The following is a 104,686-nucleotide window of genomic DNA, read 5'->3' as shown; positions in this document are numbered from 1 at the left end:
CTACACGCGATGCTCCGCACCACCACCCCCTACCAGCACAAACCGGCAGAGAAAATCGCCCTCGCCGCTTGACAGAAACCATAGGGACACCCCCCTCGCCCCCGCCCCGAAATTCGCCCGCCCGGACCCGCACCACCTGAAGGCTCGTGCCGAGCCCTTCCACACTCCCGCACTCCTGCTATCAGGGAATCGACTCCTCCCCACGCCGCCGCTCTCAAGGCATCGACTCTTCCAGTGCTGCCGCTCCCAAGACATCGGCTGTTCCCGTGCCGCTGCTGTCAGGGCGTCGACTCTCCTCGCGCTGCTGCTGTCAGGGCGTCGACTCTCCTCGCGCTGCTGCTGTCAGGGGTTTGACTCTTCTCGGCGCCGCCGCATTGAGCCTCCCCAGCGGTAGGCGCACACAGTCGGCGATCGTGTGCGCCGGTCGTGGTGATGACGATGGTGGGCGCCCGCATTGCACCCAGCGTGTGAGTTCACCGTCGTGATGGCGGTGGTGAGCGTTCACGATCGTTGATCGTGTGCGCCTGTCACCGCTGTCGGCGGGTGTCGTGGTGCATAGACCGCGGGCGTGCTGGCGCAAGGGTGCAACGGCCGGCTGGTCCTCACCGCTGTCTCGGGTTCGCTGAGACAGCGGTGAGAGCCAGCCAGATCTTCTCGGCTGGTCGTCACCGCTGTCTCGGGGCCCTCGAGACAGCGGTGGCGACCAGCCGCAAAGATCGACGGCCCACCGCCGCACCGGCGCCGCGGAAACCGGAAAGCGGGCACGCCCGGCCCCACCGCCAGCGGCGCAGTGTCACCGCCGCCAGCGGCGCCAGTGCCAGCCGCGCCAATGCTACCGCCGCCATCGCCGCCAGCGTTACCGCCGGCTTGGGCCGGCGACCTGTCGAGATGGGCCAGGGAGGAGCGCCGCCGACCTGGCTCAGGTAGAGCAACCACCAACCATCTGCCACCTGCCACCGACCAGTTCCCGGCCCGAGATTCGCTCGCGCGGTTGCGAATAGGCATGGCATGGCGTGGCGGGGCTGAGCGGGATGTGGTGTGGCGGGGTCAGGTGGAGCGTGGCGCGACGTGGCGTGGCCGGGTGGAGCGTGGCGGGACGTGGCGCGGCCGGGCGGGGCTGAGCGAGACGTGGTGTGGCGTGGCCGGGTGGAGCGTGGCGGGACGCGGCGTGGCGTGGCCGGGTGAAGCGTGGCGGGACGTGGCGAGGTTGGGCTGAGCGAGGCGGGGCGAGGCATGGCGAGGCGGGATGAGGTGAGGCGGCGCGTGGCGAGGTGAGGCGGGGTGAGGCGGGGCGGGGCTGAGCCCGGCGGGCGGGGTGGGGTGGTGGGATCAGGGGTGGGTGGTGAAGGAGGCCAGGACGACGGTGAAGGCGGGGAGCCGGGTGGGCCAGGCTTCGCGGGTGGACTGCCATTCGAGGACGTAGGAGCGGCCGCCCGCGCTGGTGATGCGGCGTAGCGAGCGCATGACCGTGCCGTCCGGGTCCTGGAAGGTGTATTCCCAGACGGCCGCCGACGGGTCCGGAAGCGCTTCCAGACGTAGGCGGCGATAGCCCGGGAGGTGCGTCTCCATCTCGGCGATCTCCAATTCGGCGACCACGTCCGACGGGGGTTCGGGCAGCGTCGTGATGCCGAGGAGTGTCCGGTCGCGGCCGGATCGGAAGGCCCGCCCGCCGGGGATCTCGTCGCGGCGCCAGCCGGCCGGCACGGCCACCTGGTACCCGTCCGGGTCGGCCCACCACGTGTAGCCGTCGGGCGGTGGGGTCTCCAGCCGGGGGCTGGTGACGACGGATGCCGGGTGGCTGGTGGCGGTGCTTGCCGGGCGGCTGGGCGCGGCGGCTGCGGGGTGGATCGGCGCGGTCGCTGCCGGGTCGCTGGGCGCGGTGGCTGCCGGGTGGATCGGCGCGGTGGCCCCCGGATGGCTGGTGCTGACGGCTCCCGGGTGGCCGGTGACGGTTGGGTGGCCGGTGCCGGTGCCGGTGCCGGTGCCGGTGCCGGTTCCGGTGGCGGCCGGGTGACTGGTGGCGGCTGCGGGCCGGGTGGGGAGGGCCTGGTCCGTACGCGCGCGGGTCTCGCCCTGTGCGGTGGCCGCGACCGCGGTGAGTGTCGTGGTCACCGCGACCGCCGCGACGATGGCCGGGATCCGGCGGCGGGCCGCCGAGCGGGGCCGCCGCCGGCTCGCCTCGATGACGCCGCGCAGCGCCCATTCGGCTCCGGTCATGCTCGTCCGCTCGGACGGGTCGCGCCGCAGGAGTCCGGCCAGCACCGGTGCGAGTGGTCCGGCGAGGCGCGGCGGCCGGGGCGGGTCGGTGCCGATGGCGCGCAGCACCTCGGTGGTGGTGGGGCGGGTGTACGGCGGCCGGCCCTCGACGGCGTGGTAGAGCGTCGCCCCGAGGGACCACAGGTCGGATCGTTCGTCGGTGGCGTGGTCAAAGATCCGTTCGGGAGCGATGTACTTGGGGGAGCCGAGCACGATCCCGGCGTCGGCGAGGGTGCGGATCCCGTTCGGGGTGACCGCCGGGCCGAAGTCGGTGAGCACCACCCGGCCTTCGGTGGTGACGAGCACGTTGCCCGGTTTGACGTCGAGGTGCAGCACCCCGGCGCGCCCGGCCGCCCGTAGCGCGGACACCAGCACGAGGCCGATGCGGGCGACGCGGACCGGTGACAGCGGCCCGGACTCGTCGATCATCTGGTGCAGGGAGCGGGACGGCAGGTATTCCATCACGATCCACGGCCCGTCCCACGACGGCAGGACATCGAGGGTGTGGATCACGTTGGGGTGCTCGACGCGGGAGGCGGCGACGGCCTCCGGTAGCGCCCAGTCCCGGACCAGCTCCCGCTGGCCGAGGGTCAGTCCCTGCGGGATGGCGCAGTGTTTGACCACGACCCAGGTGTCGGTTTTCTCGTCGGCGGCCAGCCAGATCCGGCTCATGTGACCTGAGGCGAGCGGGCGGACCAGCCGATAGCGTCCCCCGACCACCTCTCCCTCCGCGGCCATGTCTTTACCCCGTCTTGACGTTGTGTTCACGCAGGTCAGGTGCTCTGTCGAGAGTAGCCGGAGCGCACCATCGAAGATCGAGAGACGTAACTCTCAGCACCGGTACGACTATCCACTGTGACCAGCGCCGGGGCCATCGTCCGAGTGGCGGGCGCAGACGAGCTGTCGGAGTTCCGACACTGCCCCGCGATGGTGGTGATTCCGGTGTAAAGGGTGGGGATTCAGGCGACGGCGGCCAGGACCGTGAAGGCCCGGGCGGCGGTGGCACGGACCGCGGTGCGCACGCTCTCCGGGGGCTCGCCCAGGGTGATGCGGTGCCGGATCTCGGCGTACAGGGCGTGATCGGCGGCCGCCAGGAGGGCGGCGGCCAGGGGGTCCGCGAGAGTGCCGGCGAGGGCTTCCTCGGTCCGCTCGCGCAGGAGCCGGGCGCGGGCCAGCAGGGCGGGACTGTCGTCGACGACCCGCCAGAAGAGCGCCGCCCCCGGCCGTAGCCCCAGCGTGGGATCGTCGCGATCCAGTCGCTCGGTGAAGGCCCGGTGCACGGCGGCGGCGGGTGTCTCGCCGTCGGCCCGGCCCCGCACGGCCGCCGCGAGGCGCTGGATCACCTCGTCCTGGCGGTCGAAGAACAGGTCCTCCTTGGTGGGGAAGTAGTTGAAGACCGTGTTCACCGAGACGTTGGCGGCGCGGGCCACCTCGGCGACGGTGACCCGCTCGAACCCCTTCTCCAGGAACAGCGTCAGCGCTGCGTCGGCGATCGCCGTCCGTGTCGCCTGCTTCTTCTCGTCGCGAAGACCCACGCCTGAATACTAGCGTCACTTAAAACTTGGAGTGACACCAACATTTCGGTACGGTCGGCGCATGCCTTTCACCTTCGGCGTCTATCCCGGCGGTCTCTCCGGAACCGCGGACGGCGCGATCACCCCCGGCCCCCCGGAGGATCCGCAGCGCATCACCGCGGCTCTCGACGATCTGCACGGCGACCGGCCGTTCCTGGTGCGGGGCTATCTGCACTACAGCGACGCCGCGCCCGGCACCCCACAGGCGCCGCCGGAGCCGGCGCAATACGCCACCGGTCGCCGGCGCCTCGACCTGGTGCTCTGCTTCCGCGAGCCGGGTGACGACCACACGGGCTGGCTCGCGTTCGTGCGGGACCGGATCCGGCGGCACGCCCCGGTCCTGGCCAAGGTCCAGATCGCCGAGGAGCCGGACAACGCGGGCCCGGGTGGTGACGGTGCGTTCCCGGCGGTGCGGCGGGCCCTGATCGAGGGTGTTCTCGCGGCGCGCGACGAGGTGGCGCGGCTCGGTGCCGACGTCCTGGTCGGCTGCAACTCGACGCCCGCCTTCGACCCGGGGCAGGAGTTCTGGACCGGGCTCGGGCGGGCCGGTGGTGACGAGTTCCGGTCCGCACTCGACTACGTGGGGCTGGACTTCTTCCCGGACGTCTTCCGGCCGGTCCCGGCGGAGCAGCTCGCGGGGACGGTCGCCGGGGTGCTGCGGCACTTCCGGCGGGAGAGCCTCGGTGCGGGCGGTGTTCCCGGCTCGGTGCCGGTGCACGTCACCGAGCACGGGTGGCCGACCGGTGCCGGCCGGCCACCCGGACGTCAGGCCGAGGTGCTGGAGACGGTGGTACGGGCGGTCGTCGCGGCCGCCGGCGAGCTGAACATCGACACCTACGAGCATTTCGCTCTCCGGGACGCCGACAGTGACGTCGACGACCCGATGTTCCGCTTCGGCCTGATGACCTCGGACTACCGGCCGAAACCGGCGTTCGCCACCTACCGCCGCCTGATCAGGGAACGGGGATGAGACTCCACTGCAGTCCGCCCCGGGCGTCGTGCCAGCTCTGGACCGGGGCGAGGGTGGGGGCGGCGCGCAGACGGACCGCGTCGGCGGCTCCCTGGGCGGAGAGCAGCAGATAGCGGACACCGTGCCCGGCCGGGTCGGCGACGGCCGCGGCGAAGTCCCGGTCCGGGGTGATGACGAACTGTCTCGGATGGTCGCTGGCCAGGACGATGCCGAAGGCGTACGCCGCGTCGGTGAGGACCGCGCCCTCCGGCAGGGCCATGGCGTCCAGATCGGCGGCCACCTGCCGGTTGACCAGCGTGAGCCCCCGGGTTCGCGCGGCACCGTCCGCGGTGAGCCACTCCGACTCCTCCCGCGCGAGGGCCGGCTGCCCGAGGGTGATCAGCGTGGCCGGTATCGAGATCAGGGCGGCGGCCAGCGCCACCGGCACCACCGCCGGGCGGGGCCGGGCGGCGATCAGGTGCCCGGCCAGCAGCACGGTCAGCGGGATGACGGTGATGTGGAAGCGCAGCCAGCCGAACGACGTGCCGGACAGGAACGCCAGCGCGTCGAACGCCAGCACCGACCCGAGCACGGTGAAGGCGGCCAGGATCCGTGGGTCGCGCCGGCGCCACGCCATCACCAGGGCGGCGACCAGCACCAGCACGAACAGCGGGGCCAGGCCGATCATCTGCTGGAACCAGTAGCCGATCCGGCCGGGCAGGTCGTCGCCGGTCACCGAACCGATGCCGGTGGCGTTCGCGGACACCTGCGCGGAGTTGCCGTACTGCGAGGAGAAGGTTGCGAACCACTGGCCGACGATCAGCTTGCCGGCCAGCGCCCACAGGATCACCGCCAGTACACCGGGCAGACCGGCGAGGACCGCGTCGGTGCGGGCCAGGGCGATCCGGCGGGGGCGATCTCCGGGCGTACGGGCGAAGGTCGTCAGGAAGACGAGAACCGGGACCGCGGCGACCGGGGCGAGCGCCTCGTATCTCGCGCCGTAGGCGAGGCCGATGGCCAGGCCCAGTGGCACGAGCTGCTCGGCGCGGCCGTCGGCGAGCCAGATGAGCAGCGCCCGCACGGCCAGCATCAGGCAGAGCAGGAAGCAGGCCTCGCTCATCCCGTTGCCGGAGTAGATGACGATCATCGGGTGCAGCGCGAACGCGCCGGTCAGCACGAGCCGGGCGGTGCGCGGGACGTCGGAGCGGCGCAGCACGTCGTGCAGCACCGCGACGGTGGCCGTCATCAGTGCCGCCGAGACCAGCACCACGAGCAGGCCTTGCTGGGTGAGCGCCGGGAAGATCAGCGCGAGCGGCAGGAACGGCAGCAGGATCAGCGACGGCAGCGGGTTCCAGACGAAACCGATGGCGGCCAGGTGCGGATCCCGGCTGAACAGCGTGTACCAGGCGTTGGCCGCGCGGCTCGCGGAGTCGCCGGGCACGAGGTCGCTGTGCCAGAACCACACGGCCATGGCCAGATAGACGACCGCAGAGAAGACGAAGGGCTTCTTGAGAACGGCGGGGGTACGGGTGAGCACATCAACCGACATCGACGGCCTCTTTCGGAAGGTGCAGTCCGTGCGTCGTCTTCTCCCAGTAAGACGGTTTGAAGACCAGTTGCCAGGCGGCCTTGGCCCCGGCCAGGCTCATCATCGCCCAGTAACCGGGTGACAACAGGGCCGTGCCGAGCAGGTCGGGCCGGTCCATCGTGCGGGCCGACAGCACGTTCAGATAGATCACCGTGGCGTTCCCGAAGACCAGGCAGATGACGCCCAGGTAGTAGAAGGGCGGCACGAAGATCTCCTCCATGATCGGTGGCCGGTCCAGGAACCAGAGGATCGTGGTCGCCCACAGCACGGCGTTCAGCAGGGCCGCGAGGGGGGTGCCGCCGACGAACAGGTTGAGGCAGAGGATCCCGCGCCAGCCGAGCTGCCGGACCGTGGCCCGGGGCGACCGCAGATGCACCAGCCAGGTCATCAGATAGCCCTTGTACCAGCGGCTGCGCTGCTTGATCCAGTTGATGAAGTCGGAGTTCGCCTCCTCCAGGGTCACCGAGTCCAGCACCCCGACCCGGTATCCGGAGCGGGCCAGCCGGATGCCGAGGTCGGCGTCCTCGGTCACGTTGTACGGATCCCACGCCCCCAGTTCCCGCAGTTCCCGGGCCCGGAAGTGGTTGCTGGTGCCGCCCAGCGGAATCGGCATCCGCAGGGCCACGAGGCCGGGCAGCAGTGACCGGAACCAGGTGGCGTACTCCAGCGCGAACCACTTCGTGATCCGGTTCTGGTCGACGTTGAAGTAGCCGAGTTCGGCCTGGAGGCACACGTAGGACGGTCCGAGCCGGCGCAGCGCGACCACCGCCCGGCGCAGTTGCAGCGGGTCGGGCACGTCCTCGGCGTCGTAGATCGTCACGAACTCCCCGGTGGCCTGCTCCAGCCCGACGTTGCAGGCCTTCGGCTTCGTCTTGGGCTGCGACTCGGGCACCACCAGGATCCGGACGTGCCCGCCGGTGACGACGGCGGCCGCCGCGTCGATGGTCTCCCGGTCGTCCTCCTCCAGCAGCAGGATGATCTCCAGCTTGTCGGCCGGGTATTCCAGGGCGCCCAGGTGCGACATCAGCTGACCGATGACGGCCGGCTCCCGGTAGGCGGGCACCAGCACGGTGTAGACCGGCAGGTCGTGGTCCGCCACCGCCCGGGCCTCCTCGTCGGACACCCGGATCAGGTGCTCGCCCCGGGTCGACGCCCACACCAGCACGACCCGGAAGACGATCGCGGCGCCGTAGGCCACGGTCACGATCGCCACCAGGGTCTGCAGGACGGCCATCGGAAACAGCACCGCCCACCCCGTGATCAGTACGAGCGCCACGATCAGCCCGGCCCGTTGCATCCGGGACAGCACCACCTGGGCCGAGAACCCCGGGTTCACCGGGCACTCCCCAGCAGCACCAGGGCCATCGCCACCAGCGCGGCCAGCGCGAACCGGCCGCGGGGGAGGTACTGCCGGACGGCGGTGACCGGTGCGGGCGCCGGCGACCAGCGGCTCACGACGACGGCGACGGTCAGGGCCAGCACCGTGTCGGTGCAGACCGGCAGACCCGCCACCTCGAACGCGGCCGGCCCGAACAGCCGGCCGGTCAGCAGCACCGCGAGGACCGCGCCGACGGTCACCGCGGCCAGCGCCAGCGACGCCACCGCCGCCCGTCGCAGCGCCCGCGCGGTCGGTCCGAACAGGACGACCGCACTGATCAGCAGACACGCGACACCGCCGGCCAGAGCGAGACCGGGCAGTTGGTCCGCGGGCAGTAGCAACTCGGTGCCGTGATGCGCGGTGACCAGGCCACCTCCGCTGCTGGCCGGCCCGGCCGGGCGGCCGAGCAGGGTGACCACGGCGCGGATCCCGGCGTCGACGGACTCGCGGACGGCCGGGGCGACCCCGGCGACCGCGAGCAGCGGCAACAGCAGCGCCCAGCGCAGCCTGGCCACGGTACGGGTCCCGACCAGCAGGATCGCCGCGCCCGTCAGGAACGACAGGGCGGCCGGGATCAGCCGGCCGTCGCCCGGGATGAGCAGCAGCAGGGCCGTGCCGGCGGTCAGGAACGCGGTGGCGAGCAGCCCGTCGACCTGCCGGTCGTGCACGTCCGGCTCCGACCCGGACGGGCGGATCCGGCTCGCGGCCAGCGCCGCCGCGGCGGCCACCGGGATCATCAGCGGCACCCCGGGACCGCGGTTCCCCAGGCTGTCCCAGACCTCGGCGGCGAGCGCCGGGAACGCCACCGCGGTCAGCGCCACGGCCAGGAACAGGCGGGTGGCGACGGCCCGGCGTACCGCCACGACCAGGCCGCCCGCTCCGGCCGGCGCGCCGTACACCCAGTTGCTGGTGACCGCGTAACGCAGCACGAACACCACCACGATGGCGAGCACGTTGGCCGTCAGGTAGTGCAGTCCGGCCAGTTGCACCAGCGCGTAGAGCAGGCCCAGATGGATCGGCGTGAGGGTGTTGTTGAGCAGCAGGAACCGGCCGAAGCGGCGCCGCCGGGCGACCGAGCCGGGCGGCATCACCAGGTTGTCGATGACCGCGAAGTTCCACACGATCGCCACCTGCACCGCCAGGAACGCGGCGAGCAGGTACGGCAGCCCGGCAGCCTCGCCGAGCGCCCACAGCGCCGCCGAGTTGACGCCGGTGCCGGCCGCCCCGGCCAGCGCGAACCCGGCCAGCCGGCCCAGCGGCGAGACGGGATGCCGGGTCGCCCCGAGCCGCAGCAGGGTGAGGTGACGCAGGTAGCGCAGACCCTCCCGGAACGACGCCTTGCTCTCGCCGGCCTGCCGGGGCCGGAAGGTGTACGGCACCTCGGTGATCTGCCGCATCCGGCCGCGGACCACGACCTCCAGCAGGATCTTGTACCCGTTCGGCCGCAACGCCGTGGTGTCCAGCGCGTCCCGGCGTACCGCGAAGAACCCGCTCATCGGGTCGGTGACCGCCCGCAGCCGGACCGGGAAGAAGATCCGGGCGAGCGTGCCGGAGGCGCGCGAGACGATGCGCCGGAAGGCGCCGCCGAGCCCCGCGACCCGGCCGCGGGTGCGATAGCGGCTGGCCACCACGGCGTCGGCCTGGTCGACCTGGCCGGCGGCGAGCAGTTCCGGCACCGTCGCCGGCGGATGCTGCAGGTCGCCGTCCATCACCACGACCCACGGCGCACGCGCCGTCGCCAGTCCGGCGGCCACCGCGCCACCGAGGCCTCCGGTCCGCTCTCCCGCACCCCTGTGCAGCAGGCGTACGCCGTCCGGGTCCCGATCGGACAGTTCACGGATGACCTGCGGGGTGTGGTCGTCACTGTCGTCCACGAAGACGATCTCGCTGGGGGTCGTGCCGAGCGCGTCGTGCAGTTGCTCGACCAGGGGCCGTACGTTGTCCGCCTCGTTACGGGTGGGCACGACGACGGTGACCGCCGGAGGTGCTTTCAGCCGAACTGTGGCTACGTCCGCCATTACCGGGTCTCCCTCGGGGAAGTGAACCGTGCTGGTGCTCCGCCGCCCGCCTCGTAGTACTCGGCGACGACGGTGTGCTCACCGGCTGCGACATCGATGTCGGCGGTGAAGGTGGTGGGGCCGTGATCGGACCAGCGGTCACCGACACGCTCGTAGTGGAACCGGGCGATCGCGCCGCCGCCGTTCTCGAAGTACTCGACCCGGATCTGATGGGGGCCGTCGAACAGCAGCCGGTCGGTGCTGAACGTGTCGTTCTGGTTGATCCACCGGTCGACGATCGGGACGCCGTCCAGCCAGACCCGGATGCCGTCGTCGCTCTGCCCGGAGAACCGGTAGACGCCGGCCGGCAGGGAGTCGGTGCGGGTCCAGCGGGCCGAGAATCCGTCGGCGGGCAGGCCCGCGGCGGGCGGGCCGCCGCCCCAGTCGAAGCCGATGGTGCTGTCCTGCCGGGTCACCGCCGGTTCGCCGGCGAGGTCCATGCCGGCGAAGTACTCGGCGGTCCAGTCCGGCGGATCGGGTGCCCCGGCGGTCTGCCGGAAGGCGAGCCGGGCGACCGCGTCGCCGCCGTTCTCGTAGTACTCCATCACCACGGTGTGCGGGCCGCCGCCGAGCAGGGTGGTACGGGTGTGGGCGGTGGCGCCGGAGTCGGCCCAGGCGTCGATGATCCGCTGACCGTCCACGGTGACCCGGACGCCGTCGTCGGCGGTGGCGATGAACTCGTAGTCGCCCGGGGCGAGGCTGAGCGTGCGGGTGTACCGGGCGATGAAGTGGTCCGGGGCGATCGCCGGGTCGGGTGAGCCGAGCACCCAGTCGTTGTCGACGTTCGGCTCGGCCCGGGTCAGCGCCGGCGGGGCGGACGGCACGGTCGGTGCAGAGCCGGCACCGGGGGTGTTCCAGTACTCGGCCGTCCAGTCCGTGCCGGGCTGGTCGACGGCGGCGGCCCAGTCCAGTCTGGCCATCGCGTCGCCGCCCTCGTCGAAGTATTCGAGGGTGATCGTGTGGGTGCCCTCGCCCAGGTCACCGATCCAGTCGTAGGCGGTCCCGGACTGGCCCTGCCACCTGTCCAGGACCAGTCGCCGGTCCACGTAGAGCCGGACCCCGTCGTCGGAGACCGTGGTGAACCGGTAGCGCCCGGCCGGGAAGTGCTGCTTCTTCGTCCAGCGGGCGGAATACCCGTCGGCCGGCACCGCCGGGTCCGGGGCCGCCGCACCCCAGACGAAGTCGATCCTGGGGTCACTGCGGGTCAGTACCGGGGCCCCGGCCAGGTTCCTGTTGTCGTAGAAGGTGGCGGTGAACGGCGCCGACGGCACGTACGTGGCGGTGTAGGTGGTGTCCGCCTCCGGGGTGGTGACGGTGTGCCGGATGCTTCTGCCGTCCGACCAGCCCTGGAACTGATGGACCGTGCCGTCCGCGGCCACAGCGGTCGGTGGGGCGTACAGCTCCCGTCGGAAGCCCTCCACGCCGAGCACCTGGTGCGGGGTCTGCACCGGCACCCCGTCGAGGTAGGCGGTCAGGCCCGGTGGACTGGTCGCCACCGTGAGCGTCGAGGTGACCGGCCGGATCTCGATCGATTCCGAGGTGCCCAGGCCGGTGCCGTCGGTGGCCGTCACCCTGATCTCGTACCAGGTGTCGGCCGACGACTCGCCGGTGTCCGGGATGGTGAACTGCCCGGCCCGGCCGGTGAGCGGCCCGGCGAACGGGTGGATGTGGGTGTGGTGGTGCAGGATCACCGAGGTCCTGATGCGGTTGTCGTCCAGGTCGAACCCGGCGGCGTCCTGCGCGAACGCGTTGTAGGTGATGACGTCCCCGGCGCGGTAGGCGGACCCGTCGGCCGGCACCGCGATGGTCACCGACGGCGCGACGCCCACCTGGATGATCAGCGGGACGGCGCTGCTCCGGCTGCCGCCGCTGTCGGTGACGGTGAGAGTGGCCGTGTAGACACCCGTCTCGTCGTACGTGTGCGCCGGATCCGCCGCGGCGCTGGTCGTGCCGTCGCCGAAGTCCCAGGCGTAGGTCAGCGGCTCACCGTCCGGGTCGCTGCTGCCCGCGCTGGAGAAGTTCACCGCCAGCGGGTCCGGTCCCTTGTCGACGTCGGACGTCGCGTTCGCCGTGGGGGAGTGGTTGCCCAGGCTGTAGGTGACCTTGTAGATCCGCCCCGGGATGTAGGTCAGGTAGTAGAGGTCGCCGTCCGGTCCGACCTTGAGGTCGACCACCGCCCCGGCGGAGGCGTCGAAGTCGTGCACCGACGTGACGCCGCCGTTCCCGTCGAGCACCGCCCGCCTGATGAAACCCTTCGCGTAGTCGGCGAAGAACAGGTTGCCCCGATACTCGGGTGGGAAGACGGATCCCCGGTACACCGGCCCGCCGGTGGCCGCCGCGCTCTCGGAGTCGTGGGCGTACACGTGGATCGGGTCGACGAAGCCCGCGCAGTTCGCGGTGCACATGCCCTCCTTGAGCGGCCACCCGTAGTTGCCGCCCTTGACGATGTGGTTGACCTCCTCCCACGTGAAGTCGCCCACGTCGCCGCCGTAGAGATCGCCGGTCAGGCCGTCGAACTGGAATCGCCACGGGTTGCGGAAGCCGTACGCCCAGATCGCCTGCTCTCTTCCGGCCTGCCCGGCGAACGGATTGTCGGCCGGGATCGATCCGTCCGGATTGATCCGCAGGATCTTGCCGTGCGGATTGGAGAGGATCTGCGCGTTGCTGGAGTAGCCGTTGTCGCCGACGGCGAAGTACATCTTCCCGTCCGGTCCGAACGCGATACTGCCGCCGACGTGCAGGTGCTGGGAGAGCGATTCGGTCTTGAAGATCTCGAACGGCCCGTCGGTGCCGACGTCACCCGAGGCGTCGAAGCGGACCAGGCGATTGTGCAGGTCGAGACCGGTGTAATAGAAGTACACATAGTGGTTCGACACCCCGAAGCCGGGGTCGAAGGCGATGCCGATGAGCCCGCGGTCACCGGTCGGCTCGGACGGCAGCACCGCGAACGGGGTGGCCAGCAGATGGCCGTCCTTGAACACCTTGACGACACCGGCCCGCTCCAGGATGAAGATCCGCCCGTCCGGGGCGATCTCGAAGCCGGAGGGCTCGTTCAGGTCGGCGCCGACGACGAGCGAGGTCTGGAAACCGGGGGGCGGAGCAGCGGACACGGGCGTGCCGGCGCAGAGGGAGAAAAGAATCAGGACCAGAAGCGCTGTCGCCGCTCTCACAGGTCCCGAACCTATGGGCCGATCATTGCGGGGCGGGTGCTCCGGTCTGAAACCATAGTGACGCTCATGATTCCGGGCGGTTTCCCATCCCGGCCATTGAGTCCTAATAGGATATGAACACCGGTGGCACCGGTGATCCATTTCCGTTACGTCAGCGAATGGGTACGTCCACGTAGGATCCGCCACCGATGGTGATGGATTCCCCTGATTCGTTCTCGTCGTAGTAGAGCGGGTCGACGGTGTCCACCACCAGGGTCAGCGAGTGCCCGGCCGGAAGGTCGTAGGCGGTGGCCGGGAGCTTCAGGTCGACGCTGCTCTTCTTCTCCAGCCACGTCGTGGGCGCGTGGGTGATCAGTTTGGCGTTGCCGAGGTGGTCCAGGTCGTAGAGGTAGGCCACCACGGTCCCGGCCGCCGCGACGCCGGAGAGTTCCAGGTGCACCCGTGGGATGCCGCGGAGGCGCTGCGCCGACGACCGGCGCTCGGCCGCCCACACGCCGGCCCGCCCGCGGTCCACGAACGGCAGCCACACCGACGGCTGCTGCCCGGTGATCGCCGCGGCGCCGTTGGAGATGAGCACGGTCCCGCCGTTGGCGATGGTGTCCCGGTCGGCCGGCAGCGTCTTGGTCCAGCCGGAGCTGACCGCGCCGCCCAGCAGGCCGGTGCCGTCCAGGGCCCGGATCCGGCCGAGGCCGTACCGGGTGGTCGAGGAGGCCTGCGCCGACCACGTCGGGTACGACTCGGCGGAGGCGTTGAGCGGCTTCAGGTAGATCGGGTTCGGGCGGCTCGTACCCGTGGCCAGGTGCTCGTCGAGGAAGCCGTAGAGGCTCGTCCACACCTCGTTGGGCAGGCCGAGCACACCGGTCAGCTCGGCGATCGCGTGGTCGCCGGGGCGCAGCTCGAGACGCTTCGGGGTGGTCAGCCGCCCGTAGAAGTCGACCATCTGGTTCGGCGGGAAGAACGTGTCGCCCCAGCCGTTGGCGATCAGCACCGCCGGGTTGTTGGTGTTGATCCGGTCGAGGTAGGTGGCGGCGGACCGCACCTTCGCCCAGGCCATCACGTCGCCGACGTCCACGTTCGCGTTGAAGTCCTTCATCGCGTCGGTCAGCTCGGCGCTCGGCTTGCCGACGATCTGCGCGGCCAGCTCCAGCAGCCCGGCCGACTGGCGGTGCCGGGTCTGGTCGGCGTAGAGCGAGTAGACCAGGTCGGTCCATCCACTGAGGACGCCGACCGCCCGGATCCGGCTGTCGAAGGCCGCCCCGAGCAGGCTGATCCCGGCGCCGTACGAGATGCCGGCCGCCCCGATCCGGCCCGGGTCCGCGGCCGTGTTCGCGATCGTCCAGTCGACCACCTTCGTCAGGTCGGCCATGTCCTTCGGCCCGGCGGTGTCGATCTCCCCGCCGGACAGCCACCAGCCGCGCGGCGTGTACGACACCACGACGTACCCGCGCCCGGCGAGGATTCTGGCCTGTGCCAGGTACTCCAGGTCGTTGAGTCCCCAGCTGGACGGCAGGATCACCGCCGGATGCCGTCCGCTCGCCGAGGGCGCGATGACGTTGGCCTTGAGGGCGACCCCGCCGTCACCGGTGATCTCGACGGCCCGGAAACCGGTCGTGCCAGCGGCTGCCTGGGCCGGTGAGGTGGTGGTCAATGTGGTCGCTGCCAGGGCGACGGCAGCGATCAGTGTGGTCAAGCGGCGAAGCGCCATCAACACTCCTCGATTTCAGGGGAGCGAACGTGGCGGCAGCGTAGAAATCGGTTCCGAGAATTTGAAGATGGTGACATTCTCGTTACCGGCTAGTAACGTAACTCGTCGGTAGCCAAGGGGGTGCAGGTGCTCTACGGAACCCCGACCGCACGTCGACGCGACGCCCAGCGCAATCGCGCGGCCATCCTCGAGGCCGCGAGCGAGGTGCTGGCCGGGGAGGACACCGTCGCCCTGATGCCCGAGATCGCCCGGCGCGCCGGCATCGGCCAGGCCACCCTCTACCGGCACTTCGCCGACCGGCAGGCGCTCACCGCCGCGGTGCTCACCTACCAGCTGGAGATCCTGGAGACCCGGGTCGCCGCCCACTCCGGGCACCCGGCCGCCTTCCGCGATCTGCTCCGCGAGACCCTGCACTCCCAGATCGAGCTGCGCGGCCTGGTCAAACTGGTACGCCGCTTCGATCCGGCACTCCAGGAGCGGTACCGGCAGCGGGTGATCGCGGCCTTCGTCACGCCGCTGAACGGAGCCCGCGAGCACGGGCACGTCCGTGCCGACCTGGTTCCGGAGGACCTGTCCCTGCTGTTCACCATGGTGCAGGGCGTCGCCGAGGCCACCGACGACGTCCGGGCCGCCCGCGCCGCCGCCGACCGCGCGGTGGACCTCGTGCTGGACGGGGTCTTCCTGCCGGGCTGACACCGGCTCTCAGGACCTCCGGGACCCTGCCGATCTGCCCCGCGGTGGAAGAGCGCGGTGGAACGGGGTGACGACGTGACAGGCAGTGCAGAGACCGGCGGTGACCGGCAGTTCCACGCCGTCGTGCGGGACATGTCCCAGCGGCGGGCCGCCGACGAGCAGGCCGCCCGGCACACCCGCGTCCTGCTCTCCACGATCGAGGCCCAGCGGGCCGTCACCGCCGCCCACGACCCCCGCTTCCGCCTCACCTTCGAGAACTCGCCGCTCGGCCTCGCCCTGTCCAGCGTCGACGAGCGGACGTTCGGGCGATACCTCCAGGTCAACCCGGCGCTGACGGCGATCACCGGCTACTCGGCCGAGGAACTGCTGCGGATGTCGTTCCACGACCTGCAACACCCGGACGACGTCACCCTCACCGAGAACGCGCTGCGGCAGATGATCACCACCGGGCCGGACTCGGTCCGGGCCGAGCGCCGCTACCTGCACAAGGACGGCCACACCGTCGCCGTGTCGATCCGGGTCGCGGTGGTACGCGGTGGGGACGGCGCTCCGTCGTACGCCGTGGTGCAGGTCGAGGACGTCACCGCGCAACGTGCGGCGGACGCCCGGCTGCACCGGCAGGCCGCACTGCTGGAACTCATCCCGGCGGCGGTGATCGTACGCCGCCTCGACGGCACCATCCTCTGGTGGAACAGCGGCGCCCGGAGCCTCTACGGCTGGACCTCGGAGGCGGCCCACGGCCGGCGTGTCCACCGCCTGCTCGGCACGGTCTTCGAGAACGGCTCGGCCGCGCGGCAGCAGGCCGCCCTGACGGAGGACGGGCACTGGGACGGCCAGGTCCAGCACCTCACCGCCGCCGGGCGCATGGTCACCGTACTCAGCCGGCAGGTCGTCCACCGCGACGGCGACGGTGACGTCGAGGTGCTGGAGATCAACACCGACGTGACCGCGGCCCGCGCCGCCGAACAGGCTCTCGCCCTCAACGAGCAGCGGTTCCGGGCCCAGTTCACGCACTCGGCGGTGGGCCAGCTGATCCGCGCCCTGGACGGTTCGCTGATCGCCGTCAACCAGGCGTTCGCCCGGATGCTCGGCCGCCGGGTCGAGGACATGGTCGGCCGGGTGATCGACACCGAACTGCTGGACCGCGACGAGCTGGCGTACGCCCACAACGAGATCGCCGGGCTGTTCGCCGGCGACGCCGCCTCCTACACCCACGAGACCCGGCTGCGGCACGCCGACGGGCACTGGGTGGACGTCGAGGCCACCGTCTCGCTCGTCCGGAACGCCCAGGACCACCCGAGACACCTCATCGTGGTGGTCACCGACATCTCCCAGCGACGGATCGCCGAACGGGCCCGTGACCAGGCAGCCGCCGCCCTCGCCGAGCGCAACACCGCCCTGGAAGCCGCCAACCAGCTCAAACTCGACATCATCGGGATGCTCGGGCACGAGATCAGCAACCCGCTGTCGGCCATCCTCGGCTACAGCGACCTGCTCGCCGACGACCTCGAGGCCGGCTCGCCGACCGCGACGGCGGTCACCGTGATCAGCCGGCAGGCGCAGCGGCTCGACGAGATCGTCCGCGAGGTGCTGTCGATGGTCAGCATCGACGCCGGCAACCTCAGCGCCGTCCGCGGCGAAGTGTCCCTGCACGCCGGGATCGCGCAGGCCCTGGAGAGCGCCGGCGCCACCGGAGTCCCGGTCACCGGCCCGGACGTCACCCTGCGCTTCAACCCCGGCCACCTCCAGCAGGTCCTGGTCAATCTGCTCGCCAACGCCGCCAGGTACGCCGGCGGCGCGACCGCCGTCCGGATCGAGCCGGCCCCCGGCGGCCGGGTGCTGCTGCACGTCGAGGACCACGGCCCCGGCGTGCCGCAGGAACTCCGGCCACGACTGTTCGACCGCCTCACCCGGGCCGAACGTGACGCCGGCACGGTCCGCGGGACCGGCCTCGGCCTCGGGCTCTACATCGTGCGGAGCCTGGCCCGCGCCAACCACGGTGAGGTACGGCACGAGCCGTACCCCGCCGGAGGCTCGATCTTCACCCTGGAGGCGGAGGCCGTCGCGACCCCCTAGGAGAACGGCTTCCCCCGGAACCCCACGTCGACGCCGAAGGCGCACCTCGCGGCCCGCATGGATGGTGATTCCCCTGGGAATCCTTCCAGTGGGCACCGGTAGCCTGATGCCTTCGTCTCTTCGTGAAGGAGTTGATGTCCGCCGTGGGCGGATACGGCTGGCAAGTTGTCCTGGTCGTGGTGCTGGTGCTGCTCAACGCGGCGTTCTCGGGCAGTGAGATGGCGCTCATCTCGCTGCGGGAGAGCCAGTTGCAGCGTCTCGAGCGGCAGTCCCGCACCGGAAGGACCCTCGCCAAGCTGGCGCGGGACCCCAACCGGTTCCTGGCCACCATTCAGATCGGCATCACCCTGGCGGGTTTCCTCGCCTCGGCTGCCGCGGCGGTGTCACTGGCACAGCCGTTGATCAAACCTCTCGGGTTCCTCGGCAGCGCCGCGGAACCCGCCTCGATCATCCTCGTCACGATGGTCCTGACGTTCTTCACCCTGGTCGTCGGTGAACTCGCCCCCAAGCGCGTCGCCATGCAGCGGGCCGAGGGCTGGGCGATGCTGGTCGCCCGCCCGCTCGACGTGCTGGCCACCCTGTCGCGCCCGGTCGTCTGGCTGCTCGGCAAGTCCACCGACCTGGTCGTCCGCCTCTCCGGTGGCGACCCCGACGCCGGCCGTGAGGAGGTCAGCACCGAGGAGATCCGCGACATGGTCGCCGCCCAGCAGGACATCACCGCCGAGCAGCGCACCATCATCAGCGGCGCCTTCGAGATCGCCGACCGCATCCTGCGGGAGATCCTCATCCCGCGCCGCGACGTGCTGATCCTCCCCGCCGACCTGCCCGCCCCCGAGGCGCTGGCCCGCCTCGTCAAGGGCGGCCACTCCCGCGCCCCGGTCACCGGTGCGATGGGCCTCGACGACGTGCTCGGTGTCGTCCACCTGCGTGACCTGATCACCGCCGACGGCCGGGTCCGCGACCACATGTTCGAGCCGCTGTTCCTGCCCGAGACGCTGAAGGTGTCCGACGCCATGCGCCAGCTGCGCGTCCAGCGCCAGCAGTTCGCCCTCGTCGTCGACGAGCGCGGCGCCATCGACGGCATCGTCACCATGGAGGACCTGGTCGAGGAGGTCGTCGGCGAGATCTACGACGAGAGCGACCGGGACGTGCAGTCGGTGATCCACGAAGAGGACGGCGCGATGCTGCTGCCCGGCACCTTCCCGATCCACGACCTGCCGGACATCGGCGTCGACATCGAGGAGACCGACGCCGGCGACTACACGACGGTGGCCGGCCTGGTACTGGCCCGCCTCGGCCACATCCCGACCGTCCCCGGCGAGACGGTCGGCATCGACGGCCACACCGCCGAGGTCGTCGAGATCACCGGGCGGGCGATCACCAAGCTGCGGTTGCGGCCGCTCTCCGAGCAGCCCGGCGACGAGGACGCCACCGCCTGACCTCCGGTCCCGGGCCGGGGCGGGCCTCGTCACACCGGCTCCGCCCGGCTCGCGGGACCGGGGTGCCGCTCCTAGGCTTCACCGGTGTTGATGATCATCGCGCTGGTGCTGCTGGCGGCGGTTCTCGCCTTCGCCGTGGCCCGGCCCCGGGGACTCCCCGAAGCCGCGGCCGCGGTACCCGCCGCCGCCCTGGCCGTCGGGTTCGGCCTGGTCACTCCCTCCGCGGCGCTGCACGAGGTGGAGGACCTGGCCCCCACGGTCGCCTTCCTCGCGGCGATCCTGGTACTCGCGTTCACGGCGGAACGACACGGCGTCTTCGGTTGGATGGGCGCGCTCGTCGCCCGTACCGGAAAAGGCCGTCCCCGCCGCCTCCTCGGCGCCGTCTTCGGCGCCGCCGCCCTGACCACCGCCGTCCTCAGCCTGGACGCCACGGTCGTCCTGCTCACCCCGGTGGTCTTCGCGGTCGCCGCCCGCGCCGGTGTCGGCCACCGCCCGCACGCCTACGCCTGCAACCACCTGGCGAACTCGGCGTCCCTGCTGCTGCCCGTCTCCAACCTGACGAACCTGCTCGCCTTCGCCGCGAGCGGCCTCACCTTCGCCGGTTTCGCCGCTCTGATGGCGGCCCCCTGGCTGGCCGTCATCCTGGTCGAATTCCTGATCTTCCAGCTCTTCTTCGCCGACGACCTGTCCGCCCCCGCCACCCCCGACCCGGGCGACCCCGGCCCCGCCCCCCGCTACGCCCTCACCATCCTGGCCGTGACCCTCACCGGTTTCGCCGCGCTCCAGCCACTCGGCGTCGAACCCGCCTGGATCGCCGCCGCCGGCGCGGTCGCCCTGGCCATACCGTTGCTGCGCCGCCGCGACATCCACCCGTTCGCCCTGCTCACCGAGGCGAACCCGGCCTTCTGCGCCTTCGTCCTGGCCCTCGGCGTGGTGGTACTGGCCGTCCGCTCCAACGGCCTCGGCGACCGGATCGAGACCTGGCTCCCCCAACACCCCGACTGGCTCGGCCTCCTCGGCGCCGCCACCCTCGCGGCGATCCTGGCGAACGTCCTCAACAACCTGCCCGCCACCCTCGTCCTGCTCCCCGCGGTCGCCCACTCACCCGGCCTGCTCCTGGCCGTACTCATCGGCGTCAACGTCGGCCCCAACCTCACCTACGCCGGCTCCCTCGCCACCCTGCTCTGGCGCCGCATCCTGCACGCCCGCGACGCCGCCCCCCGAACCTCCGAATTCCTCAAACTCGGCGCGGCCACCGTCCCCCTCACCGTGGTCGCCGCGGTCACCGCCCTCTGGGCCGGCCTGCACCTCTACACCCCCTGATCCGGTACGCCATCGACCGCCCCCAACCGCAACCCACCCCTCCCGCAGCCCCCACACCAACCCTCCGCACCCACACCAGGCCCCGCGTCGCCCACCCCGCCCCGCCCCGCGTCGCCCTCGCCGTGCCGTGTCGCTCGGTCGTAGCGCGTTGCTTGTGCCGCCGCGCCGTTCGTGCCGGCTCCCTTCCGCGCCGTCTCTACCCGCGCCGCCCACCGTTCCTGCCGCGTCGCCCACCCCGCGTCGCCTGTGTCGTATCGCGTCGCTCGTACGGTCCCGCCGCTCGTGCTGGCAACCCTTCCCCGCGTTGTCCGTGCCGCGCCAAGGCGTGGCGTCGTGCTGCGCTGCGTTCCGCCATCTCGGCGTCTGCGCGTGTCGGCCGTTGCGTGGTCGACGCCGGACCGTCTGGTCGTCTCATCCTCTGTGCCGCGTCCTGGAGCGGGACTCCACAAGATCGCTTCTCACTGCCATCGTCACCGCCATCTGGTGGACTTCGGCGTGCCATGTTCGTGATTCCACAAGATGGCGATGGTCTGGTCGGAGGTTGGTGGCAGCTCTACCGGAGCCGGGCCGGCGGTGCTCCTCCCTGGCCCCATCTCGACAGTCGCTGGCCCAAGCCAGCGGCGGCGCTGGCGGCGCTGGCAGCGCTGGTGGCGGTGGCGGCGGCGGTGGCACTGGCGCCGCTGGCAGCGGGGCCGGGCGTGCCCGCTTTCCGGTTTCCGGTGCGCGCCGGTGGGCCGTCGATCTTTCCGGCTGGTCGTCACCGCTGTCTCGGGGCCCTCGAGGCAGCGGTGACGACCAGCCGAGAAGATCTGGCTGGTCCTCACCGCTGTCTCAGCGAACCTGAGACAGCGGTGAGGGCCAGCCAGCCGTTGCACCCTTGCGCCAGCGAGCCCCCGCGGTCGTATGCACGACGACACCCGTCGACAGCGGTGACAGGCGCACACGATCAGCGATCGTGCGCGCCTGTCACCGCCATCACGACGGTGAGCTCACACGCTGGGTGTTATGCGGGCGCCCACCATCGTCATCACGACGACCGGCGCACACGATCGCCGATTGTGTGCGCCTACCGCTGGGGAGGCTCAGTGCGGCAGCGCCGAGAAGAGTCAATGCCCTGATGGGTTCTTCGATTGCGCTGTATTCGTGGGGCTTCACAAGATCGCGAGCGACCTGGTGGGCAGGGAGCGAGCGAAGCGCGCGGCTGAGCGCGGCTGGGTTGGTCGGTTGTGGGTCAGCGTGGTTGCGGGCGGGATTCGGTTAAGGAGGGGGACGGGGGGTTGGTCGGTTGTCGGTCGGGGTGGTCTTGCGGGCCGGATCGGGCCGGTTGTTGGTGACGGCTCGGGCGGTCGGAGGTTCGGCGGCGGGGCTTGCGGAGGGGATTGGGTCTCTGTAGGCGGTGATGGTGGCGGGGAGGGGTGGTGAAGAGGGACGTTGGGGAAACAGGGGGAGATGTCGCCGCTTGTAGGATGCGCCGGTGGTTCAGGATCTCGTGGGTGACGATCGGTCCGAGGCGTCGACGGTCAAGCTGGAGCCGGACGGTGTGCAGCCGGCCGGGGCAGTCGATGGGGGCGTCGTGGCGAAAAGTGGGTCCGGCCCCGCCGATCGGGCCGATGCCGGCGGCACGCAGGCAGCCTCTGCTGCGACGGGCGCCGTAGCTGTCTCCGGTGGCCGGGGCGAGGGCGGCCGGGGCGAGGGCAGCTGGGGTGAGGGCGGCCGGGGTGAGGGCGGCCGGGGCGAGGGTGGCCAGGGTGAGGGCGGCCGGGGTGAGGGTGGCCCGGGTGAGGGTGGCCCGGGTGAGAGCGGGGTGCTGGGGAAGAGCGGACCGGAGCTGGTGTTGTGGCTGCACCGGGGGCTCTCGGTGGCGGCGGTCATGGGTCTGGTGGTGGGGACCCGCGGGTTCTGGCAGTCGAATGCGATGAGCCGACCCTGGCTGGCGCTGGTGTTGACGGGCGCCTACCTGGCGATGCTGGTCGCGGCCGTCATCGCGCTGTGTGCGCCGCGGCATCGGGTGCTGGCGCGGCTCGACGTCGGGGTTCTGGTCACCGCGATCGTGATCAAGCTGGTGGCGGCGTGGCCGGGCGTGTCGGGGGCGAAGGAGCTGACGGTCGACGAGGGCATTCTGATGGATGCGGCGTCGCGGGCCCTGGCCAAGGGTGACAATCCGTACACGTCGGCGTGGCCGGGGATCGATCCGGTGCTGCCGACGCAGTTGATGGACGGCCGTACGGTGTTCGACTTCGGTTATCCGCCGTTGGGTGTGGAGATCGGGGCGGTGTTCCAGCGGCTGTTCCCCTCGATGACGGGGATCGTGCTGGTGGCGTGGCTGGCGGTGTTCGCGACGGCGGTGTTCGTGTTCGCCGTGGCGCCGCGGCCGTTGCGCCCGATCGCGACGCTGGGTGTGCTGGGGCTGGGCACGTTCACCGGGTACGCCGACAACGCGTACCCCTCGGTGATCGCTCTGCCGTTCCTGTGTGTGGCTCTGTGGGGCTGGCCGGGGATCGGCCGGGACGGGCGGCTGGGCCGGTACGGCCTGGTGCGCGCGGCGGCGCTGGGTGCGGCGTGCTCGATCCACCAGCTGGGCTGGTTCCTGGCGTTGTTCCTGGTGGTGGGCCTGATCGTGCTGCGCCTGGGTGAGCTGGGCCTGGCCCGTACGTTCATGCTGCTGCTGCGCTACGGCGGCACCGCGCTGGCGGTGTTCTTCCTGGCCAGCCTGCCGTTCCTGGTGAAGACGCCGCACGAGTGGCTGACCGGCGTGTTCGAGCCGCTGTTGCAGCACGCGGTTCCGCACGGTCAGGGCCTGATGGGCATCACCCACTACATCATCGGTGGCAGCGCGGCTCTGGACATGTTCGGTCACGCGACGATCGCCCTGCTGGTGGCGTTGCTGGTGGTGTTCGGCCTGCATCTGCGCACGCTGGGCCCGGCGATCGCGGTGCTGCCGTGGATGATCTTCATGGTGTCCACCCGCTCGCAGGACGGCTACTGGCTGCTGACCATGCCGCTGTGGCTGGTCGCCCTGGTCACCACGACCCGCGCCGACTTCGCCGGCGCCTGGCAGATCCCGCTGCCACGCCGAAGGACCGCGCCGGCCCAGGGAGCGCCGGCCCAGGGAGCGCCGGCCCAGGGAGCGCCGGCCCAGGGAGCGCCGGCCCAGGGAGCGCCGGCCCAGGAAACGGTGGCGCAGAGGGCGACGGCGCAGGGGGAGCAGGCCGGGCGGAGGGTCCGGGCGCTGGTGACCGCCGCACTGTTCGTCCCCGCGGCGGCGATGTTCCTGATCGGGGTCGCCACCCCGCAGCCGCTCGGCTTCACGGTGAACACCCCGGTGGTGGCCGGCCGGAACCTGCCGGAGCTGACCGTCGAGGTGACGAACCGTTCGGACGAGCCGGTGACCCCGCACTTCTCGGTGGCCACGGGGGCGACGATCGCCGGTTTCTGGCGGATCCAGGCCGGTCCGGCGACCCTGCCGGCCGGGGCGACCGGGACGTACACGCTGGTCCCGTCGACGAAGACGTTCAAGGTTCCGGCCGAGGGCCTGACCATCCTGCGGGCGGTCTCCGATGCTCCGCAGACGCTCAGCAGCATCCGATTGACGAACTGAGGTCACCGGCGTGGCGCGCGGGGAACTGCGGATCTACCTGGGCGCCGCGCCGGGGGTCGGTAAGACGTACGCGATGCTCGCCGAGGCCCGCCGCCGCGTGGAGCGTGGTGTGGACGTGGTGATCGGGCAGGTCGAGACGCACGGGCGGGCCCGAACCGCCGCGATGGCCGGTGGCCTGGAGACGGTCGGCGTGGACGCGGTCCTGGCCCGTCGCCCGGATGTCGCGGTGATCGACGAGCTGGCCCGCCACCATCGGCTGATCGAGGTGCTGCTGGACGCCGGGATCACGGTGCTGACCACGGTGAACGTCGAGCAGCTGGAGTCGCTGGCGGACGTGGCGGCCCGGATCACCGGCGTGGGGCCCGGTGCCACCGTGCCGGACACCCTGGTCGGCGCCGCCCGGGTGGAGCTGGTCGACATGACGCCGGAGGCGCTGCGCCGACGGATGGCACACGGCAACGTCTACCCGCCGGAGCGGATCGACGCGGCCCTGGGCAGGCGGTTCCGGGCGGAGAATCTGGCGGCGCTGCGGGAGCTCGCGCTGCGCTGGCTCGCCGACCGGGTCGCGGCGGAACTGCCCGGTGGCCCGGCCGCCCGGGAACGGGTGGTGGTGGCGCTGGACGGCGGACCGGACGGCGAGACGCTGCTGCGCCGGGCGGCCCGGCTCGCGGCCCATTTCGGGAACACCGACCTGCTGGCGGTGCACGTGACCCGGGACCGGGCCGACCCGGCGGCGCTGGCCCGGCTGCGGGTGCTGGTGGAGAGCCTGGGCGGCACGTATCACCTGGTGTCGGGGCCGGACGTGGCCACGGCGCTGCTGGAGTTCGCGCGCGGCGCCGGTGCCACCCAGATCGTGCTGGGCCGGATGCAGCGGCGGGTCGTCGCCGGGGCCGGACCGATCGACGTGCACCTGGTCACTCCGGAGCGGCCCGCGGTGGACCGGCGGCGGGAACGCCGGCCGGCGGCGTTGTCCCGGGGCCGCCGGATCGCCGGGGCGGCCGTCGCGCTGGTGGCGTTGCCGCTGCTCACCGGTGTTCTGCTGGCGCTGCCGGACCCGCCGCTGAGCAACGGCATCCTGCTGTACCTGGTGGTGGTCGTCGGGGTGGCTCTGATCGGTGGACGGTGGCCGGCGGTGTGCACGGCGGTCGCCGCGTCACTGCTGCTGAACTGGTTCTTCACCCCGCCGTACGGCCGGTTCGCGATCGCGCAGGGCCACAACATGCTGGCCCTGGCGATCTTCGTGCTGGTGGCGGTGGCGGTCAGCTGGGTCGTCGACACGGCGGCCCGCACCACCCGGCAGGCCGCCGAGGCGTCGGCCCAGGCGCAGACGCTGGCCACGGTGGCGGGCGGGGTGCTGCGCGGTGAGCGGCCGCTGCCGGCCCTGCTGGAGCGGCTGCGGGAGACGTTCGGTCTGGACACGGTGGCGCTGGTGGAGGCGGGGACGACGGTGGCCGAGGTGGGTGTTCCCGGGCTGCTGCCGGCCGATGCGGACGTGACCGTGCACGCCGGCGGAGAGGACGAGGGGGACCTGCGGGTGCTGCTCTCCGGTCGTACCCTCGAAGCCTCTGATCGCCGGGTGGTGGAGGCCTTCGCCGCGCAGGCCGCGATCGCGCTGCGGCAGGAACGTCTGGCCGCCGAGGCGGCCACCGCGAGGCCGCTGGCCGAGGCGAACCGGTTGCGCACCGCGTTGCTCGCCGCCGTCAGCCATGACCTGCGTACGCCCCTCGCGTCCGCGAAGGCCTCGGTGGCGAGCCTGCGCAGCCCGGACGTGACGTTCACCGCGGAGGACCGCGCGGAGCTGCTGGCCACCGCCGACGAGTCGCTGGAGAAACTGGACCGCCTGGTGGCGAACCTGCTCGACATGGGCCGGCTGCAGGCGGGGGCGCTCGGTGTCGCCGCGATCGACGTGGGCGCCGAGGAGGTCGTACCCCTGGTGCTGGATGATCTGGGCCCGCCGGGCCGTGCGGTGATCGTCCGCGTCCCGGACGACCTGCCGATGGTGCACGCCGATCCGGGCCTGCTGGAGCGGGTGCTGGTGAACGTGATCGGCAACGCCCTTCGCCACAGTCCGCCGGGCCGCCCGCCGATGGTGACCGGAAGCAGTCACGGTGACGTGGTCGAGCTGCGTGTGATCGATCACGGTCCGGGGATCCCGGCGGATCGGTGGGAAGATGTCTTCCTGCCGTTCCAGCGGCTCGGCGACCGTGACAACCACACCGGCGTGGGGCTGGGGCTGGCCCTGTCCCGTGGCCTGGCCGAGGCGATGGCCGGCACGCTCACCCCCGACGAGACCCCCGGAGGCGGCCTCACCATGATTCTGACGCTTCCCGCCGGAAAGCCGGCATGACCCGGATCCTGGTGGTCGACGACGAGCCGCAGATCATCCGCGCATTGCGGATCAACCTCCGGGCCAGGGGGTACGAGGTGGACACCGCCCCGGACGGCGCGACCGCTCTGCGCGCGGCCGCCGACCATCACCCCGACCTGGTGGTGCTGGACCTGGGCCTGCCGGACATGGAGGGCGCCGACGTGATCGCGGGCCTGCGCGGCTGGACCTCGGTGCCGATCATCGTGCTGTCCGGCCGGGTGGACGGCACGGACAAGGTGGCCGCCCTGGACGCGGGCGCCGACGACTACGTGACGAAACCGTTCGGGGTGGACGAACTGCTGGCCCGGATCCGGGCGGTCACCCGTCGTTCGCAGCCGGGTGAGGCGGAGGCCCCGATCGTGCGGCTGGGCGATCGGGAGGTCAACCTGGCCGAGCACTCGATCAGCGGCGGCGTCCGGCTCACCTCGACCGAGTGGCAGCTGCTGGAGCACCTGCTGCGGCACCCGGGCAAGCTGATCACCCAGCGGGAGCTGCTGCACGACGTGTGGGGCCCGCAGTACCGGACCGAGACGAACTACCTCCGGCAGTACATGGCCCGTCTGCGCCGCAAGCTGGAGGTGGATCCGGCCCGGCCGCGTCACCTGCTCACCGAGCCCGGCATGGGCTACCGGTTCCGCCCGTGAGCGCGCCGCGGCTCGGCGTGCTCGACGTCGGCTCCAACACCGTGAACCTGGTGATCGCCGAGGCCGCCTCCGGGCTGCCGCTGCCGGTGCACACGTGGGAGCGGCGTCCCCGGCTCGCGCACCGGCTGCCGGCCGACGGCACGATCGGGCCGGAGGCGCTGGAGCGGATGCTCGCCGCGGTCGAGGAGGCGGTCGCCGAGTCCCATCGGGCCGGAGTGAACCGGATGTTCGCCTACACCACCGCGGTGATCCGGGACGCCCCGAACCGCGACGCGGTCCTCGCGGCGGTGCAGAAGCGCACGGGGGTACGCCTGGGCACGCTCTCCGGCATCGAGGACGCCCGTCTCACGTTCCTGGCGGCCCGGCGCTGGCTGGGCTGGCAGGCCGGCCCGATGCTGATGGTCGACATCGGCGGCGGCTGTCTGGAGGTGGCGTTCGGCCGGGACCGCCTGCCCGAGTCGGCGATGTCGCTGCCGCTCGGTGCCGGCCGGCTCACCCGGGAGTTCCTGGCCGACGGCGACCCGCCCCCGCCACGGGCCGTGCGACGGCTGCGCCGGCACGTGCGGGAGCAGTTCGCCGAGGTCGCCGCCCGGACGTCGTGGGAGGCGCCGCGCACGTCGGTGGCCGCTTCGAAGACCTTTCAGCAGCTGGCCCGGCTGGCCGGCGCGCCCCCACTGCGGCTCGGCCCGTTCGTCCGGCGGGAGCTGCGGGTTTCGGCACTGCGGCCGTGGATCAAGCGGCTCGCCGCGATGCCCAGTCCGAAGCGGTCCCACCTGCCCGGGGTGTCCCCGCACCGGGCCCGGCAGATCCTGGCCGGCGCGATCGTCGCGTACGAGGTGATGCGCCACCTCGGCGTCGAGTCACTGATCATCTGCCCGTGGGGGCTGCGCGAGGGGATCCTGCTGCGTGAGCTGGAGGCCCGGCAGCCGCCCCTGACCAACGCGTCGTGGGTGCCCTGGGACTGAGGGCTCATGCCGGAGGGGGACGCGCCGATATCTCAGGTATCGGATTCCCCCTCCCAGCCAAGGAGACACAGCGTGCGGTTGTTCGGTTCCCGGGCGGTCAGTACCGAGGCGACTCGGCCGATGCCGCGTGACGTCGAGGCGTTGGAGCAGTTGGTGTTCGCCCTGGACGCCGCAACGGACGTGGACAGCGCCTGGCGGATCACCGTGGAGAGCATGGTCCGGTCCCACAAGATGGGGTACGGCGCGGTCTGGGTGCCGGAGGGTCAGGGCCGCCTGCGGCGCCTGCACGAGTGCGGCCAGTTGCAGCCGCAGCTGGCCGGTGGCACCGATCCCGAGCTGGTGACCCGGGCGTACCAGAGCCGGGTCGCGGTCTTCGACGAGAACCCGGAGCGGGCCGCCGGCTGCCGCCGCTGGCAGGCCGCGGCCAAGGCGGGCATGGTCGCCGCGATGATGCTGCCGGTCCTCAAGGGCACCGAGGTGCTGGCCGTCTTCGAGTACTACTCGCCGCTGCCGATCTACGCCGATGACGCCCGCCAGGAGAAGTTCAAGGCCATCGCCCGGGTCGCCGAACAGGCCCGGTCCAGCGCGGTGGCCGCCGCCGAACTGCGCCAGGTGGCCACCGACCGGGAGGCGGTCACCACGGTGGTCACCCGGGTCGGGGCGGCGTCGGACAGCCAGACCACGATCCGCGCGGCCCTGGACGCGGTGCGGACCGCGTTCGGCTGGGCGTACGGCTCGTACTGGGGGATCGACACGGCCACGAACGTGCTCAAGTTCCACCTGGAGTCGGGTTCGGCCGGGGACGAGTTCCGCCGGGTCACCCTCGCCGCCGAGTTCGCCGAGGGCGTCGGCCTGTCCGGGCGTGCCTGGCGGGCCAAGGATCTGATCTTCGTCAAGGACCTGGCCGAGGTCACCGACTGTGTGCGGGCGCCGGCGGCGCAGCGGGCCGGGGTACGGTCCGGCGTCTGCTTCCCGATCATGAGCGGGGACCGGGTCGTCGGCACCATGGACTTCTTCACCACCGAGTACATCGATCTGTCCGAGTCCCGGGCGGCCGCGCTGCGTAACGTGCAGCAGCTGGTGTCGCAGCGGCTCGACGTGGTCCGTGGAACGGAGCGGGCCACCGCCAACGCCCGTGAGCTGCTGGACACCGTGCAGCGGCTGCGCAGCGCCAGCGACGACGCGACCTCGGTGGCCGAGCAGGCGGTGACCCGGGCGTCGGCGATGACCGCCGAGGTGGCCGCGCTCGGGCAGGCGTCCTCCGCGATCGGCGACGTCATCAAGATCATTTCGTCGATCGCGGAGCAGACCAACCTGCTCGCCCTCAACGCCACCATCGAGGCGGCCCGTGCCGGGGAGTCCGGCAAGGGCTTCGCCGTGGTGGCCGGTGAGGTCAAGGAGCTGGCCCGGGAGACCGCCGAGGCCACCCAGAAGGTCGCCGACCAGATCGCCGGGATCCAGTCCAGCGCGGAGACGGTGGCCAACGGCATCCACACCACGAGCGAGACGATCGGGAAGATGGACGCGGTCCAGGCCCGGATGAACGACGTGCTCGCCGAGCAGGCGGAGATGGCGCGCGCCCTCCAGGGGTGACCCCTTCTGATCGAACATTCGTCCTAGACTCCCCAGGGTGACGCAGAGCACACCATGATGCTTCTGTATGCCTTTCGAGAGGGGAGTGCACGTGAGCGGTGTTCGATTGCTGGTCGGAACGCGCAAGGGGCTGTTCATCCTGACCTCGGATGCGGCCCGGCAGGACTGGAAGGTGGACGGCCCGCACTTCGCCGGGTGGGAGATCTACCACGCCAACGGGTCACCGGTGGATCCGGACCGGATCTACGTGTCGCAGTCGGGCGGCTGGTTCGGCCAGCTGATCCAGCGGTCCGACGACGGCGGGGTGACCTGGCGGCAGGTCGACCACGACTTCACCTACGCCGGCGAGGTCGGCGACCACCTCTGGTACGACGGGACCCCGCGCCCGTGGGAGTTCAAGCGGATCTGGCACCTGGAGCCGTCCCGCACCGAACTCGACGTCGTCTACGCCGGCGCCGAGGACGCGGCCCTGTACAAGAGCACCGACGGCGGCCAGAAGTGGGAGGAACTGACCGGGCTGCGCACCCACACGTCGGCTCCGAAGTGGCAACCCGGTGCCGGCGGGATGTGCCTGCACACGATCATCCTCGACCCGGTGAACCCGGAGCGGATCTTCGTGGCGATCTCCGCGGCGGGCGCGTTCCGTACCGACGACGGTGGGGTCACCTGGCAGCCGATCAACCGGGGCTTGAAAAGCGACGGCATCCCCGACCCGGACGCCGAGGTGGGCCACTGCGTGCACCGGATCGCCCAGCACCCGTCCCGGCCGGACACCCTGTTCATGCAGAAACACTGGGACGTCATGCGCTCCGACGACGCCGGCGACAACTGGCGGGAGATCAGCGGCGACCTGCCGACCGACTTCGGCTTCCCGATCGCGGTGCACGCCCACGAGCCGGAGACGATCTACGTCGTACCGATCACCAGCGACTACCTGCACTACGTGATGGACGGCAGGCTGCGCGTCTACCGCAGCCGTACCGGTGGTGAGCAGTGGGAGCCGCTGACCGTGGGACTGCCGCAGGAGCACTGCTACGTCAACGTGCTCCGCGACGCCATGGCGGTGGACACCCTCGACGAGTGCGGCGTCTACTTCGGCACCAGTGCCGGTCAGGTGTACGGGTCGGCGGACAGCGGCGACACCTGGAAGGCCCTGGTCACCGACCTGCCGCCGATCTGCTCGGTGGAAGTGCAGGTGTTGCCGTGATCCGTGTGATCCTCCCACCACACCTGCGCACCCTGGCGCAGGTGACCGGCGAGGTCCGGGTCGAGGTGCCCGGCGAGGTGACCCAGCGGCACGTGCTCGACGCCGTGGAGCAGCGCTTCCCGATGCTGGTCGGCACCATGCGGGACCGTGGCACCGGCGAACGGCGGGCCCTGGTCCGCTTCTTCGCCTGCGAGGAGGATCTCTCCAACGAGCCACCTGATGCGGCACTGCCCGACCGGGTGGCCACCGGGGAGGAGCCGTTCATGGTGGTCGGGGCGATGGCCGGCGGCTGAGACGCGAAGGCGGCCGGGCTGATGCCCGGCCGCCGCTGTTCGATCACCCGGCTCAGCGCCAGGGGTGGTGCCCGTGTCCGCCGTACGAGTGGTGCCCGTATCCGCCGTACGAGTGGTGACCCCACGGGCGAACGTAGCCTCCGCCGTGGTGGCCGTTGAGCACGACCGGCCCGCCGAGCGGCACGACCTGCACCGGCGTGACCGCCGGCACCGTGAGGACGTTGACGCCGTCACCGCAGGTCGACGCGACCTGCACGCAGGGCTCCTGGGTGTAGGCCGTCGGTTCCTCGGACATCACCTGGCCGTGGTTCTGCGCCTTGTACGCCTTGTCGGCCTTGTGCGCCTTGTGGGCCTTGTGCGCCTTGTGGGCCTTGTGAGACTTATGGGCCTTGGCCGGCCTGTCGGCGAGGGCGCCGCCGGTCGGCTCCTCCACGACGGGGGCGGGTTCCTCGACGACGGGAGCGGGCTCCTCGACGACCGGAGCGGGCTCCGCCATCACCGGCGCGGGCTCGTAGTCCACGACCGGCTGGGCGATCTGCACCGGTCTCTGGATGACGAGGACGTAGGGCGTGGCCACCCTCTGCGCCTGGTAGTCACAGTCGTAGTCGGCAGCGTACAGCGACAGCGAGGATGCGTACCCGCCGCAGTCGCTCATCGTGTTGTAGTAGCCGAGCACGTGCCCCGGTGGCCACCAGCCCGGGCCGGCGAGCGCCGGGGAGGCCCCGAACGCGGCTCCGGCCACCAGCCCGGCGCAGGCGGTGATCAATCCCCGAGTTGATTTTCGCATGTCCGACCTTTCCGTTAAGTCGCTTGTGTCCCGACTAGCTGAGCACGACGTCCGGAGGGCGGGGCGAGGTTCCTCGGAAGTGGCGCGAAGCGGGTCCGCCTTGGCCCGAAGGGGCCACACGGAAGTGGCGGACGGGACCGCAGAAGGCTGGTGGGGCATCCCGCGGCCTACGATCGGGGGCATGGTCAGGCGCAGCGGCGAGGCGACTCGCGGGGAGATTCGTGCCGCGGCGGCCCGTCTGTTCCGGGAGCGTGGTTTCGCGCGGACGTCCGTTCGGGACATCGCCGCCCAGGCGGTGACGAATCCGGCACTGGTGATCCGCCATTTCGGTACCAAGGAGTTGCTCTTCCTCGACACGATGCAGTTCACCATCGACGACGAGCCGCTGCTGGACGTCCCGCTGGAGCGGTTCGGTGAGCGGTTCATCGAGGTGCTGCTCTCCGACGACGACATCCGCGGGGTCTATCTCGCGCTGCTCCGGGGCAGCAACGAGGACCGGATCCGCGACCGGCTCCAGGCGATCCACGAGCGCACCTTCGTCGCACCGGTCCGGGCCCGGCTCTCCGGCCCGGACGCCGACATCCGGGCCCGGATCGCCGCGGCACTGGTCGGCGGGCTGCTCTACGCCCTGTGGGTGGTCGAGGACGAGGGCCTGGTGACGGCCGACCGCGGTGAGCTGATCGCCCACTACGGCGCGCTGCTCCAGCAGGCCCTCGCCGGCCCTACTGGACCGACCAGCCACCGTCCGACGGCAGCACCACCCCGTTGAGGTTCACGCCGTCGTCACTCAGCAGGAAGGTGATCGACGCGGCCAGGTGCCCGGCGAGCGCCACGCCCGGGATGAGCTGGAGGAACGGGCCGGTCCGCGCGCGGCCGAACTCGGACTGGCCGACCGGTGCCATCCCGGTGGCCACCCCGCCGGGGGCGACCGCGTTGGTACGGATGCCCTCCTGCCCGTACATGAAGGCGATGTTCTTGGTGATGCCGATGACCGCGTGCTTGGAGGCGGTGTAGGCGACACCGGCCGCGTTGCCCCGCAGCCCCGCCTCGGAGGCGATGTTGACGATCGCGCCACGCCCGGCCGCCAGCATGACCGGGACGACCGCACGGGTCAGGCGGAAGAGGCCGTCGACGTTGACCGCGAACACCTTCTCCCAGATCGCGTCCGAGGTCTCGTGGATCGGGCTGAAGTCGTCGACCACCCCGGCCACGTTGGCGAGCCCGTCGATCCGGTCGCCGGCCGCGGCCACCACACGGGTGATGTCGTCGGCCCGGGTGATGTCGGCGGTCACCGCGACGAACGAGTCGCCGAGCTCGGCCCGGGCCTCGGTCAGCTTGTCGGCGGTGATGTCGACGCCGATCACCCGGCCGCCCTCCCGGACGATGCGGGAGGCGGTGGCGCGGCCGATGCCGGAGGCCGCGCCGGTCACGATCACGGTCCGGCCGATGAACCGGCCCGCGACGATCTGCTCGGTCCAGCCGGTCTCCTCGGCGGCCTCCGGGGCGACCCCGCCGTTGACCCGCAGGACCAGCTCGTCGACCGCCGCCTGCGGCATCTTCCCCTGGCTGAGCTCGACCATCTGTTGCAGCGGCAGGCCGCGGATCGGCGCCAGCATCGAGGGGTCGGCACCACCGGCGGCGAGCAGTCCGCCCAGCGCGGGGCCGCCCTCCGGGTGGTCCAGCCATTCGCCGATGGTGCTCGCGGCAGTCAGTGGCCTGTTCGTCATCTGGGGGTCCCTTCGTCAGACGGTGCTTCGGTGGGGCGGGGCCGAAGTGAACTTAGTTTACTTTCGTTGCCCGGGTAACCCCGGGTTTCGCCGGGTCCCCCACCCGGCGCCCGATGGCCGGACCGCAAGTCCGTTAGGGTCCTCCAATGGGATTGCTGGACAGGTTCGCCGGTTCGCCGCGCCGCCGCTTCGCCCAGCTCGCACTCCGGGTGGCCCGGCGCACCCCGGGTGTGGAGCGCGCGGTCTATCAGGCGGACGAGTTCGCCATCGCGATCCACCGGACCGGGGCCGACAGCCCCGCCCACCTGTATCTGGCCAACGTCTACCGGGAGACGGCCGACGCCTCCCCGGCGGAACGCCGGGAACGGCTGGAGAGACTCCTGCGGCTGATGACGCCGATGCCGGAGGACAGCTGGGAGACGGTACGCCCGAAGCTGCGCCCCGTGTTGCGCCCGGTGACGTTCGGCGTGGCCGGGCCTCCCGGGATGCGCCCGCCACTGTCCCGCCCGGCGATGCCGTTCCTCCGGGAGCTGGTCGTCATCGACGCCCCCGACGCGATGGCCTACATCCTCCCGGACCGCATCGAGGAGTGGGGCGTCGACGTCGACGAGGTGTTCGCGGTGGCCCGGGGCAATCTGGCCGCGATCGCCCGCGACAGCCTGGACCGGCAGTGGCGCGACGGCTCGGCGATCAGCATGTTCGACGACGGCGACGGCTACTTCACGTCGCTGCTGCTGTCGCCCGGCTGGCTGGCCGAGGCGGGGGAGCGGATGGGCGGGCCGGTCATCGCCTTCGTGCCGGACAACAACACCCTGCTGGTGGCGCCCCTGCCGGAGGACGGGATCGAGCATGTCTACGCGATCGTCGAGCACAGCTTCGGCGAGGCGGTCCGCTACCTGTCCCCGGTCGGTTACGTCGCCGGGCCACAGGGGCGCGCGGTGCCGTACGCTCCACCGCCCGGCCACCCGCACCACGCCGCCGCCCGCCGCGCCGGCGCGGTCCTGGCCCTCACCGAGTACTCCAACCAGACCGAGTGGCTGTCCACCCAGTACGCGAAGGCCGGCGTCGACACCCACATCGGCCACCTGATCGCGGTGGAGCAGCCCGGCGGCGGCCCGGCGGAGACCATCGCCACGTGGCCGGCGGGGGTGAGCGCGCTGCTGCCCCGGGCCGACTCGATCGCCTTCGCCCACCCGGACGGCGGTGTCGACTTCCGCGTCCCCTGGCACATCGCCGAGGAGCACACCGGCCTGGTGCCGGAGCCGCTGCTGGCCCCGCTCCGTTATCGCGTCGACGGCTGGCCCGACCCGGCGGTTCTCGGCGAACTGCGCCGGCGCCGCGCCGACTGACGGCACCTCTCGGCTTGTCGATACCGCCGCGCCGGGCGCACGCTCGTCGGTAGAGACTGCATGCGACGTACGGCGCCAACCACCGGGAGGTCCGATGCCGGCTTTCGACGACGAGGAGGCGCACCTGCGGGTGGGCCCGCCGGCCGACCACGCGGCCGGGCTGGAGGCGGTGCGGTTGAGCCTGGCCAACGCCGTGAGCAAGATGGGTGTCCGCAAGACCGCCCGCAACCTGGCGGTGCTCAACCAGCACGACGGCGTCGACTGCATGAGCTGCGCCTGGCCCGACCCGTCCGGTCGCCGGCACACCGCCGAGTTCTGTGAGAACGGGGCGAAGGCGGTCTCCTGGGAGGGCCAGCGGGACACCGTCGGGCCGTCGTTCTTCGCCGAGCACTCGATCGCCGACCTGGCCGGGCGCACCGACCACTGGCTGGAGAAGCAGGGCCGGCTGACACACCCGATGATCCGGCGGGACGGCGGCAGCCACTACGAGCCGCTCTCGTGGGCCGAGGCGTTCGCCGTCATCGGCCGGCATCTCCAGGAGCTGGACAGCCCGGACCAGGCGGCCTTCTACACCTCGGGGCGGGCCAGTAACGAGGCGGCCTTCGTCTACCAGCTGCTGGCCCGCGCGTTCGGCACCAACAACCTGCCGGACTGTTCGAACATGTGCCACGAGTCGACCGGCACCGCCCTGGTGCGCACCATCGGCATCGGCAAGGGCTCGGTCACCCTCGACGACCTGCACCGGGCCGACCTGATCGTGGTCTCCGGGCAGAACCCCGGCACCAACCACCCGCGGATGCTCACCGCTCTGGAGATCGCCAAGCGCGACGGCGCGAAGATCCTGGCGATCAACCCGCTGCCCGAGGCCGGGCTGATCCGCTTCGACAACCCGCAGAAACCGCGCGGCCTGGCCGGCCGGGGGACCCCGCTGGCCGACCGGCTGCTGCGGATCCGGTCCAACGGCGACCTGGCCCTCTGGCAGGCACTCGGCCACCTGCTCCTGAAGAAGGGGGTCGCCGACCGGGAGTTCATCGGTGCGTCCACGGTCGGGTTCGACGAGTGGGCCGCGCACGTCGCCGGGATCGACCGCGACCAGGTCCTCGCCGCCACCGGACTGACCTGGGACGAGATCGAGGCCGCCGCCGACATGCTGGCCGGCGCCGAGCGGATCGTGCACTGCTGGGCGATGGGGATCACCCAGCACCGCAACGCCGTCGCCACGATCAAGGAGTTCGTCAACGTCGCCCTGCTCCAGGGCATGATCGGCAAGCCCGGTGCGGGACTCTGTCCGGTCCGCGGGCACTCCAACGTGCAGGGCGACCGCAGCATGGGGATCTGGGAGCGGCCGTCGGCCCTGTTCCTGGACCGGCTGCGTGACGAGTTCGGGTTCGAGCCGCCGCGCGAGCACGGGCACGACGCGGTCGACACGGTCCGGGCGTTCCGGGACGGACGGGCGAAGGTGTTCATCGCCCTCGGTGGCAACTTCGTCGGCGCCATGTCCGACACCGAGGTCACCGCCGCCTCGATGCGCAACGCGGCACTGACCGTCCAGGTGTCCACCAAGCTCAACCGCAGCCACGTGGAGGCCGGCCGGACCGCGCTGATCCTGCCCACCCTGGGCCGTACCGAACAGGACCGGACCGGCGGCCGGGTGCAGCGGGTCACCGTGGAGGACTCGATGTCGGCGGTGCACGCCTCCCGCGGGCGCTCCGATCCGGCCGGGCCGCTGCTGCGCTCCGAGGTCGACATCGTCTGCGGCATCGCCGCGGCCGCGCTCGGCGACCGGCACGGCATCCCGTGGGACGGGTTCGCCGCCGACTACGAACAGATCCGGGAGCGGATCGGCCGGGTGGTCCCGGGCTGCGACGACTACGCCGCGAAGATCCGGGCCGGCGGGTTCACCATGCCGCACCCGCCGCGCGACTCGCGGACCTTCCCGACGGCCGAGGGCCGGGCCGTCTTCACGGTCAGCCCTCTTGAGGTGATGACCGTCCCGGAGGGCCGGCTCGTGCTCCAGACGCTGCGCAGCCACGACCAGTTCAACACCACGATCTACGGGCTCGACGACCGGTACCGGGGGATCCGCTCGGGACGCCGGGTGGTCTTCATCAGTGCCGCGGACCTGGCCGAGCTGGGTTTCGCCGCCGGCGAGACGGTCGACCTGGTCTCCGAGTGGGCCGACGGCGTCGAGCGGCGGGCCGAGCGGTTCCGCCTCGTCGAGTACGACACCCCGAAGGGCTGTGTGGCCGCCTACTACCCGGAGACCAACCCGCTGGTGCCGCTGGACTCGCAGGCCGAGGAGAGCGGCACCCCCACCTCCAAGTGGGTCCAGATCCGCCTGGAACGCATCGCCGCCGCCTGACCCGCCCGGCCGCCTTCTGGCGAGGCCGGCCGCCGTCTGACGTGGCCGGCCGCCGTCTGAGGTGGCTGGTCGTCACCGCTGTCTCAGCGCGGCTGAGACAGCGGTGACGACCAGCTGAGGAACTGACGTGGCCCGGCGGTGACGGCCGGGGGCGTCAGATCGTGCCGTCGGTGCTGGTGCCCTCGAAGACGGCGGCCAGCGTCTCGACGCCGCCACCCCAGGCGGCGGCGGCCACCGCAGCCACCACGGTCGCGGCGCGCAGCGCGTGATACATCCCGCGGCCGGTGCCGGCGTCGGCCAGGTTGCGGGCCACCGCCCGGGGGAGGATACGGCGCAGATAGTCCTTCTCCGCGCCGAGTTCCTGGTCCTTCGGCATCAGCCCGGCCATCTGCACCTTGCCCCGGCCCTCGGCGTAGCAGCGCCGCATCAGGAACCCGAACGTCGACCGCTCGGCCGGCACCTCGTGGTCGATGGTGGCGCCCGGGACGTACATCCACCGGCCGCCTTTGGCCGAGCTCATCCGCAGGCACAGCTCGGTGTCCTCGGGCCGGTTCTGGTCACCCAGCTTGCCGAACCCGGCGCGGAAGCCGCCGACCGCGAGGAACGCGTCCCGCCGCACGATCATGTTGGCCGACCAGACGTTGCGGATCGGGGCGGTGCGCGTCGGCATCCCGGTGTAGGAGACACCGACCGCCCACAGCAGCTCGTCCGGCATCCACGTGGGACGCCGCGCGGCCCAGGCGGGGATGATGCCGCCGCCGGTGCCGACCACCGACGGGTCGGCGAACGGTGCCAGCTGCCCGGCCAGCCAGCGGGGACTGGCCACCGTGTCGTCGTCCAGGAACGCGATGAACGGCGTCCGGGTGTGGAAGGCGCCGGTGTTCCGGTTCCCGGAGGCGCCGCGGGCGTACGCGTTCTCCAGGACGGTGACGCCGGGGAACTCGCGCCGGACCCGCCCGGCCATCTCCGGGTTGTGATCCACCACGACCACGATCTCGGCGGCCCGGTGGGTCTGGGCGTGAGCCGAAGCGACCGTCCTGGCCAGGGACGCCCAGCGTTTCTCGGTGTGTGTCGGTATGACGATGCTGACGTCGGTGCTGCTGCCGGGCTCCACGAGATCGACTCCTAGGTACGGGGGAGGGGCGAAGCGTGGCGGACCTTCCTGTGGTGAACCTGTGGATCACGGGTCGTGTCGATGGCGGATCTGTGAGCCCGGTCGCCCCCGAAACGCCCGTTCCCCGGGTCGGGTGAGCAACGGCGGTATATCCCCGGGCCGGCACTCCCGAACGGAAGAAAGTGATCACGCAGAGTGAGCGCGGAGGATGATCCCTCTGAATCTGATCTGATGGACGCGGGCGGGACGCCGAGCCGGTCGAACGGCCTGGCCGGAGTCCACCCCCGCCGCGTACGTTCCGGGGCGGGCGTCGATCCCCCGGCCCCTCGATCCGAAGGTCCTCCGATGCGCAACCCGATCACCCGGCCGCTGCCGGCCCCGGCCGGCCCGCCGCACGACCTGAGCGACCCGTCCGCACTCGGCGAGGCCGTCACCACGGTGGTGAACTGGGCCCGGGCCACCCCGCCGGACGGGCGCCGGCGGGTGATCGCGGTCGAAGGGCGGTCCGGGGCCGGCAAGACCACCCTGGCCGGGGGCGTCGCGGAACGGCTCGGCGCGCCGCTGATCCACATGGACGACCTGTACGCCGGATGGGACGGCCTCCGGCAGGGCGTCGACGCGTTACGTGCCTGGGTGCTGGAGCCGCTCGCCGAGGGCCGGCGGGCCGTGTGGCGGCGCTTCGACTGGGCGGCGGGCGCCTACGCCGAGGAGCACCCGGTGCCGGACGGCGACTGGCTGGTCGTCGAGGGCGTCGGCGCGGGTGGGCGGGTGCTCCGGCCGTACCTCTGGCGGCTGGTCTGGGTGGACGCCCCCACCGCGGAGCGTAGGCGGCGGGCCCTCGCCCGGGACGGGGAGACCTATGCCCCGCACTGGGACCGCTGGGCCCGGCAGGAGGACGCCTTCTACGCGGCCGATCAGGTCCGTGCGAACGCGGACCTGATCGTCGGGAACCCCGGCGCCTGATCGCCGGCCGCCGGGTCTCACTCCCGTAGGGCGTACTCGTCGAGTCGCGGATCATCGGCCGGAAGCCGGCGGAGGCCGGCGAGGATCGCCCGGACGTCGTCGGCGTCGCCCTGGACGTCGGCGACGACCCGGATGCCCGCCTGTGGCTCGTAGTAGATCTGCGCGGACCAGTCGATCTCGGGACGACCGGCCAGGTCGCCGAGCCGCAGGCCGGGCCGGATCTCGGCGGCCAGCGGGAGCAACCGGTCGCTGTCGGCCGAGATGACACGTTCCCGGCCGCCGACGGAGAACCTGATGTGCCAGGCCTCGAACGACGTCTGCGGCGGGTACGGCCGGCCGGTCCGCAGGTGCAGAACCCGCAGCCCCGGTGCCTTGCCGGCGCCCCACACGACCTGGTCGCCGTCGGTGCCGACCGCGGCCATCAGTTGCCTCGCCCGGTCCAGGGAGTACCCGGCCACCGATGCCTGCCAGTGCCTGCCCCGCTCGTCGGACCAGAGCCAGGAGTAGGTCGTCCGGTCCTCCTGGTGGAATGCGTACCGGACGGCCGGCCGGCCGTTGAGGACGTCCTCGGCGCGGGTCGGTGCCGGGACCGCCTGGGGGCCACCCTCGTAGGAGATCCGGTCGACCGGCCCGTTCACCCACACGCCGCCCCGCATCACGCCTTGATCGTCGAAGTCCCCGGCCACCAGCGACGGGGTGACGCAGGCCGCCGGGCCGGTCGAATCGCGAGCGAACACGTCGAGGAGCTGCCAGCCGGCCGGCACCACCGTCGGGAACAACCGCACCTCCGCCCGGTCCGGCCGGATCCGCCGGGCATGACCCTCGTGGTTTCCGTCGCAGCTCAGCGTGCCGTCGGCGGCGACCGCCGCGGTGATCAGCCGATCCTCCCCACGGTCGTGCATCCCCGGCCCGAGGATCGTGACGCCCAGGGACACGCTCACCGCGGCGACGGTCAGACCGGCGAGCACGGCGATCCGCCGACCGCGGCGTGGCCCGGCGAACAGAACGCCGGGCAGGCCGGTCCGGCGCCGCGCGGGTGCACCGGTCCGCGCGGCGACGTCTCGCCGGGTGTCGACGGCGGCCCTGATCGCGGCGAGCCGCTCCCGGTCACCGGGCTCAGCGCCCGGAACCGGGTTCGCCGCGAGCAGGCCGGCCGGCAGTTGATCACGGCTCATCGGGGGCCTCCTGGTGTGGTCGCGGGAAAGGTGGCAGCGGATCGGGCCTCCGGAACGGTGGGGCCGGCCCCACCGACGGCCCGCCCGGCAGTGGGCGGGGGTGTTGCGGGCCGGGGTGCGGTGTCGTCGGCGAGGCGTTTCATGGCGGTCCGCAGGCGTTGCCGGGCCCGATGCAACCGAACGGCCAGAGTCGCCCGTGAGCACCCGAGCGCTGCGGCTGCCTCGGGCCGGCTCAGACCGTCCCAGGCGAGGAGCATCAGCAGCTCACGGTCGTCGGCCGGCAGTTCGGCGAGCGCCCGCCCGGCCCGCCCGTCGTCGCCCGTCTCCGGGACCCCGGTCCGCTGCTCCCGGGCGAGCCGGTCGTGGAGCGCGTCCCGCCGTCGCTCGCTGCGGCGCAGGTTGGCGGCGACCTTGCGGGCCACCCCGAACAGCCATGGCCGGGCCGCTTCCGGAACGTCACCGAGCCGCCGCCAGGCGATCACGAAGGTCTCGGCGACGACCTCGTCGGCCTGCTCGCCGTCGACCCGTCGCCGGGCATATGCCAGCACCGCGGCCGCATGCTCCCGCCACAGCCGGTCGAACCGCTCCTCGCCGGCAGCATCGTCGCCCACCGCGCCTCCCCGAGACTCCCGAACACCCTGCCACTTCTGTCGGTGTCCGGAGAACGGCCCGGCATTACCGCCACGAGCGGCGGGATTTCCGGCGGCTGCCGACCGGGGACGATCGAGTCGCCGTGCGGGCGGCCCGCCTAACGGGCGGTGCGCTCCATCAGCGTGATCCCGAGCAGCGGGTGGCTCCAGCGCTGCACCACCCGGTACGAACCGCCGATCCGGGCCCGTTTGGCGTCCGACATGTCCGCCAGCGGATCGGCCGGCGAGTCGACCCGGATGATCCAGATCCGGGCCGGTGAGCCCAGGCAGGTGGCCTGCGGGCACTCCCGGGCGAGGAACCGCCCGTCGGCCCGCTGCCCGGCCACGGCGAGAACGTCCGCGGGCCGCGGATCCCGCAGATAGCGCGCCCACATGTCCCGCGGCGCCCATCCGATGCTGGACGGCCCGTCGGGGAACACGGCGACGTCGCCGGCCCGGTACCGGGGCTGGACGATCGGGGCGATCCGGGCCGAGTCCTGCCCGTGCCCGGCCGGCTCCCGGATGTCGACCTGGGTGGGCCAGCCGAGGAGCGCGACCAGCCCGATGATCGCGGTGGTCCGGGTGCCGGCACCGCGGGCGGCGAGGACGACGAGCGCCGGCATGGCGACGAGCACGTACCGGGGCACCCAGATCTCGGCGACGGTCCCGACGGCGAGCAGCAGTGCGGGCGGCACGAACCCGGCCGCGGCGAGCGTGAGCCCGATCCGGTCACGGCGCAGCCCGACGACGGCGAGGGCGAGCACCATGCCGCCGGCGATCGCGGAGACGAAGAGCTGCGCGGGCAGCAGGCGCAGCGTCTGCACGCCGACCGGGCTGATCCAGGAGATCTGCGCGGTCTGGCGGGTGGCGTACAGCAGCAGGGCGGCCGCGGGCAGCCCGCCGACGACGGTGGCGGGCAGCCAGAAGCGCCACGTCCGAACCCCGGCGAGGGCGTGACCGGCGACCATGAGCAGGGCGCTGAGCGGGTGGAGGAGACCGGTGGCGGCGACGGCGGCCGCGTAGACCGCGGCGCGGCCCGGACCCGGCCGCTCGAGGAGGCGGATCAGCGCGAGGAGGGCGAGCGCGGCGCAGAGCACGGCGATGGCGTACGGCCGCGCCTCCTGCGCGTAGCGGGAGGTGACCGGCAGCACCGCCCACAGCAGTCCGGCCAGCAGCCCGACGGTGTCCCCGGCGGCCCGGCGGCCGAGCTCGGCGACGACCACGGCGGTGAGGACGGCGGCGATCAGCGACGGCAGGCGCAGCGCGAGCGTGCCGGTCCCGGCGAACCCGGCGAACACCTTCAGTGCCGCGTAGTACGGCGTGACGACCGCATCCACCGACCCGCCGAGGCGCCACAGCTGCTCCCAGTCGAGGCGGACCGCCCCCCACGTGGCGAGTTCGTCGGCCCAGAGCGACGCCCCGGTCGCCCGCCAGCCGCCGATGATCGCCGTGACCAGCGGCGGGAGCACCCATACGAGGGGCCGGAGCCGAAGCCCCGGGAGGGTCCGGACGGGGTTCGGTGCGGTGACGACGCTGATGACGGGCTCCCGGGCACGGCTGCGGAGCGATCAGCCTAGGCACCGGGGTGGTAGGTCGCCGCCCGTCCGGGCCGAACTTCCCGTGAACGTCCGGTGCACCCGGCGGAGGTCAGCCGGCGAGCACCGGGGTGAGCCGGACCCGGTCGGCGAGTTCGACGATGGCGTCGTGACGGCCGGTGCCGAGGCCGTGCCGGGTGACGTTGAGGGCGCCGGCCGCCGCGCCGGTGCGGACCGCCTCCTTCAGGTCACCGCCACCGGCCAGGACGGTGGCGGCGCCCGCGGTCATCGAGTCGCCGGCGCCGCGGTGCTCGACGACCTGCAACGCCGGCAGGTCGACGAGCAGTGCCTCGCCGTCGAGCAGCGCGATGCCGGGCCGGTCGGCGCGGCTGATCAGCACCGATCCGGCGCCGTCCTCGTGCAGGCCCCGCGCGGCGGCCACCAGTGCCTCGTCGCTGTCGTCGGCGGCCCGCCCGGCGTCGATCAGCTCCTCGTGGCTGATCTTGAGGAAGGCCACACCGCCGTCGAGGACCGAGGTGAGATGGTCACCGGACAGGTCGGCGACCACCGTACGGCCATGGGTGCCCAGGTCGGCGGCGAGCCGGCGGTACACCTCGGCGGGGACGACCTCGGGGGCGGCCGGCCCGCTGAGGATGCTGATGTCGGCGCGCAGCCCTTCGGCGAGGGTGGTGCTGTACAGCTCGTCCAGGTCGTGGCGGCCGAGCGGGTCGCCGGCGAACTCGGCCACGGTGTCGCGCGACCCGTCCCGCCGGTCGTGGACGTACCATCCGGTGCCGCTCTGGCGCTGCACCGCCCGTACCGTCATGTTCTCGTTGTTCATCAGTGCCGCGGCGACCGCGCCGATCTCGCCGCCGACGGCGGCGCAGAGGGTGACCGACGCGCCCAGCCCGGCGCACATCCGGGCCTGCCAGACACCCTGCCCGCCGGGATGGACGTGCAGTTCCGGGCGATCGCCGGGCTGCTGCTCGATGGTCACCGTGAGCTGCGGGACCGGGGCGAAGACCATTACCGTCGGCATGCGGGCCGTTTACCCAGCTCAGCGCATATAAACCCGGGGTCTCAGACGGTGTGCGCGTTGTCCTGCAGTTCTCGTTCGGCGGCCACCCCGGGGACCGTGAAGACGAAGATCGTTCCGCCGCCCGGATTGGGCATGGCCTCGATGTGACCGCCGTGGCGCTCCACGATCCGGCGGCAGATGGCCAGCCCGAGCCCGGTCCCGGGCATCGCCGTGCCGTTGCTGGCACGGTGGAAACTGTCGAAGACGGCGGCGTGCTCGCCGTCCGGGATGCCGATGCCCCGGTCCGCCACCTGCACCCGCACCGCGCCCGAGCCGTCCACCCGGGCCGTCACGTCGATCCGCGGCGCCTGACCCGGCGGCGTGTACTTGATCGCGTTACCCAGCAGGTTGTCCAGCACCTGCCGCAGCAGCACCCGGTCGCCCCGCACCCGCGGCAGCGCCCCGACGAACACGTCCGGCCGGCAGCCGGTCGCATCCGGCGCGTCGGTCCGGGCCGTCACCACGTCGTCGACCAGCTCCCGCAGGCCCACGTCCTCGACCCGCATCGTCGCGTCCCGCGCCGCCGTGTAGTCCAGCAGCTCCATGATCAGTGTGTGCATCCGGTCCGCGCCGGCCATCACGCGGCCGGCGCTGCGCAGGGCGTCCGCCACCGCCGCCGGATCGGGGTCGGCCAGCGCCTCGACGATCAGCTCCGCGTACCCGCGTATCGCCGCCAGCGGTGCCTTCAGGTCGTGCGCCACCACCCCGGCGAACCCGCGCAGCTCGTTCTCCACGTGCTTGCGGTCGGTGATGTCGTGGAAGACCGCGACCGCCCCGCGCTCCCCGGCCGCGCTCTCGATCGGCCGGGCCGAAACGCTGATCACCCGGTCCTCCGGGTGCGCCGGATTACGGACCAGCATCTCCACCTGCTCACTGCCCTCCCCGTTCAACGCCCGGGTCAGCGGCAGTTCCTCCGGCGGGTACTCGGTGACACCGTCCAGCCGGTACAGCCCGAACTGGTCCTTCCAGCCGCCCGCCGCCATCAGCTCGGCGTGCCGGCCGAGGATGCGCCGGGCCGCCGGATTGTGCAGCAGGAACCGCCCGTCCGGCCCGACCACGCCGACACCGTCACTGATCCCGTCCAGCACCGCCAGCAGCAGCTCGGCCTGCCGGCGGGACTCCTCCTCACCGGCCAGCAACTCCTCGGTCGCCCGCCGTACCCGTTCCTCGGCCCGCTCCCGGCCGGCGACCAGCACCCACACCAGCAGCGTCAGCAGCGTCGTCAGAGCGAGGCCGCCCCCGACGACCGCCGACGGAAGTCCGCTGGTCGCCCCGGGCAGCCGGTCCCTCACCGCGCCCAGATGCAGGGTCCACGTGCCGTCGGCGACGGGCACGACGACCGTACGGATGAGATCGCGCTCTCCCTCGACCTTCGCCCGCAGCGAGGCGACGGTCAGCTCGCGCCGCTCCGGATCGTCGGCGTGCAGTGTCAGATCCAGCAGGTTCTGCCCCGCCCGGGCCAGGGTGGCGCCCATGAAATCCTGGCCGCGGACGCCGAGCAGCACCCACCCCAGGAACCGCCGCTGCTCGCCCTGATAGACCGGGGCGGCCAGGACGAACGAGTTCTGCCGCTCCTCCGGTGGCTTCCTCGCGTCGACGAGCAGCTGGTACGTGTCCGAGACGGCCACCGTGCCGCTGCGGCGTGAAGCGGCCAACGCGGCGGCCGGCGCCTCGCCCCGCATCAGGTCCAGTCCCGGCGTGAGGACGCTGCCGTCCAGCGAGGTCAGGTAGATCGAGAAGGCGTGGTCGCCGTGGCCGTACGGGTCGAGGACGAGGTCCGGCGCCCCCCGCTCCCGCCACAGGCTCTGCACCTCGCCGATCCGGTCGTCGGCGGCCGGTACGACGAAGGCGATGGTGCTCGCGCCGGCCAGCTTCATCGACTTCAACGGTTCGGTCAGGGCCGCGTACTCCGAGCGGGTCAGCACCTCCTGGGCCCCCGCCGCGGCCGCCGTGGTGAGCAGGGTGTCGACGTAACGCTGTGTCTCGGTGCGCACGGCCTCGGCGGCGGCGGCGGAGCGGCGGTCCATCTGGACCTCGCCGTTGGCGGCGTCGTGCCGTTCCAGGACGGCGCCGACGCCGAACGTCACCCCGCATCCCACCGCCGCCATCAGCGCGCTGATGGCCGCCCGCCTGCCTCTCACTCCTGCCTTATCGGGCGTCCCGGTGGAGGGGCTGAGACCGAACTCACGGCCGTGGCGGAAGCAGCCAGCTCACCCGTCGTACCAGCTCGCCGATGTTCACCGGCTTCGCCATGTAGTCCTCGGCGCCGGACACGAACGCCAGATCGACGTCGGTCTCGGTGGCCGTTCCGCTCAGCATGATCACCGGGATTCCGGCGGTCGCCGGGTCGGCGTGCATCCGGTAGCAGACACTCAGCCCGTCCATGCCCGGCATCGCGATGTCCAGCACCACCAGATCCGGCCGCAGCTCACCGATGAGGGTCAGCGCCGTGCACCCGTCCGCCGCCGTCCCGGTCCGGTACCCGGCCATCTGCAACTTGAAGGTCACCAGGTCACGGACGTCCTCGTCGTCGTCGACCACGAGCACCATGGGCCCGGAGGCGGTACGCGGGAGAACGGGCGCGATGTCCATCATGGCGGTCATGGTGTCTCCGGTTCTCGAATCCGGCGGCTGATCCGCCGAGGTGACCCGAGTCATCGGCCCGCACCCTCATTTCCCCAGACGAATCCGGGTTGCCGCCGGGTTTCTATTCGGTACGGTCCACCCCTCCCCGACCGCACCCACCCGGCCCCGGGCCTACCCCGCGACGCGGTTGCGGCTCACCACCGACCCGCGCCCGCCGGGCCGATCCCGCTGGTCACCGTCACCCCCGGCTGGCTCCCACCGCTGTCTCAGAACCCCCGAGACGTCGCTGGTAACCAGCCGGGTGGTGGTGGCTGGTTGTCACCGCTGTCTCGGGGCGTCCGAGAGGTCGGTGGGAGCCAGCCGGGTGGTGGTGGCTGGTTGTCACCGCTGTCTCGGGGCGTCTGAGACAGCGGTGGGAGCCAGCCGGGGGTGACGGTGACCAGCCGGGGGCGGGTCAGCTGTGTGGGGCGGCGGCTGGGGCGGGCTCGCGGAGCGGGTCGGCGGGGGCGGGTGACGGGAGGCCGGCCTGGCGGGCGGTGACCGCGCGTTCCGGGCGGCTCCGGCCGAGGAAGGTGACCGCCCAGCGGATCAGGGAACTCGCCCGGTTGCGGCCGCGCGGCAGGTAGGCCCAGTGGACGCCGAGCCAGAGCAGCCAGCCGGCGAGCCCGCTGAGGCGTACCCCTCGAAGGTCGGCGACCGCGGAGAACCGGGACACCGTCGCGATGTTGCCCTTGTCGAAGTAGTGGAACGGCTTGCCGGCCGGCTTCCCGGTGAGCCGGCGCCGGATGACCCGCCCGGTGTAGCCGCCGCCCTGGATGGAGACCTGCGCGACGCCGGGCAGGCCGTCGAGGCTCATCAGGTCGCCGACCACGAAGATCTCCGGATGGCCGGGCACGGTCAGGTCGGGCTCGACCAGGATCCGGCCGGACCGGTCGGTGGGCGCACCGGTGGCCGCGGCGATGCGGGCGGCGAGCGGCGCGGCGGCCACCCCGGCGCTCCACACCCTGGTGATCGCGTCGATCCGCTCGGGGGCGCCACCGTCGACGCTGATCTGGACGCCGCCCGCGTCGACGTCGGTGACCAGTGTGCCGACCCGGACCTCGACGCCCAGGTCGCGGAGCCGGCGGGCGGCGGCTGCGGACGAACCGGGGCTGAAGGCGGGCAGGACGCGGTCGGCGGCGTCGATCAGGACGATGCGGGCCTGCGCCGGGTCGATGCGCCGGTACTCGCCGGGGAGGGTGCGGTGGGCGATCTCGGCGATCTGCCCGGCCAGTTCGACGCCGGTCGGCCCGGCCCCGACGATGGCGAAGGTGAGCAGGCGGGCCTGCTCGGCCGGGTCGGTGGCGATCTCGGCCATCTCGAAGGCGGTGAGGATGCGTGACCGCAGCTCGACCGCGTCGTCGATGCTCTTCAGGCTGAGGGTGTGCTCGGCGAACCGGTCGTTGCCGAAGTACGACTGGGCGGTCCCGGCCGCGACGATCAGGGTGTCGTAGGGCACCTGGTAGGGCAGTCCGCCGGGCGCGGTGGCGGTGACGGTACGGCTCTCGGTGTCCACATCGGTCACCCAGCCGAGCAGTACGTCGGTGTTCGGCTGCCCGCGGAACAGCTCCCGCACCGGGGTGGCGACCTCGCCGGGGGAGAGGACACCGGTGGCGACCTGGTAGATGAGGGGTTCGAACACGTGGTGGTTGGTGCCGTTGATGACGGTGACGTCGGCCGGGGCCTTGCGCAGCGCCTTGGCGGCGTACTTGCCGCCGAAGCCCGCTCCGATCACGACGACCCGGTGCCGTGCCTGTCCGATCATGTCGATCACGCTCCTCGTCACCTCCAGTAGAACCCATGTGGAGGGGCCATAAGTCCTGGTGGGAGCGAGGGCATCATCACTGTCACAAACGGCCGGGGTGCCTCGTCGTCAGGACCCCGGCCGTTCGCCGGTGAGAGTTACTGGACCACGAAGAGCAGCCGGTTCGGGGATCCGGAGCCGGGGTTGGTGACCACGCCGGTGGTGGCGTTGGTGGTGAGGGCCGAGGTGACCTGGGCGGGGGTGTAGCTCGGGTTGCGGGACAGGACCAGGGCGGCCGCACCGGCGACGTGCGGGGACGCCATCGAGGTGCCGCTGATCGTGTTGGTGGCACTGCTGCTGGTGTACCACGCCGAGGTGATCGACGAGCCGGGCGCGAAGATGTCCAGCGTGCTGCCGTAGTTGGAGAAGCTGGACCGCGCGTCGGTGTTGGTGGTGGAGCCGACCGTGATGGCGGTGGCGACGCGGGCCGGCGAGTAGTTCGCGGCGTTCGCGTTCGAGTTGCCGGCCGCGACCGCGTACGTGACACCGGACGCGATCGAGTTGCGGACGGCCGTGTCGATGGAGGTGCTGGCGCCGCCGCCGAGGCTCATGTTGGCGACCGCCGGCTTGACCGCGTTGTTGGTCACCCAGTTGACGCCCGCGATGACGCCGGCCGTGGTGCCGGAGCCGGAGCAGTTGAGCACCCGGACGCCGACGAGGCGGACGGCCTTGGCCACGCCGTACGTGGATCCGCCGACGGTGCCGGCCACGTGGGTGCCGTGTCCGTTGCAGTCGACCGCGCCGCTGCCGACGGCGTCGTAGCCGGCCGTGGCCCGCCCGCCGAACTGGCTGTGGCTGTAGAGGATGCCGGTGTCGATGATGTACGCCGTGACGTTGGAGGCGGTGACGGGGTAGGTGTAGGTGGTGCTGAGCGGCCGCGCCCGCTGGTCGATGCGGTCGATGCCCCAGGTCGCGTTGGTCTGCGTCGCGGCCAGCGTGATCTCCTGGTTCTGCTCGACGTACTCGACCTTGCTGTTGGCCGCCAGCCTCTTGGCCTGCGCCTCGGTGAGGGTGGCCTCGTAGCCGTTGAGCGCCTTGCCGAAACTGCGCTTGACCGCGCCGCCGTACGCCCTGGTGAGCCCGGCCTCCTGGGCACCGGACTTCAGGACGACGATGTAGCTCCCGGGAATCGCGTCCGCGGTGCCGGCGAGCCGGATCTGGCCGGTGACGGGCGCGGCCGCGACCGGGGTTCCCGTCGCGACGACCGCCGTCGCCAGTGCGAACAGACCTGCGGCCAGGATGCGGCCACTGCTGCGTCGAATCGCCATGATCTTCCTCTCTCGCGCCTGCCGGCGGCGAGCACAGGGATAGATGCTCATCGTTCGGCAGCTTCGAGCTGAGAGTATTCATGAAGCTCGTTAACAACTAGATATCGAATTGTATATATCTCCGGCTAAGGGATGTCGCGAACATGCCGACAAGAGGTGAAAGGGTCACATCCCGATACGAGGCGAGCCGATGAGACTTCCGATGGCCGTACCGGCTGTTGTCGGGTATGGGGCCCTTCAGCTGATCGCCGTCCTGGCCTGCGCCGGGACGACGCTCGGGGACCCCGGCGAGCCGATGATCTGGCCCGCGTTCGGTATCGCGGCGATGTGGCTGCTGGTGAGCGGGGAGTCCCGCCGGCGGTGGCCGGTGACCGGGGCCATCGGACTGTTCACCGCGGGCGGCCTCGCCGTCACCGGCACCCCCGTCGGCATCGCCCTGCTGGAAGGCCTGGCGGCGATGCTCGGTGCGGTGGCCTTCGTGTTCGCGGTGGCCCGCCGGCAGCCCGGACCGCGGCCCCCCGCCGACGGCGGCCGGTGGCTGTCGCGGCTGACCGACCTGTGGGACCTGCTGCTCTGCGCCGGCGTCGCCTCGCTGGCCGCCAACGTGCTGCGGATCGCCGGAGACCTCCTGCTCGGCGGCGAGCGGACGTTCATGATCACCGGCGTGACCGCCCTGTTCCTCCGGGACGCGGTCTCCGTCGTGGTGTTCGGCACGGCCGTCCGGTTGCTCGCCGGCCTCGGGGGAGACCAGCGGGGCAGAACGTGGTCCCGGCACGGTCCGGAGGCCCTGGCCGTCTTCGCCGTCTCGGCCGGCGCCTACTGGGCGGTGTTCAGCATCCAGGCGGAGCTGCCGATCGGGTTCGTCCTGATTCCGCTGACCGTGTGGGCGGCCCTCCGGCTCCCCAGCCTGGTCGTGGTCCTGCACGTGGCCGTCTTCGACTGCGCGGCGCTGCTCTGGACGGTGGGCGGCCACGGCCCGTACGCCGTGGTCGCCGACGTCGAACTGCGGGCCGTGCTGATCCAGCTCTACGCCGGCATCCTCGCCTGCGTCGGTCTCGCCCTCGCGATCAGCCGCGACGAACGCGACACCCTGATCCAGCGCCTCCAGGTCTCCGAGCAGGAGGCCACCGACAAGGCCACCATGATGACCACGGTGGTCAACTCGATGACCGAGGGACTCGCCATCCTCGACCACACCGGCCGTCTCGTGCTGCGCAACCCGGCCGCCGGCCGGCTGCTGGGCTCGGTCCCGGCGGTCACCGGCGGGGCGGCGCTCGGTACCGACCACGGGTTCTTCCAGCCGGACGGCTCCCCGCTGTCCGACGACGAGCTCCCGCACGTCCGGGTCCTGGCCGGGCAGGACGTCGCGCCGATGGACGTCCTGGTGCGCAACTCCGCGGTGCCGGAGGGGCGGGTGGTCCGGTTCAACGCGGCCCGCCTCGCGCTCGGCACCGGTCCGTACCACGTGGTGGTGGTCTTCCACGACGTCACCGCCGACCGGCGGCACCGCGACGAACTGATGTCGTTCGCCGGGCGGGTCGCGCACGACCTGCTGAACCCGCTCACCACGATCGAGGGCTGGGCCGAGGTGCTGGAGCAGGAACTGGCCGGGTACCGGCCGGCCGAGCGGGTGCAGCGGATCCAGCGGGCCGCCGCCCGGATGCGCACGTTCCTCAACGGGCTGCTGTCCTACACCGCGGCGCGGGACGGCAAGCTGATGCCGACGACGATCAACATGGCCCTGCTCGTCGGGGACGTGATCAACAGCCGGCTCGACCAGGCGGAGAACGCCGGGGAGGCGCCGCCGTACTTCGAGGTGGGCCGCCTCGATCCGGTCGAGGCGGACCCGGTCCTGCTACGGCAGCTGCTGGAGAACCTGATCGACAACTCGCTGCGGATGATGGCGCCGGGAGTCGCGCCGTACCTGGCGATCTCCTGCCAGCCGGCGCCGAACGGGCTGCTGCGCATCGACATCCTGGACAACAGCCTCGGCATCCCGCCGGGCCTCCGGCACGAGGTGTTCACCAGCTTCCACCGGGAGAAGGGCGCGACCAACGCCAACGGGCTGGAGCTGGCGATCTGCAAGCGGATCGTGGAACGGCACGGTGGGACGATCGAGGCGACCGCCAACCCGTACGGCGCCGGCACCCGGATGTCGTTCACCCTGCCGGCGGGGCGCTCCGCGTACGCCCGCGCTCTCGCCCCGATCCGCTGATCAGGTCGGCGGGACCGCGCCGAGCATCTCGAGCACACCGCCGAACAGCGCGGCGGTGCCCGCCTGATCGAGGTGCCGGGCCTGCCAGCCGCGATCCTGGAGGCCCTGGAGGACACCGATCACGGTGGTCCGTGCGGTCCGCAGGGTCGCCGGGGAGAGCAGCACCGCGGAGGTGCCGTCGGCGTACGCCGCCCGGGCCGCCGCCCCCAGCGCGACGAGGGCGGCCGCCGCACCGTTGAGGATCTGCGCGACGTGCAGGCGGTCCCGGTCCAGGTTGAACGCGGCCACGTGCACGGCCAGCCCGAGCGCGGTCATCAGCCGGCCGGTCTCGTCGCCGCTGAGCACCGCGGGCATGGTCGCCGAGTCGTCCTCGACCGCCGTGACGCCGGAACAGAACCCGTCGATCAGTTCCTCGGCGATGTCCGCCGGAACCGGTCCGCCGTCATCGGACCGGCGGCGCAGGGCGGCCTTGATCGCGTCGCGCACGATGTACTCCGGCACCACCCGCTGCTGGTCGGCCAGCCGCCGGATGATCACCGCCACGATGTCGTCGACAAGCATCGCGTCGGGCTGCTCCATTCCCTCACCCTAGGGCCTACGCGACGGCCGGCAGGGTGACGCGGGCGGTGGTCCCGGCGCCGCTGCTGTCCACGGTCACCGTTCCGTGGTGTGCCGCGATGATGTTGCGGGCGATCGTCAGGCCCAGCCCGACGCCGGGAATCGCCTGTTCACGGGCGTACCGGCCGCGATAGAAACGATCGAAGACGTACGGCAGCTCCTCGGGCGGGATGCCGATGCCGTCGTCGGCGATCTCCACGAACGGGCGTGGTGCGACACCGGTGGTGATCGAGATAGGACGGTCGGCCGGGGTGAAGAGCAGCGCGTTGCGCATCAACTGCCCGAGGGCGTGCGCCAGGCGGGAGAGATCGGCGCGGACCGGCACCTCGGCGTCACATCGCATGAGTACGGTCTCCGCGCGCAACGCGACGAGCGGACGGCATCCGGCGACCGCCGCCGCGACCACGGTGTCCAGGGCCACCGGCCCGACCGGGGCGGGCAGCGGTGCCTCCGCCGGCCGGGTGCCGGCGAGCAGGTGGTCGACCATCGACACGAGACGTTCGCCGTTGCGGTGGATCGGCTCGATCAGCCGCCGGTAGGGCGCCAGATCCTCCTGGTCGCCGAGGATCTCCAGATAACCCTGGATGGACGCGACCGGCGTACGCAGCTCGTGGGTGATCGTGGCGACCAGGTCGTCCTCGCGTTCCACGGCGCGGGCCAGCTCGTCGCCGAGGTCGGCCATCCGCAGCCGGTTGCGGAGCGCGGTCAGGTGCACGGCCGCCTGCCCGGCGAAGGTGACCAGGTTGCGGACCTGTTTGTCGTCCACCTCGCGGGGCCGGTCGTCGATGACGCACATGGCTCCGAGCGTGTACCCGTCCTCGTCGACGATCGGGGCACCGGCGTAGAACCGGATGTTGGGGTTGCCGGTCACGTTCGGCAGGCCGGAGAAGCGGCTGTCGAGGGTGGCGTCCGGAACGATCAGCGGCCGCCCGGCCGGGATGACGTGCCGGCAGAACGACACGTCGAGAGGGGTCTGCGCGTCGGCGAGGCCGTGGCTGCCGGCGAACCACTGCCGGTCCCGGTCGATCAGGGAGACGGCCGCCATCGGAGTGTCGAACATCGACGCGGCCAGCCGGGTCAGATCGTCGAGAGCAGTCGGCCGGGGCCGGTCGAGCACCTCGTACGACCGGACGGCGGACAATCTCGCCCGCTCGCCCTCGTCCGGGGGATTGTGCTGCACGACTACCTTTCGGCGGACGGTCACCGGAGCTGAGCGGAATCGGGGACGGGTTGACGGGCGGGGCCGGCGGCCGGCACGGAGAACTCGAACCGCGATCCGCCGCCCGGGTTGTCGGTCGCGGTGATCGTCCCGCCGTGCCGTTCCACGATCCGCCGGCAGATGCCCAGGCCGAGCCCGGTCCCGGCGTACCCGAGCGTGGCGTGCGCCCGGCGGAAGTCGCCGAAGATCTCGTCGTGCTGCCCGGCCGGGATGCCGATGCCGTTGTCCGCGACACACACCAGCACCATGTCGCCGTCCCGGTGCCCCGTCACGGTCAGCGCCGGTGTGACGTCCCGGGCGGTGTACTTGATCGCGTTGCCGATCAGATTGTCGAGCAACTGGCGCAGCAGCACCGGATCGGCCAGCACCGGCGGCAGGTCGCCCACCGTGAACCGGGGCGCCGGCGACCCGGCCGCGATCGCCGCGTCGAGCCGGGCCACGGTCACCTCGGAGACCATCTGCCCCAGGTCGACAGATACCGCCGCGACCGTGGCGTCCCGGGCCGTGGTGTAGGCGAGCAGCCCGGCGATCAGCGACCGCATCCGCCCGGCGGCCCGTTGCACCCGGCCCAGCGCGTCCAGCGCCAGCCCGGTCCCCGGGGTCCCGGGGAACCCTTCGATCGCCTCGGCGGCCGTCTCGGTCCAGCCCTCGACCGCGGTCACCGGGTTGAGCAGGTCGTGGGCGACCACGCCGGCGAACCCGGCCAGCTCGTCGCGGTGCCGGCGTTCGGTGGTGACGTCATGGAACAGAAGCACCACGCGGCGGGCGCCGTCCGGGTCGCGCAGCGCGGCCGTGCGGACGCAGACGATCCGCCCGTGGGCGGTGCCGGGCCGGTGGATCAGCACGTCGGTCTCCGGGACCGCCTCCCCGGCCAGGGCCCGCGCGAAGACCTCCTCGAAGTCGCCGGCCGAGCCGTCGCCGAGCAGCTCGTCGGCGGCCGGGTTGCTGAGCACCACCCGCCGGTCCGCGCCGACCACCGCCAGGCCGTCGGTGGTCGAGTCGATGATCGCCCGGAGCAGTCCGGCCCGCTGCGACGCCTGCTCCCGCTCGGCGGCCAGTGCCGTGATCAGCGCCGTCCGCTCGGCCCGCCCCAGGGCCAGGGAGAGCCCGACGACGGCCACGATCGCGACGTACAGCTGCGCCACGCACGCCCGGGTGGCCGGGTCGCCGATCGCCGCGAACGGCCCGTCCCCGTTCAGCGTGAAGAGCACCGCCATCGACCCGGCGGCCAGGTCGTGCAGCACCACGAGCGGGGTGGGGAACCGGGTACCGGCCCACACCGTCACGGCGATCAGGGCGAACGCGATCGGCAGGCCCCGGCTGTAGGCGAAACCGGTCAGGTAGGCGGCGGCGGAGATCAGCACCAGGGCGCCGTACTCGATCAGGCGAGCCCGCGGGGTGGCGCGCCACCAGTCGCGCAGGGCGCCGTACCGCTGCCGGAACCGCCGGATCGCCGGCACGACGCACAGCCCGGCCGCACCGATCAGCAGGATGCTCGCGGTGTTGCGGGACAGCCAGACCAGTGTGGCCGGCCACGAGTGCCGGCCGGTGAGCAGCCACACCCCGATCGGCCCGGCCACGGCACCGGCCACGGTCGCGGTGATCCCGGCGGCCAGCAGCGCCCACAGATCACGGGTGTTCCGCAGACCGGACAGCGGCCCCAGGCCCGGCCGCCAGCGGGCGAGCAGCAGCACGAGGACGGCGACCTGGACCAGGTTCGCGACGACGAACACCATCGCCAGGCCGACGGTCGCGCCGGTCGCCGTGTTCACCACCAGGGTGATCGCGGCGAGCGCGGCGACGTCGGCCCAGCGGGCCGGGGCCTTGCGCTGGGCGCAGAACCAGACGGCCGCGATCCCCGCGGCGGGCCACACCATACTGAGGTTGGTGTCGTCCATCACGGTGAGACGGCCCGCCCAGACCGCGATCAGGTACGCGACCGCGAACATGCCGGTCCGGGCCAGCGATCCGCGGTACGTCATCCCTCGCTCCCCAGCCGAGCCCTTCGGGCCACCTATCGGCGGGTACGGCGGGGAACTGAGCGTCAGCCCACGGCGGCGCGGCGTGCGGTGTACTCGTTGCCGGCCCGCTGAGCCGGGTACTGGATCAGGTTGTCGGGCTGGTCGTCGTACGCCGGGTCGGTCCAGCGCGCCCGCGGGGTGCTCTCCATCGGGTCGGTGTCGTAGACCGACCGGGTGTGGAACCGCTGGGCGTAGTCGAGCATGCCGTCGACGAGCCGGTCCACGTCAGCGGCCGGGCGCACCACGAGGCGCATGAACTGGCTGGTCATGCCGAGCTTGTTGCCGCACTCGCGGGTCATGATGCCGTGGTTGGCGACCAGGTAGTCGCGCAGCGCCACACCGGACCACTCGCTGGGCAGCTTGACGAGGAAGAAGTTGCCCTGCGACGGGAAGACGGTCAGCCCCTGGATGCGCTGAAGTTCCCGGCCCATCGACCGGCGGTCCCGGCTGAGCAGGCGCAGGCTCTCCTCGTACTCCATCTCGTGGTCGGAGATCATGTGGACGACCTTCTCCGCGAGGGAGTTCAGGTTCCACTTGGGCAGCATCTTCGCGATCTTGCCGGCGATCGCCGGGTTCGCCAGCATGTAGCCGAACCGGATGCCGTGCAGGCCGAAGTTCTTGCCGAGGCTCTTGAGCACCACCGCGTTCGGGCGGATCACCGCGTCCGGCCCGACCGACGGGTAGCGCTCGGCGTCGGAGAAGTCGATGAACGACTCGTCGACGACGACCAGGTCCAGGTCGCTGAGCGCGTCCATGAACCGGATCACGTCCCGCCGCGGGATGTAGTGGCCGTCCGGGTTGTTGACGTTGCAGACCACCGCGACCCGCGACTTGCGCTCCCGGATGAACTGGACGTACTCCTCCAGATCGAGCCGGAAACCGTCGCGTTCCTGCAACGGGAACATGTCGACCCGCTTGCCGGTCTCCATCGGCTGGTCGGTCCACCGGCCGAAGGTCGGGATCGGGATCGCGACGCTCTCCTTGATCAGCAGGTGGTCGATCCAGGTGATCAGCTCGGTCGAGCCGTTCGCCATGGCCACCGTCTGCGGGTGCAGGTTGAGGACGCTGGCCAGCTTCTTGGTGATCGCCGACGAGTCGCTCGGGTAGTACTTGAGGATGCTCTTCAGGTCCCGGCTGAGCTCGTCGAACATCTCCGGGGTGGGGAAGTACGGGTTGCACGGGATGCAGAAGTCGACGATCTCGACGCCCTCACCCGCGGCTCGTGCCACGTCGAAGAACGACGCGCTGTGTGAACCCTTGTGCAGGATCGACGTATCGATACCGGTCCGTGCCACAATGTCCTCCCGAATCCCTCGGTGATGGTGCCGCCCTCCGATACGGGAGTGATGGGTGGATCGTTCACGATTTCGTTGATCGTCCGCGAGGCTTAAGCCCCAGGAAAGGAAACGCCGCCCCGCGACGAATGATCAACTAGTTCGTTCTCTCCGTCAGACGGGCGTCACGGAGGGAAGTGAAATGCGCGGTCTGATCAGGGTGTTTCTGGGCTGTCTGGTGGTATCCGGCGCGGTGATGACGGCGACTCCGGCGGATGCCGGACCGGTCCACGCGGCGCCCGCGCCGATCTCCCGCCTAGCATGGGGAGACGTGACGGAGGGGGCGTGAATGACCGGGTGGCCGACGGCGCCGGTGATCTACGAGATCGGCACCTGGCCGTGGCTGGCCGGGCTCACCCGGAGGTACGGCCGTCCGGTGGCCCTGGGCACCGTCCCGGGTGAGGTGTGGGACGAGGTCGCCGCCCCCGGCGTCGACGCGGTCTGGCTGATGGGCGTGTGGGAGCGCAGCCCCGCCGGTCTCGCCGTCGCGCGGGAGAACACGTCGTTGCAGCGCGCCTTCCGGGCAGCACTGCCCGATCTGGCCGACGAGGACGTGGTCGGCTCGCCCTACTGCGTACGCGGCTACCGCGTCGATGATCACCTGGGTGGGCCGGAGGGGCTGGCCACCGCGCGTGCCGAGCTGAACCGGCGCGGCGTGAAGCTGATCCTCGACTACGTGCCCAACCACGTGGCCCCCGACCACCCGGCGACCGTCGACCACCCGAACTGGTTCATCCAGGGCGGCGCCGCCGACCTGGCCGCCGACCCGACCGGCTGGTTCGAGGCGGCCGGCCGCATCCTGGCGTTCGGCCGTGACCCGTTCTTCCCGCCGTGGCCGGACGTCGCCCAGCTCAACGCGTTCGACGAGGGCCTGCGTGAGGCGACCGTGGCCACGCTCACCTGGATCGGCGAGCAGTGCGACGGGGTCCGCTGCGACATGGCGATGCTGGTCACCAACGACATCTTCGCCGGCACCTGGGGGGCGTACGCGGGGCCGGTCCCGTCCGCGGAGTTCTGGCCGCCGATCATCGAGCGGGTCCGGGACGTGCACCCCGGGATCGTGCTGATCGCGGAGGCGTACTGGGACACCGAGTGGACGCTGCAACGGCAGGGCTTCGACTTCTGCTACGACAAGCGGCTGTACGACCGGCTCGTCCACGAGGGTGCCGAGTCGCTGCGCAAGCACCTGGTCGCCGACCGCGGCTATCAGGACCGGCTGCTGCGGTTCACCGAGAACCACGACGAGCCGCGGGCCGCCGTCGACATGCCCGGGGGCCGGCAGCGCGCCGCCGCGGTGGCGATCGCCACGCTGCCCGGCGCCACCCTCTGGCACGACGGCCAGTTCGAGGGCCGTACCACCCGTCTGCCGGTCTTCCTCGGCCGCTACCCGGACGAGCCGGCCGACCTGGAGCTGCGCTCCTTCCACCGGCGGCTGCTGACGATCGCCTCTCGAGTGCGCCGCGGCGAGTGGCGGCTGCTCGACAGCCACGGCTGGCCGGACAATCCGTCGCATCGCGACGTGGTGGCCTGGTCCTGGCACGAGGGCGCCACCCGGCGCCTGGTCGTCGTCAACTTCGGCGACCACCCGGCCCAGGCGCGGGTCACACTGCCGTGGCCGGGACTGGCCGGGCGCTCCTGGGAACTGACCGACCTGCTGGACGGGCGGGTCTTCGACCGCGACGGCGACGAGCTGGCCGGCGAGGGCCTGTTCGTGGACCTGCCCCCGTGGGGCACGCACATCCTCACCGTCGAGCCGGCCTGAGCCGCCGTCGAGCCGCTCCGGGCCGCCATCGCGCCGACCCGGGCCACCCTCCATCCGACCCGGGCCGCGATCCATCCGACCCGGGCCGCGATCCATCCGACCCGGGCCGCTGTCGAGCCGAGCCGGGACAGTCCCGACCGGACCGGCCGGGTTCAGACCAGCGAGCCGGCGCGGAGTCGCAGGCGGGGCGGGGTGGCCGGCAACGCGGCCGCGGCCTCGACCGGCACCGTGACCACCAGGCAGCCGGGCCGCCGGGCGACCTCGGCGGTCACCCCGAGCAGCCGGGCCGCCCGGACCAGCACCGCCGCGATCTCCTGATCACGCAACGTCACCCACAGCAGGTGACCGCGCCGGCGCTGACCGGCCGCGAGCAGAGCGGCCCGCCAGGCGGCCTGCGCCAGGGTGAGCCGTTGCACGTGCCGGGGCGAGGAGGCGCCGAGCTGTTCGGTGCCGAGGAGGGCCTGCCGGCCCTGGCGCCAGGCCGCCGCCAGCATCCGGCTCGTCGCCAGACGCTGCGATTCCGCCACGACCACGCGATGCACCTCGTACCGCCGTCGCCCGCCCCCCGTTCGGATCTCCCGCTCCGCCTCGCAACCGAGGCCGTCGAGCAGGTATACCAGGCGGTCGGCGGCGTCTTCCCGATCGAACTCGGCCAGCGCCTCGCCGGCCCGCGGAACCGGGGCCGGCAGGGGCTGTCGCTGGGGACGGGAGGTGTCCACACACTCGACGAGACAGGCGGACTCGAACGCGCCGGGCAGCGCGTCGGCCAGCACGACCGGACGAATCGAAGTCGGGTCCATCGGCATCTCCCTCCGTGGCTGAGGACACCGTCGCCGATAAGGCCGTTCGGCCGGTACACCCGCGGCGCAGACTTGAGGGAAACTTGCGCGGACCGGGCCGTCCCGCGTGGGGAAACAAAGGTGACCCTTCGAACCAGCCGTCGCATGGCGCTTGCCGGGCTGGTCACGCTCCTCATCGTTACAGGCTGTGGCCGTGATGTGGCGGAGGATCGCCGGGTGCGGATCGCCACCGGCAGTCCCACCGCCGTCTACTACGCGATCGGTACCGCCTTCAGCGGCATCATCGACCGGGAACTGCCCGGCACCGACGCCAGTGTCCTCGCCACCGCCGCCTCGGCGGAGAACCTGGACCTGGTCACCCGCGGGCAGGCCGAGGTCGGGTTCGCCCAGTCCGACGTGCTGGTCACCGGCGGTGAACCGGCCCCCGGACTGGTCGCCCTCGCCCGCGTCTACGACGACCTGCTGCACCTGGTCGTCCGGGCGGACAGCCCGATCACCGGCCTGACCGACCTCAAGGGCCGCCGCGTGTCGGTCGGCGCCCGCGGCTCCGGCACCACCGTGACCGTCGGCCGGCTGCTGTCCGTCGCCGGCATGGCGGGCGCCGTGCAGCGCCGCGACCTCGGCCTCGACGCCTCGATCCTGGCCCTGGAACGCGGCGAGATCGACGCGTTCTTCTTCTCCGGTGGACTGCCCGTCACCGGGATCGAACGGCTCGGCGCCGCGGTCGGCATCCGGATCGTCGACCTGTCCGAATGGGCCGGTGAACTGCGCGCGGCCTACAGCGACGTGTACGTGGTGCGCGACGTGCCGGCGTCCGCCTACTCGCTGCCGCCGGTCGCCACGATCGCCGTGCCGAACCTGCTCGTGGTCGCCGCGACGATGCCCGAGGACCTGGCGTACGACCTGACCCGGCTGCTGATGGAACGGCGCGGGGAGCTGGCCGCCGCCCACCCGGCCGCCGAGCGCCTGGAGATGCGCGCGGCGATCTCCACCCTGCCGGTGCCGCTGCATCCGGGGGCGGCCCGCTACTACAAGTCGGTCAAGCCCTGAACCGGATCGTCGCCGCCAGGCCGCCCGACTCGGCCGGAGCCAGCGTGAACCGGCCACCCGACGCCTCCACCAGCACGTTCACGATCGACAGGCCCAGGCCGGCGCCGTCCACATTCTGTGCGTCTGGTGCCCGCCAGAACCGTTCGGTGGCCAGCCGGCACTGCTCCTCGGTCATTCCGGGGCCGGTGTCACGTACCGTCACCTCGGCATCCCCGTCCGCCACGGACCGCAACCGGACCGCCACCCGGCCACCGGCCGGAGTGAATTTGAGGGCGTTGTCGATCAGCGCGTCCAGCGCCTGATCGAGAGCGGTCGCGACCAGCCGGGCCGGCACCGGCTCCTCCGGCAGCTCGGCCACCAGCTCGACGCCGCGCCGCTCGGCCAGCGGCTGCCACGCCTTCACCCGGTGCGCGGTCAGCGCCGTCGCGTCGGCGACCTCCACCTGATGCCGGCCGCGTTCGGCGCGAGCCAGGGCGAGCAGCCCGTCCAGCACGTCGGCGAGCCGGTCGGTCTCCTCCAGGGCGAACTCCCGGTCCTCCCGCAGATCCTCGTCGTCGAGCCGGCTGCCCAGGTCCTCGATCCGCAGCCGCAACACGGTCAACGGGTTCCGCAGCTGATGGCTGGCGTGCGCGACGAACGACCGCTGCCGCTCCATCGCCTCGGCGACCGCGTCGGCCATCTCGTTGAAACTCGCCGACAGCCGCCGCAACTCCGGCGGCCCCAGCCCGGGCTGCACCCGGGCCGCGCTGTCCCCGGCGCCGATCTCGTGCGCCGCCGCGTCCAGCCGGGTCACCGGCCGTAGCACCCAGCTCGCCAGGCGGTCCGCGGTGGTCAGGCAGGACGCCACCGCCAGTACCCCGACCAGAGTCAGCACCAGCCACACGATCAGCACATCACGACGGGTACGGTCGGTCGGCGACACGGTCAGCACCACGCCCAGCACCGCGCCGCCGTCGCTGATCGGCACCGCCACCATCAGCGGCTCGCGTTCCCACGGCCACAGCGTCCCCGGAGCACTCACCTGGTGCCCGGCCAGGGCACCGCGCACCGCGACCGCCGGCGCCGCCGGGGCCGTGCCGAACGCGCTGAGCACCCGCTGATCCTGATCGACCAGCAGCGTGCCGATTCCATACAGCTCCTGGTAGCGGCGCAACTCGTCGTTCAGCGCGTCGAGGTCGCCGCTGCGCACCGCGGGTGCCGCCAGCGACGCGAACCGGGTCGCGTCAGCCAGCCGGTCGGCGACCGCCCCGTCGGTCTCCCGGCTGGCGACCGTGACGGCGAGCGGAATCTCCAGAGCCAGCAGCACCATGCACAGCAGCAGCAGGTAGGTGACCACCAGCCGCCTGCGCACGCCGTCTCCCGTTGCTCATCCAGTGCGCAAACGGTAGCCCACGCCGCGGACGGTCTCCACCAGCCCGGGATCACCCAGTTTTGCCCGCAGCGACGCCACGTGCACTTCCAGGGTGTGTTTGCCGGACCAGGTGGTCTGCCACACGTCCAGCATGATGCGCTCCCGGGACATCGCCACACCCGGCTGCCGTGCCAGTGAGCTGAGGATGTCGAACTCCTTGCGGGTCAGTGTGCGCGGCACATCGTCCACCTCGACGGTCCGGGCCGCCGGATCGATCCGGATCCGGCCCACCTCGATGATCCCGCCGGCCACCGGTGACTGCCGGACGGTGCGCCGCAGCAGCGCCTCGATCCGCGCCTGCAACTCGGCCATCGAGAACGGCTTCACCACGTAGTCGTCGGCTCCCACCCGCAGGCCCGTCACCCGGTCGCGCTCCTCACCGCGCGCGGTGACCGCGATGATGCCCAGATGCTCGCTGCGGGCCCGCAGTGCGCGGCACACGTCGATCCCGTCGCCGTCCGGCAGGTTCAGATCCAGCAGTACGAGGTCACAGGGCGCCGCCTCCAGTGCGGCGGTGGCCGTGGCGGCGTGCTCCACCGCGTAACCCCGCCGTTGCAGCATCGAGGTCATCACCGCCCCGACCCGGCGATCGTCCTCCACGAGCAATATCCGCATCGGTGATCCGCCCATCCTCGTTCGATGTCCGAACGGTAACCGTCCTTTGTTACCGGCGGGAGCGTCCTGGCAGGCTTGGCACGCCGCAAGATCACCCCCAGCTGGTCCCCACCGCTGCCTCAGCGCCCTCGAGACAGCGGTGGGAGCCAGCCGGTTGTGGGTGGCTGGTCGTGACCGTTGTCTCGGGGTTGTTGAGGCAGCGGTGGGAGCCAGCCGGTTTTCGGTCGAGGGCGGGGGAGGGGGTGCATGTCTTCGCCGGGCCGCTCGCCGACGACCTGCGCCTGGCCGGACCGGACGCCTCGGAGGCCGGGATGGACCGGGGCCGGCGGCAGGTATGCCCACCTCTGGATGGCCTGGGGCGATTAGGTTAGGGTCGCCTAACTATGGCGAATTACAAAATCCGCAAGCCGGTCGATCCCCATGTGCTGCTCCTCGAGGTGACCAAGAGCGAGCGGATCTCGCCGAACGTCGTCCGGGTCACCTTCGGCGGTGAGGGCCTCGACCGGTTCACGCCGCTCGGTTTCGACCAGTGGTTCCGGCTCTTCCTGCCCCGCCCCGGCCAGGACACCCTGAAGCTGCCGACCCGTACGTCCGGGCTCTGGTATGCGCAGTATCTCGCCACCGCCAAGCAGAAGCGGCCGTTCGTGCGCAACTACACGGTCCGCGCCTACCGTCCGGACGGTCTCGACGTCGACTTCGTGGTGCACGTCGACGCCGACGGGCACAGCGGCCCGGCCAGCACGTTCGCCATCGGCGCGAACCCGGGTGACCAGGCCGGCCTGCTCGACCAGGGCGTCGGCTACAACCCGCGCGCCGACCACGACTGGACGCTGCTGGTCGCCGACGAGACCGGGCTGCCCGCGGTGGCCGGGATCTGCGAGTCGCTGCCCGACGACGCCACGGGGGTGGCGATCGTGGAGCTGCCGTCGATGGACGACCGGCAGGACTTCCGCGTGCCGTCCGGCGTGGACCTGCGGTTCGTGGCCCGCGAGCGGCCCGGCGACGTGCCGGGACAGCTGGCGCTCGCCACCCTGCGGGCCGCGGAGCTGCCGTCCGCGCCGGTCTGGGCGTACCTGGTCGGTGAGTCGGCGCTGGTCACCGGTGGCCGCCGGCACCTCGTCGAGGACCGTGCGGTGCCGAAGGGCCACATCGACTTCATCGGCTACTGGCGGCACGGTCACGCCGCCATGTGAGCTCACCGCGGCCCCGGGCGGATGCCGCCGGGTCACCGTGCCGGTGACGGGCCGTGGGTCACGTAAGGGTGTTCATGACCCGGCTGAACAGGCCCGCGATGTCGGTCTCGAGCGCGCGGAACCCGATGATGAGCGTTATCGCGATGAGGCCGACCAGGAGCGAGTACTCGACGATCGTGGCGCCCTCGTCCGAGTGGTGGCCGGCGCGCAGGGATCCGATGAGCAGCTTGAACCGGTCCACGGGCTGTCCTCACTCATGAAGGCCACCCTCCGTGGCGGCCGTTGCCCTGCTCATCGGACGCCTGCTGAGGACCTTGAGAAAGCGCCGGTTGCAGAACGGTCGCCGATCCGTGGTGGACGAGGTCTGCTCCGGCCGCCTGCCGCGAAGACGCCGCGCAGCCCGACCGGACGGGCTCTCATCGCGGCAGCGTCACGGTGAACCGGGTCCCGCCGCCCGGCCCCGGCGCGGCCGCGATCGTCCCGCCGTGCGCCTCGACGACCGCCTTGGTGACGGCCAGTCCCAGCCCGGTTCCCTTGATCTTGCGCTCCACCGCGGTACTGGCCCGGAAGAACCGGGTGAACAGCTTCGGGTACTGCTCGACCGGGATGCCGATGCCGGTGTCGGTCACGTCGACGGTGACGGCCTCCCGGTCGGCGTACGCCCCGACCGTGACCGTCCCGCCCGGCGGTGTGTACTTGATTGCGTTCGAGAGAAGGTTGTCCACCACCTGCCGCAGCCGCGCCGACTCCCCGGAGACCACCGGTAGCGGCCCGATCTCGGCGACCAGGTCGACCTGGGCGGTGATCCGGTGCTCCTCGACCGCCTGGCGCAGCAGCCGGTCCAGGCGCAACGGCCGCGGGTCCAGCAGTGCCGGCCCGGTCTCGAAACGGGCCAGATCGAGCAGGTCCTCGACCAGGTGCAGCAGATGGGCGCTGGTGCGCTCGATCGCGCCGAGTTCGGTGCGCCCGGCGAACTCCGGCTCCTCCAGCAGCGAGTCGGTGTAGGCCGCGATGATCGCGATCGGGTTGCGCATCTCGTGGCTGACCACCGCGACCAGCTCGTCCTTCATCCGGTCCAGCTCCCGCAGCCGGCGGACCTGCTCCTGTTCCCGGGCGAGCAGCAGCTCCCGCTGGTCGGCCATCTCCCGCCGCTCGGTGACGTTCGTGGCGATCCCGTCGAGGTAGAGCACCCCGTCCTCGGAACGGGGGAAGCCCCGGCACCACACCCAGCGGACGACCCCGTCGAAGCCGGTGAACCGGCACTCGAACTCGGCGGCCCGGCCGGCCGCCATCTCCTGCTGGTAGTGCCGGAACTGCGGCAGGTCGTCGGGGTGGATGTGCTCGGTCATCACGTGGGCGAACGTGTCCGAGGACGGCAGCTGCCCGCCGAAGACGCCGTATTCGCCGGGGCTGACGTAGAGCCGGTGCCACCCGTCCGGCGGCTCGAACCGGACGCTCCACACACAGTCGTTGACCAGCTCGATCACCCGGTTGAAGTCGCGCCGGGCGGCGGCCAGGGCCAGGTTCAGCTCCTCGGCGCGACGGCGTTCCACGTACCGGCCGGTCCGCGCCGCGATGTCGCGCAGCAGAGCGAGGATGTCGTCGTCCCGGCCGACCGGGGTGTCGGCGAAGAACACCAGCGCCCCGGCCACCCCGATGCCGCAGTGCACCGGCATGCCGATCGCCGCACGCAGTCCCAGCCGGTGCCCGAGCGGCAGCCGCCCCGGGTCGATCAGGTCACCGAGCAGGTCGTTGGTCCAGATGTCGGCGGCCCGCTCCCAGACCGCCCCGGGCACACCCTGCCCGATGCTGAAGGTGAGCGGCGCGGGTCCGGTGAACCCGGCCAGGTCGATCCCGTCGCGGTGCCACGATCCGGCCCGTACGATCCGGTGCCGCTCCTCGTCGACCTCCCAGTACTCGGCGCACGCCCAGCCGAACCCACCGGCGACCGCGGTGGCCGCGGCCATCGCCGCCTCCCGCGCGGTGACCGCCTCGGCGAGCCCCTCGGTGACCGCGTGCCGGCAACGGCGCAGCATCTCGGCCCGGTACGTGTCGGTGATCTCGTGCATCGCCACGACCGCACCGAGGCGGCGGCCGTCGGTGGCGTCGATCGGACGGGCGTTGGCCAGGAACCGGCGCGGCGGCCGGTCCGGCGCGCACACCACCACCTCCTCGTGCTGCACCGTCTCCCCGGCCCACGCACGGGCCAGCGGCACCTGATCCGGCTCCAACGGGGTACGCCCGTCCGCCGCGACCAGATGCCGGGCCGGTGCCCACGAGTCCGCCGCGACCGGCAGCGGCCCCAGCCCGTGGATCTCCCGCATCGCCGGGTTGAACTGGGCCAGCCGCCCCTCGCTGTCACATGCCGCCACCCCGGTGTCCAGGCTGTTCAGCAGTGCCTGGAGGAACGCCCGCTCCTGCCGCAGCTCGGTCCGTGCGGTGGTCCGCGCCGTGATGTCGTGCAGGAACGCGTGGAAGATCGGCTCGCCCCGATCGTGCTGGAGCTGGAGCGTCATCTCGACCGGGAACTCCCGGTCGTTGCGGTCGACGGCGGTCAGCTCCAGCCGGCGCCCGGACAACTCGGAGATCCCGGTCCGCCGAACCCTGGCCATCCCGGCATCATGGGCCTCGCGCAGCCGCGGCGGGATCATGAGTTCGGTCGCGAGCCGGCCGACGGCCTCCTCACCGGTCCACCCGAAGAGCTGCTCGGCGGCCGTGTTCCAGGCCGTCACCCGGCCCGCGGCGTCCATCGAGATGAACGCGTCATGGGCGCAGTCCAGCACGGCGCGCAGCCGCGCCGCGGTCCGCAGCGCCTCGTCGCGCTCGGTCCGCAGCGTGTCCTCCGGGACGGAGGCCAGGTCCTGCCGGTGCGTCGCCATCACCGGAACCGATCGGCAACTGAACGCGACCACTGAGGTGTGCCACCGCGCAGGCGCGGGCGGCCCCCGCGACGGGGACACTCCGGTATCGCGCCCCGCGACGGGGACACTCCGGTACGGCGCCCTGCGACGGGGACACTCCGGTACGGCGCCCTGCGACGGGGACACTCCGGTATCGAGGCCCGGGACGGGGACAACTCCGGTATCGAGGCCGCCGCCGGGCCGTTCCTGTCCGCCTGCAGGAGGCCCACGACGCCGAACGCGCCGCGACGGGGGCGAGAGGAGCGGCCCGACCATCCCGGTCGACGACAACGCCGGCCTCCAGATCGCTCGCCTCCGGGAGGCCGACGCAGCTGTCGATTTGTCCGCCCGCCTCCTCGGCTGCCGGAGTCCGGCGTCGTTCCCGAGGCGGCCCCGCGCGGAGCAAGAGGCTAGCCTCCTAGGACGACGTGGCGGATAGGGTCCATGTCGTGACTGACATCTCTGAGATCACGGTGGCGGGACCCGCCGACCGTGAGCGCATCGTGAGTTCGCTGGTGGCGGCGTTTCCCGGCGACCCGGTGCTGCGGTTCCTGTTCCCCGGCGACGACGACTACCGCCGGGGCGCTCCGGTCTTCTTCGGGCACCTCTTCGACAAACGGGTCCACAGGTCGACCATCTGGACGATCGAAGGCGGTGTGTCGACCGCGATCTGGGAGCCGCCCGGCGGCGGAGACGTCCCGGCCACCGAGATGGCCCTGTCGCCCGTAGGCCGGGAGCGGATGGCGGCCTACGACGACGCTCTGCACGCGGCTCTCCCGGACGAGCCGTTCTGGTACCTCGGCGTGCTGGGCACCCACCCGGCGGCAGCGGGCCGGCGGCTCGGCCGTGCGGTGATGGCCGCCGGTCTGCGCCGGGCCACCGAGGACGGCCTGCCCGCCTTCCTGGAGACCAGCAATCCGGCGAACGTCGAGCTGTACCGCCGTGCGGGCTGGGAGGTGGTGGCCGAGTTCCCCGACCCGCTGCAGACCTGGATCATGCGGCAGTAACCGCCCGCCGGCCTGCACCGGCCGACCAACTCGCTGCTGACGAACTCATGCAGACAAACTCGTGTTGACGTGGCTCATGCGGCTGTTGCCGGCGTGAGCCGGCTGACAAACTTGCTCCTCAGCCCATGCGTCTCGTCCGGGCACTCCTCCCGTCTGGCCCAGCAGTCGAGCTGTTCACAACGACTACCGGAGTACACACAGCCGCATCGTGAGCTCTGACCGTCGCCATAGCAACGATGAGCGTCCACGTATACCGGACCGTGCGACCTGATCATCGTAATGATGCTGGTGAACGCACACGATCGCCGATCGTGTGCACCCATCGCCGCTCACGATGAGCCCCGGTCCGCACATTGCCGTCCCCCTCGGCGCACGCATCCGAACGGTCCCCCCGGCGACGCGAATTCGCAAGCGGCGTGTCTGTTTTCAGCGCACGCCGGTGGCCGCCGATCTCCCCGGCTGGCTGTCACCGTTGTCTCGCGGTCTTCGAGGCAGCGGTGGGAACCAGCCAGGAAGATCCGGCTGGCTGTCACCGTTGTCTCGCGGCCTTTGAGACAGCGGTAGGGGCCAGCCACGAGATGAAGGTGAGTGTCGGCAGGCTCTGGAGGGAGACCGGGTGGGCGTGGGCGACGGCGTTGCCCACGTAGACGGCGGTGCCGCAGCCGGCGGCGAGCAGAAGGGTGGTGCGCCGGTCGGTCTCGGCGGCGACGGTGTACGCGACGATCCCGATCGCCAGCACGAGGAGGGGGTGCCCGTGCTGGGTGGCGCTGTAGTGCCCGACCAGCCCGGCGGTCACCGTGAGCAGCACCGCCCGCGGCCGTCGGCGCCGCCCGGCGATCGCCAGGAAGGCCGGCACCGCGCCGAGGAGGTCGGCCGTGGTGAGCGGCGGCGTCGGGATCCGGGCGGCGGTCATCTGATGGAGGCCGAAGGCGCCGCAGGTGAGCACGGTGGCCAGTGCGAGGTCGAACGCGTGCGGGTGTCGGCTGATCATGGCCTGGTCAACGGTAGTGCCCGCGCCGGGGGCGGGGCGTCATCCAGCGGCGATACCGGCCGGTACCGCCGCTGAAGTAATCACACCCCGGTCCACCTGGGGTTCATCTGTCGTTCCCATGAGATTCACAGGGTTCATCGAGCTGGCTCTGTTCTCGCTGTCCATAGATATGGGGCATGACGTCCCTGCACTCGTTCAACCGGTACGAGATCAAGTACCTGCTGCCCAGTGACCGGGTCCCGGAACTGCGCCGGGAGCTGGTCGCCCGGATGGATGCCGACAGCCATGGCACCGACCGTGGCTACGGGGTGTGGAGCACCTACTACGACACCCGTGACCTGCGGTTCTACTGGGAGAAGATCGAGGGCCTGAAGTTCCGCCGGAAACTGCGGATCCGCCACTACGGCGACCGTGACGACGTCGGTGACGACACCGAGGTGCACGTCGAGATCAAGCAGCGGGTCAACCGGGTCACCCAGAAACGGCGGGTGGCGCTGCCGTACCACCGGGCCCGGGAACTGTGCGACGGCCGGCGGATGATCGAGCACGAGCCCGGGCAGGCGGCCTTCCTGGAGGAGGTCCTGGGGCTGATCTCGGTGCTCGACCTGCGGCCGGTCGCGATGACCGGCTACCAGCGGGAGGCGTACGTCGGCCGGGACGCCGACGTGGGTCTGCGCGTCACCCTCGACCACCGGGTCCGCGGCCGGGACCGGGACTTCCACTTCGCCGCCGACGCGGAGAACCGGCTGATCGTGCCGGCCCGCCTGACGGTGGTCGAGTTCAAGGCCGATGAGCGGGTGCCGTACTGGCTCACCGATCTGGCCGCCCGGATGAACCTGTCGATCGTGCGGGTCTCCAAGTACTGCCAGAGCGTGGAGGCCTTCGGCCGGGCTCCGCGCTCGATCTTCCACATCCCTGACACCGAAACCGTCGAGGTCTGACCATGCCCTTCGAAGTACAGGACCTGTCCGGCACGTTCAGTGTCGGTGACATCGCCATCGCGCTGTCGCTGTCGTTCGTGCTCAGCGCGTTCATCGCCTGGGTCTACCGGTTCACCCACCGCAACGTGTCGTACTCCCAGTCGTACGTGCAGACGCTCGTCATCCTCGGGATGCTGATCGCCCTCATCATGCTGGTCGTCGGCTCCAACATCGCCCGGGCGTTCGCGCTGGTCGGCGCCCTGTCGGTGGTCCGGTTCCGGAACGCCATCAAGGAGACCCGCGACGTCGGGTTCATCTTCCTGGTGATGGGCGTCGGCATGGCGGCCGGCACCCGCTTCTACACCCTGGCGATCGTCGCCGCCGTCGCGATCAGCCTGATCATCCTGGTGATGTACCGGTTCAACTGGTTCGCCGCCAACGTGCAGCGCCAGGTGGTGAAGGTGCAGGTGCCGCCGGACGGCAGCGGCGACCACACCCGGAACATCCAGGACGTGCTGATCTCCCTCACCAGCGAATTCGAGCTGATCAGCATCGAGTCGATCCGGGGTGGCGCGCTGACCGAGCTGATGTACACGGTCCGGCTGAAGAAGGGCACCGAACCCGGCGAGCTGATCGGCAGGCTCGGCGAGCGCACCGGCGGACAGCGGGTCACCGTCCTGACCGGGTACGACCAGACGGACCTCTGATGCGGCGCCGGCTGGTCCACCGGATCCCGGTACGGGTCCGGCACTACTGGAGACTGCTCGCCACCTGCGCGGTGACCCTGCTGGCGTTCGCCGTCGTGTTCGGCACCGTCCGGGTCGCGCCCCTGGTGACCAGTTCCGGCACCGGGGACGGCGAGGAGGTGACGGTGAACATCGCCGGCACCGCCGGCCTGTTCGACGCGACCACGGCGCACAGCGTCAAGCTGACCTTCCACGACGACGACTACCAGCGGGTGCTGGACGCCTTCTGGAACGACGACGAGAAGGAGTATCTGGAGGCCGACCTGACCCTGGACGGGACGGTCATCCCGAGCGTCGGGATCCGGCTCAAGGGCAACTCGACCCTCCAGAGCGTCACCCGCAACGGCGAGTCCCGACGGCGCGGCGGCCAACGGGGAGGCGCCGCTCCCCAGGGTGGGGCCGCGCCTCAGGGGCAGGCCGTTCCCCAGGGCGCAGGCGGCTTCCGCGGGGGCGGCGGCATGGGCGGACGGGCCTCGCTCAAGGCCGAGGAACCGGAGACCCTGCCCTGGCTGATCCGCTTCGACGAGTTCGTCGAGGGACGCCGCTACCAGGGACACCGCGAGATCGCGGTACGCGTCGGCGGTATGGGCGGCGGCGCGGCGGTGCTCAACGAGGCGGTCTCGCTCGACGTCCTCGCGGCGGCCGGCGAGATCACCCAGAGGTACGCCTACACGAGCTTCACCGTCAACGACCGCCCCACCACCGCCCGGCTGCTGGTCGAGCACCCCGACGACGAGTTCGCCGACACCGTCGCCACCGCCACCGGCCACCGGGGTGTGCTCTACAAGAGCCTGGCCGGCAGCCGGTTCACCGACCAGGGCGACGACCCGACGGAGTACGCCGACGACTTCAAGCAGATCAACCTCCAAGGCAGTCAGGACCTCCAGCCGGTCATCGACCTGATCAGGTGGGTGAACAGCGCCACTGACGCCGAGTTCGACGCCGGCCTGGGCGACCACGTCGACGTCGAGGCGTTCGCCCGCTACGTCGCCACCCAGAACCTGCTCGTCAACTTCGACGACATGGCCGGCCCCGGCCGCAACTACTACCTCTGGTACGACCTGGACACCAGGAGATTCTCGGTCGTCGGCTGGGACTACAACCTCACCCTGTCCGGTTCGGCCACCCAGGACCCGGCCCAGTCGGTCAGCATGGGCGGCGGCATGCGCGGCGGCGGATTCCAGCCGCCCGAGGGGATGCGGATGCCGCAGAACGGCGGCGGTGGCCTCATGAGCGGTCACCAGCTCAAGGAGCGTTTTCTGGCCAGCGCCGCCTATCGCGACGTCTACCGGAAGGCGTACCGGGAGTTGTTCAACAAGACCTTCGGCAACGCCGCGGCCCTCAACACGATCACCGCGATCACGGCGGTGATCGGCACGGTCGACGGCGCGGACACCCGGGCCGTCGCGACCGAGGCGGAGAACCTGACCACCCTGATCCGGGAACGCACCGGATTCCTGGCCACCCACGAGTTCATCACCGGGTGACCGGGGGAGCCCCCGGCCGGCTGCCCATGGCCCCCCATGACAGCCGGCCGGGTCTCCTTCATCGGGCAACGACCAGGGAGCGCCGGGCAGCACCGGGCGCACCGCACGATTCCGGAGCGGTGCCGGCCCGGCCGGGCAACGCACGCATGGGCCGACAGTCGGCCCGCGGCGCGGGCACCTGAGAAAAACTACCGGCGGGGTTCGCCGAGGCCGAGCAGCCGGTCGAACAGACGGAACCGGAAGACCACGGTCAGCGTGCCGTACCAGAGGATCAGGGCGGGCAGGACCACGAGGAACACCGGCTTCGAGGGGCCCATCAGACCGAAATAGTTCCACAGCGCCGGTACGCACAGGACCGCGCTGAACACCACGCACAGGCCCAGCACCAGCAGCGCCGGCCGCTTGTCGCCGGTCGGGGCGGTCCACGCCGCGAACGCCCGCGACCGGGGGGCCAGGAACAGGATCAGCAGGAACGACGCGAAGCAGAAGAACGTCGACAGGCCGGTCTGCGCCAGGATCGTCGCCGACGCCGTGGTGAAGTCGGCGTCCAGGTTGTACTTCAGGCCGGTGGTCTTCTCGAACTCGTGGATGATCCGCGCCGGCGTACGGCCGGGTTGGAAGCCGTGCGAGATCATGCTGTACAGCGCCGTGTAGATGGCGGTGCCGAAGATCGCCGTGATCACCGACGCCGGCGCCACGAACCGGACCAGGTTGCGCAGCAGGTCGGGGTCGGGCCGCCCGCGACCGGCCCAGAACGTGAGGAACACCGTCGGGATGCCGACTGTGAACATGGTCAGCCCCACCTGCGTCGGCGAGTACGGGAAACCCAGCTGCAGCATCGTGACGGCGAGGATGACCAGGCCCTGGCTGGCCACGCGCGCCAGGAAGACGTACAGCGAGATCCCGATGCCGTTGATGATCCTGCGGCCCTCGTGCCGGGCCGGCGGCAGCGCCGCGAAACTGTCGTCGACCAGCACGATGTCGGCGACGTCCCGGGTCACCGCGCTGCCGCTGCGCATCGCCACGCCGACGTGCGCCTGCTTGAGGGCGCGGGCGTCGTTCACCCCGTCGCCGATCATCGCGACGTAGCGGCCCTGCCGGCGCAGCGACCGGACGATGCGTTCCTTGTGTTCCGGCGCGACCCGGCCGAACACGGTGGACCGGGCGACCAGCCGGTCCAGCGCCGGATCGTCGAGATCGTCGAGGGCGTGTCCGGGAACCGGGTCGCCGTCGCCGAGCCCGGCGCGGGCGGCGATCGCCGCGACCGTCCGCGGGTCGTCACCGGACAGCACCTTGAGGTCCACCCCGTCGGCACGGAACCGGGCCACCGTCTCGACGACGTCCTCGCGCAACTCGTCGTCGAGCACGGCCAGCGCCACCGGCTCCAGCATCGGCAGTTCCGGCCGGCCCGCCGCGTCCCGCAGCCCCGCCTCCGGATCCTCGGTCCGGGCCAGCAGCAGCACCCGCAGGCCCCGCCCGGCCCGGTCGGCCACCTCGGCGGGCTCCACCTGCCACCGCAACCGGCCGGCCAGCGCGTCCGGGGCGCCCAGCACCCACGTGCCGGTTCCGGTGACCATTCCGGACCAGCGCAGCGACGACGAGAACGGCACCTCGTCGTGCACCTCCCAGACCGGCCCGCCCAGTGATCCGGCGATCGCGAGGGCCGTCAGGTTGGGGGTGGCGGCGTTGTGCGCGAGCCCGCCCAGAGCCTCCGCCGCCTCGTTGTACTCCCGCACACCGAGCGGGACGATCTCCTCCAGCGTCAGCCGGCCGGTGGTCAGGGTGCCGGTCTTGTCGGTGCAGATCACGTCCACGTTGCTGACCGACTCGACGGCGTTGACCTGCTGCACCAGCGCCCCGCTGCGGGCGATCCGGACGGCGCCGGCGGTGTAGGCCAGGGCGATCAGAAAGAACAACCCATACGGTACGAGACCCGACAGCACCGCGGTGATCTGAACGACCCGCAGCACACTGAACCCCTCCAGCGCCGCCTGCGCCAGGATGCACCCGCTCATCAGGGCGGTCAGGGCCATCACCAGGCGCACGATGAACTCGATGCGGCGCTGCAACGGCGTCCGGTCGGTGGTGGACCGCCGCGCCTGGGCGGTCAGCCGGCCCGCGTAGCTGTGCACCCCCACGTCCCGGGCCTGCTGGTGGCCGTCCCCGGCCACGCACAGGCTGCCCGAGCGCAACTCGTCACCCGGGTGCTTGACCACCGGGTCGGACTCGCCGGTCAGCAGCGACTCGTCGGCCTCCAGGCGCCCGCCGTCCAGCAGTGGCCCGTCCACCACGATCTGGTCGCCCGGCCGGACCCGCAGCACGTCGCCGCGGACCACCCGATCCGGCGCTATCTCCACCTCACGGCCGTCGCGCACCACCAGCACGCCGGCCCGGTCCAGCAGTTGCAGCCGGTCCAGTTTCCGTTTGGCACGGATCTCCTGGGCCGCACTGATCACCGCGTTGATCAGCCCCAGGCCCACACTGATCAGGGCGTCGCTGTACTGGCCGAGAGTCAGCAGGGCCGCGCCGATCACGAACAGGATCAGGTTGAAGAACGAGAAGACGTTCGTCCGCAGGATCTCGGCGTAACCGCGCGACCCGCCCTGGACGGCGATGTTCCCCTCACCGCGCCGTCGCCGGGCGCCGGCCTCCGCCTCGGTAAGCCCTTCCGCCGGTGCGAGCATCACCTGTTCCACCAGATCGAGACTAATCGCCCAAAAGCCGCTCCATGCCGGTTCCGGCTGTACCCCGTCCTTCCGGCCCCTGGACCAGCCATCACGCGGTCGACGACACCGCCGGACTCGTTCGGGACACCGTTTGTTCGACTCCCGTGCGCCGCCCGGAACTCTGTTGCTCGTCAGCCGGGCGCGCGGTATTAACTCCGCCGCCGCCCGCCACCCATAGCTTCGAGTCGATCACGCCCGGCCGCGCCCGACCCCGGTGGCGCCCCTGCCCAAGCGAGTCGACTCATGCCTGCACTCCCGGACGTCAGCGTCGTCATCCCCACGTGCAACCGCCCGGACCTGGCCGTCCGCGCGGTCCGCAGCGCCCTCACGCAGACCCACCGCGACCTCGAGGTGATCGTCGTGGTCGACGGTCCCGACACCGACACCACCACCGCCCTCGCCGCCGTCGGCGACGACCGCCTGCGCGTCATCGTCCTGCCCGAACGCGGGCGCGCCCCGCACGCCCGCAACGTCGGTGCCGCCGCGGCCCGCGGCCGGTTCGTGGCCCTGCTCGACGACGACGACGAATGGCTGCCCCACAAGATCGAGGCGCAACTGGCGCTGGCCGCCGGATCCACCGCCGCGCACCCCATCGTCGCCACCCGGCTGATCAACCGGACACCCCGCGCCGACTCGGTCATGCCCCGCCGGCTGCCCGCCGCCGGCGAACCGCTCAGCGAATACTTCACCGTCCGGCGTGGCCTCTTCTACGGCGACGGCTTCATCCAGACGTCCACCATCATGGCGCCGGCCGACCTGCTGCGCCGGGTGCCGTTCACCGTGGGCCTGCGCCGCCAGCAGGAACTCGACTGGGCACTGCGGGCCATCCGCGAGGACGGGGTGGAACTGCTCTACGCCGAGGAGCCGCTCGTCCTCTGGCACCAGGACGAGGACCGGGAACGGATCAGCCTGCACAACCCGTACGACGAACAACTCGCCTGGCTGCGCGACAACCGTCACCTGTTCACCCAGCGGGCGTACGCCGCCTTCACCCTCAGCGTGATGAGTTCGATGGCCGCCCCCGGGCGCGACGGCCGCCACTTCCGGGAACTGCTCGCCGAAGCCCGCCGCCACGGCCGCCCCGGTGCCCTCGACTACCTGACCCACCTGCAGATCTGGGCGCTGCCGCCGGCCGTACGGGCCCGCCTCCGCGACCTCATCGTCGGCCGCCGCTCCACCACCGAAAACCCGGCCCCCGCTCCCGAGCCGGTCGATGTCGCCTGACCCGGTCCCGTCCTCGTCCCCGCCCGGCGCATCGGCGTCTCCGCCCGGCGGTTTATCGTCTCTGCCCGGCGGGTCATCGTCTCCACCCGGCAGATCGTCGCCTTCGCTCGGCGGATCGTCGTCCACCGTGGAGCCGGATCGGCGGCGGGTGGCGATCTGGCGCAGCGCGATGCTGCCCGGCTCGGAGACCTTCATCCGGGCCCAGGGCGACGCCCTGACCCGCTGGTCCTCGGCCTACGTGGGTGCCACCCGGATCGACTCGGCGCTGTCGCGGCCCGACGACGTCATCGTGTTCCCGGACGGCCCGGCCGGCCGGCGCGACTTCCTCGGCCTGCGGCTCGCCGGCACCTCCCCGCGTCTGCGGGCGGTCCTCACCCGGGTCCGGCCCGACCTGGTGCACGCCCACTTCGGCGGCGACGGCTGGCTGATCAGCCGCACCGCCCAGCAGGCCGGCGTTCCGCTGATCGTCACGGTCCACGGTCACGACGTCACCCGGCAGCCGCTGAGTCCCGGACTGCACGGCCTCCGCTACCGCCGGAACCTACGGTCCGTCTTCGACCGGGCCGCCCTGGTCATCGCCGTCTCCGAGGTCATCCGCGACCGGGCCGAAGCCTGCGGCGCCGACCCCGCGAAGATCCGCGTGCACTACACCGGCGTCGCCGTCCCACCGGCCGTCCCGATGGTCCCGAAACGCTGGGACGTCGCGTTCGTGGGCCGTTTCGTGGCCAAGAAGGGCGTCGATGACCTACTGACCGCCCTGTCCCGGCTGACCGGCCCCCGCCCGCGCGCGGTGCTGATCGGCGACGGCCCGCTCCTGCCCGAAATGCGCGCCCTCGCCGAACACCTCGATGTCGACGCCACCTTCCTGGGCAGCCTCCCGCCCGAGTCGGTCCAGCGGCACCTGGCCGAATCCCGCATCCTCGCCGCCCCGTCCCGGACCGCGCCCGACGGCGACACCGAAGGCCTGCCCACCACCATCCTGGAAGCCGCCGCCCTGGGCCTCCCGGTGGTCGCGACCCGCCACAGTGGCATCCCCGAGGCGGTCCTCGACGGACGGACCGGCCTGCTCACCGCCGAAGCCGACCCGCCCGCCCTGGCCGCGTCGCTGTCCCGCCTGCTCGGCGACACCGACCTGCGTCACCGCATGGGTGCACAGGCCCGCGACCACGTGAGCACCCACTTCGACCTGCGCACCCAGACGCTGCGCCTCGAATCCCTCTACGACGAGGCCACCGCCGCAGCCCGCCCGCTCCCCGCCCGCCCCTCCCGACCGTGACCTACCCGCCCACCCTCACGTGAGCGACAGCTGCTGAACGCCCGCCCCCGGTACCACCGATCTTGCCCGGCTGGTCCCCACCGCTGTCTCACGCCGCCCGAGACAGCGGTGACGACCAGCCAAGAGCGTGCAGCTGGCTGTCACCGCTGTCTCGCGCCGCTTGAGACAGCGGTGGGGACCAGCCGGGAGGGTTCGGCTGGCTGTCACCGCTGTCTCGCGCCGCTTGAGGCAGCGGTGGGGACCAGCCGAGGGCGTTTGGCTGGCTTTCACCGCTGTCTCGGGTCGCGTGAGGCAGCGGTGGGGACCAGCTGAGGGCGTGCGGCTGGCTGTCACCGGTGTCTCGGGGCGCTTGAGGCAGCGGTGACAGCCAGCTGGGTGGGTCTGGCGTGGCGTGGCTGGGCGCGGGGGTGGGGGTGGGGGGTGGCGGGGGTGGGGGACGGCTTGGGTCAGCGGAGGCGGCGGAGGGCGGCGGTGGCCAGGCGCCTGCCCCGGCGGACGCCGCCCAGGACGGCTGTCGCGGCACGGCCGCCCGGCGTGGCCTTCAGGACGGTGATGATCCGGTGGGCGCGGGAGAGGTCGGACTGGAGGGTCGCGGTCCTCTGCTCGTACCAGGTCAGCTGAGATCTCGCCTCGGCCAACCGCTCGGCGAGACGGTCGTGGGCGGCGGTGAGCTCCCGCAACGTCGACGGGGTCGCCCGGGCCGCCGGAGGCGGGTCCACCGGAACGCCGGACATGGCCGCCAGCAGCTCCGCCGTGCCGTCGGCGGGCCACAGATGGGCCAGGCCCTCGTCGTGCAGGGCGGCGGCGAACCGCGCCAGCGCCCCCTCGGGATCCGCCGCCGGCGCGGACAGCGGCCGGAGGTCGCCGTCGGCGGTGCGGAGCAGGGCGTCGGCCGATACGGCCGCGTGCGGTCCGGACTGCCACCCGGTGAGCAGGGCGCGGAACTCCGGCCGGTCACCGGTGCGGGCGGCGGCCAGGAGGGCGTCGTGCAGACAGACGCCGGCCGGGACCCGGCCGATGGCGCCGAGAGTCCACCCCGAGGGGGTACGAACCAGCTGCCCCTCGGCGAGCAGACCGTCCGGCAGCGGCGACGGATGGTGACCGGGGTAGGCGGCGGCGACGATCCACGCCGGGGCGAGGGCGGCGGCCAGCCGGTGCCGGAGCAGGTCGGCGGCGAGCGGCCGTGGGTCGGCCAGCAGCGGCCCGTCCGGCAGGCCCGCCCGGCGCAGCGCCGAGGTCAGGTAGCCGTGCAGGCCCGGTTCGGTGAGCGCGTCCTCGTCGAGCAGCACGGCGGGTGACCGCGGCGACGGGTAGGCCGCCCAGTCCCGCAGCACGTCGAGCCCGGCGGCCCGCAGGTGGGCGCGCAACGGTTCGAGGCCGGCGGGCCGGGTCGGGTCGGCGGCCGGGTACGCCGACCACGCCGCGTCATCGGGGGTGCCGGCACCGGCGTAGAGGCGGTGCAGCCCGACCGGGTTGGCGACGGACAGCAGCAGCCGTCCACCGGGGCGCAGCACGGCGAGCAGCTGGGCGACACCGGCGGACCACGGCAGATCGGCGGTCTCGGTGGAGCCGGTACGGCCCAGCCCGTCCAGCGCCACGACGGTGTCGTACGCCGGAACCGCCGCCAGTTTCTCCAGGCTCCCGCAGCAGACCTGCACCCCGGCCCGGCCGGACCATCGGGAGGCGAGCGCGTTCGCGTCCGGCACCCCGCGCACCAGCACGGTGACCTGCCGGGCCGGGATCGCGTCGATGAGGTCCGGGTCGTGCGGCCCGACGACGAGCACGTGCCCGCGCGCCGTGCCGGCGAGTTCCCGCAGCAGCGCGCCGCCGGCCGGGTCGTGATCGGACCAGTGCGGCATCTCGCCGCCGAGCAGGAGCGGAGTCATGCCGTCGTCCAGTGGAAGAGGTGCCGAAGCTCGGCAGGGGACAGGATCCGGTCGGCGCCGAGTTCGTCGACGGCGATGGTGTGGGCGGTGGCCGGGTCGATCCGTGGGCCGTGCAGGTCGGCCCACTGCCGGCGGATCCGCGACCGCCCGCCGAACAGGTCCTGCTCGCCCTGCAACTGCATCGGATCGCCGTAGACGGCCGGTTCGCAGCCGGCGAGGATGCCGTAGAAGACGGCGCTGCACAGCCGGTTCGACGCGACCCGCCGGTGCCGGCGCTGTTCGGCGAGCTGCCGGCTGAGGAAACCCGGGTCGAGGTCCTTCCACCAGCCACCCCGGTAGCCGTGGCATATGACCCGGAACCCGGCCTGCTCGTAGCGGCGGCGTACCCGGGCGGTGCGGTACTCCTGCCAGTACAGGCAGACGGTGACCGGGCCGGTCTCGGTGTCGCGGATCTCGGCGATCAGCCGGTCGTGGTCGCCTTCGACGTGCTGGCCCTCCCAGCCGTGGAACGGGTACCAGATGGTGCCGTCGCGTTCCCCGGTGACGGGCGGTTCCATGACGGTCAGGTACGCCCACGGCGCCCCCACCACGTGCACCCCCCGCCGTCCCATCGACCAGGCTCGCCGCCGGGTCCGTTCACTCCAGACGAACGCCGGGACGCCGGGGACGAACTCGTGGTCGGGGGCGAGGCCGTCGCCGATGTTCCACCCGTGCTGGAGGTAGCCGTGGATCCGGGGCGGATCGGCCTCGAACCCGCAGTAGCGGGCCAGCACGAAGGAGTGGCCGTAGTAGTGGTTGGCGTGGTGCACGCCCCATCCCACCGTGGGAAGGCGTACACCACGCAAACGTCAGGAGATCAGCCGGTGACGGCGAACAGGGCGTCGGCGTACGCCTTGTGGCCCTCCGGCGTCGGGTGGTACGACTCGGACAGGTTGTCGCGCAGCCCGTGGATCCACGGCTCCTTGGTGCACGCCTCGTGCCCCTCGAACGCCTTGCGCACGTCGACGAAGGTGAAGCCCTGCACGGCCGCGACCCGGCCCTTGATCAGCTCGTCGAGCGAGTCGGCGCCGTCGTTGAGGGCCTTGCGCCGTGCGTCGCTCAGCGCTTCGCAGGACACCCCGGCGGCGCCCGGCGCGGCGACCAGGTGCGGATATCCGAGGACGTACACCTTCGCGTTCGGCGCCTGGTTCCGGATCACCTTGTAGAGCGCGTCCAGCTCGGCCGGCAGGGCGCTCTGCACCGTGGTGACCGCCGTGTCGACCGAACTCTTGCAGGTCTCGTCGGTGCCCAGCAGGCACGCCTGCAGCGACTTCGTCCAGCCGGCGTCGTTGCCACCGACCGTGAGGGTCACCCAGCCGGTGTTCTCGTTCAGCGCGGTGAGCTGCTCGTACCGCACATCGTTGATCTTCGCACCGGCACACGTCGCGTCGGTGATGGTGCCGAACTTGGCGACCGTGCGCAGGGCGGCCCACAGGTGCGGGTAGCCGCCGTCCTTGCTCTGCACACAATCCTGCTTGTCGCCGTAGTTCCCGGCGCCCAGTCCGGCCGCGTACGAGTCACCGAGCGCCACGAAGTCGCGGGCGTCCACGGCCTTCGTGGCGGCCTCCTCGGCGTCACCGCAGGCCGTGAGTGCGGCCAGCGCCACCGCGGTGGTGGCGACCGAGATCCAGCGTCGGTTCAAGACAACTCCTTAACGAAAGTACAGATCCCGTGAATCATGCATGACCCCCGCCATCCGGCATACTGCTGACCTGTGACGATTCGGCAGCCCCGCCTAGAGATCGAGTACTGCACACAGTGCCGCTGGCTGATGCGCGCCGCCTGGACGGCCCAGGAACTGCTCACCACGTTCACCACCGACCTCGGCGAGGTCGCGCTGGTCCCTGGTGTCGGCGGGGTCTTCGAGGTACGGCTCGGCGACGAGACGCTGTGGTCGCGTAAGGCCGACGGCGGCTTCCCCGAGCTGGCACACCTGAAACGACAGGTCCGCGACCGCATCGCCCCGGGGCGTTCGCTGGGCCACAGCGATGGGCACAAGACAGGCGAGCCGGCGGGGAGTAAGGCAGAGTCTGACGGGTGACATCCCGTTGGACGCTGTATCTGCCCGTTGCCGCTCTGGTCGCGCTGATCCTGACCTTCGGGCGCGACCTGCCGTCGTACATCGTGGTGCTCGTCTCGGTGTTGCTGGCCGGTGCCGTGCTGGCCGCCGTCCACCACGCCGAGGTGGTGGCGCACCGGGTCGGCGAGCCCTACGGTTCGCTGATCCTGGCCGTCGCGGTGACGATCATCGAGGTGGCGCTGATCGTCACGCTGATGGTCAGCGGCGGCGAGAAGGCACAGTCACTGGCCCGGGACACCGTCTTCGCCGCCGTGATGATCACCTGCAACGGCATCCTCGGCATCTCCCTGCTGGTCGGAGCCCTGCGCCGGCGGATCGCGGTGTTCAACCCGGAGGGCACCGGTTCCGCGTTCGCCACGGTCACCGCGATCGCCACGCTCAGCCTGGTGCTGCCCACGTTCACTACCAGCAGCCCCGGCCCGCAGTTCACGCCGGCGCAGCTGGCCTTCGCCGCGGTCGTCTCGCTCGGCCTCTACCTGCTCTTCGTGGCCGTGCAGACCCGGCGGCACCGCGACGACTTCATGCCGATCACCACCGCGGGCGAGGTCATCGAGGCCGAGGAACACGACGACCCGCCGTCCTCCCGGGCCGCGTTGCAGAGCCTCGGCCTGCTGCTCGTCGCCCTGATCGCGGTCGTCGGGCTGGCCAAGGGCGTCTCGCCGACGATCGAGGCCGTGGTCGCCTCCGCCGGGCTGCCGCAGGCCGTGGTCGGCGTGGTGATCGCCCTGCTGGTGCTGCTGCCGGAGACCATCGCCGCGGTCCGCGCCGCCGCCCGCGACCGCATCCAGACCAGCCTCAACCTGGCCCTCGGCTCGGCGATGGCCAGCATCGGCCTGACCATCCCCGCGATCAGCGTGGCGATGATCTGGCTGGACGGGCCGCTGCTGCTGGGCCTCGGCGGTACGGAGATGGTCCTGCTGGTCCTGACCGTCGCGGTGGGGACGCTGACGATCGTGCCGGGCCGGGCCAACATCCTGCACGGCGGCCTGCACCTCTCCCTCATGGCGGTGTTCCTGTTCCTGGCCGCCAGCCCGTGATCCACCGGTGCCGGTAGATTGCACCCGGTGACCGACACCATCCAGCGCACCCGCGGTAGATCCGTCGAGGTGGAGGTGCTGGCCGTACTCCTCGTGCTGCTCGTGATCTTCCGGGGACGTCTCGCCGGGATCGTCTCGGGCGCCGCCCTGCAGACCTGGACCACCGTCTTCGTCTCGGTCCTGGTGCAGGCCGTGCCGTTCCTCGTCTTCGGGGTGCTGCTGTCGGCGGTCATCGCGGTGTTCGTGCCGCGCTCGTTCTGGGCGCGGGCCCTGCCGAACCATCCCGCCCTGGCCGTGCCGGCGGCGAGCATGGCGGGGGTGATCCTGCCGGGCTGCGAGTGCGGTGCCGTGCCGATCGCCGGTTCGCTGATCCGCCGGGGCGTCACCCCGGCCGCCGCCCTGGCGTTCCTGCTGGCCGCCCCGGCGATCAACCCGATCGTGCTGACCGCGACCGCGGTCGCCTTCCCCGGCAACCCGGAGATGGTGCTGGCCCGTGGGCTGGCCAGCCTGGCCGTCGCTATCGTGATGGGCTGGCTGTGGCTGCGGCTCGGGCGATCCGAGTGGATCCGGTTGCCGCGCCGGCCCGACCTGGACGGGGCGTCGAAGGGCCGGGCGTTCTGGTCGGCGTGCCGGCACGACGTGGTGCACGCGGGCGGGTTCCTGGTGATCGGGGCCGCGGCCGCCGCGACGATCAACGTGGTGGTGCCCGAGGCGTGGTTGCAGACCCTGGCCGCGCAGCCGGTGCTGTCGGTGCTGGCGCTGGCGGTCCTGGCCGTACTGCTGTCGATCTGTAGCGAGGCCGACGCGTTCGTCGCCGCGTCGCTGTCGCAGTTCTCGCTGACGTCGCGCCTGGCCTTCCTGGTGGTGGGCCCGATGGTCGACCTCAAGCTGATCTCCATGCAGGCCGGTGTGTTCGGGCGCCGGTTCGCGGTCCGGTTCGCGCCGGCCACGTTCGTGCTCGCGGTGCTCGCGGCGGTCGGCGCCGGGGCGGTGCTGCTGTGAACCGGCAGGCCCAGGCGGTCGTCCTGTTCCTGTTCGGCGGCGCGATCCTGAAGGCGTCGCTCACCGACCTCTATCTGCGGTATGTCAAGGAGGGCCTGCGGCCCTTCCTCATCGCGGCGGGCGCGGCGCTGGTCCTGGCCGCGATCATGACCCTGTGGTACGACATCCGCGGCGCCCGCGACGGCGATGGGGCCCACGACGGTGATGGGGCCCGCGACGGTGATGAGGGCCACGACGGCGATGTGGTCCACGACGATCACGACGACCACGGGCACGCCCACCACGAGCCGAGGGTCGGGTGGCTGCTGATCCTTCCCGTACTCGGCCTGCTGCTGGTCGCGCCGCCCGCGCTCGGGTCCTACACCGCCGACCAGTCCGGCACGGTGCAGATCGGCGCCGAGTCCGACTATCCGCCGCTGCCCGACGGTGACCCGGTCACGGTCGGCCTGCTGGACTACGCCTCCCGGGTGATCTACGACGAGGGCCGCAGCCTCGAGGGCCGCCGCCTGCGGTTGACCGGCTTCGTGGCCACCGGCGACGACGGGGTGCCGATGCTGGCCCGGATCGTGGTGAGCTGCTGCGCCGCCGACGGCCGCCCGATCAAGGTCGGCCTGACCGGGGGCCCGCTGGTGGACGTGCCCGCCGGCACCTGGCTGGAGGTGACCGGCAGATACACCGGCAAACGGGGCAAGGACCCGGTCAACCAGGCCGACATCGCCTTCGTCGAGGTGCAGCAGTGGCAGCCGGTCAGCCCGCCGAAACAGCAGTACGAATGAGCGCCCGCGCGAAGGTGGCCCTGGGCGTGGCCCTGCTCGCGGCCGGTGCCCTGCTCGCCGGCGGCCTGCCCGAGCAGCCGGTGACCCCGGTCGCGTCGGCCGTCCGCCCCACCGCCGAGCAGGAGTGGCCGGCCGCGGCCCGCGCCGACCTGCGGGACCTGACCGTCGAGCCGCTGCTGTTCCTGGACGCGACGACGGCGGTCGGTCAGGTGACCGACGGCGACGTCGTCCGGCTGCTCGTGGAGAAGGACGGCGTCGCCCGCGAGTTGCGCCGCCTGCCGGCCGCGGACGATCCGCGGTTCGAGGCGATGACCGTCTCCGGTGACGAGTTGATCTGGGCCGAGTCGTCCGGTTCCCGGCCGGTGGAGATCTGGGCGGTCCGGCGCGACGGCGGCGACGCCCGGATGATCACCGCCGACACCGGCAACACGCTGTTCTACGGCAACCAGTACGACCTGGTGGTGGCCGACGGCCGGGTGCACTGGGTGGCCGGGGAGGGCGACACCACCACCCAGATCCGGTCGGTGGCGCTGACCGGCGGCACGGTCGACGTGCGCGAGGAGCCGGGCCGCTGGTCGCTGTCGGCGTGGCCGTGGCTCACCGACGACACCGGCGCCCAGTCCGGCCAGGTCCGGATGCGGGAGATGACGACCGGCCGGGAGGTACGGGTGCCGTTCTCCGGCGCGGAGTGGGGGATGTGCGCCCCCACCTGGTGCCGGGTGATGGTGATGAACGGCGAGGGCCTGGCCCGCATCGACGTGATGCGCCCGGACGGATCGGACCGCCGGCGGGTGGCCGGGCCGGGCACCCAGGCCGCGGTCAGCGACGTGGCGGTGCTGGACCGCTTCGAGATCCTCTCCGAGCCGGGGGCGAACTTCGACCTCACCGGTACGGCCGGGCTCGTCGTCCACGATCTGACGACCGGCCGTACCGTGACGCTCGCCGCGGCGGCCGACCTGGCCGCCACCAAGGACGGCGTGCTCTGGTGGTCGACCGGCACGCGGGAGACGGCCGTCTGGCACACCCTGGACCTGCGGACCATCTGACCGCGCCGGGGATCAGGCTCTGCGGCGCACCGTCGTCAGGGCGTCGATCAGCAGGAACGCGGCGAGCGGGATGCCGAAGAGCGGCAGGGCCCAGCCGAGGGCGAAGACCAGCGGCACACCGGCGACGATCGCCCACGCGGGCAGGCCCGGCCAGGCGCCGCGGGGCGGGGCGGTGCCGACGAGGGCGCGGCGGTCGGCGCGGGTCGGCCGCCGCTGCCACCACATGCGGTAACCCCACAGGATCACCGACAGCAGGCCGATGGCGAGGGCGGCCAGCAGGAGCTGGTTGACGACGCCGAACAGGATGCCCATGTGGGCCTGCACACCGAGTTTGGTGAGCTGGGCCAGCACCGGCCAGTCGGCGAAGTCGCTGCGGGCCACGACCGTGGCGGTGGCCGGATCGACGGCGATCTGGTCGAGGCGCACCGGCCAGGTGTTGTCGATCCCGGCGACGGTCCAGGCGGAGCCGCCGGTCTCCGGGAGGCTGAGCTCGACCGGCCCGGTCAGGCCGTTGCCGCGGGCCACCGCGAGAACGGTGTCGGCCTGCGCCGGGTCGACGGCGACGGGTGCCTCGCTGCCGGCGCCGTGGTGGCCGCCGCCGGCGGACGGGGTGACGCCCGGGACCTCCAGGGCGGGCCGGCGTCCGTCGAGCGCGTCGAGGGCGACCTCGAAGTTGCCGCCGGCCCAGCGCGACCAGGTCAGGCCGGTGGCGGCCAGGATGAGCAGGCCGAGGCTGATCCACAGGCCGGTCGCGGCGTGCCAGCCCCGGGTGCGGCGCACGCCCTTGCGGGCCGACAGTTCCGGGGCGAGCATCTTGCGTACGCTGCGCCGGCGCCGCCACCACAGGACGATCCCGCCGAGGGTGAGCACCCACAGCCAGCTGGCGGCGAGTTCGGAGTAGTTGCGGCCGAGGTCGCCCAGGTGCAGGTTGCGGTGCAGGTCGTCGAGCCACGTGGTGACCGGCGTCGAGCCGTACCAGGTGGTCAGCCGGCCCTGCACCGTGCCGGTGTGCGGGTCGACGTAGACGGTGTGCTGGTTCTCGCCGAGGTCGGGCTGGGCGAACACGACCCGGGTCGTCCCGTCGCCCTCCGCCGGCTGCACGGCCGCGATCGTGCCGTCCGGGTGGGACGCGCGGGCCGCGGCGATCTGGTCGGCCAGCGGGAGGGTCGGGCCGCTCGTGGTCGCGGCGGTCAGCTTGTCGCCGTACAGGATGGCGTCGAGTTGGGGTGTCGCCGTGTAGAGCAGCCCGGTCACGGCCGCCACCACCAGGAACGGGGCGACCAGCACCCCGGCGTAGAAGTGCAGTCGCAGCAGCAGGGCGCCGAACGCGCCGGTACGGCCCGGCTCGCGGGCCGGCGGCGCCGGAATCACCGGCGCGGTGGTCAGTTCGGGGGTCACGGCCATCGGCTGTCCTCGTCAGGGGTGTCGGTGGCGCGCGGTGCGCCGGCATCCGGGGGAAGTGCGGTCGACGCCGGTGCCCGATGGCGTCGACCGTTGGTCGCCCACTGTGGCCCCGAAGTTCCCAGGGATTCTTCAGCGACTTTCCGTGATCATCGCGTCGCCTGAAGTGTTGTCGGATGGCCGGGAACCAGGGCTCGCCGACCGGCGACTAACGGGCGTTGCCGAGCTTGAGGAAGATGAATGCCCACTCGTACCGTTCTCGTCGTCGCCGCCGTCACCTGCGCCCTTCTCGCCGGCTGCGGCGGCTCCCCGGAGACCGCGGCCGCACCGGCGCCGACGCAGGCGTCGTCCGCCCCCGCCGCCGCGCTGACCGTGCGTGACCCCTGGGTGAAGGCGGCGGACACCGGGATGACCGCGGCGTTCGGCACGCTCGTCAACGAGACCGGCGCCGACGTGACGATCACCGGGGCGACGTCGCCGGTGTCGCCGATGGAGCTGCACACCATGGCGATGGAGGACGGCAAGATGGTGATGAAGCCGAAGGAGGGTGGCTTCGTGATCAAGGCCGGCGCCACCCACGAGCTGGGCCCGGGAGGCGACCACCTGATGCTGATGCAGCCGTCCGCCCCGATCAAGCCCGGTGACGAGGTGGCCTTCACGCTGACCCTGGCCGGCGGCGGAACCGTCGCGTTCACCGCGGTGGCGAAGCCGTTCGCGGGCGCCCAGGAGAGCTACGCCCCCGGCATGCACGGTATGCCCTTGGCCACCGCGAGCGCGCACCCGTGACGCTGCGTCGACGTGCCCTTCTGGCCGGCGGCGCCGCCGCCGGCCTCGGCGCGGTCGCCGCCTGCTCCGCCACCCCCTCGTCCCCCGAGGGGGAGCGGCCGGCGGTGGTCCCGGCCTCCTTCACCGACATCGGTACGGGCATCGTGCCCTTCCACGGCCCGAGGCAGGCCGGTGTCACCACCGAACCGCCGGCGCACGCCGCGTTCCTGTCGTTCACCCTGTCCAAGGGCACCGACCGGGCCGCCCTGGGCCGGATGCTGCGGCTGCTCACCGACGACGCGGCACGCCTGACCCGGGGCGAGCCGGCGCTCGGCGACACCGAGGCGGAACTGGCGGTGCACCCGTCCCGGCTGACCGTCACGTTCGGGTTCGGCCCCGGCCTGTACCGGGCCGCCGGGCTGAAGTCCCCGGTCACCGACCTGCCGCCGTTCACCGTCGACCGCCTGGAGGACCGCTGGAACGGTGGTGACCTGCTGTTGCAGATCTGCGCCGACGACGCGCTGACCGTCACCCACGCCCAGCGGATGCTGATCAAGGACGCCCGGCCGTTCGGCGCGATCCGCTGGGTGCAGCGCGGATTCCGGCGCAGCGCGGGCGTGCACCCGGCCGGATTCACCCAGCGCAACGTGCTCGGCCAACTGGACGGCACGGCGAACCCGCGGGACGCGGCCATGGACACCGCGGTGTGGAACCCGGACGGGTCGACGAGCCTGGTGGTCCGCCGGATCCGCGCCGAGATCGAGACGTGGGACCTGCTCAGCGTCGGCGACAAGGAGAACGCGGTGGGCCGGCGGATGGGGTCGGGTGCCCCGCTGAGCGGCACGGCCGAGTTCGACGAGCCGGACTTCACCAAGCTCGACGACACCGGGCTGCCCGTCATGCCGGACTTCTCGCACGTCGCGCGGGCCCGGCAGACCGATCCCCGGCTCAAGATCCTGCGCCGGCCGTACAACTACGACGAGGCCCCGGACGCGCAGGGGCGACCCGACAGCGGGCTGGTTTTCGCGGCGTACCAAGCTGACATCGACCGGCAATTCCTCCCCATCCAACGGCGACTCGCTGAGAAGGACCTGTTGAACGAATGGACCACACCGATCGGATCCGCGGTCTTCGCCATTCCCCCGGGCTGCGCCGAGGGCGGCTGGATCGGCGAGCCGGTGCTCGCCTGAGCCGGCCGCTGCTGGCCCTGGCCGCGCTGCTGGCCGTCCTGCTGCCGGGCGCTCCGGCGTGGGCGCACAACGCGCTGGCCGAGGCGAACCCGGACAAGAACGCGACGCTGAAGAAGTCACCGTCCGAGGTGAAGTTGCGATTCCTGCAGAAGCTGGATCCCGACTACACCATCATCACGCTCAGTGACGCCGCCAAGGCCAAGGTCGAGACCTCGGCGCCGAAGGTGGACGGGGCGACCGGCATGGTGAGCCTCGCCGCGCCGCTCGTCAACGGCGTCTACACGGTCGCCTACCAGGTGGTCTCCACCGATGGGCACACCGTCAAGGGGTCGTACCGGTTCACCGTGAACGATCCGGCGGCGGCCGCCGCGCCGACGGCCGAGGCTCCGTCCCCGGCGGCTGCGACTGCGCCGGCCGCGACCACCGCCGCGTCGACTCCGGCGGTTCTCACCGAGACGGCCCCGAAGTCCGAAGAGTCGTCCGATACAACGATCTATGGTCTGATCGCCGGTATCGTGGTCGTCCTCGCCGCCGGCGCCGCTTTCCTGTTCATCCGTCGCCGCAAGGCGTGAAGGGGTCCCCCATGAAGCAGACCGCACTGCGGCGTGCCGCCACCGTCTCCGCCGTCGCCGCCGCCTTCGTGCTCGGCCTGGCCGGGCCGGCGGCCGCGCACGTGACCGTCAACCCGAGCACCGCGACCCAGGGCGGCTACACGAAGGTGGCGTTCCGGGTCCCGAACGAGAGCGACACCGCGTCGACCACCAAGCTGGAGGTCAACCTGCCGGCGGAGAGCCCGATCGGGTCGGTGTCGGTCAAGCCGGTGCCGGGCTGGACGGCGGTGGCCGAGAAGTCGAAGCTGGCCACCCCGGTCAAGGTCCACGACAGCGAGATCACCGAGGCGGTCACGAAGATCACCTGGACCGCCGCCGCCGGTTCGGAGATCAAGCCGGGCACGTTCCAGGAGTTCGACGTGTCGCTCGGGCCGCTGCCGGCGACCGACCAGATCGTCTTCAAGGCGCTCCAGACGTACTCCGACGGAGCCGTGGTCCGCTGGATCGACGAGCCGACCACCGACGGCACCGAGCCGGAGAGCCCGGCGCCGGTCCTGAAGCTCGCCGGCGCATCGGCCGCCACCCCGTCCGCCGCGGCCCCGGCCCCGACCACCGAGGCCGCCGCCGAGGAGGGCGACAGTGGCAACGGCACGGCGTTCGGCATCGCCGGCCTGGTCGCCGGTCTGGCCGGCCTGATCCTGGGCCTGCTCGCCTACCGCAAGGCCGCTACACCGCGCCCCTGATCACCGCAGTTCACTGTCGAGGCCGGCCGTCAGGCCGGCCTCGACGTCGTCGGGGGCCCGCATCCGCCACGCATCGGTGATCAGCTCTCTCAGCCGTTCGGGGGAGGTCTGCTCCAGTCGCAGCATCACGAGGGGCAGCCCGTCGTAGCCGGGTGTGGTGAAGAACATGTCGGGCTCGCCGAGCAGCAGAGCCTGTTTCTCCGCCTCGTCGCCGACGTACAGAACCGCCACATCGGTACGGATCACGCGCGGTTTCCCGGGTAGACGTTCCGGATATGACCAGACGAATCCCTTGCCGGCCACCCGGAAGTCGAAGCCGTCGCTGTCGATCTCCTCGGTCTCGGGCAGGGAGAGGGCAAGCCGGCGCACGTCATCAGCGTCACTCACGGTGGTCATTCTGCAACATGCGTGTCAGTGCCTGTGGCGATTGATGCCTTGCCTACTTACCAACTAGGCTTCTATTCTCCGATCCAAGAACTAGGAATTGCCCCTCCCTACTCCGGCGGTCCGACATGCAGAAGCTCCTCCTCCTAGCCCTGGTCGGGCTCGGCGCTCAGCTCGTCGACGGCAGCCTGGGCATGGCCTACGGCGTGACCTCGACCACGCTCCTCCTCGCGATCGGCACCAACCCGGCGGCCGCCTCGGCCACCGTGCACCTCGCCGAGATCGGCACCACCCTGGTCTCCGGCATCGCGCACTGGCGGTTCGGCAACGTCGACTGGAAGGTCGTCCTGAGGATCGGCGTGCCGGGCGCGATCGGCGCCTTCGCCGGAGCCACCGTGCTCTCCAACATCTCCACCGAGGTCGCCGCGCCACTGATGGCGGTCATCCTGCTGGTCCTCGGTCTCTACGTGTTCGTCCGGTTCACCTTCCAGGGCCTGCCCAAGGGGCAGCTCGGCAAGCCGCTGCGCAAGCGGTTCCTCACCCCGCTCGGCCTGGTCGGCGGCTTCGTCGACGCCACCGGTGGCGGCGGCTGGGGCCCGGTCGGCACCCCGGCGATCCTGGCCAGCGGCCGGCTGGAGCCCCGCAAGACGATCGGCTCGATCGACACCAGCGAGTTCCTCGTCGCGATCGCCGCGAGCCTCGGCTTCATCCTGGGTATCGGCAGCGAGAACATCGACTACGGCTGGGCCCTCGCCCTGCTGATCGGTGGCGTCATCGCCGCACCGATCGCCGCCTGGCTGGTCCGCCACATCCCGCCGCGGGTCCTCGGGGCCGCGGTCGGCGGCGTGATCATCCTGACGAACACCCGGTCCCTGCTGCGCAGCGACTGGATCGACGCCCCCGACGGTGTCCGCTACGGGTTGTACGGCGTCATCTACGTCGCCTGGGCCGCGGCGGTCGTCTACTCGGTGCTCCAGTACCGCAAGCACGCCCGCGAGGACCAGCGGATCATCGCCGAGGCGGAGGGTGCCACCACTTCCGACAATGTGCCCGACGACAAGGCGCCCGCCAACGCCTGAGACGACCGGAGATGCCGGGGTCCCCTGCGGACCCCGGCATCGCGCTTCTACGATGCGCCGATGTGGTGGAGGCGTAAGAAGCGCACGTTGCCGGACTTCTGCGGAGATCTGGCTCAGGGTGTCATCGGTCTCGACGAGGACGCGTCGTCGGCGGCGATGCGCGGCATCATCGGCTCCCTCGACTCGGCCGGACCGGACGAGCTGACCGAGGGCGTCCGCCGGCTGCTCCCGGCGGTGCGCCAGGTGTCGATCGGCAACGGCGGCCAGCTGGCCCAGGTCGCGGCCGGGCTGGTCGAAGCCGGCGCCGACCCGTTCGTGCTGCTCGACGTACTGGTCGAGCGGGTCACCGACGGGCTCGAGCAGGCCGTCCGGTTCCCCGTCCTGGCCGAGAAGGACGGCGGGGCGTTCGAGGCTCCCGGCAGCCAGGAGGAGGCCGACGCGCTGATCGACCGGGCCGCCCGGGTCGCCGCGCAGACCGGCATCGGCCGGGAGGAGGGCATTCGGCTCACCGAGTCGTTCTTCACCGTCGACGAGTGGATCCCCAGCCTGCTCCTGCCGCTGCAACAGAAGCGGGTACGGCAGGCGTTCCCCGGCCGCGAGCGGCTGGCCGCCGCGGCCGACGCGATGACCGACTACGCCGACGCGGCGCCGTGGCTGTTCGGCCTGCTCCAGGTGCTCGACGACGAACCGTTCCTGGTCGTCCACCGGCCGTCCGGGCGGGCGTTCCGGCTGACCGTCAGCGGGGTCGGTGACAACTTCCAACTGCACACCCTGCTCGCCGCGACCCTGATCGGCGACCCGGCGCAGGGCCTGATCGAGGGCACCCGTCCCGCGGCGGCCTGGATCGCCGCCGCCACCGACGGCCCCGACCTCCAGCCGGCCGGTGGGGTACGCGGCCAGTTCGAGCTGTTCGGTGCCGACGGCGAACGGATCTGGGGCGAGGGCCGCCCCACCGACATCCCGGTCGTCGAGGGGCACCGGGTCGTCGTGCTCGACCGGCCGTCCTACGCCCGCTCCTGGAACACCGGCCGCGTCTACCCCCTGATGCACCCGGAGATCACCCTCGACCGGATCCTGCCCCCGGCCGAGGCGACCACCTGGCTCTCGAAGATCACCGATCCCGAGGCCGGCACGGCCCGCTGATCCCGAGCGGCCCGGCCGCGCCGCCGCGCCGATCCGGGTGGCTGGCTGTCACCGCTGTCTCAGCCGGTCCGAGACGACGGTGGGAACCAGCCCACTTCGGGTGGCTGGCTGTCACCGCTGTCTCGGCCGGTTCGAGACGACGGTGGGAACCAGCCGAGTCGTTCGGTCAGTGGTCCGGGGTGCCGGGTGGGGCCATGATCCGCAGCGCGTTGGGGTCGACGGCCACCCGCAGCGGTGTCGCACCGCACGGCTCGCCGTCGACCTCGACGTGCGCCGGCCGGTCGGTCTCCAGCCACAGTTCACCGACCGCGAGGAACGGCTGGTCGCGCAGCGTGCGCCGGTGGCCGGTGAGCGCGTTGCGGGCGGTCTCGCGCACCAGCTCCCACTTCGACGCCCCACCGACGGGATAGGCGACGAGCAGCCGGTCGTCGGCGTGGGCGTCCGCGGTGATCGGACGGCCGGCGTGGAAACCCCCGTTCGCCACATAGACCTGGTGGGTGGTGAGGACGAGCTCCCGGCCGTCGGCCCGCACCGTGACCCGCAGCGGCCGGTGCCGGGTCAGGAGGCCGAGCGCGGTGAGCGGGTAGGCGATCCGCCCGATCACCCGTTTCAGCCGGCCGGGCACGTTGATCATGATCTCGGCGGACAGACCCGCGCCGACGTGGTTGGTGAACGACATGTCCCCGGCGACGCCCAGATCCACGTCGATGACCCTGCCGTCGACGAGCGTCGCGATCGCCTCGTCGAGATCGGGCAGGATGCCGACCGTACGCGCGAAGTTGTTGGTCGTGCCGAGGGGCAGCAGACCGAGAGCCACGTCGCGGTGGGCGAGCATCCGCCCCGCCGTGCTGATCGTGCCGTCACCGCCGCCGGCGACCAGGAGGTCCGGGTGATGGGCGAGCGCCGCGGTCAGTGACTTCTCCAGCTCGCCGGGACGGTCCACCGCATACGACCCGAGCAGCTCGAACCCGGCGGCGAGCAGACGGGCGTGCGCGTCGGCGTAGAGCTGCCGCCCGCGCCGTGACCGCGCGTTCACGACGAGCGCCGCCCGCCGTTCGCGCCGGATGTCCTCGGTCAGCTCCTGCTTCGTCCGCACCGGCCGACCCTACCGTCCGGCGATCACATCAGTGTTCACTGGACATCGAGCCGGACGGACTCGTAGCCGCGCAGCACGAACCCCGGCGTCCGGACCGGTTCGGCGGCCAGTTCCAGCCGTGGCGCACGCTCGAGCAGAGCGGTCAGCGCCGCCTGCATCTCGATCCGGGCGAGCGGAGCCCCGAGGCAGAAGTGCAGGCCCGCCCCGAAACTCATGTGCGTGTTCGGCACCCGGCCCGCATCGAAGCGGTCCGGGTCGGCGAACACCGCCGGATCCCGGTTCGCGGCCCCGAGCAGCGCCGCCACCTCCGCCCCCGCCGGAACCGTCACCCCACCGATCTCCACGTCGGCCGCCGCCGTCCGCACGAACAGCTGCGAGGGGGAGTCGTAGCGCAGCATCTCCTCCACCGCTGTCGGCACCAGCTCCCGGTCGGCGCGCAGCCGGGCCAGCTCCCGCGGGTGGTCCAGCAGCGCCACCATCCCGTTGCCGAGCCCGTTGACCGATGCCTCGTGACCCGCGTTGAGCAGCAGGATCGCCGAGGCCACCAGCTCCTCGGCGGACAGTCGGTCGGAGCCGTCCCGCACCGACACCAGGTGACTGATCAGATCGTCCCCCGGCTCGGCGGTCTTGCGTTCGGCCAGCTCCCGCATGTACCCGGCGAACTCCCGGCAGGCCTCCAGCGCGGCGGCCTCCACCTCGGGGGTGCGGCTCACCTCGTACATCCGCACCATCGCCGCCGACCAGGGCCGCAGCCGGTGCCGCTCGTCCGCCGGAACCCCCAGCAGCTCGGCGATCACCGTCACCGCCAGCGGCTCGGCGAGATCCGTCAACAGATCGAAATCGGCTCCGGCCGCCTCGACGAGGGCCGTCGCCTCGGCCGCGACGGTGGCCCGCAGCCGTTCCACGTGCCCCCGCGCGAACGCCTTCGCCACCAGCGCCCGCAGCCGGGTGTGGACCGGTGGCTCGTTCTCCATCATCTGATGCCGGTGCAGCAGGTTGAACGGCTCGAAGACCGCGGCCGGCTCCTCGTCCCGCCAGAACCGTCCCAGTCGCCGGTCCCGCAGCACGGCGTCGACGGCGGCGTGGCTCACCGCCAGCCAGCGCCCGCTCGGCTCGTGAAAGCCCAGGGCGGCCTGCTCCCGCAGCCGAGCCAGCGCGGGATACGGATCGCGGACGAACGACGGGTCCGAAAACTCAAGGTCCACCCGGCGCAGGCTATCCCCTTTCGCGTACGGCCAGCTCGTACCGCTGAGACCGGACAGTTCCGGTTTCCGCCGCCGACGGGTGGCTGAGCGAGGTCCCGCCGTCCCCGGATCGTCCGCCCGTCCGGCGCCTGCTTCGTCGGGATGCCGGGTCGCGGCGCCGCCCGGCCGCACGTCGCATGCCTGGCAGAGCGGGGTGAACGGGGTGATCGGCGGGGCCACGGCCCGCGAGAATGGCGCGGTGGGTATCACGGTTGGCGTGCTCGGGCCGGTGGAGCTGCGCCGGGATGATGAGGTCGTTCCGTTGGCGGGTGTGCCGCAGCGGGTCTGGTCACCGAGTGGCTGCGCCGGCTCGCCGTGTCCGGCTACGTGACGGTCGACGGGACCGGTTCGAGCTGCCGTCCGAGCATGCGCTGGCACTGTCGGTGGTGGACTCGCCGGCCTACCTGGTGGCGGCCGGCGAGATCATCACCGGCTACTTCCTGTCGTTGGAGCACCTGGAGGCGGCGTTCCGCTCCGACGGCGGCCTGCCCGGGGACGAGGTGCCCGGCTGCACCTATCACGGCATCGAACGGTATTTCCGGACGGCGTACGTCAACCAGCTCGCCCAGGTCTGGTTCCCGGCGGTTCCGGGGCTGGTCGAGATGGCGGTCGAACCGTGGGCGGCCGACGACTGGACCGGCACGATCGGGATGCCGATCACCCGGATCGGGTACGCGTCGCCGACCGCCCTCTGCACACCGGGTTCGCTGGCCCAGCCCGGCGCGTACGGGCCGGGCACCCTGGGCGGCCCGGCGCAGCGCCTGGAGCTGCTGGCACGGGCGGGGTTCGCCGACCCGGTGCTGGCCGCCGACACCGGGTTCAACCTGGTGGTGGTCGCCACCAAACCGTGACACGACAAGGCCTGATCAGCGCATCCTCAGCGTCACCGTGAGCAGGACGGCGGAGGCCAGTTGCGCCCCGGCCAGGACCACGGCCAGCGCGGTCAGGGACTGCTCGTAGAGGGCCCCGGCCAGCAGCCCGCCGGCCAGGGCCGCGACGCCCTGCACCGCGGCGAAGACCCCGTAGGCCGTGGCCAGCAGCGGTACGCACACCGCGGTCAGCCCGTAGCCGGTGACGGTGAGCGCCCACTACCGGGCGGTGCGATCGGCGAGCGGGCCGGACACGAGCCGGAACAGCAGCCCGGCGCCGGTGACGAGGCCGACCACGAGAGCGGAGGCGCCCAGTCCGGCGAGCAGTGGGCCGGTGATCGAGCGGGCTCCCTCGTAGACCATGTCGGCGGCCAGACTGACCAGCGGCGAATCCGAGGATCGCCCGCCACGGACCGAGCGTCCGCGCGTTGGTCAGGACAGGGGACACGGCCGTAACCATACGGGCCGTGGACCGAAGTGGATCAATTCCCGGCAATGTTTGGTGGACCGGGGGACATCGACGCATGTTTGGTGTCCCCCCGAATCAGGAAGACCATCGCCGTGCATCCTCAACCCCCGCGCCGCACCACCCACGCCCATGGAACTCCGAAGAACCTGCTGGTCTACGACCGCTGGGGCCGGTACGGCCGGCCGGTGGTCCTGCTGCACGGCCTCTTCTACGACCGGACCATCTGGTGGCCGGTCGCGGCCGAACTCGGTGACGCGTGCAGTGTCATCGCCGTCGACCTGCCCGGGCACGGGCACTCCGCGGCCCGCAGCGAGAACGACGTCACCGGCCTGGCCCGGGACCTGGCCGTGCTGGTCAACGGCCTGAACCTGCACCGGGCGCCGGTGCTCGTGGGCCAGGGGGAGGGCGCACTGCTCGCCGAGGCGTTCGCGGACTCCTACGCGACCCGGGCGGTGCTGACCTTCGACGAGCCGGCCGCCGAGCCACCGGACTGCCCGGACCAGCATCGGGCGACGGCCGACCTGGACGGGGTTCCGGCACCCTACCGGCAGTTCGCGGTGGCGCGCTGGGACCGGAGCCTGCTCCGGTCGTACCACTGCTGGTTCTCGAACCGGAAGCAGTCGCGAACCGGGAAGCGCCCCTGCTTTCCGCATCTGCGCGCCCCGGCGCGGTTCGCCGCGACCCTGAAGGACCTGATCTGACCGGGGGAGCAGCCGCCCGTTCCCAGGCGGCCGCTCGTTGTTCGGTCAGCCGTGCCGGTGCCGTCGGCGCCCATGCGTCGGCGGCATCAGTGCACCGATGCTGATCATCATGCAGACGATCAGCAACGTGCCTACCAGGATGTCGACAAACATGGCGGTACCCCCTCGGAACCGCTGGTCGGCTGCGGTGACAGCCGAACCTCAACGGTCCACCCGCCGCCCCGGCCCGTCAACCGGAATGCCGGAATCCGTGGTTGGCCTGGCTCCCCGGGCGGCACCTGCCTAAGCTGGCCGCGAGGGGAGTACCTCCGCGAGAGCGTGGCGGTCACCACGGGCACCCATGTGCCCTCGTGCGTTCGCCTGCCGGTGGCGGGTGAGGGAGACCTCGGACGATGACATGTGTCCGAGGGGGCCCCGTGCTCGATCTACCGTCCATCGCGTCCGCCCAGCTCTGGGCGATCTCCGTCGCCGTGCTGCTGGCCCTGCTGGCCGTCGATTTCGTGATCACCCGCCGCCCGCACGAGGTGGCGATGCGCGAGGCGGTCGGCTGGTCGCTGTTCTACCTCGCGCTTCCGGCCGCGTTCGGGGCCCTGATCTGGCATCTGTACGGCCGTCGCCCGGCGATGGAGTTCTACACCGGCTACGTGGTGGAGAAGTCGCTGTCGGTCGACAACCTGTTCGTCTTCATGCTGCTGCTGGCCGCCTTCTCGGTGCCCCCGTGGTTGGCCCAGCGGGTGCTGCTCTACGGCATCGCCGGCGCGCTGGTGCTGCGCGCGATCTTCATCGCCGCCGGCGCGGTCGTGCTCCAGAGCGGTACCTGGGCGTTCCTGCTGTTCGGTGGGGTGCTGCTGCTGACCGCGGTCAAGGTCTTCCGGGAGGCGCTGCGGCACGAGGATTACCAGGTCGACATCGAGACCATGCGCAGTGTCCGGCTGATGCGCCGGCTCATGCCGGTGACCGCCGAATACCAGGGCGGCAGGCTGACGGTACGGCAGAACGGCCGTCGCGCGCTGACCCCGCTGGCCCTGGTCGTGGTCGCGGTGTTCATGACCGACCTGGTGTTCGCGGTCGACTCGGTGCCGGCCGTCTACGGGGTGACCGAGGACCCGTACCTGGTGTTCGCGACGAACGCGTTCGCGCTGCTGGGACTGCGGGCGCTGTATTTCGTGCTGCACAACGTCCTGGACCGGCTGCGGCACCTGAACCACGGCCTCGCGATCATCCTGGCCTTCATCGGGGTGAAGCTGGTGCTGCACTGGGCACACGGTCTCTGGTCCGGCGTCCCGGACATCCCGACCGACGCGTCGCTGGTCGTCATCGCCGTCACCCTGGCCACCGTGACCGCCACCAGCCTGTACTCCGACCGCCGCGACCGCGTCACCACCTCGGTGCGGTGACCGTGCGGGTCGCCGGCGTGGCGGAGACCGCCGGATCGCCGGCGACCCGTCAGTGCCCGGCGGCCACGGTGACCGGGTTGCGGCGGAGGTGGTCGGCGGCGTCGCGGGCCGTCATGATCAGCGGGCGGGCGGCGGTGAAGGACACCACCGCCGCGTCCAGGTCGCCGGACCGGGCGGCGCTCTCGATCCGGCCGCACGCGGTCGTCGCCGGTCCCGCACCCAGGTTCGCCAGCACTCCCATGAGCTGGTGCGACTCGATGCGCAGCCGGTCCGTGTCGTCGAAGGCGAGGGCCTGCTGCATCCGGTCCAGATGCTCCGGGATCTTCGCCGACAGCGACGCGAGCAGCCCGGCGAGTGCCCCCGCGGTGGCCGCCGGGTCGGGACCGCGCAGCTGGTCCAGCCGCCGTTCGATCTCGGTGATCATCGTCGGCAGGTCCGGCCCAGCGGTGCCGGTGCCGATCCAGTGTTCCAGCACCCGCGCGACGTCGGCCGGGATGAGCGGTTTGGCGAGGTGCTCGTCCATGCCGGCGGCCAGGCAACGGGCGCGGTCCTCGGCCAGGGCGCCGGCGGTCAGCGCGATGATCGGCACGTGCCGGCCGGCCGGCTCCCGGCGGCGGATCTCGGCGGTCGCCGCGTAGCCGTCCATCTCCGGCATCAGGCAGTCCATGAAGACGGCCTGATAGTCGCGGCGGGCGGCCCGCTCGACCGCCTCCCGCCCGTTGACCGCGACGTCGGCGCTGTAGCCGAGGTTGGTCAGGATGCCGAGCGCGACCGTGCGGTTGATCTCGTTGTCCTCGACCACCAGCAGATGCCCGCGCCCGGGCCGGGCCCCCGCCGGCGTGCCGGCCGTCCGGTCACCGGCCCGGTCACCGAGCACCCCGACCAGGGCGTCGTAGAGCTGTGACTGCCGCAGCGGCTTGGCGAAGGCGGCCGCCACCCACACCGGGTCGGGCTCGTCCGGAAGATGGTGCGCGTCCTCGGCGAGCAGGATCGTCCGCGGCGGTGGACAGTCCGGCGGGGTGATCGCCACGATGTCCTCCGGCGCGGTGTGCGTGTCCACGATGAGCAGGTCGACGGGTCGCCCGGCGGCGGCCGCGTCCCGCATCACGGCGATCGCACCGACCGTGTCGGCCACCCCGAGCGCGTCCATCGACCAGGCGCACAACTGCTCGGCCAGGGTCGTACGGTCGTCGGCGTCCCGGTCCACGATGAGCACCCGCAGCCCGTCCAGGGAGTGCCGTTCGAAGAGGTTCAGATGCTCCTGGGCGGTCCGCAGCGTGACGGTGAACCAGAACGTGCTGCCCCGCCCCGGTTCGCTCACCACCCCGATCCGCCCGCCCATCAGCTCGACCAGGTCACGGCTGATCGCCAGGCCCAGCCCGGTGCCGCCGAACCGCCGTGTGGTGCCCGCGTCGGCCTGCGTGAACGCCTCGAACAGCTCGTCCTGCCGGTGCCGGTCGATGCCGATGCCGGTGTCGTGCACCTCGAACCGGACCGGTACCGCCTCCGGCCCGCATCCGCGCCCGGTGTCCCGGCGGGCGGTGACGGTGACCGTCCCGTGCGGAGTGAACTTGACCGCGTTGCCGGCCAGGTTGAGCAGCACCTGGCGCAGCCTGGCCGGGTCGCCGCAGACCTCGGCGGGCAGCCGCTCGTCGCAGATCGCGGTGATGCTCGGGCCGTCGTGCGTGTCCGGCGGGGCGACCAGCGACACCACGCCGTCGAGCAGGGTGCCGAGCCGGAAGTTCGCCTCCTCCAACAGCACCTTGCCGGCTTCCAGTTTGGAGAAGTCGAGGATGTCGTTGATCACCGAGAGCAGCGCGGACCCGGCCGAGTTGATCCCCTCGGCGTAGCGGCGCTGACGGTCGTCGAGCGGGGTGCCGAGCAGGAGCCCGGTCAGGCCGATGACGCCGTTCATCGGGGTGCGGATCTCGTGGCTCATCGAGGCGAGGAACTGCGATTTCAGCCGGGCCGTCTCGAGCGCCTGGTCGCGGGCCTCGCCGAGGGCCTGCTCGGTCTCCAGGCGGGCGGTGATGTCGCGGACGAAACCGTGGAAGTGCGCGCCGTTGTCGTGCCGGATGCGCCACATGGTCAGCTCGACCGGGATCTCGTGGCCGTCCCGGTGCACGGCGGCCATCTCGATGGGCCGGTCCAGCAGCCACTCCCACCGGCCGGTGAGCAGGCGGCCGAGCGCCGGCCGGTAGCGCCCGGGCAGGATGGTGCCGGTCACGTCGCGGCCCAGGACCTCCGGGCGCCGCCAGCCGAAGACGTGCTCGGCCTGCCGGTTCCACTCGGTGATCCTGCCGTCGTCGTCCATGGTGAAGAACGGGTCGCTGGCCGCCTGCATGATCATCTCGAGCTGTTCGCGTTCCACCCGGCGGCGCTGGTCGGCCTGGACCCGGGCGGTGATGTCGTGCGCGACGGTCGCGGTGCCGATCACCTCGTGGCCGGTGTCGCGCATCGGGGCCATGCTCAGCGACACCTCGATGATCTTCCCGTCCTTACGGCGCCGGCGGGTCTCGTACCGGGTGAGGTCCTGGCCGCGGCGGACCCGGGCGAGCAGTTCACGCTCCTCGCCGAGCCGGTCGGAGGGAAGCAGCCGGGTGACGTCGCTGCCGACCATCTCCTCGGCGGAGTATCCGTAGAGGCGCTCGGCACCCGGATTCCAGCTCTTGATCGTGCCGTCCGGGGTCTTGCTGACGATCGCGTCCTGGGAGGCCTCGACGATGGCGGCCAGCCGGGCGTTCTCCAGGGCCTCGGTGCGCCGGCCCGCCTCGGCCCACGCCGCCGCCTTCCGGGACCGGTGTGCCAGCAGTACCGCGGCACTGCCGACGACCGCTCCGGCCAGCAGAGACACGGCCCTACGCAACACTGCGGCCTCCGGGATCCGAATCCGATTCAGCATCAACGTACATGTGACCTTCTTCTGCTTTAGCCTTATTGCGGACATAGCACCCACCGACTCGCCGCAAGGGAGCCGACGTGGCGACAGTGATGGTCGTCGACGACGTGGCCGCCAACCGGGAGATCGTGCGCATGCTGCTCGGTTTCCGGGGCCACGACGTCATCGAGGCGCACGACGGGGCCGACGCGCTCCGCCTCGCGCACGCCCACCACCCGGACGTGGTGGTCTCCGACGTCCTGATGCCCGGCATCGACGGCCTCGAACTGGTCCACCGGCTCCGCGCCGACCCGGACCGGGAGGCCGCCCAGGCCCCGGTGATCTTCTACACCGCCAACTACCTGGAGCCGGAGACCCGGCCGATCGCCGAGGCCTGCGGGGTCAGTCAGGTGGTGCTGCGCTCCCAGGACCCGGACGCACTGCTCGACGCGATCGACACTGCCCTGGCCGCCGGCCCGGTCGACATCAGCGTGACCGCCGACGAGGACTTCGCCCAGACGCACCTCCAGACGGTCAACGCCAAGCTGATCGAGAAGGTGCGGGCGCTGCACGACACCGAACGGCTCTTCGAGGCGATGGCGGTCGCGTCCCCGGTCGGGATCGGCATCATCGACCGGCACGGCAACGCCGACTACGTCAACCCGCGGCTCGCCGAGATCCTCCAGGTCCCGCTGACCCGGATCGTCGGGTCCGGCTGGCTGAGCTGCCTCCGGCTCGCCGACCGGGACGCCGATGCGGTCCTCGGGCTGCTCCACGGCGCCGGCGGCGACACCGAACTGCGCTTCACCCACCGGATCACCTGGCCCGACGCCACCGTCCGGTTCCTGCGCGTGCACCTGCGGCAGACCCACGACGAGGACGAGGGCCTGACCGGCGGTGTCCTCATGGTCGACGACGTCACCGACGTCGCCCACGCCGAGGAGCGGCTGCGTGAGGAGAGCCGGCGCCGCCAGGACGAGGCCCGGCACCGCGACGCCGAGCGCCTGGACAGCCTGCGCCGGATGGCCGGCGGAACGGCGCACGACTTCAACAACATCCTGGGCGCCATCCTCGGGTACACCAATCTCGCCATCGAGACGATCACCGACGGCCGCGAGGACAGCAGCATCCCGGCCGAGACCGCCGCATCGCTGCTCGGCGACCTGGCCCAGGTGGTCAAGGGCGGCGAGCGTGCCAAGGCCCTGACCCAGCACATGCTCGCGTTCGGCCGCCGCGAGGTCAACCAGCCGGCCGCGGTCAGGATCAACTCCCTGATCGAGGGAGAGCGGGAGTCACTGGGCGCGGCCGCCGGGCCGGCCTGCGAGGTGCGCCTCGTCCTGCGCGCCGATCTGCCCGAGATCAAGGCGGACCCGGTGCAACTGGCCCGGGCCCTGGACAACCTGGTCCGCAACTCCGTCGAGGCGATGCCGGCCGGCGGCACGGTCACCATCACCACGGCGGCCGCCGGCGGGAACGTGACCGTCGAGGTCCGCGACACCGGCATCGGAATGACCCCGGACGTGCTGGAACGGGCGTGCGAGCCGTTCTTCAGCACGAAGTCGAGCACCGGTACGGTCGGGCTCGGCCTCTCCACCGTGCACGGCATCGTCAGCCAGGCCGGTGGGCAGCTCACCCTGCGCTCCGAACCCGGCGAGGGCACGTCGGTCACCATCGCGCTGCCCGCCGTCGCCGGCACCACCCCGGTGCCGCCGCCCCCGCCGCGGAACGTCCCGCGGGAGCGCGGCGGAGGGGAGACCCTGCTGCTCGTCGACGACGAGGAGGCCGTGCTGCAGGTGACCGCCCGGATGCTCGGCGGTGCCGGGTACCGCGTGCTGACCGCCCCGGGCGCGGCCGAGGCGCTGCGCCTGCTGGAACGGCACGGTGGCGAGATCGCCGCCCTCGTCACCGACGTGGTGATGCCCGGCATGGACGGCCGTCAGCTGGCCCGGATCGCGGCCGGCCGGCGACCCGGACTGTGCGTCGTCTTCGTCTCCGGATACGCCGAGTCTCTCTTCGACGAGAACGGCAACAACCTCGAACCGGGATCCACCATCCTGGCCAAACCGTTCGACCGGGAGAAGCTGGTCGGCACGGTACGAACGGCCCTTTCGCTCACCCAGCGGAGCTGACCGTCTGTGGGTCACCGGTCCGTGATCGATTAGGATCCTTGGCTCACCGCCCCCGACCCCCGAGGAGGCACGGTGACCGCCGCCAGTGACCGGCAGCCCACCGTACGGCTACCGAAGCAGGCCTCGCCGACCCACGACGACGTCGGGGTACCGCCCGCGCAGCCACCCACCCTGCCGCCCGCGCAGCCACCCACCCCGCCGCCGTCGAGACGCCGCCGCCGCGTGCTGATCGCCGGGCTCACCGTCGTCGCGCTCGTCGCCGCGGCCGGTGGCACCGCCCGCTGGGCACTGGCCGGTGACGTGCCCCGTGGTGTGACAGTGCTCGGCGTCGACCTCGGCGGCCTGGCCCGGTCCGAGGCCGCCGCCGCGCTCCGTGCGCATCTGGCCGCCGACCCGCGGACCACCGCCGCCGTCCAGGTGCGGGTGGAGGACCGGGGAGCCACCCTGAACCCGGCGGACATCGGGCTGGTCGTCGACGTGGACGCGACCGTCGACGCCGCCGCGGCCGGCCGGCCCTCCCTGTTCAGTGACCGCGCCGTCGCCCCGGTGATCGCCGTCGACACCGACCTGCTCGACGCCGCCCTGCGCAAGGCGGTCGGCAAGGTCGGCACGGCGATGCGGGCGCCCGCCGTCACGTTCACCGGCCTCACCCCGAAGGCCGTGCACCCACGGCCGGGCCGTGGCCTCGACCCGCAGCGCACCGCCGAGGCGGTGAAGGCCGGCTGGCTCTCCGGCGAGCCGGTCACCGTCCCGCTGGTGGAGCTGCAACCGTCCACCACCGCCGAGCAGGTGGACCAGCTCGTCGAGACGGTCGCCCGGCCGGCCGTCGCCGCGCCGGTCACGGTCACCTCCGAACGCGGCACCCTCACCATCCCGCCGGCCGCGATCGCGAAGAGCCTGGTGCTGACCGGCGACCGGGCCGGCCTGATCGAACCGCGGATCGACCCGAAGAAGCTGCGCGCGGCCGTCGCGCCGGCCCTCGCCAAGATCGAGGTGCCCGCCGAGGACGCGTCCTTCACGTTCGCCGGCGGCAGACCGAAGATCGTGGCCGGCGCCGAGGGCCGGGGCATCGACCTGGCCGCGCTCGCACCCCGGCTGCTGACCGCGGCGACCAGCGCGGACGCCCGTACCGTCGAGGCCACCCTGACCACCGCGCCGCCCGCCACCTCCGTCGCGGACCTGGAGAGACTCGGGGTGAAGGAGAAGGTCTCGACCTTCACCACCAGGTTCACCGGCGGCCTGTCGTCGTCGCGCAGCCAGAACATCGTGACCGCCGCCAAACAGGTCCGCGGCGCCCTGGTGCTGCCCGGCCGGACGTTCTCGCTGAACGGGCACACCGGCGAACGCGGCTACGCGCAGGGTTACAAGGACGCACCGGTGATCGTCGGCGGGCACCTTCAGCCCGGCGTCGGCGGCGGCGTCTCGCAGTTCACCACGACCCTCTTCAACGCCAGCTACTACGCCGGTCTCCAGGACGTCGAGCACAAACCGCACTCGTACTACTTCGACCGGTACCCGGCCGTCATCGAGTCCACGATCTTCTGGCCCGACCTCGACTTCAAATTCAAGAACGACACCCCGTACGGCGTGCTGATCGACACCGCGTGGACGAGCAAATCGATCACCGTGTCGATGTGGAGCACCAAGGTGTGGGACAAGGTGACCACCGAGTGGAGCGCCCGGCGCAACATCACCTCCCCGCCGACGATCACCAAGCCGGACGGCCCCGACTGCATCGCCACCAGCGGGCTGATCGGGTTCACCCAGGACGCGTGGCGGCTGTTCCACAAGGACGGCAAGGTCGCCAAGCGGGAGAAGTTCACCTGGAAGTACGACCCGGAGCCGCGCTTCATCTGTGCGGAGGCCGCCGCAGACTGACCCCGTTACCTTTTTGATCGTCCCCACCGGGGACTGCTCGGTCGCTCGGTCCGGTATGACTTACTGCCCCTGTCGTACGCATGATCCGGGGGGTGT

At 72.0% G+C, this 104,686-nt stretch carries 80 protein-coding genes and 1 pseudogene; 42 read left to right on the top strand and 39 right to left on the bottom strand.

Annotation, left to right across the window (positions count from 1 at the left end; genetic code table 11):
• Positions 1-1,329 precede the first annotated feature (1,329 nt).
• Both BC793_RS52565 and BC793_RS42010 read right to left on the bottom strand, forming a co-directional pair.
• On the bottom strand, positions 1,330-2,994 hold the full coding sequence (locus BC793_RS52565) for a serine/threonine-protein kinase (protein ID WP_109602209.1): 1,665 nt from the start codon (positions 2,992-2,994) through the stop codon (positions 1,330-1,332).
• A gap of 221 nt (positions 2,995-3,215) precedes the next feature.
• Entirely contained in the window at positions 3,216-3,791 is a 576-nt protein-coding gene (locus tag BC793_RS42010) for a TetR/AcrR family transcriptional regulator (RefSeq protein WP_109602208.1), read from the bottom strand.
• Positions 3,792-3,852: 61 nt separating this feature from the next.
• Here BC793_RS42010 and BC793_RS42005 point away from each other — a divergent pair, with 61 nt between their 5' ends.
• Positions 3,853-4,800 carry a hypothetical protein gene (locus BC793_RS42005; protein WP_109602207.1) on the top strand — a complete coding sequence of 316 codons (948 nt, stop codon included), beginning with the start codon at positions 3,853-3,855 and terminating at the stop codon, positions 4,798-4,800.
• Here BC793_RS42005 and BC793_RS42000 read toward each other — a convergent pair.
• The 5 genes from BC793_RS42000 to BC793_RS41980 form a co-directional block, all read right to left on the bottom strand.
• On the bottom strand, positions 4,784-6,328 hold the full coding sequence (locus BC793_RS42000) for an ABC transporter (protein ID WP_146246711.1): 1,545 nt from the start codon (positions 6,326-6,328) through the stop codon (positions 4,784-4,786). The two genes, BC793_RS42005 and BC793_RS42000, sit on opposite strands and share 17 nt — an antisense overlap.
• On the bottom strand, positions 6,318-7,703 hold the full coding sequence (locus BC793_RS41995) for a glycosyltransferase (protein ID WP_109602205.1): 1,386 nt from the start codon (positions 7,701-7,703) through the stop codon (positions 6,318-6,320). Before BC793_RS41995 ends, BC793_RS42000 begins: the two co-directional genes overlap by 11 nt.
• Positions 7,700-9,763, bottom strand: coding sequence for a glycosyltransferase (locus BC793_RS41990; RefSeq protein WP_109602204.1), 2,064 nt, complete (start codon positions 9,761-9,763; stop codon positions 7,700-7,702). Before BC793_RS41990 ends, BC793_RS41995 begins: the two co-directional genes overlap by 4 nt.
• On the bottom strand, positions 9,763-12,972 hold the full coding sequence (locus tag BC793_RS41985; protein ID WP_158319538.1) for a PQQ-dependent sugar dehydrogenase: 3,210 nt from the start codon (positions 12,970-12,972) through the stop codon (positions 9,763-9,765). The genes BC793_RS41990 and BC793_RS41985 overlap by 1 nt, the downstream gene beginning before the upstream one ends.
• Before the next feature lie 151 nt (positions 12,973-13,123).
• Positions 13,124-14,677: a CocE/NonD family hydrolase gene (locus BC793_RS41980; RefSeq protein ID WP_109602202.1), complete on the bottom strand. Its 1,554-nt coding sequence runs from the start codon at positions 14,675-14,677 to the stop codon at positions 13,124-13,126.
• Between the two features lie 126 nt (positions 14,678-14,803).
• Here BC793_RS41980 and BC793_RS41975 point away from each other — a divergent pair, with 126 nt between their 5' ends.
• The 11 genes from BC793_RS41975 to BC793_RS41920 all read left to right on the top strand — a co-directional run bounded on the left by BC793_RS41975 (position 14,804) and on the right by BC793_RS41920 (position 30,876).
• Positions 14,804-15,370 carry a TetR/AcrR family transcriptional regulator gene (locus BC793_RS41975; protein WP_109602220.1) on the top strand — a complete coding sequence of 189 codons (567 nt, stop codon included), beginning with the start codon at positions 14,804-14,806 and terminating at the stop codon, positions 15,368-15,370.
• A 75-nt stretch (positions 15,371-15,445) separates the two neighbouring features.
• A complete protein-coding gene (locus tag BC793_RS41970) occupies positions 15,446-17,446 on the top strand; it encodes a PAS domain-containing sensor histidine kinase (RefSeq protein WP_146246710.1) in 2,001 nt (666 codons plus the stop codon).
• Positions 17,447-17,580: 134 nt separating this feature from the next.
• Positions 17,581-18,885: a hemolysin family protein gene (locus tag BC793_RS41965; RefSeq protein ID WP_109602219.1), complete on the top strand. Its 1,305-nt coding sequence runs from the start codon at positions 17,581-17,583 to the stop codon at positions 18,883-18,885.
• 84 nt (positions 18,886-18,969) lie between these two features.
• Positions 18,970-20,208, top strand: coding sequence for an SLC13 family permease (locus tag BC793_RS41960; protein ID WP_203896581.1), 1,239 nt, complete (start codon positions 18,970-18,972; stop codon positions 20,206-20,208).
• A 1,474-nt stretch (positions 20,209-21,682) separates the two neighbouring features.
• Positions 21,683-23,806: a hypothetical protein gene (locus BC793_RS41950; RefSeq protein ID WP_146246709.1), complete on the top strand. Its 2,124-nt coding sequence runs from the start codon at positions 21,683-21,685 to the stop codon at positions 23,804-23,806.
• 10 nt (positions 23,807-23,816) lie between these two features.
• Positions 23,817-26,153, top strand: a complete 2,337-nt coding sequence (locus tag BC793_RS41945) for a DUF4118 domain-containing protein (protein ID WP_109602197.1) — start codon at positions 23,817-23,819, stop codon at positions 26,151-26,153.
• Positions 26,150-26,818: a response regulator gene (locus BC793_RS41940; protein WP_109602196.1), complete on the top strand. Its 669-nt coding sequence runs from the start codon at positions 26,150-26,152 to the stop codon at positions 26,816-26,818. The genes BC793_RS41945 and BC793_RS41940 overlap by 4 nt, the downstream gene beginning before the upstream one ends.
• Entirely contained in the window at positions 26,815-27,783 is a 969-nt protein-coding gene (locus BC793_RS41935) for a Ppx/GppA family phosphatase (RefSeq protein WP_109602195.1), read from the top strand. Before BC793_RS41940 ends, BC793_RS41935 begins: the two co-directional genes overlap by 4 nt.
• Before the next feature lie 72 nt (positions 27,784-27,855).
• On the top strand, positions 27,856-29,376 hold the full coding sequence (locus tag BC793_RS52560; RefSeq protein ID WP_275416302.1) for a methyl-accepting chemotaxis protein: 1,521 nt from the start codon (positions 27,856-27,858) through the stop codon (positions 29,374-29,376).
• A gap of 91 nt (positions 29,377-29,467) precedes the next feature.
• Entirely contained in the window at positions 29,468-30,583 is a 1,116-nt protein-coding gene (locus BC793_RS41925) for a WD40/YVTN/BNR-like repeat-containing protein (protein WP_109602218.1), read from the top strand.
• Positions 30,580-30,876 (top strand): MoaD/ThiS family protein, encoded by a 297-nt coding sequence (locus tag BC793_RS41920; RefSeq protein WP_109602193.1) that lies wholly within the window; start codon positions 30,580-30,582, stop codon positions 30,874-30,876. The genes BC793_RS41925 and BC793_RS41920 overlap by 4 nt, the downstream gene beginning before the upstream one ends.
• Positions 30,877-30,928: 52 nt before the next feature.
• Here the strand turns inward: BC793_RS41920 and BC793_RS41915 are convergent, their stop codons facing one another.
• Entirely contained in the window at positions 30,929-31,663 is a 735-nt protein-coding gene (locus BC793_RS41915) for a hypothetical protein (protein WP_146246708.1), read from the bottom strand.
• 181 nt (positions 31,664-31,844) lie between these two features.
• Between BC793_RS41915 and BC793_RS41910 the strand changes: the two genes are divergently transcribed.
• Positions 31,845-32,432, top strand: a complete 588-nt coding sequence (locus tag BC793_RS41910; RefSeq protein WP_109602191.1) for a TetR/AcrR family transcriptional regulator — start codon at positions 31,845-31,847, stop codon at positions 32,430-32,432.
• On the opposite strand, the gene BC793_RS41905 is transcribed toward BC793_RS41910, so the two are convergent.
• The gene (locus tag BC793_RS41905) at positions 32,386-33,390 is read right to left on the bottom strand and encodes an SDR family NAD(P)-dependent oxidoreductase (RefSeq protein ID WP_109602190.1); all 1,005 of its coding nucleotides are present in this window, start codon (positions 33,388-33,390) and stop codon (positions 32,386-32,388) included. The two genes, BC793_RS41910 and BC793_RS41905, sit on opposite strands and share 47 nt — an antisense overlap.
• Positions 33,391-33,536: 146 nt before the next feature.
• On the opposite strand from BC793_RS41905, the gene BC793_RS41900 reads away from it, so the two are divergent.
• On the top strand, positions 33,537-34,739 hold the full coding sequence (locus BC793_RS41900; RefSeq protein WP_109602189.1) for a DUF1444 domain-containing protein: 1,203 nt from the start codon (positions 33,537-33,539) through the stop codon (positions 34,737-34,739).
• 94 nt (positions 34,740-34,833) lie between these two features.
• Positions 34,834-37,101: an FdhF/YdeP family oxidoreductase gene (locus BC793_RS41895; protein WP_109602188.1), complete on the top strand. Its 2,268-nt coding sequence runs from the start codon at positions 34,834-34,836 to the stop codon at positions 37,099-37,101.
• A gap of 154 nt (positions 37,102-37,255) precedes the next feature.
• On the opposite strand, the gene BC793_RS41890 is transcribed toward BC793_RS41895, so the two are convergent.
• Entirely contained in the window at positions 37,256-38,215 is a 960-nt protein-coding gene (locus BC793_RS41890; RefSeq protein ID WP_109602187.1) for a glycosyltransferase family 2 protein, read from the bottom strand.
• 345 nt (positions 38,216-38,560) lie between these two features.
• On the opposite strand from BC793_RS41890, the gene BC793_RS41885 reads away from it, so the two are divergent.
• Positions 38,561-39,178, top strand: a complete 618-nt coding sequence (locus BC793_RS41885; RefSeq protein ID WP_239170615.1) for an AAA family ATPase — start codon at positions 38,561-38,563, stop codon at positions 39,176-39,178.
• A gap of 17 nt (positions 39,179-39,195) precedes the next feature.
• Here the strand turns inward: BC793_RS41885 and BC793_RS41880 are convergent, their stop codons facing one another.
• From BC793_RS41880 to BC793_RS41845, 8 genes are all read right to left on the bottom strand, one after another.
• A complete protein-coding gene (locus BC793_RS41880) occupies positions 39,196-40,353 on the bottom strand; it encodes a hypothetical protein (RefSeq protein ID WP_109602186.1) in 1,158 nt (385 codons plus the stop codon).
• Complete coding sequence (locus BC793_RS41875) at positions 40,350-40,964, bottom strand: RNA polymerase sigma factor (RefSeq protein WP_109602185.1); 615 nt, start codon at positions 40,962-40,964, stop codon at positions 40,350-40,352. Before BC793_RS41875 ends, BC793_RS41880 begins: the two co-directional genes overlap by 4 nt.
• A 137-nt stretch (positions 40,965-41,101) precedes the next feature.
• The gene (locus BC793_RS41870) at positions 41,102-42,451 is read right to left on the bottom strand and encodes a glycosyltransferase family 39 protein (RefSeq protein ID WP_109602184.1); all 1,350 of its coding nucleotides are present in this window, start codon (positions 42,449-42,451) and stop codon (positions 41,102-41,104) included.
• Between the two features lie 178 nt (positions 42,452-42,629).
• Positions 42,630-43,556: a PfkB family carbohydrate kinase gene (locus BC793_RS41865; RefSeq protein ID WP_239170614.1), complete on the bottom strand. Its 927-nt coding sequence runs from the start codon at positions 43,554-43,556 to the stop codon at positions 42,630-42,632.
• Between the two features lie 41 nt (positions 43,557-43,597).
• On the bottom strand, positions 43,598-45,736 hold the full coding sequence (locus tag BC793_RS52555; protein ID WP_275416301.1) for an ATP-binding protein: 2,139 nt from the start codon (positions 45,734-45,736) through the stop codon (positions 43,598-43,600).
• A gap of 43 nt (positions 45,737-45,779) precedes the next feature.
• The gene (locus BC793_RS41855; RefSeq protein WP_239170613.1) at positions 45,780-46,190 is read right to left on the bottom strand and encodes a response regulator transcription factor; all 411 of its coding nucleotides are present in this window, start codon (positions 46,188-46,190) and stop codon (positions 45,780-45,782) included.
• Positions 46,191-46,635: 445 nt separating this feature from the next.
• Positions 46,636-47,985 (bottom strand): NAD(P)/FAD-dependent oxidoreductase, encoded by a 1,350-nt coding sequence (locus BC793_RS41850; RefSeq protein ID WP_109602181.1) that lies wholly within the window; start codon positions 47,983-47,985, stop codon positions 46,636-46,638.
• Positions 47,986-48,122: 137 nt separating this feature from the next.
• A complete protein-coding gene (locus BC793_RS41845; RefSeq protein WP_109602180.1) occupies positions 48,123-49,292 on the bottom strand; it encodes a S8 family peptidase in 1,170 nt (389 codons plus the stop codon).
• A gap of 190 nt (positions 49,293-49,482) precedes the next feature.
• On the opposite strand from BC793_RS41845, the gene BC793_RS41840 reads away from it, so the two are divergent.
• Positions 49,483-51,507 carry an ATP-binding protein gene (locus BC793_RS41840; protein ID WP_239170612.1) on the top strand — a complete coding sequence of 675 codons (2,025 nt, stop codon included), beginning with the start codon at positions 49,483-49,485 and terminating at the stop codon, positions 51,505-51,507.
• Here BC793_RS41840 and BC793_RS41835 read toward each other — a convergent pair whose 3' ends face one another.
• The 4 genes from BC793_RS41835 to BC793_RS41820 form a co-directional block, all read right to left on the bottom strand.
• Complete coding sequence (locus tag BC793_RS41835; RefSeq protein ID WP_109602178.1) at positions 51,508-52,086, bottom strand: hypothetical protein; 579 nt, start codon at positions 52,084-52,086, stop codon at positions 51,508-51,510. It abuts the gene before it with no gap.
• 16 nt (positions 52,087-52,102) lie between these two features.
• Complete coding sequence (locus tag BC793_RS41830; RefSeq protein ID WP_239170611.1) at positions 52,103-53,305, bottom strand: GAF domain-containing sensor histidine kinase; 1,203 nt, start codon at positions 53,303-53,305, stop codon at positions 52,103-52,105.
• A 20-nt stretch (positions 53,306-53,325) separates the two neighbouring features.
• The gene (locus tag BC793_RS41825) at positions 53,326-55,326 is read right to left on the bottom strand and encodes an ATP-binding protein (protein WP_109602177.1); all 2,001 of its coding nucleotides are present in this window, start codon (positions 55,324-55,326) and stop codon (positions 53,326-53,328) included.
• Between the two features lie 62 nt (positions 55,327-55,388).
• A complete protein-coding gene (locus tag BC793_RS41820; protein WP_109602176.1) occupies positions 55,389-56,660 on the bottom strand; it encodes a pyridoxal phosphate-dependent aminotransferase in 1,272 nt (423 codons plus the stop codon).
• Positions 56,661-56,988: 328 nt separating this feature from the next.
• On the opposite strand from BC793_RS41820, the gene BC793_RS41815 reads away from it, so the two are divergent.
• The gene (locus BC793_RS41815) at positions 56,989-58,461 is read left to right on the top strand and encodes an alpha-amylase family protein (RefSeq protein ID WP_109602175.1); all 1,473 of its coding nucleotides are present in this window, start codon (positions 56,989-56,991) and stop codon (positions 58,459-58,461) included.
• A gap of 152 nt (positions 58,462-58,613) precedes the next feature.
• On the opposite strand, the gene BC793_RS41810 is transcribed toward BC793_RS41815, so the two are convergent.
• Positions 58,614-59,261, bottom strand: coding sequence for a hypothetical protein (locus BC793_RS41810; RefSeq protein ID WP_146246707.1), 648 nt, complete (start codon positions 59,259-59,261; stop codon positions 58,614-58,616).
• Between the two features lie 144 nt (positions 59,262-59,405).
• Here BC793_RS41810 and BC793_RS41805 point away from each other — a divergent pair, with 144 nt between their 5' ends.
• On the top strand, positions 59,406-60,311 hold the full coding sequence (locus BC793_RS41805; RefSeq protein ID WP_109602173.1) for a TAXI family TRAP transporter solute-binding subunit: 906 nt from the start codon (positions 59,406-59,408) through the stop codon (positions 60,309-60,311).
• Here the strand turns inward: BC793_RS41805 and BC793_RS41800 are convergent.
• Both BC793_RS41800 and BC793_RS41795 read right to left on the bottom strand, forming a co-directional pair.
• Positions 60,301-61,662: a sensor histidine kinase gene (locus tag BC793_RS41800; RefSeq protein ID WP_109602172.1), complete on the bottom strand. Its 1,362-nt coding sequence runs from the start codon at positions 61,660-61,662 to the stop codon at positions 60,301-60,303. The two genes, BC793_RS41805 and BC793_RS41800, sit on opposite strands and share 11 nt — an antisense overlap.
• Before the next feature lie 15 nt (positions 61,663-61,677).
• Entirely contained in the window at positions 61,678-62,337 is a 660-nt protein-coding gene (locus BC793_RS41795; RefSeq protein WP_109602171.1) for a response regulator transcription factor, read from the bottom strand.
• 383 nt (positions 62,338-62,720) lie between these two features.
• Between BC793_RS41795 and BC793_RS41790 the strand changes: the two genes are divergently transcribed.
• Positions 62,721-63,530, top strand: a complete 810-nt coding sequence (locus BC793_RS41790) for a siderophore-interacting protein (protein ID WP_109602170.1) — start codon at positions 62,721-62,723, stop codon at positions 63,528-63,530.
• Positions 63,531-63,588: 58 nt separating this feature from the next.
• Here BC793_RS41790 and BC793_RS41785 read toward each other — a convergent pair whose 3' ends face one another.
• The gene (locus BC793_RS41785) at positions 63,589-63,771 is read right to left on the bottom strand and encodes a Flp family type IVb pilin (RefSeq protein ID WP_203896580.1); all 183 of its coding nucleotides are present in this window, start codon (positions 63,769-63,771) and stop codon (positions 63,589-63,591) included.
• A gap of 175 nt (positions 63,772-63,946) precedes the next feature.
• A complete protein-coding gene (locus BC793_RS41780; RefSeq protein ID WP_158319537.1) occupies positions 63,947-66,409 on the bottom strand; it encodes a PAS domain S-box protein in 2,463 nt (820 codons plus the stop codon).
• 479 nt (positions 66,410-66,888) lie between these two features.
• On the opposite strand from BC793_RS41780, the gene BC793_RS41775 reads away from it, so the two are divergent.
• On the top strand, positions 66,889-67,437 hold the full coding sequence (locus BC793_RS41775; protein ID WP_109602213.1) for a GNAT family N-acetyltransferase: 549 nt from the start codon (positions 66,889-66,891) through the stop codon (positions 67,435-67,437).
• A 529-nt stretch (positions 67,438-67,966) separates the two neighbouring features.
• Here the strand turns inward: BC793_RS41775 and BC793_RS41770 are convergent.
• On the bottom strand, positions 67,967-68,428 hold the full coding sequence (locus BC793_RS41770) for a DUF7134 domain-containing protein (protein ID WP_109602168.1): 462 nt from the start codon (positions 68,426-68,428) through the stop codon (positions 67,967-67,969).
• A 176-nt stretch (positions 68,429-68,604) separates the two neighbouring features.
• Between BC793_RS41770 and BC793_RS41765 the strand changes: the two genes are divergently transcribed.
• Genes BC793_RS41765 through BC793_RS41755 form a run of 3 tightly spaced genes read left to right on the top strand, consistent with a single transcriptional unit; the run spans position 68,605 to position 71,581 of the window.
• Positions 68,605-69,369, top strand: a complete 765-nt coding sequence (locus tag BC793_RS41765) for a polyphosphate polymerase domain-containing protein (protein WP_109602167.1) — start codon at positions 68,605-68,607, stop codon at positions 69,367-69,369.
• A 2-nt stretch (positions 69,370-69,371) separates the two neighbouring features.
• Positions 69,372-70,055: a DUF4956 domain-containing protein gene (locus BC793_RS41760; protein WP_109602166.1), complete on the top strand. Its 684-nt coding sequence runs from the start codon at positions 69,372-69,374 to the stop codon at positions 70,053-70,055.
• Positions 70,055-71,581, top strand: a complete 1,527-nt coding sequence (locus BC793_RS41755; RefSeq protein WP_109602165.1) for a CotH kinase family protein — start codon at positions 70,055-70,057, stop codon at positions 71,579-71,581. The genes BC793_RS41760 and BC793_RS41755 overlap by 1 nt, the downstream gene beginning before the upstream one ends.
• A 188-nt stretch (positions 71,582-71,769) precedes the next feature.
• Here the strand turns inward: BC793_RS41755 and BC793_RS41750 are convergent, their stop codons facing one another.
• Entirely contained in the window at positions 71,770-74,277 is a 2,508-nt protein-coding gene (locus BC793_RS41750; RefSeq protein ID WP_109602164.1) for an HAD-IC family P-type ATPase, read from the bottom strand.
• A gap of 273 nt (positions 74,278-74,550) precedes the next feature.
• Here BC793_RS41750 and BC793_RS41745 point away from each other — a divergent pair, with 273 nt between their 5' ends.
• Together BC793_RS41745 and BC793_RS41740 are read left to right on the top strand one after the other, a co-directional pair.
• Positions 74,551-75,531: a glycosyltransferase family 2 protein gene (locus BC793_RS41745; RefSeq protein WP_109602163.1), complete on the top strand. Its 981-nt coding sequence runs from the start codon at positions 74,551-74,553 to the stop codon at positions 75,529-75,531.
• Between the two features lie 127 nt (positions 75,532-75,658).
• Entirely contained in the window at positions 75,659-76,807 is a 1,149-nt protein-coding gene (locus tag BC793_RS41740) for a glycosyltransferase (RefSeq protein ID WP_239170610.1), read from the top strand.
• 446 nt (positions 76,808-77,253) lie between these two features.
• Here BC793_RS41740 and BC793_RS41735 read toward each other — a convergent pair whose 3' ends face one another.
• Genes BC793_RS41735 through BC793_RS41725 form a run of 3 tightly spaced genes read right to left on the bottom strand, consistent with a single transcriptional unit; the run spans position 77,254 to position 80,374 of the window.
• Positions 77,254-78,693, bottom strand: a complete 1,440-nt coding sequence (locus BC793_RS41735; RefSeq protein WP_109602162.1) for a class I SAM-dependent methyltransferase — start codon at positions 78,691-78,693, stop codon at positions 77,254-77,256.
• Positions 78,690-79,502, bottom strand: coding sequence for a hypothetical protein (locus tag BC793_RS41730; RefSeq protein WP_109602211.1), 813 nt, complete (start codon positions 79,500-79,502; stop codon positions 78,690-78,692). The genes BC793_RS41735 and BC793_RS41730 overlap by 4 nt, the downstream gene beginning before the upstream one ends.
• 47 nt (positions 79,503-79,549) lie before the next feature.
• A complete protein-coding gene (locus BC793_RS41725; RefSeq protein ID WP_109602161.1) occupies positions 79,550-80,374 on the bottom strand; it encodes an SGNH/GDSL hydrolase family protein in 825 nt (274 codons plus the stop codon).
• A 72-nt stretch (positions 80,375-80,446) separates the two neighbouring features.
• Between BC793_RS41725 and BC793_RS41720 the strand changes: the two genes are divergently transcribed.
• The 5 genes from BC793_RS41720 to BC793_RS41700 are packed head-to-tail and all read left to right on the top strand — an operon-like array spanning position 80,447 to position 84,673.
• Positions 80,447-80,773 (top strand): Rdx family protein, encoded by a 327-nt coding sequence (locus tag BC793_RS41720; protein ID WP_109602160.1) that lies wholly within the window; start codon positions 80,447-80,449, stop codon positions 80,771-80,773.
• On the top strand, positions 80,770-81,849 hold the full coding sequence (locus BC793_RS41715) for a calcium:cation antiporter (RefSeq protein ID WP_109602159.1): 1,080 nt from the start codon (positions 80,770-80,772) through the stop codon (positions 81,847-81,849). Before BC793_RS41720 ends, BC793_RS41715 begins: the two co-directional genes overlap by 4 nt.
• Positions 81,850-81,876: 27 nt before the next feature.
• Positions 81,877-82,851 (top strand): permease, encoded by a 975-nt coding sequence (locus tag BC793_RS41710; RefSeq protein WP_239170609.1) that lies wholly within the window; start codon positions 81,877-81,879, stop codon positions 82,849-82,851.
• Positions 82,848-83,627: a TIGR03943 family putative permease subunit gene (locus tag BC793_RS41705; RefSeq protein ID WP_109602157.1), complete on the top strand. Its 780-nt coding sequence runs from the start codon at positions 82,848-82,850 to the stop codon at positions 83,625-83,627. Before BC793_RS41710 ends, BC793_RS41705 begins: the two co-directional genes overlap by 4 nt.
• Complete coding sequence (locus BC793_RS41700) at positions 83,624-84,673, top strand: hypothetical protein (protein WP_109602156.1); 1,050 nt, start codon at positions 83,624-83,626, stop codon at positions 84,671-84,673. The genes BC793_RS41705 and BC793_RS41700 overlap by 4 nt, the downstream gene beginning before the upstream one ends.
• A gap of 12 nt (positions 84,674-84,685) precedes the next feature.
• Here BC793_RS41700 and BC793_RS41695 read toward each other — a convergent pair whose 3' ends face one another.
• Complete coding sequence (locus BC793_RS41695; protein ID WP_109602155.1) at positions 84,686-86,077, bottom strand: PepSY-associated TM helix domain-containing protein; 1,392 nt, start codon at positions 86,075-86,077, stop codon at positions 84,686-84,688.
• 237 nt (positions 86,078-86,314) lie between these two features.
• Here BC793_RS41695 and BC793_RS41690 point away from each other — a divergent pair, with 237 nt between their 5' ends.
• The 4 genes from BC793_RS41690 to BC793_RS41675 are packed head-to-tail and all read left to right on the top strand — an operon-like array spanning position 86,315 to position 89,323.
• Positions 86,315-86,860 (top strand): copper chaperone PCu(A)C, encoded by a 546-nt coding sequence (locus tag BC793_RS41690; protein ID WP_109602154.1) that lies wholly within the window; start codon positions 86,315-86,317, stop codon positions 86,858-86,860.
• 2 nt (positions 86,861-86,862) lie between these two features.
• Positions 86,863-88,029, top strand: a complete 1,167-nt coding sequence (locus BC793_RS41685) for a Dyp-type peroxidase (protein ID WP_109602210.1) — start codon at positions 86,863-86,865, stop codon at positions 88,027-88,029.
• Positions 87,942-88,601, top strand: a complete 660-nt coding sequence (locus BC793_RS41680; RefSeq protein ID WP_109602153.1) for a copper resistance CopC family protein — start codon at positions 87,942-87,944, stop codon at positions 88,599-88,601. Before BC793_RS41685 ends, BC793_RS41680 begins: the two co-directional genes overlap by 88 nt.
• Before the next feature lie 11 nt (positions 88,602-88,612).
• Complete coding sequence (locus BC793_RS41675; RefSeq protein WP_109602152.1) at positions 88,613-89,323, top strand: YcnI family copper-binding membrane protein; 711 nt, start codon at positions 88,613-88,615, stop codon at positions 89,321-89,323.
• On the opposite strand, the gene BC793_RS41670 is transcribed toward BC793_RS41675, so the two are convergent.
• On the bottom strand, positions 89,324-89,710 hold the full coding sequence (locus BC793_RS41670) for an MmcQ/YjbR family DNA-binding protein (protein ID WP_203896579.1): 387 nt from the start codon (positions 89,708-89,710) through the stop codon (positions 89,324-89,326).
• Between the two features lie 125 nt (positions 89,711-89,835).
• Here BC793_RS41670 and BC793_RS41665 point away from each other — a divergent pair, with 125 nt between their 5' ends.
• Both BC793_RS41665 and BC793_RS41660 read left to right on the top strand, forming a co-directional pair.
• A complete protein-coding gene (locus BC793_RS41665; protein WP_109602150.1) occupies positions 89,836-90,786 on the top strand; it encodes a sulfite exporter TauE/SafE family protein in 951 nt (316 codons plus the stop codon).
• Positions 90,787-90,846: 60 nt separating this feature from the next.
• Complete coding sequence (locus tag BC793_RS41660; protein ID WP_146246705.1) at positions 90,847-91,929, top strand: hypothetical protein; 1,083 nt, start codon at positions 90,847-90,849, stop codon at positions 91,927-91,929.
• 166 nt (positions 91,930-92,095) lie between these two features.
• Here BC793_RS41660 and BC793_RS41655 read toward each other — a convergent pair whose 3' ends face one another.
• A complete protein-coding gene (locus tag BC793_RS41655) occupies positions 92,096-93,025 on the bottom strand; it encodes a diacylglycerol/lipid kinase family protein (protein ID WP_109602148.1) in 930 nt (309 codons plus the stop codon).
• A 35-nt stretch (positions 93,026-93,060) separates the two neighbouring features.
• The gene (locus BC793_RS41650) at positions 93,061-94,230 is read right to left on the bottom strand and encodes a cytochrome P450 (RefSeq protein WP_109602147.1); all 1,170 of its coding nucleotides are present in this window, start codon (positions 94,228-94,230) and stop codon (positions 93,061-93,063) included.
• Between the two features lie 335 nt (positions 94,231-94,565).
• On the opposite strand from BC793_RS41650, the gene BC793_RS41645 reads away from it, so the two are divergent.
• Complete coding sequence (locus BC793_RS41645; RefSeq protein WP_109602146.1) at positions 94,566-95,120, top strand: hypothetical protein; 555 nt, start codon at positions 94,566-94,568, stop codon at positions 95,118-95,120.
• Positions 95,121-95,135: 15 nt separating this feature from the next.
• Here BC793_RS41645 and BC793_RS52985 read toward each other — a convergent pair whose 3' ends face one another.
• On the bottom strand, positions 95,136-95,321 hold the full coding sequence (locus tag BC793_RS52985) for a hypothetical protein (RefSeq protein ID WP_373871308.1): 186 nt from the start codon (positions 95,319-95,321) through the stop codon (positions 95,136-95,138).
• Positions 95,297-95,598 (bottom strand): annotated as a pseudogene (locus tag BC793_RS41640) (MFS transporter); the annotation flags it as partial. The pseudogene BC793_RS41640 and the gene BC793_RS52985, both read right to left, overlap by 25 nt.
• Before the next feature lie 101 nt (positions 95,599-95,699).
• Between BC793_RS41640 and BC793_RS41635 the strand changes: the two are divergent.
• Positions 95,700-96,308, top strand: a complete 609-nt coding sequence (locus BC793_RS41635; RefSeq protein ID WP_158319536.1) for an alpha/beta fold hydrolase — start codon at positions 95,700-95,702, stop codon at positions 96,306-96,308.
• A gap of 434 nt (positions 96,309-96,742) precedes the next feature.
• The gene (locus BC793_RS41630) at positions 96,743-97,705 is read left to right on the top strand and encodes a TerC/Alx family metal homeostasis membrane protein (RefSeq protein WP_373871307.1); all 963 of its coding nucleotides are present in this window, start codon (positions 96,743-96,745) and stop codon (positions 97,703-97,705) included.
• Positions 97,706-97,754: 49 nt separating this feature from the next.
• Here the strand turns inward: BC793_RS41630 and BC793_RS41625 are convergent, their stop codons facing one another.
• Complete coding sequence (locus tag BC793_RS41625; RefSeq protein ID WP_158319535.1) at positions 97,755-100,559, bottom strand: PAS domain S-box protein; 2,805 nt, start codon at positions 100,557-100,559, stop codon at positions 97,755-97,757.
• A gap of 125 nt (positions 100,560-100,684) precedes the next feature.
• On the opposite strand from BC793_RS41625, the gene BC793_RS41620 reads away from it, so the two are divergent.
• Both BC793_RS41620 and BC793_RS41615 read left to right on the top strand, forming a co-directional pair.
• Positions 100,685-102,712, top strand: a complete 2,028-nt coding sequence (locus tag BC793_RS41620; RefSeq protein ID WP_239170607.1) for a hybrid sensor histidine kinase/response regulator — start codon at positions 100,685-100,687, stop codon at positions 102,710-102,712.
• Between the two features lie 72 nt (positions 102,713-102,784).
• A complete protein-coding gene (locus BC793_RS41615) occupies positions 102,785-104,590 on the top strand; it encodes a VanW family protein (protein WP_109602141.1) in 1,806 nt (601 codons plus the stop codon).
• Positions 104,591-104,686: the final 96 nt, after the last annotated feature.

Source organism: Actinoplanes xinjiangensis, from assembly GCF_003148685.1.
In the GTDB taxonomy this organism is placed as follows: Bacteria; Actinomycetota; Actinomycetes; order Mycobacteriales; family Micromonosporaceae; genus Actinoplanes; species Actinoplanes xinjiangensis.
This window is presented reverse-complemented; position numbering and strand designations above follow the sequence as displayed.

Coding starts and splice junctions, on each gene's coding strand:
- BC793_RS41780 (WP_158319537.1), bottom strand. CDS start 66,409: ATGGCGACGCACCGGCAGGACCTGGCCTCCGTCCCGGAGGACACGCTG.
- BC793_RS41940 (WP_109602196.1), top strand. CDS start 26,150: ATGACCCGGATCCTGGTGGTCGACGACGAGCCGCAGATCATCCGCGCA.
- BC793_RS41680 (WP_109602153.1), top strand. CDS start 87,942: ATGGACCACACCGATCGGATCCGCGGTCTTCGCCATTCCCCCGGGCTG.
- BC793_RS41840 (WP_239170612.1), top strand. CDS start 49,483: ATGAGACTTCCGATGGCCGTACCGGCTGTTGTCGGGTATGGGGCCCTT.
- BC793_RS41755 (WP_109602165.1), top strand. CDS start 70,055: ATGCGGCGCCGGCTGGTCCACCGGATCCCGGTACGGGTCCGGCACTAC.
- BC793_RS41700 (WP_109602156.1), top strand. CDS start 83,624: ATGAGCGCCCGCGCGAAGGTGGCCCTGGGCGTGGCCCTGCTCGCGGCC.
- BC793_RS41805 (WP_109602173.1), top strand. CDS start 59,406: ATGGCGCTTGCCGGGCTGGTCACGCTCCTCATCGTTACAGGCTGTGGC.
- BC793_RS41810 (WP_146246707.1), bottom strand. CDS start 59,261: ATGGACCCGACTTCGATTCGTCCGGTCGTGCTGGCCGACGCGCTGCCC.
- BC793_RS41835 (WP_109602178.1), bottom strand. CDS start 52,086: ATGGAGCAGCCCGACGCGATGCTTGTCGACGACATCGTGGCGGTGATC.
- BC793_RS41990 (WP_109602204.1), bottom strand. CDS start 9,763: ATGGCGGACGTAGCCACAGTTCGGCTGAAAGCACCTCCGGCGGTCACC.
- BC793_RS41865 (WP_239170614.1), bottom strand. CDS start 43,556: ATGCCGACGGTAATGGTCTTCGCCCCGGTCCCGCAGCTCACGGTGACC.
- BC793_RS41980 (WP_109602202.1), bottom strand. CDS start 14,677: ATGGCGCTTCGCCGCTTGACCACACTGATCGCTGCCGTCGCCCTGGCA.
- BC793_RS41735 (WP_109602162.1), bottom strand. CDS start 78,693: ATGACTCCGCTCCTGCTCGGCGGCGAGATGCCGCACTGGTCCGATCAC.
- BC793_RS52565 (WP_109602209.1), bottom strand. CDS start 2,994: ATGGCCGCGGAGGGAGAGGTGGTCGGGGGACGCTATCGGCTGGTCCGC.
- BC793_RS41965 (WP_109602219.1), top strand. CDS start 17,581: ATGTCCGCCGTGGGCGGATACGGCTGGCAAGTTGTCCTGGTCGTGGTG.
- BC793_RS41825 (WP_109602177.1), bottom strand. CDS start 55,326: ATGACGTACCGCGGATCGCTGGCCCGGACCGGCATGTTCGCGGTCGCG.
- BC793_RS41765 (WP_109602167.1), top strand. CDS start 68,605: ATGACGTCCCTGCACTCGTTCAACCGGTACGAGATCAAGTACCTGCTG.
- BC793_RS42005 (WP_109602207.1), top strand. CDS start 3,853: ATGCCTTTCACCTTCGGCGTCTATCCCGGCGGTCTCTCCGGAACCGCG.
- BC793_RS41760 (WP_109602166.1), top strand. CDS start 69,372: ATGCCCTTCGAAGTACAGGACCTGTCCGGCACGTTCAGTGTCGGTGAC.
- BC793_RS41895 (WP_109602188.1), top strand. CDS start 34,834: ATGCCGGCTTTCGACGACGAGGAGGCGCACCTGCGGGTGGGCCCGCCG.
- BC793_RS41665 (WP_109602150.1), top strand. CDS start 89,836: ATGCAGAAGCTCCTCCTCCTAGCCCTGGTCGGGCTCGGCGCTCAGCTC.
- BC793_RS42000 (WP_146246711.1), bottom strand. CDS start 6,328: ATGTCGGTTGATGTGCTCACCCGTACCCCCGCCGTTCTCAAGAAGCCC.
- BC793_RS41885 (WP_239170615.1), top strand. CDS start 38,561: ATGCGCAACCCGATCACCCGGCCGCTGCCGGCCCCGGCCGGCCCGCCG.
- BC793_RS41695 (WP_109602155.1), bottom strand. CDS start 86,077: ATGGCCGTGACCCCCGAACTGACCACCGCGCCGGTGATTCCGGCGCCG.
- BC793_RS41850 (WP_109602181.1), bottom strand. CDS start 47,985: ATGATCGGACAGGCACGGCACCGGGTCGTCGTGATCGGAGCGGGCTTC.
- BC793_RS41745 (WP_109602163.1), top strand. CDS start 74,551: ATGCCTGCACTCCCGGACGTCAGCGTCGTCATCCCCACGTGCAACCGC.
- BC793_RS41770 (WP_109602168.1), bottom strand. CDS start 68,428: ATGATCAGCCGACACCCGCACGCGTTCGACCTCGCACTGGCCACCGTG.
- BC793_RS41910 (WP_109602191.1), top strand. CDS start 31,845: ATGGTCAGGCGCAGCGGCGAGGCGACTCGCGGGGAGATTCGTGCCGCG.
- BC793_RS41855 (WP_239170613.1), bottom strand. CDS start 46,190: ATGATGGACATCGCGCCCGTTCTCCCGCGTACCGCCTCCGGGCCCATG.
- BC793_RS41845 (WP_109602180.1), bottom strand. CDS start 49,292: ATGGCGATTCGACGCAGCAGTGGCCGCATCCTGGCCGCAGGTCTGTTC.
- BC793_RS41880 (WP_109602186.1), bottom strand. CDS start 40,353: ATGAGCCGTGATCAACTGCCGGCCGGCCTGCTCGCGGCGAACCCGGTT.
- BC793_RS41660 (WP_146246705.1), top strand. CDS start 90,847: ATGTGGTGGAGGCGTAAGAAGCGCACGTTGCCGGACTTCTGCGGAGAT.
- BC793_RS41795 (WP_109602171.1), bottom strand. CDS start 62,337: ATGCGGATATTGCTCGTGGAGGACGATCGCCGGGTCGGGGCGGTGATG.
- BC793_RS41905 (WP_109602190.1), bottom strand. CDS start 33,390: ATGACGAACAGGCCACTGACTGCCGCGAGCACCATCGGCGAATGGCTG.
- BC793_RS41900 (WP_109602189.1), top strand. CDS start 33,537: ATGGGATTGCTGGACAGGTTCGCCGGTTCGCCGCGCCGCCGCTTCGCC.
- BC793_RS41675 (WP_109602152.1), top strand. CDS start 88,613: ATGAAGCAGACCGCACTGCGGCGTGCCGCCACCGTCTCCGCCGTCGCC.
- BC793_RS41790 (WP_109602170.1), top strand. CDS start 62,721: ATGGCGAATTACAAAATCCGCAAGCCGGTCGATCCCCATGTGCTGCTC.
- BC793_RS41915 (WP_146246708.1), bottom strand. CDS start 31,663: ATGCGAAAATCAACTCGGGGATTGATCACCGCCTGCGCCGGGCTGGTG.
- BC793_RS41690 (WP_109602154.1), top strand. CDS start 86,315: ATGCCCACTCGTACCGTTCTCGTCGTCGCCGCCGTCACCTGCGCCCTT.
- BC793_RS41815 (WP_109602175.1), top strand. CDS start 56,989: ATGACCGGGTGGCCGACGGCGCCGGTGATCTACGAGATCGGCACCTGG.